The organism is Parapedobacter soli, assembly GCF_025460835.1.
GTDB classification, from domain to species: Bacteria; Bacteroidota; Bacteroidia; order Sphingobacteriales; family Sphingobacteriaceae; genus Parapedobacter; species Parapedobacter soli.
In genome coordinates, this window is record NZ_JAMXAY010000009.1 from 1 (window position 1) to 112,561 (window position 112,561).

The 112,561-nt window shown below is 52.1% G+C and carries 82 protein-coding genes, 1 tRNA gene, 1 other RNA gene and 1 riboswitch; of the genes, 32 read left to right on the forward strand and 52 right to left on the reverse strand.

Features of this window, described 5'->3' with window-relative positions:
• Positions 1-245: 245 nt before the first annotated feature.
• From NGM62_RS05795 to NGM62_RS05810, 4 genes are all read left to right on the forward strand, one after another.
• Positions 246-503 carry a DUF6364 family protein gene (locus NGM62_RS05795; protein WP_262246552.1) on the forward strand — a complete coding sequence of 86 codons (258 nt, stop codon included), beginning with the start codon at positions 246-248 and terminating at the stop codon, positions 501-503.
• The gene (locus NGM62_RS05800) at positions 497-721 is read left to right on the forward strand and encodes a PIN domain-containing protein (protein ID WP_262246554.1); all 225 of its coding nucleotides are present in this window, start codon (positions 497-499) and stop codon (positions 719-721) included. The genes NGM62_RS05795 and NGM62_RS05800 overlap by 7 nt, the downstream gene beginning before the upstream one ends.
• Positions 722-890: 169 nt before the next feature.
• Complete coding sequence (locus NGM62_RS05805; protein ID WP_262246556.1) at positions 891-2,426, forward strand: IS1182 family transposase; 1,536 nt, start codon at positions 891-893, stop codon at positions 2,424-2,426.
• Positions 2,427-2,542: 116 nt separating this feature from the next.
• On the forward strand, positions 2,543-3,409 hold the full coding sequence (locus NGM62_RS05810; RefSeq protein ID WP_262246557.1) for a DUF6528 family protein: 867 nt from the start codon (positions 2,543-2,545) through the stop codon (positions 3,407-3,409).
• Between the two features lie 15 nt (positions 3,410-3,424).
• On the opposite strand, the gene NGM62_RS05815 is transcribed toward NGM62_RS05810, so the two are convergent.
• The 8 genes from NGM62_RS05815 to NGM62_RS05850 form a co-directional block, all read right to left on the reverse strand.
• Positions 3,425-4,006: an RbsD/FucU domain-containing protein gene (locus tag NGM62_RS05815; RefSeq protein WP_262246558.1), complete on the reverse strand. Its 582-nt coding sequence runs from the start codon at positions 4,004-4,006 to the stop codon at positions 3,425-3,427.
• A 2-nt stretch (positions 4,007-4,008) separates the two neighbouring features.
• Entirely contained in the window at positions 4,009-6,777 is a 2,769-nt protein-coding gene (locus NGM62_RS05820; RefSeq protein WP_262246559.1) for a GH116 family glycosyl hydrolase, read from the reverse strand.
• A gap of 62 nt (positions 6,778-6,839) precedes the next feature.
• On the reverse strand, positions 6,840-8,477 hold the full coding sequence (locus tag NGM62_RS05825; RefSeq protein ID WP_262246560.1) for a RagB/SusD family nutrient uptake outer membrane protein: 1,638 nt from the start codon (positions 8,475-8,477) through the stop codon (positions 6,840-6,842).
• 4 nt (positions 8,478-8,481) lie between these two features.
• Entirely contained in the window at positions 8,482-11,739 is a 3,258-nt protein-coding gene (locus tag NGM62_RS05830; protein ID WP_262246561.1) for a TonB-dependent receptor, read from the reverse strand.
• A 203-nt stretch (positions 11,740-11,942) separates the two neighbouring features.
• Positions 11,943-12,941 carry a FecR family protein gene (locus tag NGM62_RS05835; RefSeq protein ID WP_262246562.1) on the reverse strand — a complete coding sequence of 333 codons (999 nt, stop codon included), beginning with the start codon at positions 12,939-12,941 and terminating at the stop codon, positions 11,943-11,945.
• Positions 12,942-13,098: 157 nt separating this feature from the next.
• Positions 13,099-13,704, reverse strand: a complete 606-nt coding sequence (locus NGM62_RS05840; RefSeq protein ID WP_262246563.1) for an RNA polymerase sigma factor — start codon at positions 13,702-13,704, stop codon at positions 13,099-13,101.
• A gap of 216 nt (positions 13,705-13,920) precedes the next feature.
• Entirely contained in the window at positions 13,921-16,479 is a 2,559-nt protein-coding gene (locus tag NGM62_RS05845; protein WP_262246564.1) for an ABC transporter permease, read from the reverse strand.
• Positions 16,476-17,168: an ABC transporter ATP-binding protein gene (locus NGM62_RS05850; RefSeq protein WP_262246565.1), complete on the reverse strand. Its 693-nt coding sequence runs from the start codon at positions 17,166-17,168 to the stop codon at positions 16,476-16,478. Before NGM62_RS05850 ends, NGM62_RS05845 begins: the two co-directional genes overlap by 4 nt.
• Before the next feature lie 252 nt (positions 17,169-17,420).
• Between NGM62_RS05850 and NGM62_RS05855 the strand changes: the two genes are divergently transcribed.
• The 5 genes from NGM62_RS05855 to NGM62_RS05875 all read left to right on the forward strand — a co-directional run bounded on the left by NGM62_RS05855 (position 17,421) and on the right by NGM62_RS05875 (position 26,059).
• Positions 17,421-20,249: a S9 family peptidase gene (locus NGM62_RS05855; protein ID WP_262246566.1), complete on the forward strand. Its 2,829-nt coding sequence runs from the start codon at positions 17,421-17,423 to the stop codon at positions 20,247-20,249.
• A gap of 227 nt (positions 20,250-20,476) precedes the next feature.
• Complete coding sequence (locus tag NGM62_RS05860; protein ID WP_262246567.1) at positions 20,477-22,663, forward strand: glutamine synthetase III family protein; 2,187 nt, start codon at positions 20,477-20,479, stop codon at positions 22,661-22,663.
• 174 nt (positions 22,664-22,837) lie between these two features.
• Positions 22,838-22,953, forward strand: a riboswitch (SAM riboswitch).
• A 261-nt stretch (positions 22,954-23,214) separates the two neighbouring features.
• Positions 23,215-24,519: an O-acetylhomoserine aminocarboxypropyltransferase/cysteine synthase family protein gene (locus tag NGM62_RS05865; RefSeq protein ID WP_262246568.1), complete on the forward strand. Its 1,305-nt coding sequence runs from the start codon at positions 23,215-23,217 to the stop codon at positions 24,517-24,519.
• Positions 24,520-24,599: 80 nt separating this feature from the next.
• On the forward strand, positions 24,600-25,784 hold the full coding sequence (locus tag NGM62_RS05870) for a homoserine dehydrogenase (protein ID WP_262246569.1): 1,185 nt from the start codon (positions 24,600-24,602) through the stop codon (positions 25,782-25,784).
• A 92-nt stretch (positions 25,785-25,876) separates the two neighbouring features.
• The gene (locus tag NGM62_RS05875) at positions 25,877-26,059 is read left to right on the forward strand and encodes a hypothetical protein (protein ID WP_262246570.1); all 183 of its coding nucleotides are present in this window, start codon (positions 25,877-25,879) and stop codon (positions 26,057-26,059) included.
• Between the two features lie 5 nt (positions 26,060-26,064).
• Here the strand turns inward: NGM62_RS05875 and NGM62_RS05880 are convergent, their stop codons facing one another.
• Together NGM62_RS05880 and rnpB are read right to left on the reverse strand one after the other, a co-directional pair.
• Entirely contained in the window at positions 26,065-27,486 is a 1,422-nt protein-coding gene (locus NGM62_RS05880) for a sigma-54-dependent transcriptional regulator (protein WP_262246571.1), read from the reverse strand.
• An 89-nt stretch (positions 27,487-27,575) separates the two neighbouring features.
• An RNA gene (gene rnpB / locus NGM62_RS05885) (RNase P RNA component class A) lies at positions 27,576-27,977 on the reverse strand.
• Positions 27,978-28,055: 78 nt separating this feature from the next.
• On the opposite strand from rnpB, the gene ubiE reads away from it, so the two are divergent.
• The 4 genes from ubiE to NGM62_RS05905 all read left to right on the forward strand — a co-directional run bounded on the left by ubiE (position 28,056) and on the right by NGM62_RS05905 (position 32,229).
• Entirely contained in the window at positions 28,056-28,793 is a 738-nt protein-coding gene (gene ubiE, locus NGM62_RS05890; RefSeq protein WP_262246572.1) for a bifunctional demethylmenaquinone methyltransferase/2-methoxy-6-polyprenyl-1,4-benzoquinol methylase UbiE, read from the forward strand.
• Positions 28,793-29,506, forward strand: coding sequence for a type IX secretion/gliding motility protein PorT/SprT (gene porT / locus NGM62_RS05895; protein WP_262246573.1), 714 nt, complete (start codon positions 28,793-28,795; stop codon positions 29,504-29,506). The genes ubiE and porT overlap by 1 nt, the downstream gene beginning before the upstream one ends.
• Before the next feature lie 102 nt (positions 29,507-29,608).
• Positions 29,609-30,373: an SDR family oxidoreductase gene (locus NGM62_RS05900; protein WP_262246574.1), complete on the forward strand. Its 765-nt coding sequence runs from the start codon at positions 29,609-29,611 to the stop codon at positions 30,371-30,373.
• An 89-nt stretch (positions 30,374-30,462) separates the two neighbouring features.
• Positions 30,463-32,229: a M61 family metallopeptidase gene (locus NGM62_RS05905; protein WP_262246575.1), complete on the forward strand. Its 1,767-nt coding sequence runs from the start codon at positions 30,463-30,465 to the stop codon at positions 32,227-32,229.
• 311 nt (positions 32,230-32,540) lie between these two features.
• Here the strand turns inward: NGM62_RS05905 and NGM62_RS05910 are convergent, their stop codons facing one another.
• Positions 32,541-32,969: a hypothetical protein gene (locus tag NGM62_RS05910; protein WP_262246576.1), complete on the reverse strand. Its 429-nt coding sequence runs from the start codon at positions 32,967-32,969 to the stop codon at positions 32,541-32,543.
• A 222-nt stretch (positions 32,970-33,191) separates the two neighbouring features.
• On the opposite strand from NGM62_RS05910, the gene NGM62_RS05915 reads away from it, so the two are divergent.
• Complete coding sequence (locus tag NGM62_RS05915; protein WP_262246577.1) at positions 33,192-34,955, forward strand: AMP-dependent synthetase/ligase; 1,764 nt, start codon at positions 33,192-33,194, stop codon at positions 34,953-34,955.
• A 16-nt stretch (positions 34,956-34,971) separates the two neighbouring features.
• On the forward strand, positions 34,972-35,946 hold the full coding sequence (locus NGM62_RS05920) for a YihY/virulence factor BrkB family protein (RefSeq protein WP_262246578.1): 975 nt from the start codon (positions 34,972-34,974) through the stop codon (positions 35,944-35,946).
• On the opposite strand, the gene dinB is transcribed toward NGM62_RS05920, so the two are convergent.
• The 6 genes from dinB to NGM62_RS05950 all read right to left on the reverse strand — a co-directional run bounded on the left by dinB (position 35,928) and on the right by NGM62_RS05950 (position 45,051).
• On the reverse strand, positions 35,928-36,992 hold the full coding sequence (dinB, locus tag NGM62_RS05925) for a DNA polymerase IV (RefSeq protein ID WP_262246579.1): 1,065 nt from the start codon (positions 36,990-36,992) through the stop codon (positions 35,928-35,930). The two genes, NGM62_RS05920 and dinB, sit on opposite strands and share 19 nt — an antisense overlap.
• A gap of 22 nt (positions 36,993-37,014) precedes the next feature.
• Positions 37,015-39,738, reverse strand: coding sequence for a carboxypeptidase-like regulatory domain-containing protein (locus NGM62_RS05930; protein WP_262246580.1), 2,724 nt, complete (start codon positions 39,736-39,738; stop codon positions 37,015-37,017).
• Positions 39,739-39,833: 95 nt separating this feature from the next.
• Positions 39,834-41,324, reverse strand: coding sequence for a cardiolipin synthase (gene cls, locus NGM62_RS05935; RefSeq protein ID WP_262246581.1), 1,491 nt, complete (start codon positions 41,322-41,324; stop codon positions 39,834-39,836).
• Positions 41,325-41,332: 8 nt separating this feature from the next.
• The gene (locus NGM62_RS05940; RefSeq protein WP_262246582.1) at positions 41,333-42,340 is read right to left on the reverse strand and encodes an ATP-grasp domain-containing protein; all 1,008 of its coding nucleotides are present in this window, start codon (positions 42,338-42,340) and stop codon (positions 41,333-41,335) included.
• Position 42,341: 1 nt separating this feature from the next.
• Positions 42,342-44,222, reverse strand: a complete 1,881-nt coding sequence (locus NGM62_RS05945) for a flavohemoglobin expression-modulating QEGLA motif protein (RefSeq protein ID WP_262246583.1) — start codon at positions 44,220-44,222, stop codon at positions 42,342-42,344.
• Entirely contained in the window at positions 44,185-45,051 is an 867-nt protein-coding gene (locus NGM62_RS05950; protein ID WP_262246584.1) for an N-formylglutamate amidohydrolase, read from the reverse strand. Before NGM62_RS05950 ends, NGM62_RS05945 begins: the two co-directional genes overlap by 38 nt.
• Before the next feature lie 102 nt (positions 45,052-45,153).
• On the opposite strand from NGM62_RS05950, the gene NGM62_RS05955 reads away from it, so the two are divergent.
• The 3 genes from NGM62_RS05955 to NGM62_RS05965 all read left to right on the forward strand — a co-directional run bounded on the left by NGM62_RS05955 (position 45,154) and on the right by NGM62_RS05965 (position 51,050).
• Positions 45,154-46,329, forward strand: coding sequence for an efflux RND transporter periplasmic adaptor subunit (locus NGM62_RS05955; protein WP_262246585.1), 1,176 nt, complete (start codon positions 45,154-45,156; stop codon positions 46,327-46,329).
• A gap of 81 nt (positions 46,330-46,410) precedes the next feature.
• On the forward strand, positions 46,411-49,587 hold the full coding sequence (locus NGM62_RS05960) for an efflux RND transporter permease subunit (RefSeq protein ID WP_262246586.1): 3,177 nt from the start codon (positions 46,411-46,413) through the stop codon (positions 49,585-49,587).
• Positions 49,587-51,050: an efflux transporter outer membrane subunit gene (locus tag NGM62_RS05965; RefSeq protein WP_262246587.1), complete on the forward strand. Its 1,464-nt coding sequence runs from the start codon at positions 49,587-49,589 to the stop codon at positions 51,048-51,050. The genes NGM62_RS05960 and NGM62_RS05965 overlap by 1 nt, the downstream gene beginning before the upstream one ends.
• Positions 51,051-51,082: 32 nt before the next feature.
• Here the strand turns inward: NGM62_RS05965 and NGM62_RS05970 are convergent, their stop codons facing one another.
• From NGM62_RS05970 to ccoN, 6 genes are all read right to left on the reverse strand, one after another.
• On the reverse strand, positions 51,083-51,781 hold the full coding sequence (locus tag NGM62_RS05970; protein WP_262246588.1) for a sulfite exporter TauE/SafE family protein: 699 nt from the start codon (positions 51,779-51,781) through the stop codon (positions 51,083-51,085).
• A gap of 9 nt (positions 51,782-51,790) precedes the next feature.
• A complete protein-coding gene (locus tag NGM62_RS05975) occupies positions 51,791-51,991 on the reverse strand; it encodes a FixH family protein (protein WP_262246589.1) in 201 nt (66 codons plus the stop codon).
• Between the two features lie 91 nt (positions 51,992-52,082).
• On the reverse strand, positions 52,083-53,450 hold the full coding sequence (gene ccoG, locus NGM62_RS05980) for a cytochrome c oxidase accessory protein CcoG (protein WP_262246590.1): 1,368 nt from the start codon (positions 53,448-53,450) through the stop codon (positions 52,083-52,085).
• Positions 53,451-53,509: 59 nt separating this feature from the next.
• Positions 53,510-54,361 (reverse strand): cbb3-type cytochrome c oxidase N-terminal domain-containing protein, encoded by an 852-nt coding sequence (locus tag NGM62_RS05985; protein WP_262246591.1) that lies wholly within the window; start codon positions 54,359-54,361, stop codon positions 53,510-53,512.
• 17 nt (positions 54,362-54,378) lie between these two features.
• Positions 54,379-54,564 (reverse strand): hypothetical protein, encoded by a 186-nt coding sequence (locus NGM62_RS05990; protein ID WP_262246592.1) that lies wholly within the window; start codon positions 54,562-54,564, stop codon positions 54,379-54,381.
• Positions 54,565-54,582: 18 nt separating this feature from the next.
• Entirely contained in the window at positions 54,583-56,712 is a 2,130-nt protein-coding gene (gene ccoN, locus NGM62_RS05995) for a cytochrome-c oxidase, cbb3-type subunit I (protein ID WP_262246593.1), read from the reverse strand.
• A gap of 308 nt (positions 56,713-57,020) precedes the next feature.
• On the opposite strand from ccoN, the gene NGM62_RS06000 reads away from it, so the two are divergent.
• Positions 57,021-57,302 (forward strand): hypothetical protein, encoded by a 282-nt coding sequence (locus NGM62_RS06000; protein WP_262246594.1) that lies wholly within the window; start codon positions 57,021-57,023, stop codon positions 57,300-57,302.
• Here the strand turns inward: NGM62_RS06000 and ccoS are convergent.
• The 7 genes from ccoS to ettA all read right to left on the reverse strand — a co-directional run bounded on the left by ccoS (position 57,295) and on the right by ettA (position 65,823).
• Positions 57,295-57,477, reverse strand: coding sequence for a cbb3-type cytochrome oxidase assembly protein CcoS (gene ccoS, locus NGM62_RS06005; protein ID WP_262246595.1), 183 nt, complete (start codon positions 57,475-57,477; stop codon positions 57,295-57,297). The genes NGM62_RS06000 and ccoS overlap by 8 nt on opposite strands.
• On the reverse strand, positions 57,474-59,888 hold the full coding sequence (locus NGM62_RS06010; protein ID WP_262246596.1) for a heavy metal translocating P-type ATPase: 2,415 nt from the start codon (positions 59,886-59,888) through the stop codon (positions 57,474-57,476). The genes ccoS and NGM62_RS06010 overlap by 4 nt, the downstream gene beginning before the upstream one ends.
• 13 nt (positions 59,889-59,901) lie before the next feature.
• Entirely contained in the window at positions 59,902-61,272 is a 1,371-nt protein-coding gene (hemN, locus tag NGM62_RS06015) for an oxygen-independent coproporphyrinogen III oxidase (protein WP_262246597.1), read from the reverse strand.
• Positions 61,253-61,732 carry a lactate dehydrogenase gene (locus NGM62_RS06020; protein ID WP_262246598.1) on the reverse strand — a complete coding sequence of 160 codons (480 nt, stop codon included), beginning with the start codon at positions 61,730-61,732 and terminating at the stop codon, positions 61,253-61,255. Before NGM62_RS06020 ends, hemN begins: the two co-directional genes overlap by 20 nt.
• A gap of 145 nt (positions 61,733-61,877) precedes the next feature.
• Positions 61,878-62,948 (reverse strand): response regulator, encoded by a 1,071-nt coding sequence (locus NGM62_RS06025; protein WP_262246599.1) that lies wholly within the window; start codon positions 62,946-62,948, stop codon positions 61,878-61,880.
• Complete coding sequence (locus tag NGM62_RS06030; RefSeq protein WP_262246600.1) at positions 62,932-64,137, reverse strand: PAS domain-containing sensor histidine kinase; 1,206 nt, start codon at positions 64,135-64,137, stop codon at positions 62,932-62,934. The genes NGM62_RS06025 and NGM62_RS06030 overlap by 17 nt, the downstream gene beginning before the upstream one ends.
• A gap of 3 nt (positions 64,138-64,140) precedes the next feature.
• Positions 64,141-65,823 carry an energy-dependent translational throttle protein EttA gene (gene ettA, locus NGM62_RS06035; RefSeq protein WP_262246601.1) on the reverse strand — a complete coding sequence of 561 codons (1,683 nt, stop codon included), beginning with the start codon at positions 65,821-65,823 and terminating at the stop codon, positions 64,141-64,143.
• A gap of 212 nt (positions 65,824-66,035) precedes the next feature.
• Here ettA and NGM62_RS06040 point away from each other — a divergent pair, with 212 nt between their 5' ends.
• Complete coding sequence (locus NGM62_RS06040; RefSeq protein WP_262246602.1) at positions 66,036-68,585, forward strand: ATP-dependent Clp protease ATP-binding subunit; 2,550 nt, start codon at positions 66,036-66,038, stop codon at positions 68,583-68,585.
• Between the two features lie 133 nt (positions 68,586-68,718).
• Here NGM62_RS06040 and NGM62_RS06045 read toward each other — a convergent pair whose 3' ends face one another.
• From NGM62_RS06045 to NGM62_RS06060, 4 genes are all read right to left on the reverse strand, one after another.
• The gene (locus tag NGM62_RS06045) at positions 68,719-69,408 is read right to left on the reverse strand and encodes a DedA family protein (protein WP_262246603.1); all 690 of its coding nucleotides are present in this window, start codon (positions 69,406-69,408) and stop codon (positions 68,719-68,721) included.
• Positions 69,409-69,576: 168 nt separating this feature from the next.
• The gene (locus NGM62_RS06050; RefSeq protein WP_262246604.1) at positions 69,577-70,080 is read right to left on the reverse strand and encodes a hypothetical protein; all 504 of its coding nucleotides are present in this window, start codon (positions 70,078-70,080) and stop codon (positions 69,577-69,579) included.
• 99 nt (positions 70,081-70,179) lie between these two features.
• Positions 70,180-71,526 carry a GH1 family beta-glucosidase gene (locus NGM62_RS06055; protein WP_262246605.1) on the reverse strand — a complete coding sequence of 449 codons (1,347 nt, stop codon included), beginning with the start codon at positions 71,524-71,526 and terminating at the stop codon, positions 70,180-70,182.
• Positions 71,527-72,528 (reverse strand): glycosyltransferase family protein, encoded by a 1,002-nt coding sequence (locus NGM62_RS06060; RefSeq protein WP_262246606.1) that lies wholly within the window; start codon positions 72,526-72,528, stop codon positions 71,527-71,529.
• A 248-nt stretch (positions 72,529-72,776) separates the two neighbouring features.
• Here NGM62_RS06060 and NGM62_RS06065 point away from each other — a divergent pair, with 248 nt between their 5' ends.
• Positions 72,777-73,724 carry a zinc dependent phospholipase C family protein gene (locus tag NGM62_RS06065; RefSeq protein ID WP_262246607.1) on the forward strand — a complete coding sequence of 316 codons (948 nt, stop codon included), beginning with the start codon at positions 72,777-72,779 and terminating at the stop codon, positions 73,722-73,724.
• A 20-nt stretch (positions 73,725-73,744) separates the two neighbouring features.
• Here NGM62_RS06065 and NGM62_RS06070 read toward each other — a convergent pair whose 3' ends face one another.
• The 4 genes from NGM62_RS06070 to NGM62_RS06085 all read right to left on the reverse strand — a co-directional run bounded on the left by NGM62_RS06070 (position 73,745) and on the right by NGM62_RS06085 (position 76,889).
• Positions 73,745-74,521, reverse strand: a complete 777-nt coding sequence (locus NGM62_RS06070) for a collagen-like protein (RefSeq protein ID WP_262246608.1) — start codon at positions 74,519-74,521, stop codon at positions 73,745-73,747.
• Between the two features lie 82 nt (positions 74,522-74,603).
• Positions 74,604-74,918: a hypothetical protein gene (locus NGM62_RS06075; protein WP_262246609.1), complete on the reverse strand. Its 315-nt coding sequence runs from the start codon at positions 74,916-74,918 to the stop codon at positions 74,604-74,606.
• Between the two features lie 8 nt (positions 74,919-74,926).
• Positions 74,927-75,319, reverse strand: coding sequence for a hypothetical protein (locus tag NGM62_RS06080; RefSeq protein WP_262246610.1), 393 nt, complete (start codon positions 75,317-75,319; stop codon positions 74,927-74,929).
• A gap of 94 nt (positions 75,320-75,413) precedes the next feature.
• On the reverse strand, positions 75,414-76,889 hold the full coding sequence (locus tag NGM62_RS06085) for an aminotransferase-like domain-containing protein (protein WP_262246611.1): 1,476 nt from the start codon (positions 76,887-76,889) through the stop codon (positions 75,414-75,416).
• Between the two features lie 63 nt (positions 76,890-76,952).
• Here NGM62_RS06085 and NGM62_RS06090 point away from each other — a divergent pair, with 63 nt between their 5' ends.
• The gene (locus NGM62_RS06090) at positions 76,953-78,833 is read left to right on the forward strand and encodes a TonB-dependent receptor plug domain-containing protein (protein ID WP_262246612.1); all 1,881 of its coding nucleotides are present in this window, start codon (positions 76,953-76,955) and stop codon (positions 78,831-78,833) included.
• An 11-nt stretch (positions 78,834-78,844) separates the two neighbouring features.
• Here NGM62_RS06090 and NGM62_RS06095 read toward each other — a convergent pair whose 3' ends face one another.
• The 3 genes from NGM62_RS06095 to NGM62_RS06105 form a co-directional block, all read right to left on the reverse strand.
• Positions 78,845-79,561, reverse strand: coding sequence for an MIP family channel protein (locus tag NGM62_RS06095; RefSeq protein ID WP_262246613.1), 717 nt, complete (start codon positions 79,559-79,561; stop codon positions 78,845-78,847).
• A 216-nt stretch (positions 79,562-79,777) separates the two neighbouring features.
• Positions 79,778-81,088, reverse strand: coding sequence for a Gfo/Idh/MocA family protein (locus NGM62_RS06100; RefSeq protein WP_262246614.1), 1,311 nt, complete (start codon positions 81,086-81,088; stop codon positions 79,778-79,780).
• A gap of 80 nt (positions 81,089-81,168) precedes the next feature.
• Positions 81,169-82,191, reverse strand: coding sequence for a LacI family DNA-binding transcriptional regulator (locus NGM62_RS06105; RefSeq protein ID WP_262246615.1), 1,023 nt, complete (start codon positions 82,189-82,191; stop codon positions 81,169-81,171).
• 150 nt (positions 82,192-82,341) lie between these two features.
• Here NGM62_RS06105 and NGM62_RS06110 point away from each other — a divergent pair, with 150 nt between their 5' ends.
• Positions 82,342-83,838 (forward strand): xylulokinase, encoded by a 1,497-nt coding sequence (locus tag NGM62_RS06110; RefSeq protein ID WP_262246616.1) that lies wholly within the window; start codon positions 82,342-82,344, stop codon positions 83,836-83,838.
• Positions 83,839-83,873: 35 nt separating this feature from the next.
• Positions 83,874-85,205 carry a xylose isomerase gene (xylA, locus tag NGM62_RS06115; protein ID WP_262246617.1) on the forward strand — a complete coding sequence of 444 codons (1,332 nt, stop codon included), beginning with the start codon at positions 83,874-83,876 and terminating at the stop codon, positions 85,203-85,205.
• 56 nt (positions 85,206-85,261) lie between these two features.
• On the opposite strand, the gene NGM62_RS06120 is transcribed toward xylA, so the two are convergent.
• Complete coding sequence (locus tag NGM62_RS06120) at positions 85,262-86,479, reverse strand: NAD(P)/FAD-dependent oxidoreductase (protein WP_262246618.1); 1,218 nt, start codon at positions 86,477-86,479, stop codon at positions 85,262-85,264.
• Between the two features lie 106 nt (positions 86,480-86,585).
• On the opposite strand from NGM62_RS06120, the gene NGM62_RS06125 reads away from it, so the two are divergent.
• On the forward strand, positions 86,586-87,143 hold the full coding sequence (locus NGM62_RS06125) for a hypothetical protein (protein ID WP_262246619.1): 558 nt from the start codon (positions 86,586-86,588) through the stop codon (positions 87,141-87,143).
• 62 nt (positions 87,144-87,205) lie between these two features.
• Here NGM62_RS06125 and NGM62_RS06130 read toward each other — a convergent pair whose 3' ends face one another.
• From NGM62_RS06130 to NGM62_RS06160, 7 genes are all read right to left on the reverse strand, one after another.
• Positions 87,206-87,973 (reverse strand): hypothetical protein, encoded by a 768-nt coding sequence (locus tag NGM62_RS06130; protein ID WP_262246620.1) that lies wholly within the window; start codon positions 87,971-87,973, stop codon positions 87,206-87,208.
• A gap of 44 nt (positions 87,974-88,017) precedes the next feature.
• Positions 88,018-89,040, reverse strand: a complete 1,023-nt coding sequence (gene ruvB / locus NGM62_RS06135) for a Holliday junction branch migration DNA helicase RuvB (RefSeq protein WP_262246621.1) — start codon at positions 89,038-89,040, stop codon at positions 88,018-88,020.
• 34 nt (positions 89,041-89,074) lie between these two features.
• The gene (locus tag NGM62_RS06140) at positions 89,075-89,812 is read right to left on the reverse strand and encodes a polyprenol monophosphomannose synthase (RefSeq protein WP_262246622.1); all 738 of its coding nucleotides are present in this window, start codon (positions 89,810-89,812) and stop codon (positions 89,075-89,077) included.
• Positions 89,813-89,922: 110 nt separating this feature from the next.
• Positions 89,923-91,530, reverse strand: coding sequence for a peptide MFS transporter (locus tag NGM62_RS06145; RefSeq protein ID WP_262246623.1), 1,608 nt, complete (start codon positions 91,528-91,530; stop codon positions 89,923-89,925).
• Between the two features lie 119 nt (positions 91,531-91,649).
• Entirely contained in the window at positions 91,650-92,594 is a 945-nt protein-coding gene (locus NGM62_RS06150; protein WP_262246624.1) for a hypothetical protein, read from the reverse strand.
• Between the two features lie 39 nt (positions 92,595-92,633).
• Positions 92,634-95,549: a sensor histidine kinase gene (locus tag NGM62_RS06155; protein ID WP_262246625.1), complete on the reverse strand. Its 2,916-nt coding sequence runs from the start codon at positions 95,547-95,549 to the stop codon at positions 92,634-92,636.
• A 128-nt stretch (positions 95,550-95,677) separates the two neighbouring features.
• Positions 95,678-96,301, reverse strand: coding sequence for a response regulator transcription factor (locus tag NGM62_RS06160; protein ID WP_262246626.1), 624 nt, complete (start codon positions 96,299-96,301; stop codon positions 95,678-95,680).
• 205 nt (positions 96,302-96,506) lie between these two features.
• Between NGM62_RS06160 and NGM62_RS06165 the strand changes: the two genes are divergently transcribed.
• The gene (locus tag NGM62_RS06165; protein WP_262246627.1) at positions 96,507-103,880 is read left to right on the forward strand and encodes a T9SS type B sorting domain-containing protein; all 7,374 of its coding nucleotides are present in this window, start codon (positions 96,507-96,509) and stop codon (positions 103,878-103,880) included.
• A gap of 16 nt (positions 103,881-103,896) precedes the next feature.
• Positions 103,897-104,865 carry a PorP/SprF family type IX secretion system membrane protein gene (locus tag NGM62_RS06170; RefSeq protein ID WP_262246628.1) on the forward strand — a complete coding sequence of 323 codons (969 nt, stop codon included), beginning with the start codon at positions 103,897-103,899 and terminating at the stop codon, positions 104,863-104,865.
• Here NGM62_RS06170 and NGM62_RS06175 read toward each other — a convergent pair.
• Entirely contained in the window at positions 104,862-106,043 is a 1,182-nt protein-coding gene (locus NGM62_RS06175) for an acetyl-CoA C-acyltransferase (RefSeq protein WP_262246629.1), read from the reverse strand. The genes NGM62_RS06170 and NGM62_RS06175 overlap by 4 nt on opposite strands.
• Positions 106,044-106,175: 132 nt before the next feature.
• Here NGM62_RS06175 and NGM62_RS06180 point away from each other — a divergent pair, with 132 nt between their 5' ends.
• The 4 genes from NGM62_RS06180 to NGM62_RS06195 all read left to right on the forward strand — a co-directional run bounded on the left by NGM62_RS06180 (position 106,176) and on the right by NGM62_RS06195 (position 110,212).
• On the forward strand, positions 106,176-107,096 hold the full coding sequence (locus NGM62_RS06180; protein WP_262246630.1) for a metal ABC transporter solute-binding protein, Zn/Mn family: 921 nt from the start codon (positions 106,176-106,178) through the stop codon (positions 107,094-107,096).
• A gap of 8 nt (positions 107,097-107,104) precedes the next feature.
• Positions 107,105-107,893 (forward strand): metal ABC transporter ATP-binding protein, encoded by a 789-nt coding sequence (locus NGM62_RS06185; RefSeq protein ID WP_262246631.1) that lies wholly within the window; start codon positions 107,105-107,107, stop codon positions 107,891-107,893.
• A gap of 9 nt (positions 107,894-107,902) precedes the next feature.
• Positions 107,903-109,198, forward strand: a complete 1,296-nt coding sequence (locus NGM62_RS06190; protein ID WP_262246632.1) for a metal ABC transporter permease — start codon at positions 107,903-107,905, stop codon at positions 109,196-109,198.
• Between the two features lie 135 nt (positions 109,199-109,333).
• The gene (locus NGM62_RS06195) at positions 109,334-110,212 is read left to right on the forward strand and encodes a metal ABC transporter permease (protein ID WP_262246633.1); all 879 of its coding nucleotides are present in this window, start codon (positions 109,334-109,336) and stop codon (positions 110,210-110,212) included.
• A gap of 12 nt (positions 110,213-110,224) precedes the next feature.
• Here the strand turns inward: NGM62_RS06195 and NGM62_RS06200 are convergent, their stop codons facing one another.
• A complete protein-coding gene (locus NGM62_RS06200) occupies positions 110,225-110,647 on the reverse strand; it encodes a VOC family protein (protein WP_262246634.1) in 423 nt (140 codons plus the stop codon).
• 244 nt (positions 110,648-110,891) lie between these two features.
• On the opposite strand from NGM62_RS06200, the gene NGM62_RS06205 reads away from it, so the two are divergent.
• A tRNA-Leu gene (locus tag NGM62_RS06205) sits at positions 110,892-110,973 on the forward strand.
• A gap of 126 nt (positions 110,974-111,099) precedes the next feature.
• On the opposite strand, the gene NGM62_RS06210 is transcribed toward NGM62_RS06205, so the two are convergent.
• Positions 111,100-112,191, reverse strand: coding sequence for an ISAs1 family transposase (locus tag NGM62_RS06210; RefSeq protein WP_315975852.1), 1,092 nt, complete (start codon positions 112,189-112,191; stop codon positions 111,100-111,102).
• Positions 112,192-112,561 lie beyond the last annotated feature (370 nt).

Consider the following 112,561-nt stretch of genomic DNA (forward strand, 5'->3'; position numbering starts at 1 on the left):
CCCAATGCGCAATGGGAATGATGTGACTGTTAATTTATAGAGGAAAGTTACTAAAATCGGCCATTCCTTGGGAAGAGCTTAACCCACGTCCTTTCCTCCCCTTTCGGAACATGAAAACTATAAAAAGGTAATACCGGGTTTTATCATACACCGGAATAGTTTGCGACATCGTTCCGATAAGGATCAGAAAAGCCATTGCATTACACGTACATATTCACTATATTTACACGTATAATGTTTTGAACATGGACACCAAACTGACGTTAAAATTAAATGGGGCAGTGATTGAGCGCGCCAAACGTTACGCGACAACTAAGAAGCTAAGCCTCTCTCGGCTAGTTGAGAATTACCTAGATTCACTGACTACCGATACTGCAGGTAACGACCTTGATCTCTCGCCTTTTGTAAAGAGCATAGCAAGCGGCAAGAGTATCCCTGTCGAAATCGACGAGAAAAAGGAATATGCCGATTTCCTTGAAAAAAAAATACCAATAGCATGTTGACCAGGCTGCTCTGCGAGATCTCGGTGATGGACAAAGAGGTGGTCGACAAGGCTATCCACGCTGATTTTCGCGATTTCGAGGACAGCATGCAATATTTCAGCGCGCTGGCCACTAAGTGTGATATGATTATCACCAGAAATGAAAAGGACTTCAAGAACAGTCTTTTACCCGTAATGGACGCATCGCACTTCCTTACCATGTTCGGTAAACTTGATTAAAATCCAGAATGGGAAAATTTCGGCAAATGATGAAAGCTATTTCGATGATTATAACGAGGCTGTCTCATAAAGGCAGTCTCTTTTTTATATCTTTTTTGTAACCTTTAGTTTGTTTCTTGTTGCTTTATTCATCTGATTTACATATATTTACTGTTGTAAACATGAATATATGGCGAGAAAGACACCTACATTTAAGCCCTATTACCAAGACCAATTAATGGCCATTCCTCCCAGTTTGGACGAGTTGGTTCGCAAGGGCCATCCGGCACGTGTGGTGAACGATGTGATCAATCGAATCAATATCCAGCCTCTACTGGATGCCTATCACATCAAGGGGTCCTCCAGTTACCATCCGCAGATGCTATTGAAAGTGCTGGTTTATGGATACGTGAGCAACGTGTACAGTAGCCGCAAGCTGGAAGTGGCCTGTCGGGAGAATGTTAACTTCATGTGGCTGAGCGGAATGAGTTTTCCCGATCACAATACGATCAATCGTTTTCGTGGCGCCCGTCTGAAAAACGCCCTGCGCAGTGTATTTGAGGAAGTGGTGAATCTGCTTTCAGACGAAGGATTGCTCAGTATTGAGGAAGTGTATACCGATGGTACCAAGATCGAGGCCAATGCCAACAAGTACACCTTTGTTTGGAAGAAAGCGATCCAGACCAATAAGGAAAAAATGAAGAAAGGCTTGCAGGATATCTGGGAATATGCCCAGAGCATTGCCAAGAGCGAGGATGAACTTCCCGAGCCTCCGGACCTTACCGATATCGATACGGAGAAGGTGCAGGCCACCGTGGACAAGCTGAATGCCGTGCTGGCCGATAAGCCTTCCGTGGACAAGAAAGTAAAGGCCAAGTTACGTTATGTGACCAAGGAATATCCTGAAAAGATTGCCGAGTATGAGCGCAAGGAGCGGGTGCTGGGCGATCGCAACAGTTTCAGCAAGACGGATCCGGATGCCACCTTCATGCGGATGAAAGAGGACCACATGAAGAACGGGCAGCTCAAGCCGGGCTACAACGTACAGATATCCACCTCCAACCAGTTCATCGTCAACTATACCATCCACCCCAACCCGACCGACACCCGGACACTTTCAGCCCACCTGGCCCAACACCGGGACAGTTATGGCAAGGCCCCGGCCAGCCTGACGGCCGATGCGGGATATGGCAGTGAGGAAAACTTCCAGCTGCTGGAAAACCTAGAAGTGGAAGCATTTGTCAAATACGGCCTGTTCGACAAACAGCAGAAAAGCAGCTTTAGAAACAAACACGGCTTTGCGGCCGATCAGCTTTTCTATAATGCCGAGCAAGATTGTTATATCTGCCCCATGGGACAGCAAATGGACTTTATCGGCACATTCAAACAGAAAACATCCCCGGGGTTTGTCCAGCACATCAAGAAGTACCGGGCCAGAAATTGCGCCGGATGTCCACTCAACGGAGCCTGCCACAAAGCCAAAGGTAACAGGGTTATCCAAATCAATGAAAATCTGGAAAGGTACAAGGCCCGGGCTTATCTCCTGTTGAACAGCGAGCGGAGCGTGGAAAAGCGAAAGCGACGGTGTCATGATGTTGAACCGGTATTCGCAAACATCAAACAGAACCACGGGTTCCGAAGATTCATGCTCCGGGGTAAAGAAAAAGTGGCCATAGAGTGGGGATTATTGGCCATTGCGCAGAATATAAGGAAAAAAGCAGCCTAAAAACCGTGTTTTTTCGACCAAACCCAAAATATCCGCCAAAATAAACCAATCAAAGAGCCACTGTCCTTAAACCATACCGTTTTCAAGGAAAATTAAAAAAGGCCGCCTCAATTAATATGAGACAGCCTCTTACAAACGCTAACGAAAAACCGGTACTGAAGTCGGGCGACCTGGTGGTTTGCGGCGACGACAAGGTACTCGTGTACGACGGGAAGGCCGCAAGGCAAGGCACCGCCACGCTTACCTGGTCATGGAAGGCCAGCGAAGCCAAGGGCCAGCTGCCCGAGGAATATTTCGGTATGCTCCGCTCGTTGGACGACTGTAAGCCTGTTCGTGGCAACAGCCAGCTGCTTATCACCTCCTCCTCAGGCGCCACACTGCTATTGGACGTAGCCAGCAAGCAGGTGCTCTTTTACGCCAAAACACCCATGGCCCATTCGGCCGACCTCCTGCCCGATGGCCGCATCGCGGTAGCCAATTCCACCCACGCCGGGGGCAACAGCCTGGAGCTGTATGACGAGCGGATACCCGAAAAGGTATTGTACAAAGACTCCCTGTATTCGGGGCACGGTGCCGTATGGGTGGCCGAGCGGCAGGAACTTTTCGCGCTCGGATTCGACAGCCTGTTGGTGTACAAACAACGCGATTGGGATACCGATCATCCGTCGCTCGAAAAGGTGCGGGGTTACCCCCTGCCAGACGATGGCGGGCACGAGCTGTCGCCCACCGGTTCCGGCCAACTGCTCATAAGCACCCACCACCACGTGTGGCTTGCGGATATGCAAACAGGCGAATTCACGCCGTTCGAGCCACTGAAGGATCACCGTAACATCAAGTCGGCCAATTACGATACCTCAACCGGCGCTTTGGTCTACACCATCGCTGAAGAAAGCTGGTGGACACACCATGTGTATGGCGTGAATCCCGACTTCCAAATCGACGTGCCGGATATCCGGGCTTATAAAGTGCGGGTGATGAGATAAAAAGAAAAAGGAAGTTCATTGGGCCCTTTTTTCCTTCAACCTCAGCTGCTGTTCCCGCTCGGCATCCCAATACGCGCAATCCAACTCGATGAAGATGGACGAATAGGGAATAATCGCTTCCGTTTTGATGACCAGCACGCCAAATAACTTAGCGGCCTCGTCCATTTTTTCAAAAACGGCTTCATGGGGCAACGAGCGCACGGGGTGATCCTTCAACAGCGCATGAATCTGCTGCTTCAAATCGTCGGCTCCCGGCGCCAGCTGGTCATCAATCAACGAGATCTCGGCGTCTTGGTACACCATTGGTTTGATATGGGGTGAGTCCTGAATGGATCCTAACACGTGTTTAAGGGCTTCGGGCAGTGGTGCCTTACTATCCAGGTAAGTGATGCCTGAAGCCGCTTGGAAAGGGAACGCTTTATCGACCACCAATATCCAGTTCCTATGGCCATATAAGGGAAGCCGCGCCGCCAGCTCCCGTTTCCAGTCGAGTGAATGCTCGATGGATTGGTGTAGCTCACCTTCCGTCGGTGCCTGTCGGCATGAGCCCGCCACAAAGACACCAACCAACAACATAAAAAACCTGAATTTTACCATATTTACGTAAATTTAACCGTTAGCGAATCATCTTCCTTAAGTGCGATGGGTGACGCGAACGTGAGGAGTACCTCGTTACCCTCTACTTCAGATTGCACACGTACGGCAACGCCATTAAGCGCAACATTGGCTGCGGATGCCAAGCGACCTACCGATAGCCGCAATTGCGTAAGTTGCAGCGAACCATGCCGCACAACGACCGCGTGTTGCTCGCTGTCGGCATGCCTTTGCCGCTCGTAACTCCCCCAGCCTGCCGCTGCGGTGAATGCAGCCTTGAAATCCGATTGCCGGACTTTTGGTGCGAACGCCATGTATCCCTTCGGACCGTGGTACGAAAACCCACAGGCATTGATGAATGTCCCATAGCTGGCCATCGCCCGGGCGTAGTGGTCGCTGCATTCGATCTCGTTATACGGATTCCGTTTGGTGGCATGGTAGCGGTCGTGTATCATACGCGTTAGCGCCATACTTTCCTCCACCATGCCCTCCCCCATCATATGTGCGGCTACTTGGTGTTCGAATCCACTCATACACTCATGGAAGTAGCCCATTTGCCAGGTAACGTTATCGCCAAACGGTTTTTCCTCATTGAGCGGATTCGTATTCATAACCATGCCCCCATCGCCCGCCACCGCGTAGGGCCGCCCACCAAGATGGGTTTTTATGTATGGCCCCACGTCCGGCGTGAAATTGTATTTCCACAGGGCTTTCAGGGCCGAAAGCGTCTTATCTTTATCAAGCACCCTGGGTAACCCTACCTGGAACATCCACGCTTGGCCGTAAACCTGGTCGATATGGCATGTATTGTATGACCCCAGCTTGGAGCGGCCGGTCACCGGATCCGGCCTATGGATGAAATACTCGCCGTTGAAAAGTTCATTTTCCATATTCTTACGGCCGCTGGCTACGTATTGGGCGCAGCGAGCCGCAAATTTTTCGTCACCAACCTCCTCGGCCATGGCCTGCCCCGCCCTTGCCGCCGCTATGCAAAGCCCTACAATCCAAGCGATCTCGCCCTCCCATACCGCATCCAGCGTATTTTCCATGGGGGTGTCGGTCATCCCGTCGTTGTTTTTGTCCTGTGCAAAGATAAACTCCATCGCTTTCCTGATATTCGGCCAATTCCGATGGAGGAACTCGCTGTCAGTGCAGAGCTGATGCTCGCGATAACAACGCAAGATAATAGCGGCCTGCCCATCGATGGCTGGTCGGGTTTCGTTTTCGGCGCGGAAAATGACCGCTCCGTCTTCCTTGAACGCTATCCCTAGATCCACACGCTCGCGCAGGTCCCGCTCCAATTCCGGAAACAACCGCGCAACCGCCTGGGCGTATTGCCATACGTGGGTACACGTGCCCGCACACGCGCCCACACCTTCCCACCCCCAAAAGCGGCCGGAAGCGAACCGATACGTATTCGCCGTGGCCAGCGTACCGATATTCAATAGCGTACGTTCGAGGAACCAACGCGGCAGTGTTGAGTCCAGCCAGGTATCCCGCCAACGCTCGGTATCGGACGTCAGCCGATCAAAATGCGTTGACACATAATTACCAACCGCTAGTGCATCATCAAATCGGGTAGCGTAGTGATATCCGGCCTTGGCGTCAGGAACAATTTCCTTTAGTTTAGGGTGCGGGTTGTTGAAATGCCATCCAAGCGAAAAATCAACCTCGAATGTTCCGTCGGCCTCCACTGCGCCACCGGCGCGGATACCACCCACCAATACGGTGGGGGTTTCGGCCGACGCGGTTTCCGCCTTCGGCAGGCCAAACAGTTCGTTGTTCACGGGCCACGGGCGGATGCCTGCCAGTGGCTCAGCAGCGGGCGCATGCGCCATCAAGAACATACTCCCCGCGTCGGTTGCATCACGTAACGCTTCATCCGCACCTTCACAGGTGTATAGTAAGGCGGTATGATCTACCCCTGTCGTTGCCCGATTCCTGAGCATGCCCTTCCCTAACGGTTCCTCCCGCTGGGACGTACCGTGATTTCCCGGTCGTGGGTTTGAGGAAAGCTTGTTGACACCATTCTCCAGCCATCCAAGGACCGACACACGTAACTTCTTCAGGGATTTATTGATTACCTTCATCCGAAAAATCGTTACCGGCAACGCCGAGTCTTCGGCATTCAACGGGATAAACGGTGAGTAGGCTGTCAGCACCACCTCAACGGGGGCGGAGTCGCTTTGATAGCGTATGGTAGCCGTGGGGTATGCCGATTCAAATGTCACCTCATCCCAATCGTTGGCATCCAGTCTTTTTATCATTTCTTCCCCACCATCTTCGATGCGTAGGGCAAATCCCTGTTCCAATACCCGCCGGTTATCGGCGATAGTGGGTTCTATGTAAGCTGCTCCGTCACGCGGGCGGACGCGCCGCAGCGTCGTGCCGTCGTTCCAAAGAACCGTCTTGGGATCGATCCCTTCATGCGCACCCTCGATGGTTTCGTTGTAGATCTGCCAAAGCCATAACCGCCCATCGCCTCCCAAATACACGGTTCCCGCGTGGAAACCGCCAATCGGCATACCAATGTACTGGAGTTCGTTACGGCTTTTCGCGTAAATCACAGGGTTACCCGGTTGCATAATCGATTCCAACCACCGTGGATCGAGGTTTTTATCCGTCGGTATATTGTGGATGGGATAGGAAGACGCGAATATGCTCCGCCCCCACACCGGAAACTTAGCCATCAGCAAAGAGGCAGAAAACATCCCGGTCGTCTTTAAAAATGTGCGCCGGCTATAGGTATCAATTTGAACGTTCTTCTTTGACATAACTTATTTCTATTGAGCCATAAAACCTGCCTGGGGTAATACCCAAGCAGGTTCCGCCTCCATTACCAATTGGGATTCTGTGGGAGCAAGTTCGGATTCCGGTCTACCGCCGTTTGGGGGATGGGCCATAAATAATGCTTCTGGGCATCGAACACCCGCTGCTGGGCAACGAAGCTCGGCTTCGTCCAGTCCCCTATCGGGTCGTTTACGTTGCTGTTTATACCGTAGGCAGGTTCGTCCAATACGGTTTCCGCAATCTTCCAGCGTAAGATATCGAAGTACCGTTTGTGTTCCGCAACGAATTCATGGCGGCGCTCTGCCCGGATGATTTCACGCACGGCACCTTGGTCGGTCAGCTGTGCCGGGCCAACCGGCTTCACGCCCGCACGCTCGCGTACCGCATTGATTGCTTCCGCGATTTCCACGTTACCGGGTTCTGCTTCATTGAGCGCCTCGGCGATAATCAGGAATGTCTCCGCATACCGGTAGATGGGCCAGTTCGTAAAGCTTTCTGTCGGTTGTGTGAGCGTGGGCTCATTGAATTTGAGATACATAAACCCCGTGAGACCACCGCCTTCGTTATTCATCCGCTCGGGCATCCCGTATGAAGGATGAGGTTGGTACGGCGTGTATTCGCCACTTGGCCGCAGCACCGGTACACCCGGCAGCATGAAGGTCTGTTTCAACCGCTCGTCGCGGTGTTCCCAAGGGTTATCCACGTCATACAAGGGCGACTCCTGTATCGTCAGCCCATCGGTACACAGGTAAGAATCAACCAATGCGCGCGTTGGGCAGAAACTGGCCCAGCCGCTCCCGGTGATACCTGTACCGGCCGGGGAGGCTAGCACCGGCGTCATATGCGTAATCATATCCTTAACATATTGGCGTGCTAGGATGACCTCATCATTGGCATGGTTAGACTCGCTCCGGAAAAGCGAACCGTAATCGTCTTCCAGCGAATACCCGAGCGTGGTTACCTGCTTGGCTGCCTGGTAGGCCTCCTTCCACAATTGAGCATCGTGTTGGTTTTCGTGAAATTTCTTGATGCTCGCCAGGTATAGGTAGACATTGGCTTTCAGCATATACGCCGCCCCTTTGGTTATCCGGCCGGCGTCGGCCCCTGCGTACGATATCGGGAGCCCTTCGATGGCGGTATCCACATTCTCGATGACGTAAGCCAGCACTTCCGCCCGTGTCGCCCGCGGCAGGTCTGACTCGTCCAGCGCTACCGGCTCTTCTTTGATGAGCGGAATATCGCCGAACAGCTGGGTCATGCGGAAATACCGCATAGCCAATATAAAACGTACTTCACTGACCAGGCGCTGCTTCAGTTCGCCGTCCATTTCCATGCCAGACAACTGGTCAAGGGCGTACAATGCACGCCTGATCAGGTCGTACTTCCACTCTTCGTTGATGTAGCCGTCCGCTGCGGTGTGGCTGCCCATACTGATGTATCCCATGCCCCCTTCGCCCCAAGCGTTGGTCATCACGGAATTATCACTGTGGCAATCCCGCCAAAAATCCCGCGCATCCGGCAGCGCCGTATAAACGGCATTCACTCCGGCAATGGCATCTTCTTCGGTATTCCAGAATGTGTTTTCGGCAGCCTGATCCAAGGGGTCCCTATCAAGGAACTTTTCACAACTGGTAGCGAGTACCAGAAAGGGTATGGTGATTAAAAACCGGTATAATGTGTTCATGATGTTAAAATTTGAGGTTAAAACCAATCGAATACGTACGCGATAGCGGGTAATAACCCCCTTCGGGGTCGAATCCGGGATAGTTGGTGATGGTTGCCAGGTTCTGGCCAGAAACGAACACCCGCATCTGTTGTACATTCAGCCGATTCAATACGGCCGGCGTAAACGTATAGCCAAGCTGGGCATTCTGTATTTTCAAGTAGTCGGCCTTCCGCAACCAATAGTCGGAATAGCGGGTATCGTTTGATGTGTACTGGATGGTCAGCCTGGGGTACGAGCCGTCCAGATTATCTGGTGTCCAGCGATCGAGATGCATGGGCCTGGCATTCTGGGACAGGTAAAACGCCCAGCCCTCGTAACTTTGGATGTATCGATAGGTGTGCAAGGCACCGTAGATACTGGCCGCCACGTCAAATTGCTTCCACCCGAATGTGAGGTTAGCGCCATAACGCACTACCGGCTTGTCGTTGAGCACAACGCGGTCATTGCCATCGATGAGGTTATTGCCGTCCTGGTCTCTGTATTTGATATTACCAGGAAACACGTTGGCACCCTGGTCCGGGCTATTTTCCACATCGGCGTTATCTTCAAATAGGCCGATGGCCTGCAAACCATAGGGCAGCCCTAGCTGCATGCCCACATCGGTTATGCTGTTGCCTTCGATCCACGGCCCCGTGCCTGCGAGATCCATCACCTCGTTGCGGGCGTAGCTCATATTGGCATCGAAGCTCCAGCGATAGTCGTTGGCACGGTCCTGATAGCCCGCATTAACTTCGAAGCCCGAATTACGCATGCGCAGCAGATTGTTGAGCGGGGCTGTCAAGCCGAATTCCGTGGGTGCTGGCGGGGCGTACAATATCTTATCGCGGTCGTTGACAAAATACTCGGCATTTACGTGTATGCGCTGTTGCAGAAAGCTGAGGTCTAGCCCAATGTTGGTCTGCTTGGCCTGTTCCCAACTGATGTTCGGGTTTACCGCTACGTTGTTATAGGCCCCCGGCACCACATCGCCATTGAACCCATACATCGAGGGGTTATAGGTAAGCACCTGTGCCGTTGCATAGTACCCTACTTTTTCGGCGTCGCCCAATATCCCCCACGATCCGCGTAGCTTCAGCTGTGACAGCCACGGCACATCGAAAAACGATTCGTTATGGATATTCCATCCCACCGAGAACGACGGGAACACGCCCCATCGATTCCCTTGTGCAAAACGGGAAGAACCGTCCGCCCGGATGTTGGCTTGGAACAAATAGCGGTCGTCGTAGGCATAATTCACCCTTCCGAATACCGATTGAATGGCAACGTCGCCGGCACTACCGCTATTTTGCATGTTTGCACTGCTTCCGGTATTCAGCACGTCGATCGCCGGAAAAGGCAGCCGGTCGCGGAATGCCGAAATGGTACTGGTTTGGTAGTATTCCTGCGAATACCCGGCCAGGAAGCGTGCTTGGTGCTTGCTGGCCTGGAGGTCGTAGGTACCCGTTAGCTGGAATAGGTTCCTGAAATCCGTGCCGTTCGTTTCCGTTAGGTTTGTCACGATATTCTGCCGCGATGCGAGGTCACCCTCCATATCAAACAGGCTGTAGGTCAGTGCCCGGTTCTTCACCCAATTATCGTGCGTCGTCCGCGAAAACATCCCCTGGAACTCCAAGTTATCCATGGGCCGGTACGTCAAGTCGAAGATGGCCATCATTTCTTTGTGCTTTTGGCGCTGGAAGCCACCGTCGTTTACCGCAGCAATCGGATTGCCGGCCATCGCGGACCCCGCGGTATATTGGCCATTGGCGTTCTGGATATGCTCGAGGGGCGATACACGTGCCGCATTGGCCTGCCAGTTGGTGGTGCCACCATAGGGTTCCCTGATATAGGTTTCGGTATACTGGATATTCGCCCGGGTCCGGAGCTTTTCGCTCAGTTGGATCTGGATATCGGGCCTTACGATGACCCGGTGGTAGTTGTTAAGCGGCAGCGTTCCGTCTTGGTAGTCGTATGACGCCGACAGTCGGTAATCGACGGCTTTCTCACTACCCGAAATCGCAAGGTTATGGTTGGTTATCGCCGCATTTTCGCGATATATATCGCGGTACCAGCGGTTGTCGGCATATTTTCCCGACCGAAGGTCGGCCAAGCCTTGTTCGCCATACACGGGATCTTTTCCATCGTTCACCAACGCCTCGTCCCACAACCGCATAAAATCCGCTGCCCCCACAAAATCGACCATGAATTGCGGGTTCTGGAGACCGACGGACGAATTCACTTCGATTGCCGGCTTGTCTGACTTGACGGCCCGTTTGGTCGTGACCAGCAACACGCCGTTTGCCGCGCGTGAGCCGTAGATGGCTGCCGAGGCCGCATCTTTCAGTGTTGAAATGCTTGCGATATCATTGGGGTTTAATGTGTACAGGTTGCCGGGTACGCCATCAATCAGCACCAACACCCCCGAGCTTCCACCGATGGTGGATGTTCCGCGGATATTGATGGACGCCCCCGAACCCACGGCGCCACTGCCCTTGGTTACGTTCAGGCCCGGAACCGCCCCGGCTAACAGTTCATGGACATTGGTTACTGGTCTGGCATTCAGCGCTTTTCCTACATCAACCGTTCCTACGGCTCCTGTGAGGTCGCTTTTGCGTTGTGTACCGTAGCCTACCACAACCACTTCCTCCAAATCCTTGAAGCCTTCTGTCACCATCCGCACGGCGATTTCGGCTTGGTCCGTAACGGCAATCACCTGCGGCATATAGCCCAGGTAGGTTATCGACAATTCTTCGCCTGCATCCGCTTGGATGGCAAAGGCGCCTTGCTCATCCGTTGTCGTTCCCCGCGAGGTGTTGAGCACCTTGATTGTCACGCCCGCTAACGGCGTCCCTTCACTATCGGTGACACGCCCCCGGATGGATTGCTGGAACGTACTGTTCCACTCTCGTTCCGAACCCTGCGGCTCGGACCGTAGAATGGTGATGTATTTGCCCTCCTGCCGGTAGGTCAGTGGGGTTTGGGCGAGCAGCATCTGGAGCGTTTGGGCTACCGTTCTCTTCCCCGCCGTTAGCGCCACACGGTCGTATTTCTGTATGGCCGCGGTTTGGTAAGCGAACAGGAAATCCGTCTTTTTCTCTATTTCCTTCAACGCCTGTATCAGGCTTGTTTGATTGGTCAGTTGGATGCGCGTGTTGGTCAGTTTCTGGCCGTTGCTCACCGACGCAACCAATACGCCCGAACAACAAATCGATATACACCCAATTACTACACTTAGCCGCATAAGATATATGACTTTACTTCTAAAAAAATTCATAATTTAGCATGATTTTGAGCTTGTTTGAGACACTTGTTCTAAATCCTGAAACCCTTCGTTTGCAGACGGAGGTTTCCGTTGCCGCTGTGGAACCAACCATAGCGGCTTCTTTTTTTAAGATAAAAATGAGGTTACATGCCTATTGCTATTAAATGGGTCCAACAAATCAACTACGGGCATCCTGCGCCCTGCAAATAAAAGGTGTTCTTTTCTTTTCTATAGGTCATTCCATTGGCCATGGTGATGACACGCAATACCTTGTCCAGCGACTCGCCCGGCTGAAACGACGCCGAGAACACACAGTTGCCAACAGCCGGATCGCCGAGCCGGAACGACGTGTCAAATCGGCGTGACAGCACGTCCAGCGCCTGAGCAACCGGTACGTCCCGGAAGACCAACCGATCTTCTACCCATGCAGCCTCATCTTCCGCATTCACCTCCTTCAGTTCCGTATGTGCATCGCTCAGCCAATGAACTGCCTGCTGGTTGCGGGAAAGGTACGCTAGGCTTTCCCTTTCTTTATCCACGCGCACTTTTCCCCGCAGTACCGTAACTACCACCCGATCGGCATTGTATGTATTGATATTGAAGGCCGTGCCCACAACCGTGGTTTCTATTCCGCCCGATTCAACGATAAAGGGTCTGTTTCCAATATGCACCACGTCGAAAAACGCCTCACCATCCAATCGCACAATCCGAGGCCCCTCCGCAAAATTTGCTGGATAGGACACCACACTGCCCGCATTGACCCACATTTTGCTACCATCCGGCAACTGCACACTATCCAGCTGTCCGCGAAGCACCTCCTTGGTTACATAAGCCACATCCACATCGGCCATACCTACCAAACCGGCACCGGTGAGGGTGGGCCACCAACCGAATACCCCTCCCACTAGCAAACCGGCAATCACCGCTGCAGCTGCGAGGGGAAGCCATAACGCCCTTTTTTTCGGGCGCTGCCCGATACCCGTGCGGCGCTGTACGATATCCCACGCCTGCCCCACAGATGCGTTAGGCAGGTCGCTCTCATCTCCTTGGAGGTCTTCCGGAATATCATCACTATCTACCTCATGGCGCGCTATATGGTCCATCAGTTGGCTATACTCCGCACGGCTTATGGTGCCATCGGCCAGTTTCCTGAATAAGTGACGAAGGAATGCTTTTTCCATTTTTCTTTCTCGTGTATCGCCGCACGTCTCTGTATTTGCAGCTGTTACTATACACTATACACGCAAGGAAGAAAGAACAACTAGGTGGCAAGCATTTTTTTTGATTTATTGGTTTCGGAAGGTTGGTGGTGTTGGTACGTGGGGACCGGATGCGTGTTCAACGTTCGAAAATCGACAGCAAAAACACCAGGAACCAAGCACCCTTCAATGCGACCCTAAGTGTTTTCAAGGCTTGTACCATCAGGTTGTTCACGGTATGTTTCGAGATATTCAACGTATCAGCTATTTCTTCGTGTGATAGCCCCTCATACCTACTCAATTGAAAAACCTCCTGCTGTCTTTTCGGTAGCGCAGCGATGGCACGTTGGGCGAGCTGCATGGTTTCGGTGAATTGGAGTTGGTCATCGACAATATTCCTGGCAAGTTGGATCTCTTGCCAGAAATGCAAACGGGCCTTCCTATCGCAAGCCACCTTCCGTAGCTCATTCAGTGCCAACCGCTTGGCCATTGTTATTAACAACCCCTGTGGTGGCATGCCCGGGTCAAGGTTGGCGCGGGTTTTCCACAATCGTACGAATACATCCTGTGCGATATCTTCGCTCGCCTGTTCATCTTTCACCAGTTTATAGGTATAACTGGCAACGGCGGCATAATAACGGTCGAATAACTGGCCAAAAGCCTCTTCGTCGCCCCGTCTCACCCGCTCTAGCAACACGGGCTCGCGCTGTTGTATATCAGAGAACTCGATACGTTGGTTTACCACGGATTAACGTACTAATTGATTATTACAGCTAATATCGTTATTTAGCACCAGAATCCATTCATCACGATTAACCAAACGATAATTTATTTTAGCATCAACCCGATTTTGCTATTCGATTACTTCATCAAATGTAACCGATATATTCACTTCTGCTGTACTGCGGTGCAATAGGCCTACGCTTGCCGCTTGCACAACAAGCCGGTCCAGGTAAAACCTTTAACTTTCTTTCCGCAGTATTTCCAGTGGGGGGCGCCCGGTTATCCCCCGGCTGTTGGCCAATCCAATCACCACGGTCAACAATGTGACGGTGAGCGTTAATAGCAACAGCATCAAAATATTGGGGGTAAATGGGATTTCGAAACTGAATACCGCCAAGGCCCAGCTACCGCCCAGGGCCAGCAACACGCCGGTAAATGAGGCAATGATGCCCAAAAAGAAATATTCGAGTGCCGTGATTGCCAATATCTGTTTCCTTGTGGCCCCCATCGTACGCAGCAGCACACTTTCCTTAATCCGCTGGTACTTACTGATCATCACGGAGGCAATCAGTACCACAAAGCCTGTGAGGATACTGAAACCTCCCATGAACCGGATAACGAAGCCTATCTTATCCAATATAGTGTCCAGCACCGAAAGGATCAACCCCAGGTCGATGATAGAGACATTGGGGAATTGCCTCACCACCGCCTGCTGCATACGGGCCGAAGTGGCTTCATCCGGCACACGGGTCATCAGCACATGGAATTGCGGTGCGTCGTCAATCACCCCTTCCGGGAATATTAACCTGAAGTTGGTCTGCACCCGGTTCCAATCGACTTCCCTGAAGCTGCCTACGATCGTGGGTACGCGTACCCCCTGCACATTGAACAGCAGTTCATCGCCGATGTCCACCCGGATACGGCGGGCATAGCCCTCTTCCAACGAGACACGCGCGGTATCGCCGGCAGCCGTTTTGCCAATCCACTTACCCGCACTGATTTTTTCCGAATCGGAGAGTTCAGATCGGTAGGTCGAGCGCAATTCGCCCCCCAGTGCGCGGCGGGATACCTCGATGGTACTATCACGCCGGGCATCGTCGGCGGTAATGCCATTGATGGCCTCCAACTGCACCGTTACAATAGGCACCTCATCCAATACCGGCAAACCTTGGGCAGCAACCAACTCGGCCACTTCTTCCTGCTGTGACGACTGGATATCAAACAGCACCATGTTCGGTTGGTGCTCGCTGGACGACAAAGCCACCCGCTCAACCAACATCCCCTGTACAGAAAACAGCGTGGCGATGAAAGCTGTGCCGAGGCCGATCGCTATAACCAAGATGACAGTCTGGTTGTTGGGCCTGAATAGGTTGGAAAGCCCCTGCCGCCACAGGTAACCCCATGATGACGGAAAAAAACGCCGGACTAACCGCACCAACAGGTTTGCGGCACCATATAGCACCAGGAACGAAAGGGCCACGCCGGCGGTGAATAGGACCGTTTGCTTCACTCCGCCCAACTGCAGGTACGCGTAAACGAAAATAAACAATGCGATAAGGCCGTATACAAACCAACTCCAACGATCTTTAACCGGGCTTGGGGCTTCCAACGATAGCCGTAAGGTATTCAACGGAGCGATGTTGCGGATGCCAATAAGCGGCAGCAGTGCGAATAGCACCGATATCCAGACACCCAACGCAATGCCCTGTACAACGGCCCACCACGATATATCGCTGCTGATAGCAACCGGCACGAAGTCGCGGAGTACCAAGGGCAGCAATTGCTGGATAAGCGTACCGATGAACGCACCAATGACGGAACCGGCCAACCCTACGCCCAATACCTGGATGAGGAATATCAGGAACGCCTGCCGCGAACTCACCCCCAAGCAGCGCAGTATGGCGATGGTATTGAGTTTTTCCTTGATGTAGATATGTATGGCGCTCGACACGCCGATGCACCCCAACAACAGCGCCACGAAACCCACTAACGACAGGAACTTGCTCAAATCAGTGAACGACCGGCCCGTTTCCTGCTTGCGCGTGGCAATGGTATCATACCCCATGCGCTGCACTTCCAAGAGCGAATCGAGCCCATCGGCGAGCCGGTCTGCATCTATCCCTCCTTCCAATTGGAAATAGTAACGGTAATTGATACGGCTACCTTTCTGGTTCAGCCCCGTGGCGGGGAGGTACTCCAGGGGGATGAATACGGCGGGCGCAATGGTGGTGGAAAGGCCACTTTGACCCGGGGCCTGTTCCAGGCGGCCGGCTATCTCGAACATCACCTCCCCTACTTTCACCGAATCACCTACCTCAGCGCCAAATTGGAGCATCAGGGTTTTATCCACCAGCGCCTGCCGGTTATTCCGGAAGGTACGCCCTGCCGCCTGCGGCACCGTCTCCAAGTTACCATAGTAAGGAAATTCGCCACCGAGTGCCCGTACGTCCACCAGGCGGGTACCACCGCTATTGGCAAACACCACCATGGAGGCAAAGCTCTGCTCTTCCGAATAGCTGGTGCTCAACCGCTGGACGGAGTCAATGATCGCCTGCCCGCCATCCGATAATTCGCGGTTGCTCTGGATCACCAGATCTGCCCCCACCAAGCCGGCGGCCTGCTTGTCGATATCCTTTGCCAGGTTGTCGCCAAACGAAAAAATAGCCACCAACGCCGCGATCCCCACAATGATGGATGAGATAAAGAGAAACAGCCGCGAACGGTTCTGGCGGCTATCGCGCCAGGCCATGCGGACAATCCAACGGAAGGCGATCTCTTGGTGCTCAGGCTTCATCATATCGTTTTATCTACCGCCGAATCCGACACAACCCGACCGCCTTTCATGCGGATAATCCGCTGGGTCTTTGACGCCAGCTCCAAATCATGGGTTACCAATACCAAGGTGGTCCCTGCATCACTGTTGAGATCAAACAACAGTTTTTCCACGTTCTCGCTGGTTTCTGCGTCCAGGTTCCCGGTCGGTTCGTCGGCAAACAGGATACGCGGCGCGTTGGAAAATGCGCGGGCGATGGAAACCCGCTGCTGCTCGCCCCCCGATAGTTGTAACGGATAATGATGGCCACGATCAGCCAACCCCACTTTATCCAACAGGTCAAGTGCCACCTGCCGGCTATTGCCGGCACCACGCAGTTCAAGCGGTACCATCACATTTTCCAATGCAGTCAAGGTTGGCAGCAGCTGGAAATTCTGGAACACGAAACCGACATACTGGTTGCGCACCCGCGCGCGTTCGTCTTCGGTGAGCGCATCCAGCGGCACCCCATTCAGCACAATACTTCCCGTGCTGGCACGGTCTAATCCGGCACAGAGCCCCAATAAAGTGGTTTTACCACTGCCCGAAGGGCCTACGATGGCAACCGTTGACGCCGCCGCCACCTCGAAATCTATCTGGTGCAGCACGGTAAGCGATTTACCCGCACTCTGGTAAGTCTTTCCAACTCCGCTCACACTTAATATAGCAGCCATGTATTCGCTATTTTCCATCCGTAAAATCATTCGTCGCCGGCAATCGGACACATAGGCCCCAATCCGTACGTTGGTAAAAATAAGGTATTCAGGCCATATTGGAAGCCATACCGCAAATAAAACAAGAAATACGTAGCTTTGACCCCGGGTCTCGCGGCCTTGTTACACCGTAAACGTTTTGAAGATGAAGCGGTGCGCGCCGCTTTTAGTTCAATATCGCACCATTTTAATTGCACTATGAATCTCCATACGATGACTGCTACACGCCGGGTTTTTATTTTTTTGTTGCTGGTTTCCACTTCCGCTATCGCGTGGGCACAAAAGAAGCCGCTGGACCACAGTGTCTACGACGGATGGGAGACCATCGACTCGGCTGCTATCTCTGACGACGGACGCTTTATCTATTACCTTGTTAGCCCCCAAGCGGGCGATGGAAGGCTGGTAGTCACTGACCCGGACAACCGGCAACATGGCCGCATTGACCGGGGTACGCATGCGCGTTTTTCGGCAGACGGCAAGTACCTGATCGCACGTATAAAACCCCGGTATGCGGAAACGCGCGAGGCTAAGATAAAGAAGAAAAAAGCAGACGAGATGCCCAAGGATTCGTTGGCGATATTCACGTTGGAAACGGCGGCATTGCATAAGATACCCTTTGTAACCTCTTACAAAATACCTGAGGAGCCGAGTGAATATATCGCATACCTCACCGAGGAGCCTGCAGCGCCGAAAGACACCGCCACTGCCGACACCACCGCTCCGAAAAAACTAAACCACAAGAAAAACCAGCCTACCTTGCATATACGGCATCTCACCAGCGGTGCAGACACCACAATCGACCGCGTGGGGTCATACGAATTCAGCACCAGCGGAAACGCGATTGTCTACGTTAGGAAAGCCGAAGAAAAGGACAGCCTCGGTACCGATGCAGGGGTGTATTATTACGATCTCGCCACCCGCCAATCCCGTCACATCAGCCGGGGGAAAGGCACATACAAAAACCTGGCTTTCGACGATGCATCGTCGCAGCTGGCTTTCACGGCCGACAAAAGCCCGGAGAAATCGCTCCAGAAAGCATTTGACCTTTATTATTATACGCCAGGGCAAGACAGCGCCATCATTATTGCCAGCCGCACCACCAACGGAGTACCGGATGGCTGGTATATCAGTGGTGATGGCGCTATACGGTTCAGTAAAAACGGCGAAAAACTATTCTTCGGCATCGCCCCTATCCCACGGGTGAAAGATACCACGCTGGTGGAATTCGAACATGCAAAAGTCGATATCTGGCATTGGAAAGACGATTACCTGCAAAGCCAGCAGTTGGCCAACCTCAAGCGGGAGCAAAACAGGAGTTACCTCGCAGTGACGTACCCGAAACAGGGGCGCAAGGTGGTTCCCCTGGCCGACGAGCAATTACCGGATACGCGGCTGACTGAAGACGCCGACAATACCTATGTGCTGGCGACCACCGATATAGGCCGCCGCATCGAGACCCAATGGCAGGCCGGGTCTTTCCAAGATGTTTACCTGGTCTCGACGATAGATGGTAGCCGCCGGAAAATTGCAAGCGACATCCGGGGCCGTATCAGCATATCACCCCAAGGCAAATATGTGGTTTGGTTTAACCGAACCGACGGCAATTGGTATAGCTTTGCCACGGATGGCAACCAGGCGATCCAGCTGAATACAGACCTACCTGTTAGTTTTGCAAATGAAGACAATGACGTCCCGGACGAGCCGGGCGACTATGGCTTTGCGGGTTGGAGCGATGACGACGGGGAAATCTTCATTTACGACAAATACGACATCTGGGCGTTCCATCCCGACGGATCCAAACGCCGACTGGTTACCAACGGTGCCGGACGGAGCAGCCAGGTGACATTCCGCTACCGGGATGCGGTAGAAAGCCGACGGAGCCGATACGGACGGAGGAGCAATGCCGGTATCATCGACACCAAAAAACGGATCTTGTTGTCGGCCTTCAATCACATCACCAAAGAACACGGCTGGTTCCACACCAGTGCAGACAAAAACCGCGACCCCAGGGAAATGGTGATGGGACCGTACAGCTACCGTACCATCAAACGTGCCGCCGACGCAAACACCTATATATATACGAAAGAAAATTACGTTTCGGCCCCCGACCTCTATGTATCGGCAAATTTCACAAATGAAACCAAGCTGAGCAGCATCAACCCCCAGCAGCAGCAATACAATTGGGGTACCGCCGAACTGGTGAAATGGACAACCCCCCATGGCCACGATGCCGAAGGCATACTTTACAAACCTGAAGATTTCAATCCGGGTAAGAAATACCCCGTTATCGCTTACTTTTACGAAGAGCTGTCCGACGGACTTTACAGCTATATCCCGCCCACCCCTACGCCATCGCGCCTCAACATCAGTTTCTTTGTGAGCAACGGCTACGTCGTGTTCGCACCGGATATCCACTATGAAATCGGCCATCCGGGCCGGTCGGCCGAAGAATACGTCAATTCGGGGATGGAAGAGCTGAAAAAACACCCTTGGATAGACAGCACTCGCATGGGTATCCAGGGCCAGAGCTGGGGCGGATACCAAGTGGCCCACCTGATCACACGCACAGACATGTATGCCGCGGCGTGGGCCGGGGCCCCCGTGGTCAACATGACATCCGCTTATGGCGGCATCCGCTGGCAGAGTGGAATGAATAGGCAATTCCAATATGAGCGCACCCAAAGCCGTATAGGGGCTACCTTATGGGAAAAGCCCGAGTTATACATCGAAAATTCGCCCTTGTTCCATTTGCCAAATGTAACCACACCGGTGGTGATCATGCACAACGACCAAGACGGGGCCGTCCCTTGGTACCAAGGCATCGAAATGTTCACCGCACTACGGCGCCTGCAGAAACCCGTTTGGCTACTGAATTACAACGGCGACGCACATAACCTCGTACAGCGCCAGAACAGGAAAGACATCCAACGACGCCAGCTGGAATTTTTTGACCATTTCCTGAAAGGAAAACCCGCAGCACCATGGATTGAGCACGGGGTACCAGCTACCCTCAAAGGGATAGACTGGGGGTTCGGTGATTAACCATGCGATTTTGAATAAAAGACCAATAACATCGGTGATTTAACATATTAGCCCGGCAATTCACAGTGCCGGGCTTCTTATTGATGCCATAAATACATATTATTTCAAATAATTTAATATTTTTTTGATTTTTTGATAAAAATTAAATGAATTATCATTTATATTTGTCAAATATTAATCGAATAATTGAAAAAACTCACAAAACAATAAAAATAAACAGGAACCCAATGTCAGAATTAAGATTTAAAGCGGTAGAAACTGCTGTTTCAAGACTAAATCGAACAGAAACCCACGAAAAAACCAAACCCTCCCTCCTTTTCGGCAAAAATGTATTCACGACGGCAAAAATGAAGGAATACCTTCCTAAGAATGCCTACGAAGAACTGCTGGAAACTGTTGAGAGCGGGAAATCCATTTCTCACGATCTCGCCGAGCATATTTCACAAGCGATGAAAAGCTGGGCAATTAGCCACGGCGTAACGCACTACACCCACTGGTTCCAACCGTTGACCGGTGCCACGGCCGAGAAGCATGATGCGTTTTTCGAGCCCCTGCCCGATGGTACCGCAATCGACAAATTCACAGCGAGCGCACTGGTACAACAAGAGCCTGATGCATCCAGCTTTCCGAGCGGAGGTATACGCAACACGTTCGAAGCGCGGGGCTATACCGGCTGGGACCCCTCTTCGCCGGCGTTCATTTACGAAACCGGGGGGAGTAAGACACTCTGTATCCCGACAATCTTCATTTCTTATACCGGCGAGGCCCTCGACTACAAGGCTCCGTTATTGAAGGCGATCAATGCCCTTGACAAGGCGGCAGTCGACGTAGCTAATTTCTTCGATAAGTCGATCACTAAGGTTAATGCTTCCCTGGGCATCGAACAGGAATATTTTTTGGTAGACCTTGCATTATTCAATGCCCGTCCAGACCTGCAGCTCACCGGCCGCACGTTGTTCGGCCACATGTCGGCAAAAGGCCAGCAGCTCGAAGACCAATATTTCGGTGCTATCCCAGAACGGGTACTGGCATTCATGGTCGACCTTGAACAAGAAGCCCTTAAACTCGGGATTCCATTAAAAACCCGCCACAATGAGGTGGCCCCATCCCAATTCGAGTGCGCGCCTATGTTTGAGGAAATCAACTTGGCGATAGACCACAACCAACTGCTACTCAACCTGATGGAACAGGTTGCACTCCGACATAAGTTCAAAGTGCTCATCCACGAGAAACCATACGCCGACATCAACGGCTCTGGCAAACACAACAACTGGTCGATGATCACCAATACTGGAGTAAACCTGCTCTCACCGGGCAAGACACCGAAGACCAACCTCATGTTTCTGACGTTTTTCGTCAATGTGATCAAGGCGGTCCACGAACACGCCGATCTGCTGCGTGCGTCTATCGCTAGTGCGGGCAACGACCACCGGCTCGGTGCTAATGAAGCGCCTCCAGCCATCATCTCCATCTTCCTCGGGAGCCAGCTCAATGCCGTGCTCGACGAAGTGGAAACGGCGAGGGTTGCGAAAAAAGTAAAAAACGAAGCATTATTATGGCATGGGATCCCGAAAATACCCGAACTGCACCTGGACAACACCGACCGTAACCGCACGTCGCCGTTTGCGTTTACAGGCAACAAATTCGAGTTCCGGGCGGTAGGTTCAGCATCAAACAGTGCCAGCCCGATGACCGTACTGTCTGCAATCGTGGCCAACCAACTCATTGATTTCAAAACCGAGGTTGACAAACAGATCAAGAAAGGCACAAAAAAAGACCTCGCGCTGCTTAATGTGGTCCGCAAATATATCAAAGAATCGAAACCCATCAGATTTGAGGGCAACGGATATAGCGCGGAGTGGGAAGAGGAAGCGCGCAAGCGGGGACTCTCAAACATCAAAACCACCCCGAAGGCGCTTGATGTATATGTGAGCGACGACACCATAGCGATGTTTGAAAAGCTGGAGATATTCACCCGGCGGGAAAGTGAAGCACGCCATGAAATCCTGCTCGAAAATTACTTCAAGAAAATCCAGATCGAAGCCCGTGTTATCGGCGAGATTGTAACCAGCCTGGTGGCTCCGGCAGCTTTCAACTACCAGAATGTGCTCATCAAAAACATAAAGGGTCTTAAAGAACTGGAACTGAACCCCGAAGCATACGGATCGCAGCTCAATTTGGTGGAACGTATCTCCAATCACATCAACACCATCCTGGTCGATGCCGAGGCAATGCGGCAAGAACGCAAAAAAGCGAATAAACTCGAAGACACATGCGAGAAAGCCGTTGCGTACGACACGAAGGTGAAACCGTATTTCGACAAAATACGCTACCACCTCAACAAATTGGAGCAAATCGTAGACGACCACCAATGGCCGCTGCCCAAACTGCGCGAACTCCTGTTCGTAAGGTAGCCGTTCCGACGGCATAGCCGGCTTTTTAAGCCATAAGGGGCACCGAAAACGGTGCCCCTTATGGCTATTGGGAACCTTTTTTAGAAAAAACTTGCACAACCCGCTTGCACGGGCTATATTTGCTGCGTTGCGTAGAGACCACGCACAAATCAATTCCGCTTCAAAGCAGGTCTTGGTTTATAAAGAAGTGGCGAGAGACTGGCTCAATGACCCGCTGGCAACCATCCGCAAACAGCGGAAAAGGTGCCAATTCCTGTCCGAACCCACCCGTGGTTGGGAGCATATAAATGATAAGACGATGAACACGTACTCAGCAGGCTACATTCCTATACAGGCTACCCGGAGAACCGGATATGCCCCCCTCCCATTCAGTGCCGTCAGACCATGCCGAATGCGTATGGGAACGACACAGCACCATAGTTGCTGCTAGTTCCACGACACGCTGTTGCCTGCTTACGGCCATCTGCATGAAAAAGCGGACATATACCGGGCAACGCACACCCATTGAGCACACACAGTACATAAGTTAAGTTTATTAAACAATTTGAATCATGGCAAATGAAAATCTAAAATTTGAAACGCTGCAAGTCCACGCTGGGCAAGAGGCAGACCCCACCACAGGCGCACGGGCAGTACCCATCTACCAAACCACATCGTTCGTCTTCAATAGTGCCGAACATGGTGCAAACCTGTTTGCCCTCAAGGAATTCGGCAATATCTATACTCGGATACAGAACCCTACGACCGACGTGTTCGAAAAAAGGATGGCCGCACTTGAAGGCGGCGTGGCCGGCCTCGCCGTTGCCTCAGGCCAATCTGCACAGTTCATCGCCCTTACCAATATCCTGGAAAGCGGCGAAAACTTCGTTACCGGGTCTAGCTTATACGGCGGTACGTACAACCAGTTCAAGGTATCGTTCAAGCGGCTCGGCATTGAGGCCCGTTTTGCAAAAAATGAAACCCCCGAGAACATCGAAGCCGCGATCGACGAAAAAACAAAGGCTATTTATGTGGAGACCATTGGAAACCCGAGCTTCAGCATTCCTGATTTCGACCGTATAGCAGCCATCGCCAAAAAGTACGACCTCCCGCTGATTGTCGACAACACATTCGGATGCGGCGGCTACCTGTTCAAACCACTGGAGCACGGCGCACACGTGGTGGTAGCAGCAGCCACCAAGTGGATCGGTGGCCACGGGAACAGCATCGCCGGCATCATCGTAGACGGTGGTAACTACAACTGGGGCAACGGCAAGTTCAAACAGTTCAGCGAACCATCCGAAGGTTACCACGGACTTGTATTCAGCGACGTATTCGGTGTCGGCGGACCGTTTGGCAACATCCAGTTCGCGATCCGCGCACGGGTAGAAGGATTGCGTGATTTCGGACCTGCCCTGTCGCCATTCAATTCGTTCCTATTGCTGCAAGGACTGGAAACGCTATCACTGCGGGTACAGCGCCATGTAGACAACACATTGGAAGTGGCCAAATGGCTCGAACAGCACCCACAGGTTGAAAAAGTGAAATATCCGGGACTGAAGAGCGACCCCAACCATGCCAATGCACAGAAATACCTTAAAAACGGCTTCGGATCTGTCCTATCCTTCACCATCAAGGGTGGCGCTGAAAAAGCGAATGCATTCATCGACAGCCTGAAAATGGTCAGCCACTTGGCCAATGTGGGCGATACAAAGACCCTGATCATCCACCCCGCTGCCACCACGCACCAGCAATTGTCGGTAGCGGAGCAGGCAGAGGCCGGCGTTTATCCGGGTGAACTGCGGCTAGCCGTCGGTATCGAGCACATCGACGATATCAAGGCAGATTTGCAACAAGCGTTTGACCAAGTAAAATAGAAATCCCACTTCGCCGGGCGGGTAGCCGTCCGGCGTTTTTTTCCAACCCAAAAAAAGCAAAACAACATCAATAGCAAAGCATGGACAACAAACTGACCTTGGGCATTTTTGGATTCGGCGTGGTAGGCCAAGGACTCTATGATATCATCAGCACCAAACACCTCAATCTGGCCATCAAGAAATTCGTTATCAAACATCCTGAAAAGGAACGGAGCTTACCGGCTGCGTTGTTCACTACCGATGCGGGTGCCGTACTGGACGACCCGGAAATAAATACCGTCGTGGAGCTGATCGATGATGCGGACGCGGCCTTCGACATTGTGGCGCGTGCCCTACGCTCCGGCAAGAACGTGGTATCGGCAAACAAGAAAATGATTGCCACGAACCTTGAGCAACTGGTAGCGATACAAAATCAATACGGCACCAGCCTCCTGTATGAGGGTGCGGTATGTGGAAGCATCCCGATCATCCGGAATCTGGAAGAGTACTACGACAACGAACTGCTGCACTCCATCTCCGGCATTTTCAATGGCTCGTCTAACTACATCCTCTCCAAGATATTCAACGAGAACTTGGCCTATGATACCGCATTGCAGCAGGCGCAGGACCTCGGCTTCGCCGAGACGGACCCGACACTCGACGTGGGCGGTTTCGACCCCAAGTTCAAGCTAGCCATCGTTGCTTCGCACGCATACGGACTTTACATTGCGCCCGATGCCATACTCAATATCGGTATCGATAAGCTGCAGGCTGCAGATATCCGGTTTGCTAACGAGAAGAATTACCGGATAAAACTGGTGCCCACTGCCCGGGAAATCAGTGATAACGCCGTTATCTTATATGTACTACCCAAATTGGTTACGCGCGACAACATCCTTTATAATGTGGAAAACGAATATAACGGCGTATTGGTCAAAGCCGCATTCGCCGATGAACAGTTTTTCTATGGCAAAGGCGCCGGTGGCCATCCTACCGGGTCGGCCGTTCTTTCCGACATCGCGGCGCTGCGCTACGGGTACCGTTATGAATACAAAAAGCATATCGACGCCGGTGGGCTGCAGTACACCACCGATTGGGAGATATCGGTATACCTCCGCTATGAGGATGAGCAGGTGGTGGAAAAACTGCGATTCACATCAATCAGTGAGCGGTACTACGCGCAGGATTTCAAATATGTCATCGGTAGAATCAATTTGAGGCATATTTTAGAAAACAAAGAAGAGATAAGCCGCGATGGCGGATTTATAGCCGAAATCGAACAATAAGCACGGCCTCCACGCTGCCTCTGCAACGTATTTCAGTTTGTGTGTTTTAATTTGTATATTGTAGAAATTATAACACGTCAAAAAACTATGTCATGCAGAGCATCGTTACGCTCTTTATTTCATTATTCGGTGTCCCGGCGGTTGTTCAGCAACATGATACCACAGCTGTGGAAAACACCGGACGGGCTTATGGTTACATTGGATTCGCTGTAATCGTATTGATTGCCATCGTGGTGGTCCTCATCAGGAAGCAACACCGCAAATTCAATGAGTGAATGGGCTACGCTTCTCTCTTCAGCCCGAACTTTTCGATTTTGCTATACAGATGGCTACGTTGGATATCGATTTCGTCCGCGGTCTTCGATACGTTCCAACCGTTTTTCTCCAATTTATATTTGATGAATTCCCTCTCGGTGTAATCTTTAAAGTCCTGGAACGACGAAAATTCATCATAGTCCACGACCGGGGCCATCTCGGGGGCGACGAACTCCCTGACCACCGTAGTAACGCCTGGATCCGGGCCTTCGGCGACGGCGGTTGTACTGGCAGGGTTGGCAAACGCCCTTACATCCCGGTCGGTAATCGACTTATCGCTTAGGATAATCAATCGTTCGACCATATTGCGCAGCTCCCGGATATTGCCTGTCCACGGTAGCGTTTTCAAGGCTTCCATGGCATCGTCGGTGATTTTCTTAACCGGCATATTGTATTCGCCGCAAACCTCTTCACAGAAATGTTTTGCCAATACCGGGATATCATCCGTCCGTTCCACCAAAGGGGGAACGTGGATGATGATTACACTCAGCCGATGGTAAAGGTCCATACGGAAGTTGCCGGCATCGATCTCTTTCAGCAGATCCTTGTTGGTCGCCGCAATCACCCGCACATTTACGTTGATTTCCTTTTCACCGCCTACGCGGGTCACCTTATTTTCCTGCAGCGCCCGGAGCACCTTGGCCTGTGCCGAGAGGCTCATATCGCCGATCTCATCGAGGAAAAGCGTGCCGTTGTCGGCCTGTTCAAACTTCCCAATCCGCTGTTTTATGGCCGACGTGAACGAACCCTTTTCGTGTCCAAAAAGCTCACTTTCAATCAATTCGGATGGTATAGCAGCACAATTCACCTCAATCAGGGGTGCGTCGGCCCGCGCTGATTTCTCGTGCAGCCAGCGGGCTACCAGCTCCTTCCCACTACCGTTTGCACCGGTTATCAGCACGCGCGCATCGGTGGGTGCTACCCGATCGATTGTCTCCTTGATACGTTGGATTGCTTCCGAATCGCCAAGGATATCACGCGTTTTACTGACCTTACGCTTCAACACCTTGGTTTCCGTTACCAGCGTACCACGCTCCAATGCATTCCTGACCGTGATCAGCAGCCGATTCAGGTCGGGCGGTTTGGAAATGAAGTCGTAGGCACCTTTCTTACTGGCCTCGACTGCGGTTTCTATGGTACCGTGCCCCGATATCATGATAAACGGTAAATCCGGCTTAATGGCCAGCGCTTCGGTAAGCACCTCCATGCCATCCATTTTGCTCATCTTGATATCGCAAAGCACCAGACCGATGTTTTCCTTTTTGATGATGGCTAACCCATCGGCACCATTATCGGCGTCAACAACCTTATAATCCTCGTATTCAAGAATTTCGCGCAATGTACTCCGGATAGCCCGTTCATCGTCGATGATTAATATTTTCGTCATGTATACCGTTTTGAACTTGTGAGCGGGTGTCTCAAATCTCACATCTCACATCTCATATCTCACATCTCATATCTCAAATCTAATACCTAAAAAAGGCAAACCCTATAAGCCGGATTCTGTACCCCGATCATCGGAGCCTCTATCATTTATCTGGGCCCACCATCACTGGTAGGCTCAAGCGGTCTACCCGTTGCGGTCTCCGTCACGCCTCCCGGCGTGGGCGGAATGGGAACGAGCCGCCCCCCATCCGCAACCTATTTGACCTTTCAACCCCCGGGGTTTACCGCGGTGCATGTCGCCATGCAAAGCCGTGGGCTCTTACCCCACGTTTTCACCCTTACCGCGCCGCTGGCGTGGCGGTATATTTTCTGTGGCACTTTCCGTATCACACCTCTCGGCATGACCCTTCCCGTTAGGAAGCGGGGTGCTCTGCGTTGTCCGGACTTTCCTCCCTCCCACCGTGGCAGAAGAGCGATAGAGCAGGTTTGCCTCGCGCAAAGGTACATAATAAGTTATTAAGTTTGAAGCACGTGGCGCACGTACGTCGTAAAACCGTATCTTTGTCTACCATGACAACTCCGCAAACAGTAAAGCCCTACAACGATACCGATGCAGACAAAAAGCAGCAGGTTGCCGACATGTTCAATAATATTTCGGGCACCTATGATTTCCTCAACCATTTCATGTCGTTGGGTATCGATATCATTTGGCGCAAAAAAGCGATCCGATTGTTGAAAGCGAGCAAGCCGCAACGACTGCTTGACGTGGCTACGGGTACAGGTGATTTTGCGCTGGAGGCCATCAGGATCCTCCAGCCTAAGAAAGTGATCGGCGTAGACATCTCGTCGGGGATGCTGGCCATTGCACGCGAGAAGATCACCAAGAAGGGTCTGAGCGACCAGTTTGAAGTGGTGCTGGCAGACTCGGAGAACCTGCCTTTCGCAGACAGCACATTCGACGCGGTGACGGTTGCCTTTGGCGTGCGCAACTTCGAAAACCTGGAAAAGGGCCTCACCGATATCCACCGGGTGCTCAAGCCCGGCGGCAAGGCGGTTATCCTTGAGTTCTCGAACCCCAAAGGTTTCCCGGTGAAACAGCTTTACCGTTTTTATTTCAACCACATCACGCCGCTCATCGGGAAGGTGTTTTCGAAAGACCACCGGGCATACAGCTACCTGCCCGAGTCCGTTGCACAGTTCCCCGATGGGGCGCGGTTCACCGACATCCTCCAACGTGCGGGCTTCCACGGGGCAGTGGCTCGTCCGCAGACATTCGGCATCTGCACCATCTATATCGGAACGAAATAATGGGGTGGCGGTGCCTGCATATCGGTTGCTGCTTGGCGGTTTTCTTGTCCATTGCCATGGCCACGCATGGCCAACTGCGCTACCAGCGGTGGGGCGGCGGCGTAGACGACGAGCCCCTGCATTTCGGTTTCAGCTTCCACTACATCAATGCGGACTATAAGTTTGACTTGAAGGAAAATTGGCGGGAACTGGGGTATACGCAGGTCACGTCGCCTTTTTCCCATAATGTTGGTCTCGGATTGCTTGCCGATGCAAAACTGACGGAGAACCTCAACCTCCGGCTGCAACCTAACTTGAGATTTATGAATATCCATGTGAAGATGTTTAATGGCGGAAATCTTGTAAATAAAGATCATTCTAACATACATCGCTCTGACATCGGCATCCCTTTGTTATTGAAGTTCAAGTCCGACCGGAAAACAAACATGCGGGGTTACCTCATCGGCGGTGGGGAATTAGCTTTCAACGCCTCCTCTGCGAAAAGATACGATCGCAGCAAGGATATCATGACAACCCGGAGTTACCTCGCTTACACCGCAGGCATCGGTTTCGACATCTATTTCGAGTATTTCAAAATGTCGCCCGAAATCCGTTGGGTGCAAAGTATCGGTAATATGCTGGATGACGATCCTAAAAACACATTTAATGTCAACGACTCCCCCATACAACGGCTCTACATGCGGAGCTTCCAGGTGAGTCTGTATTTTGAGTGAGGTGATGATGGAGGTCTCATATCTCATATCTCATATCTCATATCTCACATCTAATGTCTAGTGTCTAATATCTAATATCTAGTGTCTAATATCTCACATCTCATGTCTAAAAATAAAACAGCATTCATCACAGGAGCAAGTGCCGGTATCGGCGAAGCTTGCGCGCGGGTATTCGCCCGTGAGGGTTACGATTTGTTATTGGCGGCACGACGCATCGATCGCCTGGAAGCACTATCGGCAGAACTTACGGCGGCGTACGGCATACAAACCCATTTGCTGGCGCTCGACGTCCGGAATGCAGACGAGGTATTTGATGCGTTCAACAACATTCCTGAGCAATGGAAACAGATAGACGTGTTGGTAAATAACGCCGGCCTGAGCCAGGGACTCGACCCGATACATACGAGCGATATCGGCGACTGGGACCGGATGATTGACACCAACATCAAGGGCTTGCTGTATGTTACCCGTGCCGTGGCACCGGGCATGGCTGCACGGAAACAGGGCCACATCATCAACATCGGCTCTATCGCCGGTAAGGAGGTATACCCAAACGGCAATGTGTACTGTGCCACCAAGCATGCCGTGGATGCACTTACCAAAGGGATGCGGATCGATCTGCTAACCAAGCACATCAAAGTGACGGCCATCCATCCCGGCATGGTGGAAACCGAGTTTTCGGAAGTGCGCTTCAAAGGCGACAGGGAACGTGCTGCAGCGGTATACGACCGTATCGAGCCGCTTATAGCCGAAGATATCGCCGAAGCCGTCTGGTTTGTAACCTCTCGCCCCGGGCATGTCAACATTAACGACATGGTCATCATGCCCACCATGCAGGCTAGCGCAACCATCGCAATACGTGAATAGCGACCTTTATTTCGTTTTCAATTAAAGTGGGTATTTTTTCCCTATTTTGCACCACCATGAGAAGAATCCAACTAAATTTGCTCGTCCTTATGACTACCATCACCACCGCTGCATTCGCCGTGCCATCCATCCACTTCGAAGTATCGTTCAAGGAGCCTCAGGCCCACTACGCTGAGATCAAAATGGAAATCTCAGATTTCCGCAACGACTATATCGATGTGAAGATGCCGGTATGGACGCCGGGTTCGTACCTGATACGCGAATATGCCAGGCACGTTGAAAGCGTGGAAGCGTGTGACGCTGCCGGCACACACCTCACCGTGCAAAAAACAGCTAAGAACACGTGGCGCATCCACTCGAAAAAGGCAGAAAAAGTGACGTTCAGTTACCGCATCTATGGGTTTGAGGTTTCCGTGCGGACCAACTTCATCGACGACAGCCATGCCTTCCTTTCGCCCGCCGCCACCTTCATGTATGTCGACGGCATGCTAAACCTTCCGGCCGAGGTAACGGTCATCCCACATGCCAATTGGTCTACAATATCCACCGGATTGGAATCAGTAGCCGGCAAACCGAATACCTTCCATGCCGCCGACTTCGACATCCTGTTTGACTCGCCTATCGAAGTGGGTAACCAGGATGTATTTACCTTCGAAGCCGCTGGTGTGCACCATGAAATTGCCATGGTGGGGGGTGGCAATTATGACAAAGCACGGCTGACGGCTGATTGCGCTGCCATTGTGGAGGAGGCGACCGCTATCTTCGGTGTTAACCCGAATAAGCGGTACGTATTCATTGTGCACAATTACCAGTCGGGCGGCGGCGGACTGGAACACCTTAACTCTACCGTATTGGGCGCGAGCAGGAACGGCTACCAAAGCGAACGCTCCTACGTGGGATTCCTCGGCTTGGTGGCACACGAGTACTTCCACTTATGGCACGTGAAGCGCCTACGCCCCATGGAGCTCGGCCCGTTTAACTACGACGCGGAAAACTATACCTCCGCACTTTGGATTATGGAAGGTTTCACAGCCTACTACGACAACCTATTGCTCCGCCGATGTGGTTTCCTGAGCGAAGGCAGTTATTTGCAGGCACTCACCAGCGACATCAACGCGGTCGAGAACCGCCCAGGCAGCCAAATCCAGTCGGCAGCACAGGCCAGCTTCGATGCTTGGATCAAGCAATACCGGCCCGACGAGAACTCCGTCAATACGAGCGTATCGTATTATAATAAAGGAGCCTTGCTGGCTATGTTGCTCGACGTCAAAATTCTCGCCGCCACACGGGGCGAAAAACGACTGGATGACGTTTTAAAAGCAGCATACGAGCAGTTCTATGTATCGGGAAAACGCGGTTTCGAAGAACAGGAGTTCCGGGCACTGGTCGAGCAGACCGCAGGCACTTCCGTAGCAGACATCTTCGATGCGGCGCGCGCCGTGGGCCCGTTGGATTACAATAGTTACCTCAATGCAGTCGGTTATGAGTTGGTCGATAACAACCAAGGGCTGGAGCTGCCGGAACTTGGCTTCAACACTTCGGTAAACGACGGCCGCATAGTGGTGACCAGCGTAACACGTGGCACCGGTGCGTGGGACGGCGGGATAAATGTGAGGGATGAAATCCTCGCCATCGATGGCGAGCGACTGGACGCCAACGGCCGCGAGCTGAACCGCCTGATGCAAACCGCAAGTGTAGGTGACGTGCTCAACGTACTGTTAGCGCGTGACGGGAAAATCCGGGAGCTGGAAATCACCCTGGCAAAGGATACCAAAGGGTCATTCCGCATCATGCCGCTACAAAACGCGTCAGCGGAACAAATTGAACTGGGAAAAATCTGGCTTTCGTTAAATTAATTGTTAATTGTTAATTGTTAATTGTTAATTGTTAATTGTTAATTGTTAATTGTTAGTTGTTAGTTGTTAGTTGTTAATTGTTGGTTGTTAATTGTCAATTGTTGGTTGTTAGTGGTCAAGTATTACCGTTCGGCTAAAAGGCATTAACCATTGACCATTAACCATTGACCATTGACCATTGACCATTGACCATTAACCATTAACCATTAACCATTAACCATTGACCATTAACCATTGACCATTAACCATTGACCATTAACCATTGACCATTAACCATTGACCATTAACCATTGACCATTAACCATTGACCATTAAAACACGAACCGTATCGATAGGCCGATTCCGTCGAACCGCACCCCCGACTCGGGCGTCAGTTCCATTGTAGGTTTCCAGTCCAATGACAGGTTGATGGGTGCTTCGGGGATTTTGTAATCGGCCCCTACCACACCGTCAAAACTCCAGGCTAAGCCACTCGAATCGGTGTCTTTATAGCGGTAATGTCCCAGTCCACCACCAAAACCGTAATACCAACGCAACCCTTCCACATCGATAAAATTCACAGGCTGGTGGATTTCGTACAGCCCGAGCAACTTAAAAATGGTAAAATTCCGGTTGCCCTGGAAATTCAGAATCCCGTCGATGGCGTGGCTCTCGTTGAGAAAGTGCTTATAGGTAATCCCGTTTGCAACACCAAACCGCCCCCCTATCGCCCGGGTATAATCGCTTCCCTCCTGTGCCATAACGGGATGGCTAATAATTCCAAAAAATATAACCGCAACGAATAAGGCCGATCGTTTTATTTCCATGCCACTACCTGCACAAAACAGATGCCAATATGCTATCCGATACCGGGGGACGGGAGCTATTTTTTCGAAAACTATGATTTCCTTGAAATTGTTATTAACTTTAGATGCGCTGGCATGGATTTCCGGCGATAGTATAAACCGATCAGATAAATGGTTATGGAAAGATCCACCCGTATTTTTGATATACTCACATATTACAAAAAACATTACGCCAAGCCGGTCATGGTTGCAGGGAAGGCAACCGGTAAATGGACGAATTACTCGACAGACGATTTTCTGTCTATCGTAGACAACCTCAGTAAGGGGCTGGTAGCAAAGGGGGTCCGTAAAGGTGACAAAATAGCACTCATGTCGCACAACCGGCCCGAATGGAACTTCTGCGACTTCGCCATCAACCAGCTAGGGGCGGCGGTTGTGCCCCTCTACCCCACGCTTTCCAAACAAGACCTATCTTTCATTATCAGCGACGCCGAAGTCAAAATTATCTTGCTCAGCGATACCGAGCTTTACGAAAAGATAGCCGAAGCACTGGCAGAAAACAACTTGGACATCCCCATCTATACCTTCGACACCGTAGATGCCAAGCCTTCGTGGCAAACACTGGTGGATGAAGGCAAACAACTAGATATCGATTTGGCACCTTACCGTGACGCCGTGGTAGAAGACGACTTGCTAACCCTGATTTACACATCCGGCACAACCGGCAAACCCAAGGGCGTGTGCCTCTCCCATAAAAATGTGTTGACGAATGTATATGATTGCTTCGAACTACTGCCCAGCTACTTCAAGAAGGCGCTGAGCTTCCTGCCACTATGCCATATTTTTGAGCGCATGGTAGTGTACCTGTATTTCGCCAAAGGTGTGGAAGTGCATTATGCGGAGAGTCTGGATACTATCGTGGCAGACATCAATGATGTGAAGCCGGATGGGTTTACCACCGTGCCCCGTGTTTTGGAGAAAGTCTATGACAAAATTGTATTGAAAGGCAAAGCGCTCACCGGAGTGAAAAAGCAGATTTTTTTCTGGGCGCTCAACCTGGGGCTCAACAACAAAGAACCGGGCAAAAACAGCGGTTGGTTTGAGTTCCGGCTGGGTATTGCCCGCAAGTTGGTGTTCAAGAAATGGCAGGAAGCACTTGGCGGCAATATCAAGCTGATTGTTTCGGGTGGTGCCGCACTCCAACCCCGCTTGGCGCGTGTATTCTGGGCGGCCGGCATACCCGTGATGGAGGGTTACGGCCTCACAGAAACCTCGCCGGTAATCGCCGTGAATACGCTGGAAAAGGATGGCGTGAAATTCGGAACGGTGGGGAAAGTGCTTAAGAGTGTGGATGTAAAAATTGCCGACGACGGCGAAATATTGTGTAAAGGCCCCAGCATCTTCGAAAGCTACTACAAGAACGAGGCCGCTACCGCCGAAGTGATCGATAACGAGGGCTATTTACACACGGGCGATATCGGCGACCTGGATGCCGAGGGTTTCTTGCGCGTAACGGACCGTAAGAAAGAAATGTTTAAAACCGCCGGTGGCAAATACGTGGCACCCCAAGTGCTGGAAAACAAATTCATGGAGTCAACCATGATCGCCCAGGTGATGGTCGTCGGCGAAAACCGCAGATTCCCCGCCGCGCTTATTGTGCCCGCTTTCGATGTATTGGAACAATGGTGTGGGATCAAGGGGATTCCCTTCGGCTCGAACGAGGAAGCCGTAAAGAACCCGGCCGTCATTGAGAAATACCAACGGGAAATCGACCAGCTGAACCAAGGGTTCGGACAATGGGAAAAGGTGAAGAAATTCGTCCTGCTGCCCAACCAATGGACCATCGATGCCGGTGAGCTCACACCGAAGCTCAGCTTGAAGCGCAAGGTGATATTGAAGCGGCATGAAGAAGCCATAAACGGCATCTACGAAGAAAACTGAACGCAAAGCTGCCGCTATGAGATTTTTACGCGCAGAATTTTATAAGGACATCTTCAAACTACTTAGCGATAGCGCCTCCGAATTCGCCAAAGACAAGGCAATGAAGATGAGTGCATCGCTCGCTTACTACACCATTTTCTCCATCGCCCCCCTACTGCTCATTGTTATCTGGCTGGTGGGGTTTTTCTATGGTGAGTTGCTCTCCGGACCCCAAGATGCCCAAACGGAGGTTTTCGACGAATTTGCAAACATATTCGGTCCGGAAACGGCAGCACAGATACAGCAGATCATCCAAAACATCAGCGTATCAAACAAATCCGGGCTGGGAATTGCCATTGGCATTGGTACGTTGGTCATCGGATCGACCACCATCTTCATCGAAATCCAGGACTCGCTCAATCGGATCTGGGGGGTCAGACCCAAACCCAAAAAAGGATGGTTGAAGTTACTGCTCGACCGCGCCTTATCCCTCTCGATGGTACTCGGTCTGGGCTTCCTGCTCATCGTATCGCTGATCGCCAATGGTATCGTGGTGGCCTTGAGCTCGCAGATTACCGCCTATTTCCCGGACATATCCGTCTTCGTTGTGCAATGGATCAATGTGGGGCTCACCTTCGTTGTGATTACTGCCCTCTTCGCGTTCATTTTCCATTTCCTTCCCGATGCGCGGATGCGTTTCCGCGACGTGGTTGGCGGCGCATTGTTTACCGCCGCGCTGTTCATGCTGGGCCGGTACCTCATTGCGCTCTATATGCAATTTTCCGCTCCCGCCTCCGCCTATGGCGCCGCAGGTGCCATCATCGTCATGCTCCTATGGGTCTATTACTCGGCTGCCATCCTCTATTTCGGGGCTGAGTTTACCAAGGTCTATGCACTGAAATACGGCAAAGGCGTCTGGCCGTCGTCTTATGCGGTGAAAGTTGTGGTCACCGAACAGGAGGTGGAGGGTGAGCCCATCCGTATACCCGATGGTCAAAAGAGCGAAAGCTGAGCCGATGCAAGCTTAACTCGGTCGAAATTACTGGCTGAAACCCCTAATAGCCGTATCGGCATGGGGTCTCCCGCTGTTACGGCACGGAGCGAGCGGCATGCCAGCTCCATCACATCTTCAAATTCATCGGTGTAATGAGACAATGTGTGACTGCGGGTGACCAGCCTGAAATCAGCGAACCGGACTTTCAGCGTAAACGTACGCCCTTTCAGGTTGCGGTTCTTCAGCCGGTTTATGAGCTTAGCCGTTATTTTGCCCAGTTCTTCCTCCATCGTGTCTAAGCTCACCAGGTCTGTGGAGAACGTGTCTTCCACCGCTACGGATTTCAGCTCGCGGTTAGGTTGCACGACACGGTCGTCTATACCCCGTACGATACGGTAATAGAAACGGCCGCTCTTGCCAAACAACCGCACCAGCTCCGCTTCGGGCATCCGTTTGAGGTCTGCCCCGGTGAATAATTGCAGCTTCCGCATTTTGGCGGCGGTGACCTTACCGACACCAAAAAATTTCTCGACGGGGAGCTGCTCCATGAACCGCTCCACGCGCGACGGCCCGATGAACGTAAGGCCATCCGGCTTGTCTATGTCAGAGGCTATCTTTGCCACAAACTTATTGATAGAGACACCGGCCGATGCCGTAAGCAAGAGCTCGCTGCGGATATCGGATTTGATACGCTTGGCAATTTCGATAGCAGATCCGATCCCCTGTTTATCGGTGGTTACATCCAAGTATGCTTCATCGAGCGATAGCGGTTCGATCAGGTCGGTATAGCGCCTGAAAACCGCACGTATCTGCGCGGAAACAGCTTTATACACATCAAATCTGGGGGGAACGAACAAGGCATGGGGACAAAGTCTGATGGCCCTGCTGGATGGCATGGCAGAATGTATGCCGAAACCGCGGGCTTCGTAACTGGCCGTTGCTACCACCCCACGGCTCGTGGGAGGACCGCCAACCACGAGCGGTTTACCCCGGTATTCCGGAAAATCCCGCTGCTCTACCGACGCATAAAACGCATCCATATCGATATGGATGATCTTCCGCATGTCATTAATCCCCTATTTTACATCAGTTTACCGTATACCGGTATACTGCCCGCCCGATGTTGCCATGCATATCAACACCTTCTACCACTACCCGGTAGCTCCCCTTACCATCGGAATTGTAATAGTCGAGCTGCACCCGGCCGTCTTCGCCCGTCTTCACATCGGGGTTCCAGTAAACGGTTGTGCGGATATCGTTCACCGCACGCCGCTCCGGTGTGTCGTATTTCGGCACGTAAAACTTACGTTCTTTCACGTAGCCCAACGGAGTCAAATCGATGATATTGCTTTTCGGCAACAGGCTTTCTATCTCGCTGAGCGACATACGCGGTGCTTTTTCAACTTTCTTCGTGTAGATAGATACCACGCCGTTATTCTGGTACATGCGGCTCACGGTTCCAAGCTCGTCACGGAGGAAGATCTCGATGCCTTCCACATCAGACGGCATCACACCGTTCAGTCCGGGTACATCCATCGCCATGCCATTCACAAAAAACTGCACAGGGATGCGCCCTCCCGAATTGTAATCGCGGGTAATATAGAAAAGTTGGCTCTGCGCATCGTAGGTGATGCCCGTAAGGGCCGTTTGCAGGCACATGATGAGGTTATTGCACCCTTTCAGGCGGTCGCCGCTCAGCTGGTGGTCGGCCATACCCAATCCCGAAATTGCCGGATAGTCCTTGTGCGACATCGTCGGACGCACCGTGGCCGTAACTTCCACCTCTTCCAGCAACACCGAAGTACGGTATTCGTTGCGGCTATTGTCGAGGTACGAGGCCAGCCGCTCGTCGATATTCAGCACATCGTTGGCCCGGTAAGCGGAGGTATCGATACCCGGGAATTGTGAGGGATCCACATTGATGACCATATTCCGGTAATTGTCATTCCCGCGTGCATTGATCGTTACGCGCGATGAGTCTGTGAATTGCAGGTCTTTGAACACAAAGTGCCCCCTTTCGTCGGTATACACATCGGTCCTGAAGCTCCTATCGGGGATAGACAGCAGCAAGCCGCCGTTGACCACCGGCTTCCCGTTATTGAGGCGAAGGATACCGGATATCTCGATACCCTGTTCGGGAAAGAAATGCACGGGCGGATAATTATCGGCCAGCACATCGCTGTATGAAAATCGGCGGTAGCCCTGGGTAAGCAGCAGTGCATCCAGCGCATCCCGTTTTTCGTCATCCGGATCGGTAAAGTAGTAATTGGGGGCTTCCACATAGCCCTTGAGGTCTGACGTAAGCAGCAGGTTACTCAGAATCGTCGTTTCGTGATTCCCGTCGAAAGGCACCTTCGTTTCGTCGACCACCGATATGGAGTAATTCCCAACAGTAGGCGTACCATTGTTGGCTACGGCGAGCCCCAGGTTGACCAGTTCTTTGGCGGCATATTCATTTTTGTTGCTCGTCACGGTAATATCCAACGGCTCGATATTCTCCACGAAAACCAGCCTTTCGCTGAGTGGTTTTCCCGACGAGCTGAACAACGTGAGCTGCGCAATGCCCGTTGGGAAGCGGTCTTTGGGCAAATTCACCAATATAGCTTCATTGCGTAACAGGGCCTGCGCCGCATAGCAGAGGATTCCGTTTGACTGGGCTATCAAGTAAAATGCTTTTCCCTTATTCGAGTTAAAATAGCGGTTGTCCGCCACGATTGCCAGCTGCAATTGGGCGGTGTCCGACTTGAGTACCGTGACATTGATGCCCTGGCCTGCTACTGCCGGCAGCGGATACTCGCGGCTCTGGCCGTTTTCAAAACTCAGTTTCGCCATGTAACTATTGCCTGCTTCGGGAGTGAGCATGAAATAACCCATCCCGAAATGCGAGTCGCCTATCTTAGCAACCTCATTCCCGCCCTGGTCTACAATACTTCCGGTTACAGAAAGCCCCCGCCCATCATTTCCCACTGCTTTAAACGCCACCTTCTTAGCTACACCGGCTAGGAGGTCGCCACCCTCCGGGAAAAATTGCACATCTGCATCCCATAGGGCACTACGCAACGGAAAGCTGCCAAGCATGGGGTCGCCACTTCCTACAGATTCCAATGAAACGTGGAGGTTGCCCTTGCGGAGTAAATCACGGTCTTTCCCGTTGATGTTGATAACGACGTTGCCCACTGCATCGGTCTTTCCTTTCCCATCGTCTATAGGCTCCCACCCCGCAACGGCAGCCCAGGTCAATTTGCGGTCTCCCAATGGCTTCCCTTCCCGGTCCTTGAATTGGATTACGGCCTGGGTACGCGCATTCTTACCGTTGCTCACATCGTTGAACGAAACAGTATAATGCAAGTTATTATTGAGCACATCGCCTATGGGGATAATTTTATTGAAGAAATAAGCCGGGTCGAAATTGACCATCCATTTGGTATAGGCCCTGAACCGGTAATTCCCTTGGGTATACCACTCCTGGTCGAGCACCAGATGGCCATCGCCCGCATGGTCTGTGAGCGGAATCCGCATAGTCTGCATCAGTGAGTCCTTACCGTTCATTACTTCCACGTATGCCACTTTACTCAATTCGTAGTTGTACATATTGCTGGTCAGGTAAACCTTAAACCACATGGTGTCGCCCACGGAGTAGTAAGGCTTATCAAAATGTATATGTACCTTTTCAATGGGATACGCTTCCAGCAGTTTCTGTGTTTTCTCGACAACAGTATTGATACTGATACTGTCTTGTTGCGCATGCAAATGGATGGATTGGCAACAGATAAAAAGTGCACAGCACAATAGCTTTATGGTACGGATCATTCCCATCATGTTTAGAATCAATAAGCCGCTAAGATATCTTTTTTCACGCGCTTATGCCAAACGGCCGGTCAATTTTAACATTTGCGCCGGACGGGTCAAAGCAGTGGGGCAAGCAGGCGGCACACTGAATCCATGCCCCGTTTCAGTTTGGGCCGTTTGAGCCACTTATCCATCGTGAGGTGCGTGCTATCCAACTTATCAAGCTCAAATTGGCTACTCAACTCACCACAAAGTACATCATCGTGGATGATGGAACTGACTTCGAAGTTGATGTAGAAGCTGCGGATGTCAAGATTTACCGTACCTATATAGGCGAGCTTGCCGTCGATGCAGGCAGTTTTTGCGTGCAGGAATCCTTTTTCATACAGGTATACGGACACTCCACGGGCCAGCAGCGGCTTCAGGAACGAGAAGGAAGCATGCTGCACAAAAAATGAGTCCGACCGGGCCGGCAACATCAGCTCCACCCTGACACCCGAACCGGCAGCAAGCTGGAGTGCCGTGCTCAGCTCGTCGCTCGGGATAAAATAGGGGGTGCATAGCTGAATGTACTCTTCTGCCTCGGCAATGCCGATCAGTAACGCTTCCATGTTGAACGGTGATACCGAGCCGGGATCGCAAAAAGCGAAACTTACCGCTGCACTACCTGTGGGCTTTATCGGGGTGGTGTAGAAATAGCCATCCCGAAGGTCGAAAGACGCCCCTTTCCCCAGGTGCCAATTTATCCAGAACTGGGCCTGCAACACATTCACGGCACCACCCTGGATCCGCACAGCTGTATCCCGCCAGAACAACTCCTGCTGCCCGTCGTTGATGTACCTGTCGCTGATGTTGATGCCGCCCACAAATGCCGTGCGGCCATCGATAATGGCAATTTTGCGGTGATTACGGTAATTGCTATTGGCCAGCGATGTGAACCTCACGGGCAGGAAAGCGACAAACTCAATACCTGCCGCCGCTAAGCGGCCGCGATGCCGGTTGAGTTTCGGCGACCCGAAGTCGTCCACGATAACCCGGACGGTAACACCGGCTGATGCTTTTTTTGCAAGCAGTCCGATGATCTGATTGCCGATATTATCGGTGTCGAAGATATAATACTCCAAATGGATGTGGTGCTTTGCCGATTCGATAGCTTCAATCAATGCCGGGAATTTTTCCTCACCATTGATCAGCAGTTTCACCTCGTTATGCAACGTCGGTAATGCCACCCGTTGTCTTTTCAAGAAGGTGAACACCCGGCTCAACTGACCAATGGATTGTTTCAAAACACGGAGATAGTCGTCCGTCAGGGGGCCAAGCTGATCCCAAAACCGCAACAAACGGGTGTGTTTCTCCCGGTCCTGTACTTGGAAAACCTTCACTTTCTGAAATTTCTGGCCAAAAAGATAATAGACTACAATCCCGATAACGGGCAGGAAAACGATTACTAAAATCCATGCGATGGTCTTTGCCGGATTACGGTTTTCGATGAGGATGGTTGCGATAACACCTACATATACCAATAAAAGCGGGACCCAATACCATTGGTACAAAAAGGCCCCTACATCACGGAGTATCTCAATCGTGGTATTAGCCAGTACGGACATCCCCAAATCTAAACATTTCGGACAATATCCGCTGTCTTTTTCTCGATTGCAGCGATAACCGCTGCCATGAAGTCTACCCCATGGAACTCGCTGGCGTGGATAAGCCCACCGGGACTGAACACATTGATTTCCATTAACTTATTACCTACTATGTCTAAGCCTACCAAAAACATTCCGTCTTCGCGCAGCAGCGGACCCACGGTATCCGCAATCGCCCGCATCTCCTTGTTCATGGAAACCCGCTTCGCTTTTGCCCCCTGGTGGATGTTGCTCCTGATTTCACCGGCCTGCTGCACGCGCTGGATTGCTGCTACCTTACCGGCTATCATAATGGGCTCGCCATCCATCAAAAAAAGACGTATATCGCCCTTTTTTGCTGCCGGAAGGTATTCCTGTGCGATCACGAACCCATCGCGGCATATCGCCTCGACAATCTGCTTGCGGTTTTTGTTGTCCTTCTTATCTACCAGGAAGACATTTTTGCCGCCGGATCCTTTGAGGGGTTTCAGGATGATCCGGTGGTGCTGGTCGCGGTAGAATGCCTCCACATCGTCCATATTCCGGGTAATTAGGGATAACGGGCGCACGGACTCCGGAAAATACTGGAGGTACATCTTATTTGAGGCCTTTATCAGGCCGGTCGGGTTATTGAGCACCAGCACCCCCTGCTGGCTGGCCAGTTGGCCGAACAGGACGCCTGCGTCCTGGGCCCATGGCCGGTTTTCCATATCGGCGGCGGGGTCGTTCCGCAACCACAGCACATCCCATTTTTTTGCACTTTTCAATATTTTCTCTTCAGCAACGACGGCCTCCAGGAAAGTATTCAGCGAGCGGAACTCCCGATCGGGTACTTGGCGGCAGTGTGCGCCCACGCTGCCGTTCGGCAGGTATACCAAGTCTCCTACACCGGCGTAATAAACGGTGTGGCCGCGCTTGTGCGCTTCGTATGCCAGCGCCGTGGTCGTGTACCCCGCGGCCTCCTTACGTACCTGATTGACAACGAATGTGATGGTCATTTTACCCTCCGATCATTTTAAATACGCTCCCCCCGCTTTTGATTTCATCGATGTTATCGATATAAGGTTTTTCCAGAAACCGCGGCCGCAAGGGGGATGGCTTCAGCAATTGCCGATGCATGAGTTCTTCAATGATTGGCAAATAGTCTTGCCGGATTTTCCCCACCAGCAGCTGCGCAATGTCCTTGCCTTGCCTGACGTATTCGATAACATTCAGCAGTCCTTTAAGATACACCGCATCTTTGGTGAGCCCCCCGCCGCGGTACACACGCATAGCGATATGAAAGGCAGCCTCATGCTCGAATGCGTATTTGTCCACGAGCATTTCGAACGTATTGGCAAAGGAGTTGCCCGCCAGCATATGGTGCACAACGATGACCCGGGCCGCCAATGTCCGCATGCGCAGGTTGGTGAGCCCCCCGGTGATGTATTCGCTGAGCACGGCCAGCCCTTCTTGGAGCTGCTCATAACCCGGCACCCCCACATAAAAAAGCCGGAACGGCTGCGCCTTTCCGTTATAGTAGGTAGCCACATGGGTTCCGACCTCATGCTGGAGCAGCGCGAAGGCACGTTTCCTAGATATGCGGTAGCGGCTGCTGATATTGAGCGTGCCACGCGACACCATGATGCCTTCCACATCATCGCGCACGCGCACTGCCGTAGACACCGGTTCGTATTGCTGTTTCAGGTAATCCAATTCTATCTTTGCCATTTCGGCAAATGCATCGGCGTCTATCATCTCCGCCTCGCCGGCGGGTTGGCCCGGCTGTGCAGAGGCCACCAATATCGCTTGGGCAGTCTCCAGCAGCTCCTCTTCGATGTTGCCGAAAAGCTGTTGGCTGCTGTATACAAAATCAGGCTTCTCACGATCGCTCAGCATGTTGAGCATCCGGTCTACCTCTTTCCGTTTATCACGGAAAAGATAAGCTATGGTAGGGTCCGAAATATCCTCTATCGGGAGGTTATACAGTTTACGCTTGATGAGTTCCGGATCTATCGGCATCGGCCGGTAGTGGAACACCGGGTTGCTGCTATATTTACTTTTCTGAAAGCGATGCCAGGCATCCTGCGTGTTGATGGGCGTCACCAGCAGCAGGAAGTCAAACAGGTTGCTGTATTCGGCCAATTTTTCGTCGATATCCCACACGCCCTCCTGCAATTCAGTTGTGCCCAGCATTTGGAAATGTGCAGCACTATACGACGTTTTTATCCGTACGAACTCAAAGAAGCTTTTCCGGAGTGCCTTTCCGAAACTTTCACGTAAGTCCCTGATAAATATCGGGTATGGCGCACCCGTCTGTTCGTTGATATAAACCGGAGCAATAGCCAGCCCGATAACGATTATCTCGCTCTTGCGCGCCTCTTCTGCGCCGAAAAGCTGGCCATAGTAAGGCGGTGCGGGCAACTGCTTCCCTTTGACCAACCCCACATCGACACCCGGCAGCTGCTTAAGGTTTATCTCCTGCAGTTCCGAGCGGAGCTTCTCGGCCACTTCCAATGCGCTTTTCTGGCCGACGTGGACGGTGAAAGTCGGCGATCCGGCCTCCTCGGATAGCCATACTTCCAGCAGCATGAACGCGCCGAATTTATCAGCCAATGTAGTGGCTATTTCACGTACAATCGGCGTAACGGGGCATCCGGCCGTGTCTGGTGCTACGAGGTAGGCCGATTCGGTTTTCCCTAACGTGGATGTAAACTCATCTTCGCCATCCGGTGGCACCCGGTATACCAAGAGGTAGGGAACCGCGCGGTCGATATGGAGCGCCCCCCCACAGGGCAACACCATATGAAGAGGCTTGCCTGTCTTCAACATGGAGCGGATGCGACTGATATGTTTTTTGGTATCAGCGGCCATACGGATAAACAGGTTTAACGAAATCATCAAGCTTATCCCACAAGAACGGTATGCAACCTCCGAGGATTGACTTCAGTTTGTTGAGGTGCCCGATGTTTACCCGGCCCGTCCACTCGTCCATGAACGTCTTTTTGAACTCCAATGACAACACACACCCATATTCGCCATAGTTGCGATTGATCCATTCCGAAAAACCGCCGCCTTTGAATTTGACATTCTCCCTTACATCGATAAACATGCCGTCGATCTGGTGATGGGCCAGGAAGCGCGTGAGCTGTTGGCCCAGCCATTTCCACTTTTCGTGGTTATGTCCGGTACCTATATTGACCTCCGGGTTTTCACCAATGCTGGCCACTGCCAGTGGCGTTTCGCGCCGATGGTTGTAACTGTGTATATCCAGTACGACGAACTTGCCAAACCGGGCTATCGTCCATTGAAGCAATTGCCCCACATCCGCATAAAAACGGTCGTAGTCAGCCAGCAGCTGGTTTATGATTACCTCCGGCAGCATCGGCTCCCACACGGACAACCCCCACGCATCTGCTGGCCTCCGGTATATCGCTTCCTCCCGCCTGCGGTTCAAATCCACCTGAAACCGTGAGGTTTCCACCAGGATGCGGCTCGCGGATACTCCTGCCATATAGGCCGTATAGGGGTCTTCCTCACGGAACCGCTCGTGTTCTTGCAGATGCATATAGCTTAGCAAGGGCGTTGCAATCAGGTGCCCGTCGTGGATGGCCGTCCCAATGATGGGGCTGTGTGCCTTATGTACATGATATACCAACTCCATGTCGAAATCAATAACAGTGGGACGTGTGGAAATGTTTGCGAAGGGCCGTTGCCGGACTTTTGGCATACAATCTGAAATTTATCAGGCACGGGGCTATCACAAACAAAACGATAGCCGGACAATAACAACAGGTAACAAGTCGATACTGGAACAACAAAATAATAGAACATGAACACATCCATCAGATTTAACGCTAAAACTCTCATAGCCATAATTTTAATAGCTATTTTACTACTGGCCATCTTCAGCTGTTCCACTGGTTCGTCCAAAACGGCCGACGGCGAAAACAATGCTATCGCACTTCCTGTGCAGGCCATCGATACCACAACAGCTGTAACCGTAAAAGATTATTTGGGCACCATCGAAGGCAAGGTCAATGTAGAAATACGTCCACAGGTTGAGGGCATTCTGGAAGAGATATATGTAGATGAAGGAGCATTCGTAAGCGAGGGCCAAAAACTTTTCAAGATCAGTCCACAGCCTTACCAAGAACAATTGAACAACGCATTGGCTAACGAAAATGTGGAGAAGGCCAAACTGGAGAATGCTAAATTGGAAGTGGAACGGCTGAAACCGCTGGTTGAGAATGACGTGATATCCGAAGTTCGGTTGCGTACGGCGAAATCCGATTACGATGTGGCCAAAGCCTCGCTCGACCAAGCGTCCGCCGCAGTGGCCAGTGCCCGCATCAATCTCGAATTCACTACCATCAAGGCCCCGGTGAGCGGGTTTATCGGCCGCATACCCAAACGTATCGGCAATCTGGTTAGCAAAAGCGATCCACTCACCGAGCTCTCCGACATCAGCGAGATATACGTTTATTTCGCCATGAGTGAGTCTGATTTCCTTTACTTCCGCAAGAAATATGGTAAACAAGACTCAACCAAGCAATCGACCGACACGACCCAGCTCATACCCAATGTATCATTGGTGATGGCAGATGGGTCTATCTATGCCGAACAGGGTGTGGTAGACGCCATCAACGGCCAGGTGAACCGGACAACGGGGTCCATCAGCCTCCGTGCCACGTTCCCCAATCCGGACAATGCACTCCGGTCGGGAAACACCGGCACCTTAAAAATGGAGGAACGCCAGCCCGGCGTACTTACCGTACCCCAGGTAGCCACCACCGATTTGCAAGACAAGGTTTTCGTTTACACCCTCACTCCCGACAATACGGTAAAAAAGCAGGCCATCGAAGTAACAGGCAAAAGCGGGAACCGCTATATCGTGGCAAGCGGGGTGAGCATAGGCGACCGGATTGTCCTTTCGGGAGTCGACAAACTATCTGATGGAATGGAAATCAGGCCCCTGAACGTCCCCGTTGCTGCGACAGCCGAATAAGTACTTCCGCTACAATCCATTGAACTTCATGGCACCACGCAACAGCTGTTTGCCACGTGCCATCCTTTTAGAACGATTGCAATGCTCAAAACATTCATCAATAGGCCAGTATTGGCTACCGTAGTCTCCACGCTGCTTGTTATTCTCGGGCTGGTATCCATGTGGCAGTTGCCCATCACCCGTTTTCCCGAAATCGCACCACCAAGCGTAACAGTTTCGACATCATATCCCGGTGCCAATGCCGAAACCGTGGCCGCCGCCGTGCTCCTCCCCATCGAAGAGGCCATCAACGGTGTCCCCAACATGACCTACATCCGGTCATCTGCCACCAATTCGGGGTCGGGCAAAATCAACGTGTTTTTCAAGACGGGGACCAATCCCGACCAAGCATCGGTAAACGTCCAGACACGGGTATCGAAAGCCAATGCCAACATCCCTGCCGAGGTTATCGAATCGGGCATCACGGTAGAGCCACGGCAAAGTGGCATCATCATGACCATCGACATATTCAGCGATCACCCCGATACGCTATACGACGAAACATTCCTCCAAGCATACGCCCAGATCAACCTCATGCGTGAGCTATCGCGTGTGGATGGCGTGGGCGAGGTACGCCGTGTGGGTGCCCGCGACTATTCCATACGCACATGGCTCAATCCGGAAAAGATGGCCGCATATGGGCTGGTGCCCCAAGACGTCCGTAGCGCAATACGCGACCAGAACTTCGAGATTGCGCCGGGTAAATTCGGCGAAACCTCAAACGAGGCCTTTGAAACCATCCTCCGACATAAAGGCCGGTTCACGCTGCCCGAGGAGTTTGAACAGATTGTCATCAAAACCAACCCCGACGGCTCCGTGCTATATCTCAAAGACATTGCCCGCACCGAACTCGGGGCCACCAACCTCGGCAGCGACAACAAAGTAAACGGATACCCCGGGCTCACGCTCAATATCCTGCAAACAAGCGGGTCCAACGCACGGGAGATCGATATCCACATCCGTGACGTACTGGAGCGCCTCGCAAAAGACTTTCCCGATTACGTGCACTACGAAATATCCTATAGCGTACGCGACCAAATCGATGAATCCATAAACCAAGTAAAACACACCATCTTCGAAGCGGTTATCCTGGTATTCATCATCGTGTTCATCTTCCTGCAGAACTTCCGCTCCACGTTGATACCGGCCATTGCCATCCCCGTATCCCTCATCGGTACGTTTTTTTTCCTGCAACTATTCGGATTTTCAATCAACGTATTGACCATGTTCGCGCTAGTACTGGCCATCGGTATCGTGGTAGACGACGCCATTGTGGTGGTTGAGGCCGTACACCAGAAAATGCATACCACGAATCTGGGGCCCCGCAAAGCGACACATGCCACCATGAGCGAAATTACCGGTGCCATCGTTTCCATCACGCTGGTGATGGCGGCGGTATTCTTCCCGGTGGGCTTTATGACCGGGCCATCGGGCGTATTCTTCCAGCAATTTGCCTACACACTTGCAACGGCCATCCTGATTTCGGCCCTGAATGCGCTGACACTCACCCCTGCCCTATGCGCCCTATTGCTGAAGAAGCCGGAGGGCGATGGGCTGGAAGCCACGGTAGACAACCATCCGGCAGCAGGCAAGAAGGGCCGCAACTTCCTCTCGCGGCTATTCGGTGCCTTCAACACGGCTTTCGACACCATGACACATAAATACGTTGGTGCCATACGGTTCCTCATCGGCCGCAAAGGGGTGGCCATTGGCGGACTCTCGTTGGTGACCGCTATCGGTATATGGCTGATGAACCGGACCCCCACGAGTTTCATTCCCACCGAAGACGACAGTTTCGTTACGTATTCCATGTCTATGCCTCCTGGGGCATCACTGGCACGTACCACAGAAGCACTTGCAAAAGCCGACAGCATTCTGGAAAAACGGGAGGCTATTGCCGGCATGACCACCGTTTCGGGTTATAATGCAATAGACGCCAGTGCCAGTTCGGCTTTCGCCGTGGGTTACATCCAGCTGAAGCCCGCTGGTGAGCGGGGTGAAATCCGTAACATCAATGCCATTATGGATACCATCCGTGCCGACCTGGAACAAATTACCGACGCGAAATTCAGCGTCTTCCCCCGGCCCACCATCCAGGGGTTCGGCGACTTCTCTGGCCTTGAGTTTGTTCTGCAAGACCGTATGGGCGGGTCCATGTGGGACTTCGGGGCCGTGGCCGATACGTTTATCGCAGAATTGGAAAAAAGACCGGAAATCGCTTCGGCATATACCACGTTCAATGCGAATTTCCCCCAGTATATCCTAGAGGTAGACCCCATTAAGGCCAAAGCGCTGGGGGTAAGCATCAACGAAATGATGCGCACCATTCAAGGGTATTATGGCCGTGTGCGCGTGAGTGATTTCAACCGCTTCGGGCGGCAATACCGGTTGTATATGCAAGCCGATTTCGACTACCGCACCGACCCCGAGTCGTTCAATTCGATTTTTGTCCGCAACAGCAAAGGTGAAATGGTACCCGCCAATACCATCATTAAACTACGGAAAGCGATGGGCCCAGAAATCGTGAACCGATACAATCTTTACAATGCTATCGCCATAAATGCCATCCCGGCCGAGGGGCATAGCACGGGAGAGGCCATGCAGGCGATGGAAGAAACGGCTACGGCGTATCTGCCCGGCAACTACAGCTACGAATGGACCGGGATGAGCTTGGAGGAGCGGCAATCGGGCAATGAGATGTTCCTCATCTTCGCGTTGAGTATTATTTTTGTCTATTTTCTCCTGGCTGCCCAATACGAAAGCTATATCTTGCCCTTGGCGGTCATGCTGTCAGTGCCGGTAGGGCTGATTGGCGTGTACGCCGTTGTCAATCTGGTTGGATTGGAAAACAACATCTACGTTCAGGTCGGGCTGATCATGCTCATCGGCCTGCTGGCAAAAAACGCAATCCTCATTGTGGAATTTGCCATACAACAGCGTAATGCAGGCCTAAGCATCGTGGAGTCTGCCCTCGAAGGTTCCCGTATGCGTTTACGGCCTATCCTGATGACCTCGCTGGCCTTCATTGCTGGCTTAGTGCCCCTCATGTGGACGGTGGGGCCATCGGCACAGGGCAACCATTCCATCAGTTTCGGTGCAGCGGGCGGAATGCTCTTCGGGGTTACACTGGGTATTTTCATCATCCCCGTTCTGTACGTTATTTTCAAACACTTGGACGAGATCGTTAAGAATAAGTTGACCACGAAAGAAGAAGAATAATGAAGTATATAACCTGGCATACCGGGCTATTTGCAGTGGTTTGTTCGCTGCTGATATCGTCATGCAAAGTAGGGCGCGACTATGTACGCCCCGAAACGGGTATCACCGATACATTCCGCGGTGACGCAGTAACCGATGGTACTGCTGATACGGCAAACATCGCCGACATTCCCTGGTCCGATTTTTTTACCGACAGCATGCTGACCATGCTCATCGATAGCGCTATCACCAATAACTTCGATATGCGGACAGCATTGAAAAACATCGACATCGCCAACCAATATGTGAGGCAATCGCGGGCTGCTTTTTTACCGAAGGTCGGAGCTGATCTCGCAGGCACAAACCATCAATGGCGGTCCAGCGACTTTTATTCGTCGCCTTCTTCCGGTTGGTATGATCGCGGCGACCGCGGCACCCCGCCCGACGACCTCTACCTGTACCAATCCCAGTATTTTTCTTCTGTGAGCATGAGCTGGGAGCTGGACATCTGGGGGAAGCTGCGCCGCCAGAAAGAAAGTGCCCTGGCAGAGTACCTACAAACGTTCGAGGTCCAAAAGGCGATACAGACCGGATTGGTGGCAGCCATTGCCGAAGGGTACTACAACCTGCTCACATTAGACGCCCAGCTGGAAGTAGCCCAGCGCAACCTGCTGCTCAACGACAGTACCCTGCAGATCGTGAAGCTGCAGCGTGACGCCGGGGAGGTCAGCTCGTTGGCCATCCAACAGACGGAGTCGCAAAAGCTGGTGGCGGCAGCGCTCATCCCCGAATTGGAACAGCAGATTGCTCTCCAGGAAAATGCGTTGATGGCCCTGACGGGGCGTATGCCCGATGGCATATACCGATCGTCGGCCCTCACCGACTGGCACATGCAGGCGACCTACGATAGCGGGGTGCCGCTGCAGCTGCTGGCCAACCGGCCCGATGTGCGCGAAGCAGAACTTGCGCTGCGCGCGGCAAACGCCGAGGTGGGCGTGGCCCAGGCCTACCGATACCCTACGCTCACCATCGAAGCGTCAGGCGGTCTCAACGCCATGCTGCCACAAAACTGGTTCAACATACCCGGAGCACTATTTGGCGGACTGATCAGCGGTGTTACACAACCGATATTCAACGGCAGGAGACTCAAAACGCAGCATGAGGTGGCCAAACTGGAACGCGACAAGGCCGAAATCGGCTTCCAGCAGGTGGTTATGGACGCCGTGCACGAGGTGACCAATGCCTTGGTGATGATCGATAAGCTCAACGAGCAGCTCGCCATTGCGCAACAACGCGTTGCCACGGCTCAGCTTGGCGTCAAAAATGCCAACTTGTTGTTCAAAGCCGGTGAGGCGACCTACCTCGAGGTGATTACGGCCCAGAGTAATGCCCTCAAGAGTGAGTTGGACCTGGTCAGTGTGAAACAACAGCAACTCAACGCCAAGGTAACGCTTTATAAGGCGCTGGGTGGCGGATGGCGGTAGAATCCTACGCGGGCGATGTGTTCTACGGCCACCTACCCGCACGTAATCGCTCCTTCTGGGTAAACCAGTGGGCTTAAAAACGGAATATCGAGGTTAGCACCCCGCAACAGGAACCAGCCGCCCATCAATATCGAAATGATGGGCAGCCAAAAAGCGAAATTGAACCGGAGACGGGCTTTGGCGAAGGCACCTAACAGGGCCACCGACAACATCGCCGGCCAGGTACCTACCCCAAACGACACCATAAAAAGTGCGCTCCCCTGCACGGAGTCGGCACTTAGCGCGGCTGCCAGCGCCATATAAACCATCCCGCAGGGCAGCAGGCCGTTGAGCATACCCACCATAAGGTGCCCCCCGGGCCGGTAAAGCCAATAACCTACCCAGCGGGTCAGCGGTGTGACAAAACGCTGCTGCAGGCGGGAAAACCGACGGGATTGCTTTCCGAAAAGCGATAATAACCCCACTCCGATAAGCAGGAAACCGGTAAACAGTGTGATCCCCCGCTGCCAGTCTTTTATTTCAAGCAGCAGGTGGCCCACAAGGCCGATGACGACGCCAAGCACACCATACATCGCCACACGGCCAACCTGATAAAGTATCGTATTCATCAACACCCGCCAAGACCGGGTGCGCTTATCGGCTGTAAACGCCAGCACCAACGGCCCACACATGGCCACGCAGTGGAGGCTACCGAAGAGCCCCATAAAAAATGCTAGCGTTAGGTAACTCATATCCACATTTTATTTCGGCACGACACGGGTGGTATCGGTAAGCTCGTGCACACTGTCCGCGGCACGCAACTGGTCATAATTCAACCCACGTTCGTAATAATCCTCAGCCACCAACGAGTCGGTATCCATGTTTACCATATAAACACCAAACGACACGATCAACACCATAAAAGATGCCAGCGCAATCACTATTTTTACTCCCCAGTTCACGTTTTCAATTATCGATTTTCAATTGTTAATTGCTAATCCACCTTGACCATTAACAATTAACCATTAACCATTAACAATTAACCATTAACCATTATTTAACCGGTGCTACAAATGTTGTTTTCAATGTTTCCACCGCCTTTCCATCAGCCATCACGCCGATTTTCACATCCGTTTTATATGTTTTCACCGATTGTTGCGGAGTAATAAGGAAAAAGGTCATTTGCGCTGTCGCACCCGCTTTCAGTACGGTGAGCTGGTTAACCATGCGGATGGCCATATCTTCATCTAACACTTCGAGGTTGAACGGGATATCATTGCTCGTTTTGTTAATCAATTCCAAACTATAAAGGTTGCTTACGGTTCCATCATCGAGGACCTGGTAGGTACTGCCCCTGGCGCGGAGAAGCGTGCCATCCACTTGCGACCTACTGAACATGAGCCACCCGAACACGGCAACCAACGCGGCCAGCACCACGGTATATGCGATGGCGCGGGTGTTCCCTTTCGCCTTGGGCTGCCCTTCGATTTCACTTACCGAGTAAAAACCGATAAGGTTCTTGGGCCGGTCGAGCTTTTCCATTACGGTGTCGCATGCGTCGATACATGCCGTGCAGCTCACACATTCCATCTGCAGTCCGTTGCGGATATCAATGCCCGTAGGGCATACCTGCACGCACAAGTTGCAGTCTACACAGTCGCCCACCAATTGTTCCACGTCTTTTTTCCGATGTCCACGCGGTTCTCCCCTGCGGTGATCATAGGCTATGGTAACGCTCTTATCGTCCATCAGCACGCTCTGCAACCGCCCATAAGGGCAAATCGTGGTGCACACAATCTCCCGTACATAGGCGAATACACCGTAAAACACCAATGTGAACAAAACAATGGCAACAAACCCACCGATATGCTGGCTGATGGGATCGGTCATGATTTTCCAAAGCTCCTCGATACCGATAATGTAAGAAAGGAAGAGGTTTGAAATCACAAAGGAAATAAGCAGGAAAATAGTATGTTTAAGGATTTTTTTTGCATACTTGGCCGTGGTATTGGGGGCCTTGTCCAACTTTTTCTGCTGCAACCAATCGCCCTCGATCAGAAATTCGATACGGCGGAACACAAGTTCCATGAAAATGGTCTGGGGGCACGCCCATCCGCACCATACACGGCCATACACCACGGTGAATAGGACGATGCATACCATGGCAATCAGCATCCCGAAGACGAAGATATGCAGGTCCTGCGGCCAGAAAACGCTTCCGAAAATAACAAACTTGCGCTCAATGATGTTGAATAACAAAAGCGGCTCACCGCCGATTTTGATAAACGGGGCCACAATCAAAAAGGCCAACAGCGTATAACCCACCCATTGCCGCCGATTGAACCACTTTCCACCGGGCTTCTTTGCATAGATCCATTCGCGTTTCGGCTTTACTGCGCCCGCTACCGTTGCTGTTGCCATGTATTCTTCACTCCTTTACCTTATTGGTTTTACCTCAATTATCTTCAATCCCCATGCTTCTACTCACCAACAGATGCCACCTCCGGCTCGGGCGTGGCGGCCGCATCCTGGTATTCAACTTTTTCGCCTTGTGGCTCCTTGGCATTCGGCGGGTTATTGCCCCGCAATGTAATGATATAATTGCTCACCTCGGCGATCTGCGCCGGCGTCAGGCTTTGCTCCCAGGGAATCATCCCCTTATCCAGCACACCGTATTTGACTACCCTGAAAATATCCTGCACCTCACCGCCGTGTAGCCAATACTCATCGGTGAGGTTGGGTCCGATTCCACCCTCACCCACGCCGCCGTGGCAGGCAGCACAGTTCTGGGTGAAGATTGCTAGTCCGGCCGCCACCGTCTCCGGGCTGGTGTCTACCGTCACGGTATTCTCGTCGATGTTGTTGGCGGCCTGGGACAGCCATTCCTGCCGGGCTTGTTCGGCACGTGCCATCTCCCGCGTATACTCCTCGTCTTGGGTGGGGCCCCAGCCGAATACATGATACACACACAGGTACACCACCGCAAATGCGATGCTACCGTAGAACATGACATTGAACCACGCCGGCACGGGGTTATCAAGTTCCTTTATGCCGTCGTATTCATGGTCGATGACCAAATCCTTTTCCTCTGACATCGGCCGGAGCCCCATCAACTTGTTCCACCAGTGCGCCCAGCGGCTGCCGCGGGCGTGCGCCACTTCCGTTTTGGCAGTAGCCGCGTTGGCCAGTGCCTGTGGCATGGTAACCCGTACCATCACCCGCAACGCGCGTAAAACCACCAATGCAGACAGCAGGATGACCACCATCACTACCACCAGGGCAATGATGAGTATATTGTGGCTGAGATTTACTTGCATGAAGATTGTGTTCATGGTTTGCTATATTTAATTTAGTTTACCGGTTCGTCGTCAGACGTTGCCTCATCATCCATCGGAATGCCTTTCATATAATCGATATCGGCTTTCCGCATCCGGAAAAGTCTGATGCCTACGATAATGAAAAACAGCAGGAATATCCACAGCGATGCAATGAGATACCACTCATTACCGCTCAAATCTGTTATTTGCTTAAACATGTCATTCGTTTACGTACGTTAGTTGTTCGTTGCGCTGGCCGGTAACGGTGCATTAATATCTGTGCCCAGCCGTTGCAGATAGGCTATCAGAGCGATAATCTCGCGGTCTGATTTTACACTCACCCCCTGATCGTTCAGGTCGGCAGCAATCGTTTCGGCCTGTTTCCGGAGGTCTTCATCGGCGTTGTCGATATGCTCGTCGGTGTAAGGTACGCCCAGTATCCGTAAGGCGTTCAACTTGCCTTTTGTCGTGCTTACGTCGAGTGTCTGCTCGATGAGCCATGGGTATGGGGGCATGATACTACCCGGTGAGGTGATCGTGGGGTCAAGCATGTGGTCGAAATGCCATTTGTTCGGGTATTTCTTGCCGATGCGGTGAAGGTCGGGCCCGGTGCGCTTAGATCCCCATAAGAACGGGTGGTCATACACGAACTCGCCTGCTTTGCTATACTCGCCATAGCGCACGGTTTCCGAACGGAACGGGCGGACCGTCTGCGTATGGCAGTTCACACACCCCTCACGGATGTACAGGTCGCGCCCCTGGATCTCCAGTGCGGTATAAGGCTGTACGCTGGCAATGGTGGGTACGTTTGACGAAATCATGAAGGTCGGCATCATTTGCACAATACCGCCGATCAGAATGGTAATCAACGCCAATACGAGGAACAGCACGGGCTTCCGCTCCAGCCTGCGGTGGGCGGACCGCTCGTTTACCACCACCGGTGTTAGTTCGGGGGCCTCGGCGGGCTCATTGGCCAGCAAGCGGCCTTTCCTCATGGTCTTCACCAGATTGTACGTCATCATGATGGCGCCCGACAGGTAAAGTGCGCCCCCGATGGCGCGGAGCATGTGCATGGGGATGATCTGCAGGGTGGTAGCCAGGAAATTGGGGTACTTCAAAACACCCTCGGGCGTAAACTCCTTCCACATAAGCCCCTGCACCACCGCAGCCCAGTACATCGGAATCGCATAGAAAAGGATACCCAGTGTGCCAATCCAGAAATGCGCCGATGCCAGCTTTTTAGAATAAAGCTCTGTCTTATAGATACGCGGTATCAACCAATAGAGGATAGCGAAGGTCATGAAACCGTTCCACCCCAAAGCGCCTACGTGCACGTGCGCCACAATCCAGTCGGTAAAGTGTGCGATGGCGTTCACCTTTTTCAGTGACAGCATAGGCCCCTCGAATGTAGCCATACCGTATGCGGTGAGTGCCACCACCATAAATTTCAATGTGGGTTCGGTACGCACCTTATCCCACGCACCGCGCAGCGTAAGCAATCCGTTGATCATACCTCCCCAGCTGGGGGCGATGAGCATGATGGAAAATGCCACGCCCAGCGATTGCACCCACTCGGGCAGGGCCGTGTACAACAAATGGTGCGGGCCAGCCCAGATATAGATAAAAATCAACGACCAGAAATGGAGGATACTAAGCTTATAGGAGTAGATGGGACGGTTGGCCATCTTGGGGAGGAAATAATACATCATCCCCAAGTAGGGTGTGGTGAGGAAAAAGGCCACGGCATTATGCCCATACCACCATTGTACCAGCGCATCCTGCACACCTGCGTAGAGGTAGTAGCTCTTCCACATGGAAACGGGCAGCTGCACAGAGTTGACAATGTGCAACACGGCAACAGTGACAAAGGTGGCAATATAAAACCAAATGGCTACGTACATATGGCGCTCGCGCCGCTTGATGATGGTGCCGAACATGTTGATACCAAATACCACCCATATAATGGTAAGGCCAACGTCGATGGGCCATTCCAGCTCGGCATATTCGTGGGAGGTGGTAATGCCCAGGGGCAATGTGATGGCCGCGGCCAGGATGATGAGCTGCCAGCCCCAGAAATGTACCCGGCTCAGGAAATCACTGAACATCCGGGCTTTAAGCAAACGCTGCAAGGAATAATACGCCCCCATGAAAATCGCATTACCCACAAAGGCGAAAATCACTGCATTGGTATGCAATGGCCGTATCCTGCCGAATGTGGTGTATTGCAAATCAAAGTTCATGAATGGCCAGACGAGCTGTACGGCGACCAATAGGCCTACCGACATGCCGACGATGCCCCATACGATGGTGGCAATGCCGAAGTTGCGGACAATTTTGTTGTCGTAGTTGAATTTAGTTAGCTGCATGGATGAACATATTTTCTGGCTGTAAAATTACTGTCATCGCAGTGTCAGCCGAATGACAAACATCGGGTTTAAAAGTAATGGTGGTCACTATTTACCACACCCGATCGTTACCTGTGCTTCAGCCGTGTCTTATCCCTGTCTCATCCCTGTCCTATCCCGGTTATATCCCACCATACCTCGGTAAAAACGCCAAAACACGGCGTTTCATCGGGACACCATCGGAAAGGTATCGGCAAAAACGATGCAATGAGCGGGTAACGGACGGGGGTTAGCCACGAATTTACTACCTTTGGAGTAGGATAATCATTATGGATATTTTCGACTTCAAAGACTCGTTAAAACACGACGCCCCACCTATTGGCCTCACCGTGCAATTAGAGGCGCTGTGGTATGATGGCAAAGGCGATTGGGAACGGGCCCATGAGCTGGTAAACGATTTGGACGACCGGCAGTCAGCCCATGTGCACGCCTACCTCCATCGCAAGGAGGGTGACCTGTGGAATGCCGATTACTGGTACCGGCGGGCGAAGCGCCAGCGGTTTAGCGGCACATTGGAGGAAGAATGGGAAGAACTAGTTAAAATCATGTAGCCCGGTCCTGTCCTTCTTCCGCCTCCGCATTTTCCACCTCATCATCAAACAGCATCCGGATAGACGGTGTGTATGTATCGTCGTGCTGGCCGGTTTTATTGGCCCAAAAGAAAGCAGCCAGGAAAATCAGGGCTATAAACACACTGCAACCGATAAGAAAGAAAATAGCGCTCATGATACATTGTGGGTTAATTGTCTTTTTGTCGCAAATATACGGGTGGCCACCGTGGTAAACCCGATGATGGTAACAGTACTCAACGGCATCAGTATAGCGGCAAACAGGGGAGACATCGTGCCCATAACCGCGAAGCTCAACCCCACCGCATTATAGACCAGGGAAATACCGAAACTCATATGGATGACCTTCCGCACATCTTTCGCAAACCCGAAGAAGCGCGGGAGCAAACCGAATGAGCGGCCATCCAGTACGGCATCGCAGCCCGGCGAGAAGTTATTGATATCGTCGCTCACGGCGACCCCCAAATTAGCTTGCTTCAATGCTCCGGCGTCGTTAAGTCCATCGCCGAACATGCACACCGCCCCACCTTGCGCCTGCAATGAACGGATATATTCCAGCTTTTCGATAGGCAACCGATTAAACAGCAATTCTGAGGTACCGGGGAAAACGGCTCGTAACTCCTCCCTATCTTTGTCATGATCGCCAGAAATCAGGTTAAGTGCATAATCATTCCCCAAACTATCGATCACCGCTTTTAGTTGCGGCCGCCACGGTTGCGTAGCCACAAAGCAGCCCCGCACCTCGCCATCGATAGCTACATAGACACGGCTACCCCGTGCCGTGCCACTGGTTGTATCGGTTATGCCGACAAACATCCCGCTGCCCAGACGCACATTGCGGCCTGACACAGTGGCCTCGATGCCTTTGCCTGTTACCTCCCGGAAATCCACGGCACCCATCGGGGTCACCACTCCGGCCCAATTGACCAATTCGCGACTCAGCGGGTGGCTGGAGTTTTGCGCTACCGCCACCACCATAGCCAGTTCGGTCGGTGTCAGCTCACCATCGAAATGGATCCGGGACGCATTGGGCGAGGAGATGGTGCCCGTTTTGTCAAACACCAGGCAGTCGATTGCCGCCAACTGTTCGATGGCTGCCGTATTTTTGATGTAAAAATGGTTGCGGTCGAAGATACTCAGGGCCGCAGATAAGGTAAAAGGCCCGCTCAGCGCCAACGCACACGGGCAGCCGATAATCAGAACGGCGGTGAACGCCCCCCAAGCTTTTACAGGGTCGCCCTGGAAAAACCAATACGCCATGGCCGAAATGGCAATGGTGAGCAATGCTACCGTAAAATACCGGCTCACCACGTTGCTGAATGTACGGAATTTCCGCTCATAAGGCTTAAAAGCGTCGTTGTTCCACAGCTGCGTCAGGTAGCTTTGCGACACCGCCTTCACCACCTCCAGCTCGATGGCTCCGCCGAGCTGCCGCCCTCCGGCATAGATGATTTCCCCCAGTACTTTGGACACGGGTTCGGACTCTCCGGTGACGAAACTGAAATCGATGTTGGCATCTCCTTTCAGGAGGATGGCATCGGCGGGAACGATTTCACCATTGCGGACAAGCAACCGGTCGCCGACACGGATATCTGCCAAAGGGACGGGTTTCCTATTGTCTTCTATGATACGCGTTACGGCAACGGGGAAATATGAGCGGTAATCGCGCTCAAACGATATGTGGTGGTAGGTACGTTGCTGCACCCACCGGCCCACCAGCAGGAAGAACACCAGCCCGCAGAGGGTGTCGGCAAATCCGGGGCCACTGCCGGTAAAGACTTCCCAACCCGTGCGGATAAACAGCACGGCAATGCCGAGTGCCAGCGGTACATCGAGATTGAGCCGGCGGTGGCGAAGGCTTTGCCAAGCCGACGTAAAGTAATCCCGCCCGCTATAGAGCAACACCGGCAGTGAGAAGGCGAAATTCATCCACCCGAAGAACATCGAGTATTTAGCCTCAAAAGCAGCCATTCCGAAATACTCGGGGAAGCTCAGCATCATGGAGTTTCCAAAACAGAACCCGGCAACGGCGATTTTGGCAATCAGTCCTTTCTGCGAAAATTTGCGCCCGGCCTTCACCACGTCCTGCAACGTGATCTTAGGCGCATAGCCGAGGTCGTCCAATAGCTCAACCAGTCCGCGTATGGATAGCTCCTGGTGCTTGATCGTGATATTGACGTGTTTTTTCATGAAATCAGTCTGCGATCTCACAATGGCAGGATTCAGCTTATAAAGGTGTTCGAGCAGCCATATACAGGAGCTGCAGTGGATGGCTGGGATGTAGAAAGTGACGACGGTTAGTCCATCGTTTTTGAAATCGATAAGTTTGTCGGCGATTGCCGCCTCATCGAGGTATTCGTACCGCTCGCTATGTTCCGCCTTCTTCTTTCCAGGGTGGTTATTGTAGCGGTAGTATTGATGCATGTTGTTACCGCTCAGTATGCGGTATACACTTTGGCATCCGAGGCAACAAAAGGTATGGCCATCGGTCTCGTAGACCTCGTGCAAAACGGCATCTCCGCAATGGAAACATCTTGTATTTCTCGACGCTTTGGTCTCTAAAGCCATCTGATATCAGGTATTAAACAGCACTGCTGAACAACGGTTCTGTGTATTGCTTTTCGTGGAGGCGTATATCGAACGCCATGCAGATATTGCGCAAGAATGACGACCCCGTGGCCGTCACTGAGATATGCATATCGTCGACCACCACCAAGCCATCGGCCACCAATGGCTTCAGGCGCCGCAGTATTGGCTCGGCGTGTTCCATGGATACATCTAGCGTGGTACGGCCCCGGCACATGAGGTCGAGGACATGCTTCCGGATCTGCAGGTCCAAACTGGAAAGCACATGCCCTTTGAACACGGGGAGCTCTCCCCTATCCACCCTCGATTGGTACGCTTCGACGGTCTTTTCATTCTGTGCGAAAGCCGTCCATGAATCGCTGATGGATGATACGCCAAGTCCGATAAGCAGCGGTGAATACCTATCGGTATAACCCATGAAGTTGCGGTGCAGCCCGCCGGTTGCTGCGGCAATGCAGAGGGCATCCTGTGGTGTTGCGAAGTGGTCCATCCCGATATCCTGGTAACCTGCATCGGTGATCAGGGCTTTGCCGAGGCTATAGAGTGCGAGTTTCTCTTTGCCCTTGGGGATATCGGCTTCGGTATAATGGCGCTGGCCGGGCTGCATCCACGGCACGTGGGCATAGCTATAGAAGGATATCCGATCGGGCAGCATGGCGAGCGATTTCGTGACGGTGGCCTGCACGCTTTGCAACGTTTGCAGGGGCAGGCCATAGATCAGGTCGAAGTTGATGGAAGTATAGCCGATGCGGCGGGCGTCTAACATCACCCGCTGCACATCGGCTTCGGTTTGCCACCGGTTGATAACACGCTGCACCTTCGGGTCAAAATCCTGTATACCCAAGCTAAGCCGCCTGAAGCCTGCATCAAAAAGTGTTTCCAGATGGGCTTCGGTAGTATTTGCCGGATGGGCCTCGAAAGAAAACGATGGGTTTGGCAATACGTTGCACCCCCCCAGCAGTCCATCCATGAGCCGCTGGAGCTGCACCGGGCTGAAGAAGGTGGGCGTGCCGCCTCCGAGGTGTATTTCGCTGATCGGTACGTCTGCGGGGCCGAGCAACCTGCGATACAACTGCCATTCGGCCAGTACGGCGTCTATATATGGTGCTTCCACACCATGGTTTTTCGTGATACGTTTATTGCAGCCGCAATAGGTGCATAGGCTCTCACAGAAAGGGAGGTGCACATACAGCGCCACACCTTGCGCCGACGATGCCGATAACCGTGCCCGCACATGGTCGGTCCAACGGCTGGTATCCCATGTCGTCTCGTCCCAGTACGGCACGGTGGGGTAGCTGGTGTACCTCGGTGCTGCCACATTATAGCGTGCTATCAGTTCTGCAATATCAGTTTCCCGTTCTACCATATTGATAATCATTGACTATGCGGCGATCGCCCCCCGCTTTCACTTTTTTTTTATCCATTTCACACACCTTTTGGCAGCAGCAAGCTTCGCCCACACACTTCCCAGCCCCCCAGGCATTCAGATTGCGTATCGTCTGCTTGGCGAGATTCGGAACCGATTGGTCCTCATCCGGTACGTTAGCGATTTTGAAATCCATGCGTGTTGCCTCACCCAGATCGATATGTGTGGTAATCTTGGACCGGGTGATGATCTTGGTTACTCCGGCGTGCTTCAATTCCCATAGCATCTCGCGGTCCAATATATCGTATGGTGAGATGATCACTGCTTCTTTCCCCAAGGCATACGACACTGTTCTGGCATTCAATTCATTGGAGATCAATGTCAAATCGTGTCTCTTCCCATTAGCTATTGCCAAGCATTCTTTTTCTTCTGGCTTTATATTGTAAGCGATTGCTTTCATCCGTACGTATGCGTATCACTAGGTAAATAATTTCCCTTGTTCATTATTTCCAAAGCTACAACGGTACGTTGCCGGCGGCAATGCATGGTGTCAGTCTAAAAAGTGACATCGGTTACTTCTTACACTGGTGCGGATGTAGGCGTGGTTATTGTTTGATATGCTGCAATTTATTGATGGAGAGGATCCGGATTGCGTTTCCTTCCTTCGCGATGAGTTTTTCGTCTTTGAAGTCGGCAAGCATACGGCTGATGGTTTCGTTGGCCGTGCCGGCCAGCGATGCCAGGTCATCGCGCGATATACGGATGAGGCATTCGTCGTCCGTGGCACCTGCGAGTGTCTTCTCGGCCACGTGGATGAGTGCGTTGGCTACGCGCTTCCGAACCGAATCGTATGCGAAAGCCAGCAATTGGACTTCCTTACCGCGGATATTGCCCGAGAGCAGCTTGATGAATTTATTGGCTATCCCGGGCTTCCGGTAAAGTAATTCAAAGAAATTGTCACGGTCTACCAATGCCAACTCAGTGTCTTCCAGAGCTTCGGCATTGTCTGTATAACGTTGTTGGAGCAGCAATGCCCCATAACCGAAAAATGAGTTATCCACATGGATATCGGTAGCCAGCTCCCGACCATCCAAATAATGCAGGAAACGGCGCACTTTGCCTTTCTTCACGAAATACACATACAGTGGTGTATCCCCCTCTTGGTAGATGAATTGCTTTTTCTTATAGGTTTTAGTCCGGGAGCGCTGGACGAGCTCCTGCAAGAGGGTGTCTTGCTCTTCCTCGCTTAGGCGGAGGTCCTTGTTGATTTCCTTTTCCGGGCCCAGTTGCTTACGTTTCTTCAGCCGGGTTTCTATGGCGTTGAGCAGTTCGATATCATCAAAAGGCTTGGTCAGGTAGTCATCTGCACCCAGTTCCATCGCTTTCCGCATATCTGCGCGCTCGGCCTTTGCCGTTAGGAAAATAAAAGGTATGGTGGCGGCCTGCGGGTGCTTGGACAACATATACAGCACGCCATATCCATCCAGCTCGGGCATCATGATATCGCACAGGATAACACTGGGTAAGTGCTTGATGGCCAGCTCCACCCCCGTTTTCCCTTCGGGGGCTTCAAAAACCTGATAACCCGTCAGCTCCAGGATTTCCTTCGTGCTTTCACGGATATCGTCGTTATCCTCGATAATGAGTACGGTTGTTTGTTTAGTTGCTGTTGACATGGCTGGTATTGTGGAATGTAAGCGTAAACACGGTTCCTTTGTCCTGCGCGCTCTGGCACGTGACCTCCCCCCCCATCAGCGACACGTACCGCCTCACGATATTGAGGCCTAAGCCGGTGCCCGGGATGTTGCCCGTGTTATGCGCACGGAAAAACGGCTCAAACAGGCTCTTCTGGTCTTCTGCCGGGATCCCGATGCCGTCGTCTTTGACTACAATCTGGCATGTATCGCCATTGATCTCGGTATTGAACTCGATAAAGGTGTTCTCACCTGAATATTTGATTGCATTGGATATCAAATTGATGACACTGTTTTTGAGTAAGTTGGCATCCAGTTTAAATTTGCCCTCCGACCCGGTGTGTTGGTATACAATATGCTGGTTTGCCTTACATATCAGCTGCATTTCTTCGGTAATTTCTTCGGCCACTTCCACGAGATTAATCTCTTCGTTGTCGGCGAGTACCTTCCCGGCCTCAAGCCGTTCCAGCGACAGGAAATCGTTCAGGATGCTGGTAAGCAACTGTACCGAACCTTTTATCCGGCCTGTATGTTTCAACACATTGGGCAAGTCGGGCTTTGCTGCATATTTTTCTATCAGTGAGGCCGAAAGCTGGACCGCGCTGAGGGGTGTGCGGAATTCGTGGGATGCCATGGACACGAAGCGCGATTTGAGTTGGTTGAGCTCCTTCTCCTTCTCCAGCGATTGGCTGACGTCAGCCTTAGTCTTTTCGAGCTCAGACACCAATTTAATCAGGTCTTTGGTCCGGTTGCTCACCGTCGCCTCCAGCTCTTCCATGTGGTGCAGCAGTTTCTCTTCAGCCTCCTTTTCTTTCGAGAGGTCGTGCACGAACCCGGTGAACGCGATTTTATTTTCGTAGTGCACCTCACTTACCGCAAGCCGGAATGGGAATGTTGTCCCATCTTTACGCAAGCCCCGTACCTCCCTGCCTATACCGATTATTTTTTTCACACCGGTGGTGAGGTAGTTGTGGATGTACTGGTCGTGCCGGCTTTGGTCGGGCTCGGGCATCAGCATCGATACGTTGTTGCCGATTACCTCTGCCGCTTCATAGCCGAAAAGTTTGGAGGCTGCCGGGTTTATGGAATCCACGATGCCGTGCTGGTCGATCGTGATGATCCCATCGATGGCATTTTCGATAATAGCCTTGAGTAACCGGGAGGTATCCATCTACTATTTTGTCAATTTCTTGTATTTGATACGGTGGGGGGCCACATCGCCCAGCCGCTTTTTACGGTTTTCTTCGTATTCGGTATAGTTACCTTCGTAGAAATACACCTGCGAATCGCCTTCGAACGCCAAGATATGTGTACAGACACGGTCGAGGAACCAGCGGTCGTGCGAGATGATGACCGCACATCCGCCGAAGTTTTCCAACCCTTCTTCGAGCGCCCGCAGTGTGTTCACATCGATGTCATTGGTCGGTTCGTCGAGCAGTAGCACGTTGGCGCCTTTCTTCAGTGTGATGGCCAAGTGTACGCGGTTGCGTTCGCCGCCAGACAGCACACCGACCTTTTTCTGCTGATCTGCTCCACTGAAGTTGAATTTAGACACATAGGCGCGTGAGTTGATCTGCCGGGATCCCAGCTGGATGTTCTCGTTGCCCTCCGTAATGTTTTCCCATACGGTTTTATCCGGGTCGAGGTCGTCATGCAACTGGTCGACATAGCCCAGCACCACGGTTTCGCCTACGCGGAACGTGCCCGCATCGGGCTGTTCCTGTCCTGTGATCAACCGGAAGAGGGTTGTTTTACCCGCCCCGTTGGGCCCTATGATACCGACGATACCTGCCGGGGGGAGCGAGAAGTTGAGGTCTTCGAACAACAGTTTGTCGCCATACGCCTTACTGACTCCCTGTGCTTCGATGACCACATTTCCCAGCCGCGGACCGGGGGGGATGAATAGCTCTAGCTTCGCTTCGCGTTCTTTGGTCTCTTCGGACGCCAACTTTTCGTAATTGTGCAAACGGGCTTTGGATTTAGCTTGGCGGGCTTTAGGTGCCATCCGCGCCCATTCAAGCTCCCGTTCAAGGGTTTTCTGCCGTTTACTCTCGGTCTTTTCCTCTTGGGCCAACCGTTTGGCTTTCTGATCGAGCCACGATGAGTAATTCCCTTTCCAGGGTATTCCCTCACCACGGTCGAGTTCCAGTATCCAGCCCGCCACATTATCAAGGAAATACCGGTCGTGCGTCACCGAGATGACCGTCCCTTTATATTGCTGGAGGTGCTGTTCGAGCCAGTCGATCGACTCGGCATCGAGGTGGTTGGTCGGCTCATCGAGCAGCAATACATCGGGCTCCTGGAGCAACAACCGACATAATGCCACTCGACGGCGCTCCCCGCCTGACAATGTGGCTACCCCGCGATCGGCATCAGGGCATCGCAATGCATCCATTGCCCGCTCAAGTTTGCTATCTATTTCCCACGCCCCCGACGCATCTATCCGGTCTTGTATTTCGCCCTGCCGCGCCAGCAATCGATCCATCTCGTCTGCGTTTTCATAGACTTCCGGCAAGCCGAACTTTTCGTTGATTTCCTCGTACTCTTGGAGTAATGCCATGATTTCGGCTACGCCTTCCTCTACCACTTCTCGCACCGTCTTGCTATTATCCAATTCGGGCTCTTGGGCGAGATAACCCACACTATAGCCCGGAGAGAACACCACTTCGCCCTGGAAAGACTTATCCAATCCGGCGATAATGCGCAGCAACGATGACTTGCCGGAGCCGTTTAGACCGATTACACCGATTTTGGCCCCATAGAAAAAAGAGAGGTAAATATTTTTCAATACTTGTTTCTGCGGCGGGTAGACTTTGTTGACCCCAGCCATGGAAAATATTACCTTTTCGTCTGACATATTTCGATTCCTTATTACAGTTGCTATAAAAATAAAGAAAGGCAAAGATAGTCAGAATGGCGCAATAAAAGCTTTTAAAGCACCTGACAAAATGTTATCTTTGTATCAATGGCTTAATTGTTGATAAATGTTACACAAATTGTAAAGGTACAAGCGATATTTTTTCTACATTTATCGCATCCTTAGCATAAAAAAAGAAAGGTAATACATTCATGGAAGCAAAATTTTCGCCTCGCGTAAAGGATGTGATTTCATACAGCAGGGAAGAAGCCATCAGGTTGAAGCACGATTATATCGGCACGGAGCATTTGTTGCTCGGCCTTATTCGTGAGGGGGATGGCATAGCCATCAAGATTCTAAAACATGCAGGGATCGACACCACAGAGCTACGTAAGTCTATCGAAGATGCTGTGAAAGGCTCCTCGATGTCTCGGGCCCCTATCGGCAATATGCCGCTCACTAAGCAAGCGGAGAAAGTATTGAAAATCACCTACCTTGAAGCAAAGATATTTAAGAGTGATGTAATCGGCACGGAGCACTTGCTGCTCTCTATTCTTCGTGATGAAGACAACATCGCCTCGCAGATTCTGCAGCAGTTCGACATCAACTACGATGTGTTTAAGGCCGATGTCGAACAGCATAAGGCTGGCATTACGGGCCAAGCCGCGGGCTCGACTGCCGGCGATGATGATTTCAAAGAAGATGACCACTTCAGCCAGCCGAAAAAAGTCTCCGACATCAAGTCGAAAACGCCGGTGCTTGATAATTTCGGGCGCGACCTCACCAAAGCTGCGGAAGAGGGCCGGCTGGATCCCATCGTGGGGCGTGAAAAAGAAATCGAGCGCGTGTCACAGATCCTCTCGCGGCGGAAGAAGAACAACCCGATCCTCATCGGTGAGCCCGGTGTGGGTAAATCCGCTATCGCCGAAGGGTTGGCCCTGCGTATCGTCCAACGCAAGGTCTCGCGTGTACTATTCAATAAGCGGGTGGTTACGTTGGATCTGGCGTCATTGGTGGCCGGTACAAAATACCGGGGCCAGTTTGAGGAGCGGATGAAAGCAGTGATGAACGAGCTGGAAAAATCGCCCGATGTCATCCTCTTCATCGATGAAATACACACCATCGTGGGTGCCGGCGGGGCATCCGGCTCATTGGATGCGTCCAACATGTTCAAACCCGCCTTGGCGCGCGGTGAAATCCAATGTATCGGTGCAACGACACTCGACGAATACCGCCAGTACATCGAAAAAGATGGTGCGCTCGACCGCCGGTTCCAGAAAGTGATGATTGAGCCGGCTACGCACGACGAAACGGTGGAGATACTCAACCGCATCAAGGAGAAGTACGAAGAACACCACAACGTCAACTATACGCCAGAGGCCATTGAGGCTTGCGTAACGTTGACCACCCGCTATATCACGGATCGGTTTTTACCCGACAAAGCAATCGATGCATTGGACGAGGCTGGTTCACGGGTGCACCTCACCAATATCCATGTACCACAAACCATCATCGATATTGAGGAGAAAATCGAGCAGATAAAAATCGAGAAAAACAAGGTTGTACGCAGCCAGAAATACGAAGAGGCTGCCAAACTACGAGACACGGAGAAGAAGCTCTTAGAAGAGCTTGAAGAAGAGAAGACCGCTTGGGAAGCCGAAACTAAAACCAAACGGTACACCGTTACGGAAGACAATGTTGCGGAAGTGGTGTCCATGATGACCGGTATACCCGTGCAACGCGTGGGGCAATCTGACAGCCAGAAGCTGTTGGGTATGGCCGACTCTATGAAGGGCCGGATTATCGGGCAGGACGACGCCGTTAAGAAATTGGTCAAGGCAATACAGCGCACCCGTGCCGGATTGAAAGACCCGAAAAAGCCCATCGGTTCCTTTATCTTCTTGGGCCCTACTGGGGTTGGTAAAACTGAGCTGGCGAAAGAACTGGCCCGATTCATGTTTGATAGCGAAGACTCGCTCATCCAGATTGATATGAGCGAATATATGGAGAAGTTTGCCATCTCCCGCTTGGTTGGGGCGCCTCCGGGATACGTAGGCTACGAAGAAGGTGGCCAACTGACCGAAAAGGTACGCCGCAAGCCCTATTCCGTAGTACTGCTTGATGAGATCGAGAAAGCACATCCCGACGTATTCAACCTGCTGCTGCAGGTATTGGATGAGGGGCAGCTCACCGATAGCCTCGGCCGCCGTGTGGACTTCAGGAACACCATCCTGATCATGACGTCCAACATCGGTGCCCGGCAGTTGAAAGACTTCGGGCAAGGTGTAGGTTTCACCACATCGGCCAAAGCCGAGCAAGCCGAGTCACACTCACGCAGCGTCATCGAGAACGCGCTTAAGCGGGCTTTCGCTCCGGAATTCCTTAACCGGGTAGACGATGTGATCGTGTTCAACTCACTGGATAAAGAAGATATCTTCAAGATCATCGATATCGAATTGAAGTCGCTGTTTGTCCGCATCGAGGCATTGGGCTACAGCATCAAACTTACCGATGCTGCCAAGGAATTCGTAGCGGAAAAGGGCTTTGACAGCAACTTCGGTGCACGCCCGCTCAAACGGGCTATCCAGAAATACCTGGAAGACCCGATTGCCGAGGAGATACTCAAAGGCGAGGTGGCCGAAGGGAATACACTGGAGGTAGACTACGACCAGACCAAGAAGGAAGTGGTGGTGAATATCCAAGTGGCCGACGGCGGCTCATCGAAGCCTTCGGATTTGGCAGAGGAAAAGAAAGACGATTAGTTTAAGTTCATAATTGTCACACAGCTAACGATAAGGCTGTATCAACGATGTTGGTACAGCCTTTTTTATTCCGTAATGGCCTTACAACCTTTTTGAGTGAGCTATTCCGATAAACATAAACCGCTATAAGAGCTTAATATTCCTCTTCAACCACTTCGGTCTCGACCGATGCGGCTGCAGGTTGTTTTTTCTTTCCGGCTCCGGTAATCATTTTTATCAAAACAGGTGCTGTTGCAACAACCACTATACTTATAATGACGTATTCAAGATTGCGTTGCACCCAAGCGTTCTCGCCGAGCAGGTAACCTAGCGTGGCCAGACTGCCCACCCAAAGGACGCCACCAACCACATTATACAGGGCAAATTTCCGGATATCCATCTCCACGATACCCGCTACGATGGGTGCAAACGTCCGTACCACGGGAAGGAAGCGCGCCAAGATAATAGCTATCCCACCTCGTTTATGGTAGAACTCCTGTGCCCGGAAAATGTATTCTTTTTTGAAAAGCCAGCCGTCTTTCATTTTCAGCAGCCGGTGCCCGAAATACTTGCCACACCAGTAACCGACAAAATTACCCAATATCCCGGCGATCGAAATCAGCGCAATCCAATACAATAGGGTGAGTACGGAATCTACCGGCCCGAGTGTCAGGTTGGCGATGATAATGCCCGCAATAAACAGGATGGGATCACCGGGCAGGAAAAAACCGATGAGGATACCTGTTTCGGCAAAAACAATAAACAGCAATAAGTACAGGCCACCGTGGGCAACAATCCAGTTGGGGTCGGTGAGGTTATTCAAAAAATCGAGAAATTCAGCCACGGATATCTTCTTAAAACTAACTGCAAAAAAGCGTGCAAATTATGGAAAGAAGTGGTATAAAATCGTGCCGTAACCCTTCACGAAAGCCAATCCATCAGGATGGTTACAAAAAATTGCAAAATACTGACAAACTCAAAGTAGGAAAAGGTTGATAAGAAGGCCGGTACCTTAATTCACTTTCTGTAAGAACACCTGCAATTCATACCGAAAGGCCTGGTTCTCCGAATCCGCCTCGCTCATGAAGAGCTCCATATTCCTGCTCGTAAAATTTCGGATCTGAAAAACCGCCGAACCAGTACCATCTTCGGTGAGTCCCAAGATGGAAAGCGTCTTCTTATCACCTGAGACCTCATAATCTGAGATTACATTATCGTTATCAACAAACCCGATATTGACCCGGCCTTTCTCGGTGAATTGAAACTTCGCGATGTCAAATTCATATTCATCGCTCCCATCATTGGTATCGAATTGTTCGATAAGGGTTCCATCCCTAAAATGTTTCTCGACAGCCCGCGTTACATTCCATATGCCGGCCAACACATTATCCTCGGAAATATCCGGCTTTTCGACCTTAGCACAGGAGCCTAGAGACATCAATAAGATTCCGAGAAATACGTAAGTCAAGCACTTTTTCTGTTGTTGGTTTTGCATTTCAATTAATTTGATTTCCATTCGCTACAAATTAACCGCATTCGGCTCAACTTTTAAATACTCATTAGTAGGTATTTTCAGACCGGATATACGTCGATTTGACACCGACGACCGATTGGATTAGGTGGCAGGTTGGTCGTCGAGGAATGTGCCATACCACTTCCCTGATGCTTTCACGATACGCTGCTGCGTTTGGAAGTCGACATGCACCAAACCGAATCGGGCATCGTAACCTTCTGCCCACTCGAAGTTATCGGTGAGCGTCCACACGAAATACCCATGTACATTGAGCCCTTCCTGCTTGGCTCGCAACACTTGGGCGAGATGCGATTGCAGGTATTTCAAGCGCTGCAGATCTGCCACCTCACCGTTTGCAACGGTATCGGGGAATGCGGAACCGTTCTCGGTGACATAGATTTTGGGAACGTTCGGATACGCCCCAAATTTTTTGATCATGTCGTAAATGGATTCGGGGTATACCTCCCAACCCATATCGGTAATGGGCCGGGCACCCCGGCTTTTTGCCGAGCATATCCTTGCTTTCAAGTAAGGCACAAAATAGGAATGCCTAACTACTTCACGTGTATAGTTCTGGATACCGATAAAATCAAAATCGAAAGGCAATAAGCTATCGTCACCCGCTTGCATGTATTTTTCGATACCTTTCAATGCCTTCAAATCCATCACGGGGTACCCTATTCCCAATACAGGCTCGATAAACAGCCGATTGATCAAGGCATCTGCCCGTTTCGCAGCTTCCACATCACGGCGGCGGTTAGTGGCAGGATGAATACCAGAGCAGGAGAAGGTACTGCCCACGGCAGCATCCGGGACTTCCGAGCGCAACAGCCGACCCACCCGCCCCATGGCCAATGCCGCATGGTGGGCGGCAGGAAAAAAATTCCGTAAACCCGTTAATCCTGGGGCGTGCACGCCAAAGAAATACCCGGCTCCGGTAAATACGGTTGGTTCGTTAAGCACCATCCAATGCTTCACCCTATCGCGGATACGGCCTGCAACCAGAGCAGCAAATTCTTCCATCCAGGATAACACATCTCGATTTGTCCACCCCCCCTTATCCTGGAGAGCCTGTGGCAGATCCCAGTGGTATAAGGTAACCCAAGGATCAACCTCATGTTGCAGGCAACAGTCTACCAAACGGTCGTAGAAATCCAGTCCCTTTGTGTTGGGGCTGCCGATGCCGGCAGGCAAAATGCGGGGCCAAGAAACGGAAAATCGAAAATTCGGAATATGCAGTTTCTTTACGAACGCGATATCCTCCTGGTAGCGATGATAGAAATCACTCGCTACATCCGCATGATGTCCGTTTTTGATTTTCCCCTTCCGCCGTGTAAAGGTATCCCAAATCGATGGTCCCTTACCGTGGATATTCCAAGCACCCTCCGTCTGAAAAGCCGCGCTTGACACTCCCCATTGAAAATCGGAACCGAAGTCTGCTTTTACCATCTATCCCAACACTTTTGGTATGTGGGTTTCCAATAGCTTGTCGACGATAGCCTGGGTGCAATCAGGATAATCCACCGTGACAGTATGCTTGCTATTTAGCCATGTTTCGATAGCAACGTCGTTTTTGGCTTTAAGGTTCTTGATTACGGGCACGCCCATCTCCTCAAGCGCAGCCGCATTGAGATGTTGTTCATATTGGTTTTTCATGGGGATAACCAACAGCTTCTTTTTCATGAACAACGCTTCTGCAGGTGTTTCGAACCCAGCGCCGCATAACACCCCTGCGGACGTCGCCATACTTTGGATGAACCGCTCATTAGCGATGGGTTGTACGCGTACGTTCCGCATTTCGAATGGTGTTTTGTTGTGCTTTGAAAACACTTCCCATTGGATATCGGGAAAACGCATCAGCTCTTTCAACAGCCTTGCATCGTCGTAAGCCGGCAGGTACACGGTATAATGCCCTTGGTCAGACACATCAAGCTGCCTCACCTGCCGGCGGATTACCGGTGTGAATATCCGATGGTTGTACGCTTTAAAGTGAAAGCCATAGTTTACCGTAGCGGGTGCATAATTTCGCATGATAAATTTGCCCAGCATATCCTGCTCCTTCGGTTTTGGTGCCTGCGCGTCCATGGCACCAGCTTGGTGGCTGAGACCGATACATTCCTTGTCGCGCGTGTGACATGCCCAAGCTGAAATAGGCTCGAAATCATTGATTATCAAATCGTAATTTTCAATCGGCACGGTATTCACCTCGTGGATGAGCCGGCGTACCGTAGAGCTCATGAAGGTCTTCCACAAATCCACTCCACCTTTTTTGCCGAAGATGAAGCTGAGGCCATGCATGCGGTATTTCACCGGGAATGGGAGCTCCAGATCCGCTTGGATGCCGCTTACCAGTACATCCACGGAGGCTCGCTGCTGGAGGCAAGGCACCACGTCCATTGCCCGGCTCAGATGGCCATTGCCCGTACCCTGAACTGCATAGAGGATTTTCATGTATAACTATTAGACGTCAGACGCTAGACAACAGACGCTATACACTTAACCCACTGTCAACGTCTAAACGCTGAAACCAAAAAACGGGAAAAAATACGGATTTTCAAACCCATTAACCAATTTAATACGTACCTCATTGCAATGATGATTTATACCCTTGAAAGCAAAAGAGCGACTTTCGTATTACGTCTTCGTTAAAAACACATCAATAGTTTGTAATCTCTCGGTTTAACATGTAACTTTAGCACATGGGTCGCATCTGCCTATTTCCAATCGCCATCGTAGCGGTTGTTTTGCTTTCCTCATGGGGTTTCCATGCGCACAAGCTGATTAACCGCATGGCTGTTTTTACGTTACCTACTGACGTATCGAGGTTTTACAAAAATCATGTGGACTACATCACCGAGCATGCGGTAGATGCCGATAAGCGCTGCTATGTGGATACAGCTGAGTCGCCCCGGCACTTCATCGACGCCGACGAATACGGGGCCCATCCGTTCGACAGCATCCCCATCCACTGGACGGCTGCCGTGGAGAAATTCAGTGAGCGCCGGCTGCTGGCACGGGGCGTTCTCCCTTGGCAGATCAACCGCAGTTACTACGCACTGGTCCGGGCATTCAGTGAGCTGGATTTCCACCGGCTATTGCGCCACTCGGCGGACATCGGCCACTACCTCGCCGATGCGCACGTCCCGCTGCATACCACCAGCAATTACAACGGGCAGCAGACCAACCAGATCGGGATCCATGCATTTTGGGAAAGCCGTTTACCGGAACTTTTTTCTGAGGGGTACGATTTCTTTGTGGGCCGTGCACGTTATATCGAATCGCCCGTTGATGAGGCGTGGCGTATCGTGCAGGAAAGCCACGCCTTGGTAGATTCGGTATTGGCTCTCGAAGCTGCGTTGAGCAATCGGTTCCCTGCCGACCGGAAATATGGTTATATCACCCGGAATAATGTGCTCATCCGGACGTACTCCGACGATTATTCAAGGGCGTACCACGAAGCGTTGAGTGGCATGGTGGAGCGGCGGATGCGGGGTGCCATCCACGCTATCGGCAGTTTCTGGTATTCTGCTTGGGTAGATGCCGGGCAGCCCGATATCCGGCACTTACCGCCGGAGTCGCCCACGCCCGGCACCGTCCCAGCGCCTGCAGCAGACCAGAAACCATTGGGTAGGGAGGAATGGCATTGACCCTGTCCCTCCGAGCGCCATCAATCAACGATATTAAATGCAGCTTTGACGGCGTTATAGTTCCGTAGGTCAACATTACCCATGGTGGCACTGACACCACCTGGGATTAACACATATCGGAATTGTACCGAGCCCCATCCTATACCTGCGCTACCTGTGCTATTGTCATGCGTATACCGTGTAATGTAAAGTACCCCGGGCTTCGGGACAAAACTGACCGTACTCGGTCTGTTTCCTGACCCGGCATCACCGGTATATGGCAAGGGAAACACACTAGTAAGAAAGCGCATGTACACCTGTATCACCCCCCTATCGATAATTGTTTGAGTCAGCCTTGGCACAGGGATATGGTTTACCTTTAGGTTCGTACCATCAATGATCGTATCGCGCTGTGACTGTTGGAACGACATCCAATCGCTATAGATGACGTTGGCTGTACCAGCTGGCCCCTGTGGACCGGTAGCACCTGTTGCACCACGGGGTCCCGCTGGGCCTTGTGGACCGGTAGCGCCTGTGGCACCACGGGGTCCCGCGGGGCCTTGTGGGCCGGTAGCACCTGTGGCACCCGTAGCTCCACGCGCTCCGGTGGCACCCGTATCACCCTTATCTCCTTTGTCACCTTTGTCACCTTTGTCACCTTTGTCTCCTTTGTCTCCTTTGTCTCCTTTGTCACCTTTGTCACCTCGTACCCCTTGTTCACCTTGTGGTCCCATGGGACCCACGTCTCCTTCCTTACAGGAATACAAACTGATCGCCACGGTACTCATAGCGAAAAGTAAAATCTGTTTAAAGTTCATAATTGTAAATTTAATTGACTAAACATCGCGTAATTGACTAAATATCATGATAGCCCTACGAGAAACGGTGTTAACCAACCTTTCAGTTGCCGATGCGCAAAGCTTGCTTGACCGATTCGTAATTTTCCAAATCCAGCTGCCCACTTGCCTGGGCGGAAAGAACAGTTGACGCTTCAGCGAATATCACCCTGATTTTTCGAAACGTGAGCGGAAGACCGTACACATTGCTGCCATCAGGCCGAAGCGCCCGGATGCCGAGTCGATAAACACTACTGGGCGATACACCTACTTGATAAATAAAATACCGCGTTTGGTAATTACCGGATGATCCCAGCCCAGGGGAGGCAAACCAGGCCGTCGCGGCTTCGGGGATTGGGTTATAGTATACCAAGACCATGCTATTGTCTACGAGCGCTCTGGATACCAACAAGTCAAGGTCCAACCCATTCGTGAAGGTATGCGAGCCGAACTCATAAAGCACCACATTAGCGTTCCCATCGTCCCCTTTGTCGCCTTTTGGGCCCGTAGCACCACGCGGACCGGCAGGCCCTTGTGGACCGGTGGCGCCCGTAGCACCACGCGGACCAGTAGCTCCAAATCTCCTTTATCTCCTTTCGCTCCGGTAGCACCTGTCGCTCCCCGGTCTCCTTTATCGCCTTTATCTCCTTTATCGCCTTTGTCGCCCTTAACCCCCTGTTCACCCTGTGGTCCAATAGGGCCTATATCGCCCTCTTTACAACCGGCTAACGTGAGTGTGACTAACCCCAGAACAACCATCATGGATTTGAAGATCTTCATAATTCGTTAGTTTCATTAAATAATAGATTTCATACAAAGAAATAAACAACCGATGCGATTGACAATACCTATTTTGGTGTATTCTACTGTATGGTTACTCACCTGTGGCTTCAGCCATAATCTCGACCGCTTGGGTAAGTTCATCGAGCGACAGGCTGCCAAACCCCAACCGTATGCCGCTGTGGATTTTTGACTGGTACAGGAGATAGCGAGGCAGGTACAGCCCACGCTGCATGCAGGTTTTCCGGAGTTGCATGAGGTTGTAGCAGGGCGACCATGTGGTCCATAGCGCCAAGCCGCCCGTCGGTACGATGGTGTGAACGCGATTGCCCATCCGATCGCTCAGCAATCTCACTAAATGATCGCGCCGTCCCTTGTATTCATTGACGGCTTTTTTCAGGTAACGGTGGATTTCTCCGTCGGCAATCATTTCGCCAAGTGCTGCTTCAGTGAGTGTATCGCCATAACGATCGATGATGCCCAGGAGCTTATCCATTTCGGTAATCAGCGGTGCTGGCGCCACAATGAAGCCCGACCGGAATCCCGGAGCCATCGACTTACCAAATGTACCTACATAGACCACCATCCCCCCTGTATCTGCGCTTGCCATTGGCAAAAGAGGACTCCCATCGTAATGGAAATCGTAATCGTAATCATCTTCCAAAATGATAAATCCATAAGCAGCGGAGAGTTCCAACAGTTCAACCCTCCGCCGGGCACTGAGCGTGACGGTGGTGGGGTAATGGTGGTGGGGGGTAAGGTAAAGCATCCGGATGGGCCGATGCAGACAAAGCCGGCGGATGGCATCTACGTCAAGCCCTTGTTCGTCAACTGGAACCGTGAGGACGGTAGCTCCAGCTTTCTGAAAAATCATGTTCGTTGCAAAATAACTGAGGTCGCCCACCACGACACAGTCGCCGGGGGAAAGCAATGTCTCGGCCACAATGTAGACGCTCAGCTCAAGACTGCGGGTTATCAGGATGTTCTTCTCGGCAATATGCAACCCCCGCGTGAGGTTAAGAAAGTTCACCAGATTTGCCCGGTAGTATGCGCTACCTAGCGGGTTGCTGTAACCCAGTTTGGCCCGGTTGCTCCTGCGCTTCATATTGGTGTGGAGCAGGCGCGAAAGATACCCGACGTGCGATAGCCGCGGGTCGGGGAGCCCATCGTCAAAGGCTAGACTAGCGGGAGCATCGTCAAACGGATTATCCAGCACGTTCCATTTCTTAAACGAAAACCCCGTCTGCGGCGGGTACCCCGCCAGATCACGTCCGCCGTTGAGTCTCGTGGGTTTCTGCCGCATCCCGTTTCGGACAAATGCACCGCGGCTTGGCTGGATTTCAATCCATCCCTGCGCCTCCAGCTCCGCGTAACTGGCCACAATCGTATTGCGATGCATACCCAGCAAGCTGGCTAGTTGTCGGCTGCCCGGTAATTTGTGGCCATCCATCAGGTATCCGCGTTGGATGGCGTTGATGAGCTGATGGGCCACTTGCAGGTAAACGGGCGTGGTAGCCTTGCGGTCTACCTGGATGAAACTGGGGTAAGGTACTAAAACCGGACTATCCATAAAATAAAAACTGGCACCTCTTGATGTGCCGGCAAGTTACGACTTTTGCAAAAAATCAATCGAATGACACAATATCTAAAAAAGACCGCCGTAATTTTAGGGTTATTAGGGTGTGGGCCTGCCCTCGCCCAGGAGGATACGAAGGCGATACCGCTCGGGGAAGTGGTCATCACCGAAAACCGGATGCAGCTGCCTTTCGACAAGCAGAACCGTAACATACAGGTCATCGATCGGCAGCAGATTGATGCCATGCCCGCCCAATCGATCAATGAGCTGCTCAGCCATGTGGGTGGCGTGGACCTCCGCCAGCGCGGGCCATTCGGCACGCAGGCAGATGTAAGCATAGACGGGGGGAGCTTTGAGCAGACCCTTATTCTAGTGAATGGTGTGAAGGTGTTGGACGCCCAAACGGCCCACAACAGCCTCAACCTACCCATACCTACCGATGCGATTGAACGCATTGAGATCATCCGCGGCCCCGCCGCACGTATCTATGGCATCAATAGCCTTACAGGAGCCATCAATATCGTGACACGGAAGCCGGCGGAGTCGGGCATATCTGGAAATATCTACGTGGGCTCGGGGTTTAAACGGGATACGGCAAACAACAATGCACTTTTCAATGGCCGGGGCGTGCAACTGGGGGCAACGCTGGCAAGCAAAGCCGGCCGCCATTCCATTTACGGGAGCCACGAATCGGGCAATGGTTACCGCTACAACACCCCATTCCGGAACAACAAGGTGTTTTATCAAGGAGAGGTACCCACCGGTGGTAAAGATGTCCTGTCAATCATGGGTGGTTATGTTTCCAACGGATTTGGTGCCAACGGCTTTTATGCGGCACCGGGCGACAAGGAATCGCGGGAGATCGTCCAAAACATACTGGCAGCCATTGGGTACCGCAGCCAATTGGCAGACCGTCTTTCACTATCACCACAGGTGAGTTACCGTTACGGTTACGACGACTACCGCTACTTCCGCCATGACCTGAGCCGTGCACGGAGCCAGCATCATAGCCACGCCATCAATACCGAGGTAAATGCAACACTCCAAACCGGAGCAGGCGATATCGGTATCGGTCTGGAAATGCGCAACGAAATCATCCGCAGCAGCAATATCGGCAACCATGACCGCAGCAACTTCGGGCTCTATGCGGAGTTTAAAACCGAAGAGATAAAGCGGGTGTTACTCAATGCCGGTGCTTATATCAATTACAACTCGGACTACGGCTGGCAGCTATTCCCCGGCATCGACCTGGGTTATCAGCTCAGCGAGCACTGGAAATTAGTAGCCCACACCGGTATGGGCCAACGCATCCCTTCATTCACCGACCTCTACCTCGACCAGCGTCCGGGCAATATCGGCAACCCGGTATTGCAATCGGAAAACTCCTGGCATGCTGAGGGCGGCGTCAAGTACGCAGATAATCGAACCATAGCTCATTTAAGCTACTTCTACCGGAACATGAACGATTTTATTGATTGGGTGCGGTTATCTGAGGATGACCCCTGGCAGCCGCACAATTTCCAACAGAACCGCACACATGGGCTCTCCTTCTCGGCCAATTACCGGATGTCTGCCCCCCAGTCGGGAGTAAAATGGTTGGCCGGGCTTGCCTATACGTGGCTGTCGCCCACATTCGACGACAGTAACAACGCCGGCTTCCTCTCCAAATACGTAATTGAGAGCTTACGCCACCAAATCGTGGCCAACCTCCAGCTCTCGGCTGGCAGCCTATCGGCCACCGCCGCGGCACGGTTTAACGAGCGTATTAGCTATAAAAGTTATTTCGTCGGCGATGCCCGAATCAGTTACCGATTCCATGCTGCATCCCTCTATTTAGACGTCAAAAACATCTTCGACGTGACCTATATCGAGGCCGCAGCAGTGCCCATGCCCGGCCGGTGGTTCGGCCTCGGTATTAAATACGGGATCGCGGACTGAACAGCTGTACGTCACTCTTTCTTTTCCAGCAACCGCCATACGATGGCTGCTACGATGGCCCCAACGATCGGCGCAGCAAAGAACAGCCATAGTTGGCTCAGTGCCGCCCCGCCAGCCAATATGGCCGGGCCGAAACTACGTGCGGGGTTGACCGAAGTACCGGTAATCGGGATGGCAACTAAATGGATAAGCACCAAGGTAAGGCCGATGGCGAGTCCAGCCATCGTGCTGTTGCCCCATTTGGAAGTAGCGCCGAATATGACAAACAGGAAAAGAAACGTCAACACCGATTCGGTCAAAAATGCGGCTCCGGTACCGTATTCATTCTGGTAGCCCTCGCCCCATCCGTTAGCGCCGTAAGCCCACTCACCCGGTGTGAATCCCGCTAGCTGTCCGCTTAGTATCTGCTGCAACACAAATGCCCCCAGCAATGCACCGATAAGCTGAGCAACGATGTAGGTAATGGCATCACTAACGGAAATCTTGCCGTTTACGAGCATACCGACGGTTACAGCCGGATTGATGTGGCAACCCGTGATGCCGCCAATGCCATAGGCAAACACCACTACCGACAGGCCAAACGCCAATGCGATACCCAAAAGGCCTACGCCCGAAAGGCCGGCTACTGTGTCTAGCCCCGCAACAGCAGCGGCCCCGCAGCCGAACAACACCAAACCAAAGGTGCCAATCAATTCAGCCACGAACTTTGTTGAAGTTTTAATTTCCATGATTCTTATAAGTTGGTTCGCTCAAAGATAATAGCTTTATCTAAAACAACATTATTTTTACAATAAAAAAAAGCCCCACTTCACAGCAGGGCTTCTCCATTTAACCAAACCTAACAAAATGAACATTACTTCTTTTTATTGAAGCAAAGGTATCCACTCGTTATTATGTCACAATTAAGCAGCGATTAACATATTGTCAACAGCTCAGAAGTCTTATCAAATAACCAGGCCGGTTCCCGGCATTGCCACGGGGATATCCAGTGGTCCCATATCCAACCGGAATTCCTCGGGCTTTGGGCCGAGTGTGATGTTCGAGTTCAACGCGCGTTCCCAGGTCACTTCGGCACCGCTATAGGCAGCCAACGTGGCCAATATCGCCACCATGGTGCTATTGGTCATCCAATCGCCATCGTTGATGGGATTACCTGATCGGATGGAAGCAAACAGCTCGTCGTGTTCCGTTTGGTACATATTATTGTTGGGTCCGTTATATTTCCACGGGTCGGTGCCAAGGATCTCATACCGGCTGCCGATCTCGACCGCCATCTTGCCACTTGTTCCAACGACATCGACACTATTCCGGTTGGCAACGCCTGTTTGCTGTCGTGCGAAATGATAGCCTTTGATGTCGCCGGGATAGGTCAGTTCCACTGCGAAGTGATCGAACACATTCCCTTTTTCTTTTTCAATCCGTACCTGCCGGCCACCGCTACCGATGGCCTTTTCAGGGTGGATGTCGCCCATCACCCACGCCATCATGTCTAGGCTATGCACCGCCTGCTCAATAACCAAATCACCCGACATCCAGTTATAATAGAACCAATTACGCAACTGGAAATCGAGGTCCGACCATCCGGCCTGCCGCGGCTTCAGACTTAAATCGCCTCCATACCGGAATGACGACAGCGATACAACGTCGCCTATGGCCCCCTCGCGCACCCTCCCAAATACGGCCCGGTTGGGGTTGGCATAACGGAAACAGAATCCGGAAACAACGGCTAGATCTTTCTCTTTCGACTTACGGACGGCTTCCAGCACCCTACGGACACCGGGCGGATCGATTGCTACCGGCTTCTCACAGAAGATGTGTTTATCGGCATTTACGGCCGCTTCCAAATGCAACGGGCGGAATACGGGCGGCGAGGCCAGTAGGACCACATCCACCCCGGCGTCGATAACTTTCTGGTACGCATCCAGGCCCACAAATCTGTGTTTGTCTTTTACCTTCACCTTGGATGGCTCGATCTTCATCAGCGCGTTGTAAGCCGTGGTAATCTGATCTTCATAAATATCGCCCATGGCCACAAGCTCTACGTCGGGATCGGCCCGCAGTGCCTGCGCAGCAGCCCCGGTACCACGGCCGCCACAACCGATCAGGCCAACTTTAAGTGTTTTTCTCCTTGCTGATAATGGATTTGCGAAACCAAATCGGTGTGCTAGTGGAATGACGGCAGCCATGGTTCCCGCTTTCTTCAGGAATGTACGGCGAGAAGCCCCGCTACCGGAGCACGAAGTGTTCAATATCATAATCGTATTTAAAATGTATTTTCAGCACCTAAAAATCGGCCCCTAATATATAAATTTATATCGAAACACGGCAGCCACCGTCAATGTCGTCTAGCCGAGCTTTCGCGGACAAGCAGCTTCGGCTCCAGTACGATCTTCTCCGGTTTGTGTTTGTAGTAATCGCCTTTCTTAAGCAGCTTCAGAAACAGGTGCGCCACTGCCTCGCCCATCTCTACCGTTCGCTGGTCTACCGTGGAAATGGTGGGGCTTACCAAGCTGGTGAACGCTTCGTTGGCGAACCCAGCCACCCCAACTTCGTCCGGTATACGCTTGCCTGCCGCCTTCAGTTCCTGCACTACCCCCATAGCGGTAAAATCCTCCAAAGTGAATACCGCGTCGAAATCGACACCCTGTTCCAACAAGCCCCGTACACAGCTACGCCCGAATTCGAGAGAGAAGTCGCCCTTGATGATCAGGCGCTCATCGATCGGCAAGCCATGTTGTTTCAATGCATCGAGGTAACCCCTCAAGCGCTCATTGAAAATATTGATATTGCGGTACTGGTTGATATGGACAATGCGACGGTAGCCCGCTTGGATGAGGTGCTCTGTGGCCATAAACCCGCCCTTATAATCGTCTATGGTAACAGACGGCACATCGAGCCCCAGCGGCACCCTGTCGAAAAAAGCCAATGGGATATTCCGTTCTTTGATTTCCATAAACCCGCCATCGTCTTCCGTTTCGAGCGATATGGAAGCGATGATACCGTCTACCCGCGAGCGGAGGAAAGTATCGATACCACGGTTCTCCTGTTTGATAGACTCCTGCGATTGGTATAGTAATATGGTGTAGCCGTTTTCGTTCATCACCCCTTCTATACCATGAACCACCGAGCTGAAAAAGCTCACGTCGAGGCGGGGCACTAACACACCGATGATTTTGGTTTTGCCAGACCGCAGTGAGGATGCCACCTTATTGGGCCGGTAGCCTAGCCGGTCGGCGGTTTCCCGTACCGCTTTTTTTGTTGCTACGCTGATCGCAGGGTGATCGTTGAGTGCCCTCGCTACGGTAGAAAAGGTAATATTGAGCTCCTTCGCTATATCTAAAATGGTGACTTTTTTCAAGTAAGTATCGATTAAAGGGTAAATGGTACCAATAGGAAAACTCAAATATGGGCACCCCAACAAAAATAGAGATACATTTTGGAATTCAAAAAGTAATATCTACCTTTATGCCAACGTTAGCATTATCCATGAAACTTATCAGTTCCGATTATGTTATTACTAGGCGTCGATATTGGCACATCATCCATTAAAGTATCGGTGGTGGATGCCGCCACACAGGCCTGCGTGGCCGCGGTCCGTTATCCGGAAGACCACGAAAACAACATCCTTTCGATGGTACCGGGCTGGGCTGAGCAATCTCCCGATATGTGGTGGGAGCAGGTGGTGGCAGCTATACAGCAGCTCACTGCAGACCCCACATTCAAAGTACGCGATATCGGTGCCATCGGCATTGCCTACCAGATGCATGGCTTGGTGGTGACCGACAAAGATGGCAATGTACTCCGTAATTCGATTATCTGGTGCGATAGCCGGGCAGTGGAAATCGGCGATACTGCCTTTGCCGGCATCGGGGAGTCATTTGCACTCAAACACCTGCTTAACTCGCCCGGTAACTTCACGGCATCTAAATGGGCCTGGGTGAAGGCCAATGAGCCGGAGGTATACGCAAAGGCCCATCACATTATGTTGCCCGGCGACTATATCGCGATGAAGCTTACCGGTACTACTACGACGAGTATATCGGCGCTTTCGGAGGGCATATTCTGGGATTTCAAGAATAATCGCATTTCCAAGGAGGTTTTGAACCACTTTGGGTTTGATGGGGCCATATTCCCCGAAATCAGGCCGTTGTTTGGCGAGCACGGCACGCTGCGGAAAGACATTGCCGCACAGCTTGGCCTCCGCCCGGGCATCCCCGTATCATATAAGGCGGGCGACCAACCTAACAACGCGCTCTCTCTGAATGTGCTGCAGCCCGGCGAAGTGGCCGCCACGGCGGGTACGTCCGGTGTGATCTATGCAGTGAGCGACCAGCTCGTCTATGACCGGGCATCCCGCGTCAATACATTCGCCCATGTCAACTATGCCCCGGAAGCACCACGCACGGGCGTGCTGCTGTGTATCAACGGTACCGGCATCTTAAACCGGTGGGTGAAAGAACACTTCGGGCACGGACTCACGTACGCGCAGATGAACGCATTCGGCAAAGCCGTAAGTGCGGGCAGCAACGGCCTCAAGATATTTCCATTCGGCAACGGCGCAGAGCGCTTTCTCCACAACAAGATCCTCGGCGCACGCTTCGTGGACCTTGATTTCAATGCCCACGGGCGCTCACAGGTGTTCCGTGCTTCGCAAGAGGGTATTGCCTACGCCTTCCGCTATGGGCTCGACATCCTGCGCGAAAACGGCATGCACCCAGCAGTTATCCGTGCCGGGCAGGCTAACATGTTCCTGAGCGAACTCTTCACGGAGATTTTCGTGGAAGTGACCGGTGTGCCGGTAGAGCTCTATAACAGCGATGGCAGCGTGGGGGCAGCGTTGGGCGCAGGCATCGGCTCAGGCATCTTCGCATCGCCCGCCGAGGCTTTCAGCAATCAAGAGCTACTGAAAACGGTAGAACCGCAAGCACTCGGGAATTATGAAGAGCTATATGGGGAGTGGAAGCAACTCTTGGATGACCAATTGGCCGAAGAAATGAATCGGTAATCAGTGGAAACAAATAAATGAAATAAATAAAGAATATGTCAAACGTAATTATCGGCGAAAACGAGTATTTTAAAGGCGTCGGGAAAATAGCCTATGAAGGTCCCGAATCCGACAACCCATTGGCTTACCGTTGGTATGATGCTGGCAGGGTGATTGCCGGCAAAACCATGGAAGAGCACCTGCGGTTCGCAGTTGCCTACTGGCATTCGTTCAATGGAAATGGCAGCGATCCGTTCGGCGGGCCGACATTGCTTTTTCCATGGGACAAGAGCAGCGATGTCATCCAGCGCGCCAAAGACAAGATGGATGCGGCATTCGAGTTTTTCACGAAAATAGGCATGCCCTACTACTGCTTCCACGATGTGGATGTGGTGGACTATGGCGACAACGTGGCCGAAAACGAAAAGCGCCTTGAAGCGCTTGTAGCGTATGCCAAAGAAAAGCAGGCTGCCAGCGGTGTCAAGCTACTTTGGGGCACCGCCAATTTATTTACCCACAAACGGTATATGAACGGTGCTGCCACCAACCCGGATTTTGCCGTGGTAGCGCACGCCGGCGCGCAAATCAAGGCTGCACTTGAGGCCACCATCGCCCTGGGCGGCGAGAATTACGTATTCTGGGGTGGCCGCGAAGGGTACATGTCATTATTGAACACCAACATGAAGCGCGAGCAGGAACACCTTGCACGGATGCTGCACAGTGCGCGGGATTATGCCCGGAGCCAAGGATTCAAGGGCACGTTTCTGATTGAACCCAAGCCCTGTGAGCCCACCAAGCACCAGTACGACTATGACGCCGCGACAGTAATCGGTTTCCTTCGGGAATACAACCTGTTGGACGATTTCAAACTGAATTTAGAAGTGAACCATGCGACGCTGGCCGGCCATACGTTCCAGCATGAACTCCAGGTTGCTGCCGATGCAGGCTTACTTGGATCGATGGACGCCAACCGTGGTGATTACCAAAACGGGTGGGATACCGACCAGTTCCCAAACAATATCAACGAGCTTGCGGAGTGTATGCTCATCATCCTCGAAGCCGGAGGTTTTGCAGGTGGGGGCATCAACTTCGACGCCAAGGTACGGCGCAATTCGACCGACCGGGCAGACCTCTTCTATGCTCACATCGGTGGTGCGGATACCTTTGCCCGTGCGCTCATTGTAGCTGACAATATCCTCACTAAATCCGACTACAAGAAACTTCGGACGGAACGCTATGCGTCGTTCGATAACGGTAAAGGGAAAGACTTTGAAGAAGGCAAGCTATCGCTGGCAGACTTGCGCGATATCGCCGCCGCATCCGGCGAGCCGGAAACCATCAGCGGCAAACAAGAATTGTTCGAAAATATTGTCAACCGGTATATTTAGTTCGTAATCTATAGTTGATAATTGACAGTTGGTAACTACTCGTTACCAATTGTCAGTTATACGCTATCCATTCTACTGAAACCAAACACCTTTTCCCGTTCATCCTTAACTCCTAAAAGCTTATTTTTGATCAGCTGTGCTGCGATCATACTGAACGTGATACCGTTCCCACCGTATCCCAGTGCGAAATGCATTCGTTTCCTTCCTGGCCAGAGCCCAATGAAAGGCAAGCCATCTCGGGTGGAGCTGAATGTACCACACCAAGCCATATCCACCACAAAGGGGATATCCGGATAGACCTTATTGAACTTCCGCTCCAAACGCTTGATTTTCCAGCGCAACAGCCGGTCCCGTGCCTCAGGGTTCCTGAACGGCACATCTTCCCCGCCAATCATCATGCGGTTGTCTGACGTGGTACGCATGTAGAAATACGGTGTTGCCGTTTCCCAAATCAGGCTTCGCTCGGGCCAAAGCTCTGCCGGGTCTACCGGTTGTGAAATCAAGGCATAGGTCGATTCCAGGCGCATCACCTGCTTAGGCAAAAATTGCCCTGCTTCAAAACCAGCCGCAATGACCACATGTTTGCATCTGATCAGTATCCCATCGCTGGTCAGCAATTCATACCCTGCTCTTTTTTCCTGATAGCTGCTGATTTCTGTGTGTGAAAAAAGCTTCAGGTCACTTTTCTTCATGTGGTATTTCAGTAATCCGGTGGCAGCAAGGTAGCCATCCATTTGGGCGGCTGCTTTATTTTTAAGTGCAGCCGGTGCCGCGATCCGATGCGTAGCGAATAAGGCGTCGGCATCGAGAAATGACACGGGCAGGCCATGGCGTTTACGAACCTCGTATTCCCGTTCAAGCAAACGGAAGCCATGCCGATTGCTCGCAAGGAGTACGCTGGATACCCGCCTGAAGTTGGGACGCACTGCCGTTGATTCAAAAACCTGTTCCAAATCCGTTATCGACTGCAAGCTTGCCTGATACGCACAGACAGCGTTTTCCTCGCCTACTTTGCCGATCATGTCTGACAATGGCACATCAATTTCGTATTGCAACTGGGCTGTACTGGCGGCTGTGCTGCCGGTAGCAACGGTCCGCTTGTCGAATACAGCACAGGGAATACCCGCCGCGCATAGTTCATGCGCTACCAAAGCACCAGTAATACCCGACCCGATAATGGCCACATCAACCGTTAACGGTTCCTTCAAGGGATTATGGAAATTAAAAAGTGGGTTCTTTATCAGCCAATAAGGAAGTCCGGAATGCAGATCCATTTTTCGGTTATTTTCTCAATAAACAGCATGCTGCCTGAATTGTTTCGGTCTGCTGCACAAGAGCATGCTAACCATTTTTCTTTATTTTTGTGGTGATTTAATCACCATGGATATTCAAACCCTCAAAGACCGGTTAACCGTCAATAATAAGAACCAGATTAGGGTGCCCGATTTAAGCGCGCTCGGTGACGACCCCGATGTTCCGATGGCCGAATTGCTCGACCTTTGCTATGAGGTGGATCACCCCAGATTGGCGTTCAGGGCCGCGTGGCTGCTGGAATATATTGCTGTTCAACATCCGGATCGGTTCTCGACGGTGGCCGGCAATTTCCTAGTCCGTCTGCCTACCCAGAAAAACCCGAGTTGCCAGCGCCACTTTACGAATATCCTTCGGCGATTAACACATCCAAAGGCACCGATACCCTACAAGAATGTAATCCATTTGGCGGATCGCGAGATGTTGGTGGAAACCGTTTTCAATTGGCTTATCGATCCGCTCACGCCCGTTGCCGTTCTGGCTAACTGCATGGATGTGCTACTGAGTTTCAGTGAAGAATTCGAGTGGATACGGGAGGAGCTGAAGCAGCAAATTGAATTCCTGCTCCGCAATGGCTCACCGGCTATACAGAGCCGCGGAAAGAAGGTATTGGAAAAGCTTATGTAGACTTAATCATCGTTTCGGGAGCTCAAATAACGGCCTCTAGGGCGATAGTTTTTGGGGGTCATTTAAAATCTTAGATTTACACCAATCGAAAACAATCCGTAAATATCCCGGTGTTCGTTACCAGCGTAAGTTCCACTGTAACCATCCAGCTCATCGTCTAGCGAGAAATTGAGTTGGCCGTTCACCACTAAATTCCAAACATAAGAGTCTAACAAATTGGGTTTCAAACTATGAAGCGGAATCTCAAAACCAAGGTCGGTGCTGACAATATAGCTGAAACCATGGTTCCTGCCCTGGTGGGCGGGCAGTACATTATTGACAAGTATCGAATCGCTCATGTTATCTGGAGTTGGCACGAGTCCTTCGGGGCGATGCTTATCCCATTGCAGGCTGTGCAACACACCTATACCAGCACCAATATACACACTATTTAATGTCCGTTTAATAACAGACTCGCGGTATTCGGTGCGCCTCAAATGATCGTCTTGCAGGAATTTAATCGGTTGGAAACGGATACCCAGAATAGCCGCATGGTATAAGTTCGTAGCCTTTCTTGTGACACCGTCTGTCGCTATACTATCTTTCCCTAGTAGTAGCCCTTCCTGCAATTCCAACCCGACACTCAATCCATGCGTAATGAAATAATTCCCCCGGAGATAAACACTACCACCTGCTTGCCGCTTATCCAAATCCCCATACAATTGGTTCACTCCCACTCCACCGGTCACGGAATACCGGAAATACGGGACAGCTGATTCATTGCCAAATTGGGAATAACCAAGATAAGGAAAGGCGATACATAAAAGCGCAAATAGGGAGAGTCTTCTCATAATATTCACATCCCCTCAATACTTATACCATTTTTCTGCTTCATTTAAAAAAGTGTGTTGCCTTTTGCATTATTTATTTTCCCCAAATGCTTATAAGCCAATTCAGTACATTCCCGCCCGCGGGATGTGCGCATCAGGTAGCCCTCCTGGATAAGGAAAGGCTCGTATACCTCCTCAATGGTTCCTTCGTCCTCCCCTACCGCCGTTGCGATGGTTTTGACACCCACAGGTCCGCCTTTGAATTTATCGATGATAGTGAGCAGGATGCGGTTGTCCATTTCGTCGAGGCCATGTTCATCCACATTGAGTGCATTAAGCGCATATTGCGCAATGGGTGTGTCGATTCTGCCATCGCCCTTGATCTGGGCAAAATCGCGCGTACGCCGGAGCAGTGCATTCGCAATACGTGGCGTGCCACGGCTCCGACGGGCTATTTCATAAGCTCCCTCGTCGGTAATGGGCGTACGGAGGATACTAGCCGACCGCAGCACGATGGTGGTAAGCAGCTTGGCATCATAGTATTCTAACCTTGCATTGATGCCGAAGCGCGCACGGAGCGGCGCCGTGAGCAGCCCCGAGCGCGTAGTGGCCCCCACCAACGTAAACGGATTCAACGTAATCTGCACCGAGCGGGCATTGGGACCCGTTTCGAGCATGATGTCGATCCGGAAGTCTTCCATCGCAGAGTAGAGGTATTCCTCTACCAGCGGACTAAGGCGGTGTATTTCGTCGATGAACAGCACATCGCCCTCGTCGAGGTTGGTGAGCAACCCGGCTAGATCACCCGGCTTATCCAGTACCGGCCCGGATGTCACCTTGATACCGGAGCCCATCTCATTGGCGATAATATGAGACAACGTGGTTTTGCCCAAGCCCGGCGGACCGTGAAGCAACACGTGGTCCAGCGCCTCGCCGCGCAATTTGGCAGCCTGAACGAAAACACTCAGGTTTTCCAGTATCTTCTTTTGACCGGTGAAATCTTCAAATGCCTGCGGACGCAGCACCTTCTCCAACTCGCGCTCCGCGCTGGATAACTTATCGGCATTGGGATCCAAATACTCGTTCATTCTTCTTTAGACATTAGACACTAGACAACAGATATTAGACGGAGGGGCGCTTATACTTCCTGAACCAACTGCTTACTTTCATCTGTATAACTCCGAAAAAGGCTTCCCGGAATATCCGCGTACTCATTTTGGAAACGCCTTCGGTGCGATCTGTAAATATAATGGGAATTTCCACCACCTTAAACCCATACTTGATGGCCGTAAATTTCATTTCAATCTGGAACGCATACCCCACAAACCGGATCCTTTGGAGCGGTATGGTTTCCAATACCTCTCGTTTATAACATATAAAGCCCGCTGTAGCATCACGGATGGATATCCCAGTAATCAATCGCACATAACCCGATGCAAAGTAAGACATCAAAACCCTGCTCATGGGCCAGTTTACCACATTGACACCCTTGATGTACCGCGAACCGATAGCCATGTCAGCTCCGGCTATACACGCATCCCGAAGCCGTGGCAAGTCATCCGGATTGTGCGAGAAATCGGCATCCATTTCAAAGATATACAGGTAGGACCTCGCAATGCACCACCGGAACCCGTGAATGTATGCGGTGCCGAGACCGGATTTTCCTTTCCTTTCTTCCAAAAAGACACGGCCGTCAAATTCATCCTGCAAGCGCCTTACAATCGCCCCCGTACCATCGGGCGACCCGTCATCAACCACCAGCACATGAAAACCCTCCGTCAGCGCACAAACTTTCCGGATAATTTTTTCAATGTTTTCCTTTTCATTATAAGTAGGGATGATGACGATGCTATCTGACACTACCGATCCATTTTTTTCACGTAAAGGTACGTATTATAAGTAAAAGTTGAACACAAAAATACCGTTACAGCGATACCCCACCGTAACGGTACTCGCCCCGCCACACCCAGTTAGTGGATGCCGTGCATCATCCGTTTCAACAATGGTGAAAACAGGATAAGCAGTAGCCCCGCAATACCGGGCAGTACGGCGAAAATGAGGAAAAATGTCGAAATCGAATATGTTTCACTGATGCGGTCAATCAAGCTTCCCGACATACCTGCCAAGAAGTTCGCCACCGCGCTGCACGCGAACCATACACCGAAAATCAGCCCTACAAACTTCTTTGGCGAGAGCTTGCTCACATAGGAGAGCCCCACTGGCGAAATACAAAGTTCGCCCGAAGTATGGAAAAAATAAGCCAAAATCAGCCAGATCATACTCACCTGTGCCGTGGCTGCCCCTTGGGGAATATCTTTACTGCCGTACCCTAAAACAGCAAACCCAACCCCCAACAAAATCAATCCCAGTGCGAATTTTATAGGCCCGGGAGGGTTGAATACCTTTTCCCACATCTTGCTGAACGGCGTTGCCAGCGTAATGATGAAGAACGAATTCAATATCTGGAACCACGATGCCGCCACTTCGGTTTCCAGCGCGTAAAACTCGCGGTTGATCTTCCAGATACCCAAACACCAAATGACCACAAAACTCGCTGCGGTAAACAAAATGGAAATCCGGTATGTTGAAAATATCTTTTTGGCGAGCGACCACAATACCCAAGAAACAATCAGCAGCGGGAATATGGTTAATATCGCATCGACCCATTTGAAAGTTACCGCCGCATTTCCTGTAAGCAGCCGCTGGGTATAATCCTTCGCGAATATCGACATCGACCCGCCTGCCTGTTCAAACGCCATCCAAAAAAAGATGCTGGATAGGGAAAGGACAATAATGACAATCAGCCTGTCACGCACCACACGTTTGGATGGCGCTTCCACGCCTTCATCTTCCCCGTCATCCTGCGCCGTAGCTTCTACCGACACTCCACGCGCTTGGGTTTCCTTGGGCGACTCGCCCAGCACACCGAAAATGCGCTGCGCATAGTAAAACTGCAGCATGCCGAAAAACATAAAAATCCCTGCTAAACCAAAGCCCCAATGCCATCCTACTTTTTCGCCGATGTACCCACAAAGCAACATCCCCAAGAAAGCGCCGGCGTTGATACCCATATAGAAAATAGTATAAGCGGAATCCTTCTTCTTGCTGTTATCCGGGTAGAGCTGCCCCACGATGGACGAGATATTCGGCTTGAAAAGCCCATTCCCGAGTATCATAAGCACCAGCCCCAGGTAAAAGAACGATGACCCTGCGCCTTCGAGCGCCATGGAGGCGTGTCCCAAGGTCATGATCAACGCCCCTAGTACCACTGCCTTACGGTAACCTGTAAGCCGATCGGCAATAAAACCACCGATCAAGGGGGTCAGGTACACCAATCCGGTATACCATCCATAAAGCTTCATGGCGTCCTCGCGTGTCCATTCCCAGCCCCCGCTTGCGATCTCTGACACCAAAAATAATGTCAGTAGTGCCCGCATACCGTAGTAGCTGAACCGCTCCCACATCTCTGTAAAAAACAAAACAAATAGTCCGACAGGGTGGTCAAATACAGTCCGCGTATCTACACCATTCTTAATGAGGTGTTTAGTCAGTTGTTCATCGTGCTGATCGTGCTGCATATCTTGATATTAGGTATTAAAAATCGGGGTCATTCATGCGCCCATTTTGCAAATAAAACAAACTTTTTGTGATTTCATTGCCGCATCGGGAAAAATTAATTCATCTACCAAGCCCATATTCATTGCATATCAAGGCCACTCCTGGGGTGGTCCTGCGGCTTTTTGGGATCATTAAATCGATTATCATCCGAATCGGCCGGATTGGTCAACGGCACGTCCTGAACAAGCTGCAACCGCCCATTGTCCAACTGCCAGGCATCGTACGTCAAGTCCGGCCCGTACTGTTCATACTGCCCCCGCTGCCGCTCGTCGGCCGGAGCCAGATGATCAAACACAATACGGTTTTCCGCTGTATCATAATCCAAGAACATGCTTGCATTCCTACTGTAACGGTAAATGGCACGCGTTTGCAGGCCGCCGTCGGTGGAGTTAAAGATGGCCTGGCCCAGTTGTGCACTGTTTTCCGTAAACCGGAGCACCTCGATTACTTTCTGCGTGATGTAAGGGGTATGCCCCTTCCAGCCGAGCAAGATGTATGCATCACCGAGCGGCACAATCCGGTAATACTGCGCACCATACCAGTTGGCCGTTGTGGTAACAGCCTGTTCCGGATCGGCAATCTCATACGTTTTGTCCAACAACGGATACATTGCCAGCTCGCCATCCGGTGTGTTCAATTGGATGGTTCCATAATAGAGGTATGAGCCATCGTTCATTTGTACATGCCAAGAAAAAATCCGGAAACGATTGTCTGGTGCGTCCAGTATGGAGACCATATCCAGCGAGTCGAATGGGAATGCATACGAATGGGGCACCTTTAGTGCCTCCACCAATGTTTTTATAAACGTGAAGTTGGCGTCCAACCGTTCGGGTTCGCTGGGCTCGTTGTACATGGTGTACCCCAGTATGGCCAAGCTGTCTTCGAGCGACTGTATTTTCTGAAAGCCGTCCTGGGCATATACGGACCCGCTGGGCCATGGGCAGGCAAGAAAGCTAAGTACTGCAACAACAGCTACCCAAACCATCCGCCAACATTGCCGGGCCACCGTAGTGGAATCTACCATAGGGCAAACTTAGCTATCCTGACCATCAAATACAAACTGTTAAAAACAACAATGCAGTTCCAGGCGGGTACCCTCGCCGTCTGAACGTATAGCATATACCGCATTGATCTTTGCCGCACGGCTGGCTATATTGCGGAGCCCCCGGCCATCCGCTTGCTTTGCCGTATCAAACCCCCCACCGTTGTCACCTATCGTCAAACGGATTTCCTTATGGGCGAATTGCAGTCCAATCTCCAATTGGGTTGCATACGCATGTTTACAGCAATTATTAATCGCCTCTTTGGCTATGAGATATATATTCTGCCGCACGGTTTGCGGAATCGCTGTGGCTTTATCGGCACCCACCACATCAAATTTCACTGCCATATTGCTCCGTTCGAGCAGTTGGTTGGTGCTTTCACGGATACGGCTCACCAGCCCGGCTGCATTATCCAACCGGGCATCGATAGACCACACCATGTCGTTCATGGCACTGATGGCATGGCGGCTTGATTCGGCGATCTTCACCAAATCGGCCGCCATCTTATCGGGCATCGAAAGTCGCATGAAATCAGCCCGGATAGAAATGCCCGTCAAGGTGCCCCCTACTTCATCATGTAGATCACGGGCAATTTGGTTGCGGAGCCGCTGTTCGGATTTGATAGTTTTAACGCGATAACGGAAAAACACCCATACGCCTACCAACACCAAGCATACCACGGCCACCTTGAAGAGTAGCGTCTGATACCATGCTGGTTCCTTTTCGATATACAGGGAGATTCCCTCCACCCCATTCCCGTCACCTTCGGCACGGACCTGCAAGGTATAGTCGCCCGGTGAAGCCCGAATCAAGGAAACAAGCTGCCCATCGGCCATTCGCTGCCAGTCGTTTGCCAGTCCGACGATACGGTAGGCCACCGTATACCGTTCGCGGTAGGCGAACGGCTTAGCAGGATAGACAGAAAGCAGTTCTTCGTTTGCGCGCAGGGTGAGGCGGGCTTCTTGCTGATACGGCAAATGGTAGAGGTGCCGCGTTTGCCTTGACGCTTCATTATAGACCACCGCGGCACCAAAACAGAGTTGTGCAGACTGCTTCGGAATGTTATTGATTGCATCCAGTTGCAGCACGGTTATGCCATTTATCCCCCCCACGTAAACGCTTCCCGACTGGCGGTCGTAAAAGCCCGAACCGTGGTTGAATTCCCGGCTCGCGAGTCCGTCGGCCACCGTCAAGAAACGGAAATTGCTGTCTGTCCGAACGAACAGCCCCCTGTCTGTTCCGGCAAACAACAGGTCTCCGGCGGATAACAGGCTAAAAACAACATCCGTATGCAGCTGTGTTTGACTATCGAAATGCGCCGTCGCCCGGCCGTTATAATCGATGGAGAACAATCCGTTGCCATTTGTTGCCACCCATATTTCACCTTTTCCGGGGAAAAGCTGGAAATCGTAGACACCATAACGGGACTGCGGTTCGCGCGGAAAAATCCGCTGATAAACACCGTGATGGAGCGTATAGAGGCCGTTATTGGTGGCCATCCACAACGTATCTCCAACAAATTCAACCTTCCGTACCCAGTTGTTTTTACCCACTTGCCGCCCCGCGCTGTCGCACAGCGGACCAAGCGCTCGGGTCTGCATATCCAATAAGAGTACTCCCTGGTGGGTACCCAATGCCAGCTGCTCGCCCAACCGATCGATGGAATACAGGTAATCAGACACGTAGCCCGGAATCCCGTCGGCGTTGATGGTGCCGTACGGACGGAATATGTTGGTTCGCTTATCATACAGAAACAAGCCTTGCCGGTCGGAACCGCACAGCAGGGTATGGTCGTCCAACGGATATGCCACGTACACATACTGGCTATTGTAGGCCAGCTGCTTGCCATCGCGCTGGGCAAGCACCGTTCCTCCATAGCCCGAACAAAACAGCGTACCATCGGGAAAGACGTGGATGGCCCGCATACTGCTGTTGCCCGTGTGCAACAGCGGATTATAAACGTTGATTTGGGCAAGGGTGGGATACAATACGCCAACCCCCATACTGCCGGCCCCGATTAACACATCGCGCCGCCCGAATCGAATGGAATTGAGATAGCTTTCGGGGAATAGCCCATTGATGGTTGCATACGGAGCAGCTGACAATGCCCCCAAACGGAAATAATACGCGCTACGGTTTAAATTATTGCCCACGGAAGCAACGGCCAAATACGTACTATTAAACGTCATTTCATAAAATCCGATATCCGATAATAGCTCGGAAACCGGGCCGTCCATCCGGAAAACGCCATGGCCGTCATACGCATACATCCCCTGCGACTCTTGGTCGAACACGAGCTTATCATCCAACGGGATCAGGCAATTGACCCGCATGGGGCAATCTGCCAAGGGAACGATACCCGCATCGTGTACATGGGCATCAATTGCCCGGTAAAACAACTTGCCCGCCCCGGCCAGCCAATAACGGCCGCGCCATTTGGCTACCGCGGTAGCAGCATGGCGCAACCCCGTGCGTTGGGTTGCAGCGGCGAGGTCTTTAATCATTCGGAAGCCTCCTCCCTCACTGATAATCACGTACCCGTTATCGTAGCAAACGGCTATTTCCGACCGGTCCAGCAGGTTCACTGCCGTGACGCGCGTATCGGTGAGGTAGGCTGTGAGCGAATCGGGAAGGAAATGGAGGGTCCAGTCGACGGGATTGAGCAGGGCAATATTGTTATCCGACGGAAGCCACACACGGTCGCGATCATCGATGAGCACACTGTGGAAATTACCCCGGAAGCCCAGATTGCGGATAGATTCCGTGAGGCGGATCGTCTGCTGTCCATCGTATCGGAAAAGGCCGTTATAGGTACTGAACCAGATCAACCCTTTGCTGTCTTCGGCCACATTGTGCACCATGATGCCCGATACTTCCGCTAAATCGAGTACGACCTGCCGGAAAGACTGCGCGTAGGCGATCCACGGCAAAGCCATAAGCAAAAGACAACCACATAATACGCTGCGAAACATCGATTTAATTGGATAGTTCATTACGCATTGGCGTCGACTGATCAGGTCGTTAACTAACTATACACCAAAGGTAATGTTTTGCACGGGTATTCCTAGGGAAAATCACGGCGCGAAATCAGGGCGTGGCGCGAATTCACTTCGAGCTTGCTATAGATATTCTTAATATGGGTCTTCACCGTTTCCAAACCGATGGATAGCCGGATGGCGACCTCCTTGTTAGACAGCCCCTCCTCGATGGCCTGCACCACCTGGGTCTCCCGTGGGGTAAGCGTCTGCACCAACTGTGTGGTGTTCTTTGGGTGGAAGTAGGCAACCACCTTACGGGCGATGGCCGGCGACATGGGCGAGCCCCCGTCGAGCAGGGTTTGCACCGCTTGCTTGATTTCGGGGAGCGGCGTTTGCTTGAGCAGGTAACCCGACGCACCCGCACACAAGGCCTGGAAAATTTTCTCGGCATTGTCGTAGATGGTCAACATGATAACCTGGCAGCTGGGGCACCGTTTCTTGATGAGAGGCACCCCCCGGATACCCGACAGGCCCGGCAGACCAATGTCCGTCAGCACCACGTCGATCCGTGTGTCTACCGACCACAGTTGCATGAATTGCTCCACGGAATCCGCTGCCAGCACGCACTGATAGCCGTGGTTGCTCGAAAAGAACCGGGCTAACAGCTCACGGATGCTGGTGTCGTCTTCGATAATTCCAATGGTTACCATAAGCCAAAGATAGCACATCCAACCCACTCGTCCGCTCCCCCCTTTGGGGGATACGCCTTCATTTTTTCACCCTCTCCCCCAAAAGGGGGATATGATCTACTGCACGGATCCTTCACCTTTACGTACGATTAATTAATCAATTGTATCTGGTCCTTTTATTCACTTGGGTATACACATCGGTTGCCATACAATTAAAAACCCGAAAATGACACACTATTCCTTCTCGATAAGCCGCCTTTCAACGCCGTGCGCATTGGCAAAGTGGACGGTTCTTGTATTGGGTTTACTTTTGCTGCCTTCGTTTTGGAACATCGTATCTGCCCAAAAAGACGATGACGCGGTAAAAGGCCTGTTTAAAATTGCGCTGGATGCCAAAGACGAATCCATCGCCAACATCAGCTGGGGCGACAATCTTCCCTATTACTCGGGAGGGTGCGGCGACAAAGTGCACCTCATCGAGATAAGCGCTTATTATTCCCCCAATTACATACACATTCACGGCAAAGATTACTTTGAAAGCCGACCATCGAGCGGAATCGCACCGATGCAAATTGGCCCCAGCAAAAACATCGGGTTCGAGATCCGCTACGAATGGGGATCGCCCAACGGAGGATGCTCATTGAAATGGGGATATGAATACCTAACCATAACAACGCCCGCCATAAAACCACCGACCGATGTCGATGCCCACATGATCAGTGACACCTCCGCGGAAATCTCCTGGAAAAAGGGGTCTGGAATCGTAGAACACAGTATACAGTACCTCATTAAACGGAATGGAGTTGAAATTGCACGGGTAAGGGGCGACTTGCTCAGCTATGTAGATACCACCATAGCAAAGGGAACCATGGACGTACTCTATACTGTGCAGACGATTGTGGGTGAAGACGCTCCGGCCCGGTGGAACCGCACACAGTCTAGCGAAGTACAAGCCCCGGCACTTAATCTCCGACTGGAAGCTACGACTACCGAAAGCAACCGGATCAAGCTTACGTGGCCCGAGCTAGATAATGTACATGGCGTGGAGGCCGTCATCATCGTTAGAAACGGGGTGGACATTGAGCGTGACTACTCCAAACACGCCACCTCCTATACCGATTACGAGGTGATAGCAGGCATGGCATACACCTACCAATTGCGGTTCCGCGGCACGCAAAGCGAAACAATCAAAGCTGTGGGCCGCAGTAAACCGAATGGTAAAATAAGCGGTTACGTCCGCAACAGCACTGGCATAGGAATCGCGGGCATCGATATCACCGCATCATCGACTGCCGAGATCGACGACAACGTCGAATCGAAGCAGTACATGTACACCGCCACCACCGAGCACGATGGGTACTATGAGATCCCGGAAATCTTTTACGGCGACGCCGCCAGCTATCAGGTGGTTCCCAAACTACCGGGGTATGATTTACCGCGGTTCAACCCGGATACCCTGGTGCGCAACCTGGACATCGACGAATACAACATCAAAAACGTCAGTTTTGAAGATACCGCCTCGTTTACCGTAGCCGGACAGGTCTATTTTTACCTGTCCAATTCGGTCAGCAACTCGCATCTTAAACTGGGCATGGATTCGGTCGATATTTATGTAGATGGCGTACGTACCGCCACCACGAAACCGGATGGCACCTATGCGCTCAATTTCGCCTCATCGGGCACCTACCACATTGCGGCGGCCTATCGGCAGCACAAAATCAGGCCCCTTGCCGTGCATGCAGACCAAGACACGTTGACCACTGGGGTGTATCCGGTAACGGGCCAGCGAAACGAGTTGGCTTATGGTTATGACGTATTGGTCGAAAGCGATGTCGGCGGCATCAACTTCATCAATCTCCAAACCGATACGCTGGAACTGCACGTGTACGCCACAGACGGCAAGTTCCCGGTGGGCGAAGAAATCCTGATGGACATCAGGCCCATCGATGGCTATGGCGCGCCCCTACCAACACGTGTATTTCCGCCGTTGCCGGTGTATGCCAACGGCAATACCACCTCGCTTACCGACACGGGGCCATTTGACAACGACCCTGGGAATGACATCCATGGAGGGCTATCGACCGCGGACTGGACAGATGCCAACACCTATGTCTGGAACGGACAGCCCGTGCACATCAAAACCGACAATCCCGGAAACACCAACGGCAGTGCCGTGGTGGTATTGCCTGCTCTGGCTTACGAAATATATGCCACCCATATCATTGAGCGCAACGACCCCGACCTTCCCTATTCAAATGCCAATGCTCTTGTGAACACCAACAAGCAGGAATTTTTCCGGAAGCTCAAACAGCGGATTTCGCTTGCTGAGCGCGATACTGTCGAAGCATTCCGCGACTCGGTCATACTCGATCCGCCACAAGATGAAATCCGAACCATCGTCAATCAAGACCATGATCCGGATGACCCAGCCAGCGGTCCCTACGAAATACAGGACACCATCCGCGCCGGCGAGTTTGGACTGGATACCATGCACATGGCCTACCGGGAGGCCACCAACCCCAACCTGCGTTTCGTTTACCACCAGGAGCTCGATATCGTTTGGGACGACGAAGCCGATTGGGACCGGAACAACCTCCTTCAGCCCGGCAAGCTGGAACCCCAGGTCATCAACCAGTGGGGTGCGGCACGGAGCAAATACAGCGATAAGCTGTATCTGCTGGAACAGGGCGTGCAGGAACTGTTACGATTCCGGGTGGTAGAAGCCTATGACCTGTATGGCGAAGCTTACCAACATCCGGTAGATTCGGCCATCATTGAGATTTACGACGGCATCGGCGACTTCAATAACGCGCAACGGTACCGCTACCTGCCACACGACCCAGCTAGCGGCCGGTACCAACCGTTCACGTATCAGCTGGTGCCGGGGGCACCCAACTTCAGCGTGGCACCGTTCCACGAAAAGTCATTCCAGCTATTTGCTAAGGTGGGGATGGGCACATCCCAGCTGACGCACAGCAAGACGCTGTTTGCCACGGTGGTGGGATCGCGCGAAGAAGAAGGAAAAGGCGTGGTATCCAGCCCGAACATCCCCTACCTGATCCTGCATCGCCCACCCGGAGACCAGTCGTACGCACGCATCAAGAAAGGCTCGCAATTTACCTGGCGTGAAACCAAAAAATACGGCACCAGCGGTGGTGCAGGAATCAACGCTTCGCTGGGCTTCAATTCCAACATCTTCGGTGTAAACCTATTCGGCCGGGTAGAAACCAGCTTGGTTGCCGGTCGGAATAACGAAGGCGATCGCGGTTTCCAGCACGTATTCACCGTGGAGGAAGAAATCGCCACCAGTCCAGACGGCGAGTTCAATGCCGGCAAGGGTGGCGACATCCTCTTTTTCAATACCAACGTATTCTCTTACGGCATCTATAACCACCTGGTATACGAACCCCAGGTAAACGGCGGACCGGGGAAATTGAGCCATTTCCAAGCGGCAGACCTGGCCGACCGGGGGATGGAAAGCATCGTGATGTATACCTACAACCAAGTGAAGAATACCGAAATTCCGCGCCTGGAAAACCTCATCGGCCATAACAACACCCAGATCAGCATCGACCAGAACAAGCCGCAAGCGCAACAGGATACCTCGGAGACCAACCGGCTACGCAACGAGATTAACCGGTACCGGGAACAGATCCGGGTGTACAACAAGGTACTGCATAACGTGGATAGCATACAGGCCCTGGCCAATGGACATGACGGTGAATTGGCCCCTTTCTACGAGGAAATGGTCCAGGAAGTCATGCAAAACAAGCTCGATTCCGCAGAAGCCAGCAGCGAAATCGTCGACAGGCTTAAAAACCATTCGGGCGATATGTACGCCATGCAGAAAAACATTACGTTTTCCAACGGCGTCGACTACAGCTTCACGCTGCAAAACAGCATGACCTACATCGATAATTTTGAATATGAGGTCTATATCGACTGGGACCTTACCGCAACCGGGGGCATCCAGGTGGGCGAGAATGACCTGACGCGAAATGAGGTCGGCGCATCCGCGACCGTACATACCATTGTAGACGGGACCATTTTGAGCCGCGAAGGCGAAATAAATAACGAGATCGAGATTTTCCTCAGCGATGACGACATCGGCGACAGCTTCAGCCTGAATACATACGTCGATCCGACCTATAAGACCCCCATCTTCGGTGTATACGGTGGGGCGTCGTCATGCCCTTACGAAATCGGCACGTTGCAACGCGACCTACCCGTCATCGCAGTATCCGGCAACTCCAAACTGGTGAATGTCCCCGCCGACGAACCTGCCACGTTTACGGTAAGCATCGGCAACGAAAGTGTAACGGAGGAGGCCCGCGAATATATCGTTTTCGTGAACCCCAGGAGCAACCCCAATGGCGCCCGTGTTTACCTCGGCGGCACGGTCATCAACAATACACCCGCATCTTTCTTTGTCCAACCCCAAGATTCTGCCCGCATTACCCTGGAAGTGTACCGCGGGCCCATTGCCTACCAATACAATAACCTCGAATTGGTTATCGCACCTGCGTGCTCCGATATTGAAACGCGAAACGTAGATGATTCTCTCTCCAAAGCATCCGTATACATATCCGCCCATTTCACCCCGTCCTGCGGAACGGTCGACCTTTTCAAACCGGGCCACAACTGGCTCGTCAGCTCCCTCAACCACAATCGGTTGCAGGTGACCTTCAACGAATACGACCCCAACAACCCCAACCTCCGTGAAATCAGGCTGCAATACCGGCGGAAAACGGGGCAGCAGGCAGGAACGGTGATGGAGGACTGGGTAGACGTTGTCAGCGTCACACCCAGCCAGCTCACGGATGCGTTCTACGACTACCTCATGGACGTATCGGGGCTGCCCGACGGCGATTACGAACTCCGGGCGACATCCGTCTGCACCGACGGATATTATTATTCGGACGTTTACGCGGGTACGATAGACCGCACCAGCGTGAATATATATGGGCTACCCGAACCCGCCAACGGCATATACGGGATCGGGTCGGGCATCCGTGTAGCCTTCAACACCACGCTGGCAGCGAGCCAGCCCACCCTCTCCGTTTGGCTGGAAGAAGATGGCACCGGCACAGCCATTCCGGTAACCTATGCGATGAACGCCCAACGCAACGAAATCAGTATTACGCCGGTTACGGGCGACGGCGCCTTCGATCTACTGGAAACCAAACAGATCAACGCCTTCCTCACCGGCGCCATAGCCGACAATGCCAATGAGCAGCGAGATACCATCCAATGGTCATTCATCGTGAACCGCAGCCCCGTGTATTGGAACCCTGCCAGCATAGACATCGTTGCCGAAGCCAACGCCGATACCGCGTTCGGGGCGATGCTGAGCAACAAGACGGCCGCCAATCATTCCTTTACCATCACGGAATACCCGCAGTGGCTCACGCCCACCATCACCTCGGGCAATGTGGTACCTTTCGGGGGTATAAACATCGATTTCGCCATTGACAACCGGCTTAACCCGGGCACCTACCAGGATACCGTGGCAGCACTCATCAACGATAAAAGCCAATACCTTATCGTTACGGTGAACGTGATCAAGGCATCGCCAGACTGGCAGGTCAACCCCGCCGATTTCAGCCACCAGATGAACATCGTGGCCCAGTTCAGCCGCGATGAAACCGACCTGTTGCTATCGCGCGATATCTTAGACAAAATAGCCGTGTTCGTAGGTGATGAGCCACGCGGGGTGGCCAACATCACCTATGAGCCTACGTACGACAGGTATGTGGCTTACCTCACCGCCTACTCGAACAACCCCGCGGGCGAACGTCTTTCCTTCCGGCTGTGGGATGCCATACCCGGATTGGAATACGAGAGCGCCGAGCGCCTCGACTTTGCCACCAATGGCCATGTGGGCAATGTAAACATGCCTTATATCGCCCACGCCGCGGGCATCTACCAATCGATTCCACTCCGCGCGGGGTGGAACTGGCTATCGTTGTATGTGGAGGGCAGCGACATGTCGACCGACAACGTGCTCAAACACATCGATGCAGACGACCAGGCAATCATCAAGACCTTGTTTGGGAACAGCTCGTATAGCCAGTTCACGGCTATTGACGGTTGGGTGGGCACATTGGACACGCTGTACGTGTACCAAAGCTACATGATGTACCTGTCGCACGCCGACACGTTAAAGGTGTTCGGACAGCTACCCGAGACCGCCGTGATGCTTACCCTCAACCAGGGCTGGAACTGGCTTGGCTATCCGCGGTACTATAACACCGATATCAACACCTATTTCGGCAGTGCCATGCCGGGCGACAAGGATAAGATCGTAGGGCAAGACGGCTTTGCCGAATACGATGCCGCCGCGGGCCAATGGTTTGGGAGCCTGCGCTACCTCCAGCCGAACCACGGATACCGGTATTACAGTCAGCATGGCCTCACGTTCGAAGTCGGCGTGCCCGACCCTGCACCCGCACCCACACGGTTCATGGGGATGCGGATGATGGCGGCGGGGACGGCCCGTGCGTTGGCACAAACACCCCAAATAAACATCAACCCCTTTGCGGTGGTGACCAGCAGCGTAGACCCCACGGTAACGGCAAACACCATTGAAAGGCCCTACCACAGCACGCTCACTTCGACGATCATGCAAGACGGTATGCCGGTTACCGACCCCGAAAACTACGAAGTATGGGTCCGGGTAAATGGCGAGCTAGTCAATATCGTAACCCCTATATCGGGGCCCGACGAGACGGTCAACAGCTTCATTCCCGTGTTTGGCGACGACACGGAGACCGGCCAAAAAATCGAACTCGTGGTACATGACAAATCGAGGGGCCAGGTTTATGAAGCTTACGTCATCCCATCGACCAATGAAGGTATGCCCTACTCACCCAGCCACGCCGTTGACCTACGGTTCGAAGCCGACGCGGTATCGGGAACGGTGCAGCAGCCCATGGCCATCGTATTGGAAGGTGCGGCCGACCTTTCGCTTTCGCGTTCGGTCGAACAAACGGAAGTCATGCTCAATGGCACGTTCAGTTACGTGATCCGGGTGTCGAACCCGAGCGCTGAAGTAGCCGTTAACGTAGCGCTAAGCGATACGGTAGCGGCGGCATTCGATGTCGTTTCGATTTCGGGCGGCGCGCAGTTCGACAGCGGCAGCCGCACCGTTAAACAAACCATTTCTGCGTTGCAGCCCGGCGAGGAACGGGAAATCGTGCTGCAACTGCAAGCCTTGCAAGTGGGCACACACGCGGTAGGCCATGGCCAGGTCACTGCCAATAACGATCGTGATGCCAGCAATGATATTGGCCAACCCGTTCTGGTAAACGTATCAGATACCCGTGCAGATGCGGAACGGCTGTTTATTCCCGGCTTGTTCACCCCGAATGGTGATGGCATCAACGACTTCTTTGAAATCGTTGGCTTGCCGGAGTATTTTCCGGAGAATGAACTGGTTATCTACAATAAAAACTATAACACCATTTATAAGAAAGTCAACTACCGGAATGATTGGGGCGGCGATAATCAACCGATGGGATCGTACGGTTACATCCTGAAAGTAAAAACGGCCACCGGCGAAGAGAAAATCTATAAAGGTTTCATAACCATCACGTATTAACCACCAACGAAAAGCCATGAAACATTCAATTCTCCTGCTAGCAAGCATCGCTGCCACCTCCTTGTGCAGCAAGACGGCCTCCGGCCAAGCTGAACTGCAGGGCAGCCAATATTTATTCCACAAAACATACATCAACCCCGCTTATGCCGGGTCGATGGGTAATTTCTCGGCAAACATGCACTTCATGATGAAAGATGGCACAGACAATGTCAAAAATTCTTCCACGGTTTCGCTTGCCGCCGATGCCATGCTCCCCAGCAAGCGGCTCGGCCTAGGCCTCAACCTTATCCGCAGCCGATTTGGGAACGACAGTTATACAACATTATATCTGAATGCCGCATATCACCTGCAAGCTTCAGAAGGGCTAACCATTTCATCGGGTATCGCTGCGGGATTCCAACAGTTCGACATCAACCTAACCCAGCTTACCGTCGTGACACCCGGCGACCCTGCCATCAGCAGTGGCAACATATACAGTTCAAAGGTAGACCTACGTGCTGGGATTTATCTCGATTATCTAAAGAAGTTCTACGCCGGTTTATCTTTCGATAATTTAACATCCATATACGTGAACCGGTCTGATTACCAAAACTATATTCCTCTAGAGTTCAGACGGCTCAACCTCTATTTCAATACCGGTGCTCGTTTTGAATATGACCAAGGGCTCACCCTAAGGCCATCTCTATTGATCCTGAAAACATTCGGGGGACCTACGACTATAGAAGGCGGAAGCTTTTTAGATATCAGCCGGAATTTTGCATTCGGTGTCGCTTTCCGGTATCACTCCCACGCGATGTCAAGCATCAATAAAGATAACGAACGTTACACGCAGAACATCATTAGGCCGATGCTAGACGTCAGCATTCTTAAATCGGGGAGCTTACGGATGAGCTACGGCTACAACATCAATGCGTATCGGCCGGACGGCATTTCAAACGCGATGCATGATTTCTCGCTGACATACCACTTCTTCCCTACCCCTTAAGCCCCTACACGCTCCACCACCAGTGCACTCGCTCCGCCCCCGCCGTTGCAGATGCCGGCCACCCCGATACGGCCATCGTGCTGAGCCAATACGGAGAGCAGGGTAACGACGATACGGGCACCCGAGGCACCCAGCGGGTGGCCCATTGACACGGCACCACCATTCACGTTCACTATATCGGCAGGCAATCCCAATTCTTGGTTGTTGGCGATAGCGACCACCGAGAAGGCCTCATTTATCTCATAAAAATCCACGTCATCAGCCCCGATGCCAGCGTGAAGCAATGCTCGGGGAATCGCTTTGGCCGGAGCCGTGGTAAACCACTCGGGTGCCTGCTGGGCATCGGCATACCCGCGTATACGGGCGAGCGGCCGGAGGCCCAGCTTCTCCAACTTGGCTTTGCTTACCAACACCAGCGCTGCCGCCCCATCGTTGAGCGTAGACGCGTTAGCCGCTGTTACCGTACCATCGGCCTTGAATACCGGCCGTAACATGGGGATCTTATCAAACTTTACCGCAAGGACCTCCTCATCTTCCGCAACGACGGCCATCTCCCCTTTACGGCCGGCCACTTCCACGGGAACAATCTCCGATTCGAACTTACCGGCCCGCTGCGCTGCCTGCGACCGTTTATAAGATTCGATTGCGTACGCATCCTGCGCCTCACGGCTGATACCGCATGTCGCGGCACAAAGCTCAGCTGCCGACCCCATGTGGTAGTCGTTATACACATCCCACAATCCGTCTTTCACAAGACCATCCACTACTTGCCCGTGGCCCAGCCGGTAGCCCGTCCTGGCCTTATCGAGGTAATACGGCACATTGCTCATGCTCTCCATGCCACCGGCCACTACAATGTCTTTTGCGCCCACTGCAATACTTTGTGCAGCCAGCATAATCGCTTTCGCACCAGATGCGCATACCTTGTTGACCGTAGTGGCGGGGAGATCCGGAAGCCCGGCAAACTTGGCGGCCTGCGTGGCCGGGGCCTGCCCGAGGTTGGCCGACAAAACATTGCCGAAGAAAACCTCCTCTACATAGTCGCCAGAAATACCGGCACGGCTCACCGCCTCCTTGATGGCGATGCCGCCGAGCTGTGGGGCAGATAAGGCGGATAGGCCACCCCCAAAACTACCGATCGGGGTACGCACAGCAGAAACAATATAAACGTCTTGCATAATGGATAACTGATTATAAGGCAAAGCTACAAAATTCAGGCAATAAGCAAGATACAGCACGTCTCCCGATAGTTAAAAATAACTTACATAAAATGTTAGGTTAATCTAAATTTATTATTTTTGTACATAGTTATGAGAAAGGTGTACCGCTTGGCTTTTGTGGTTTGCTGTCTGGTTTATGGCTTATCATGCCAGCCAGACACGGATGAACGCACCCCGAACGGCAAGCCTTACATCCTTGCTACCACTGGGATGGTGGCCGATATGGTACGGCATATCGTGGGCGACTCGGCCGTGGTGGATGCCATGATGCAGCCTGGGGTAGACCCCCACCTTTATAAAGCCAGCCAGGGTGACCTGCGAAAAATATTGGATGCCGATTATCTTTTTTACAACGGTGTGCATCTCGAAGGCAAGCTATCCTCCATCTTAGAGAAACAAAAACGGGTGAAACCCGTAGTTGCCGTAGGCGACAGCCTCGATGGGCTAATCCGGGTGAATAAAACGACTTACGACCCGCATATCTGGTTTGACGTGTCGCTTTGGAAAGCAGCGACAGCCAATGCGGCACAACAGCTGACCGAGATCGACACGGCGAATGCAGCGTATTACCGGGCCAATGCGCAGCGCTATATGAAGCAGCTCGACTCATTGCATACCTGGGTGCAGCACAGGATCAACACCATCCCCGAAGGGAAAAGGGTACTGATTACCGCACATGACGCCTTCAGCTATTTCGGCCGCGCATACGGAGTGGAAGTACGTGGGTTGCAGGGCATTTCCACCGTCTCCGAATTCGGACTTCGCGACGTATCGAATCTGGTGGACTACATCGTGAAGCACGGAATTCCAGCTGTGTTTGTAGAAAGCTCGGTATCCGACAGGTCGTTGAAAGCGGTGCTAACCGGTGTTCGCCAACGGGGCGGCACGGTACGGATCGGGGGCAACCTATTCTCCGATGCCATGGGTGCCGCCGGCACGGCTGAGGGTACGTACATCGGCATGGTAAAATACAATGTGAACACGATTGTGGAAGCGTTAAACAATAAATAATATACGGTATGATCGTCCATACACAAGAACCGATATTGGAAGTGCATGACCTGATGGTAACTTATGGGCGCAAGCCGGTGCTATGGGGGGTGGATTTCACCCTGCCGTCCGGCTGCATTGCGGGTATCGTGGGGCCAAACGGTGCTGGTAAATCCACGCTCCTCAAAACCATTATGGGGCTGATTACACCCTCCAGCGGATACATCAAGCTGTTTGACCGCTCGTTGGACGAGGTAAGGTCGCAAGTTAGCTACGTGCCGCAACGTGAGTCTGTCGATTGGGATTTCCCCGTTTCCGTACTGGATGTGGTATTGATGGGACGCTACGGTAAAGTGGGGTTACTGCGCAATACGGGGCCGCGCGACCGGGATATCGCAATGGACTGCTTGGATAAGGTGGGGATGTCTGCCTATACCAAGCGGCAGATCTCGCAGCTTTCGGGCGGGCAGCAGCAGCGTGTTTTCCTGGCACGGGCACTGGCGCAGGAAGCGGACCTCTATTTCATGGATGAGCCGTTTGCCGGTGTAGATGCTGCAACGGAGCAGACGATTATCGCACTGCTCCGCGAAATGGCATCTGCCGGCAAGACCATTGTCGTTGTGCACCACGACCTGCAGTCGGCGCGTGCCTACTTCGATTGGATCGTACTGCTCAATATGCACCTCGTCGCCGCCGGCCCTACAAATGAGGTCTTCACGGAGGAAACCATCCAGCAGGCTTACGGTGGTCGTCTTAACCTCTTATCACAGGTGGGTGATGTGATGGAGAAAAGGGCTTTCCCAAGCCGAGAGCGTTAAAGAAAAGTTATGGAAACTCTCCTCGATTTTCTAACACTTTCAGATCCGAATGTCCGCTACGTCGTACTGGGCAATGTATTGCTTTCGTCGAGCGCTGCCATGGTAGGCGCTTTCATACTCTTGCAGAAAAAAGCACTTATCGGTGATGCCGTTTCGCATGCGGTGCTACCCGGTATCTGTGCGGCATTCCTATTTTCCGGCAGTAAGAATATTGGGTTCATGCTTAGCGGTGCTTTCGTCACAGGCTGGCTGGCCCTGTTGGCCATTGACTACATCACGGCACACTCGAAAGTCAAGAAAGACGCTGCTATCGGACTAGTATTATCTGTATTCTTCGGGGTGGGTATGGTAATGATGACCTACATCCAGCAATCGGGGAATGCCGCCCAAAGTGGACTAGACCATTTCCTGTTTGGCAAAGCTGCCACCCTCGTGGGAACCGATTTGTTGATTTTCAGTATCCTTGCCGTTGTCCTACTCGTTGTCGTCGGTCTTTTTTTCAAGTCATTTACCTTAGTTGCTTTCGACCGTCCCTATGCCCAAGCGCTAGGCTATCCCGTGCGTAAGCTCGACCTGTTGCTCACGAGCCTGACCGTGCTAGCTGTGGTAACGGGTATCACCGCGGTAGGTGTGGTGCTGATGGCAGCCATGCTGATCACGCCGGCCGCGGCGGCCCGATATTGGACGAATAACATCCGCCGCATGGTATGGCTTGCTGTCGGCTTCGGTGCCTTTGCCGGATTGGCAGGAGCATACATCTCTTACGCTGCCCCGGCGATGCCCACGGGGCCGTGGATGGTAGTAGTTTCCTCGGCCATCGCTTTCTTTTCATTTTTCTTTGCCCCCACCAAAGGCATCGTACCCAAGATGTACACACAGCATAAAAACCAGCGGATTATCGCTGAGGAGAACACGCTGAAGCGCTTCTACCACTTGGGCGAGCGGAACAGCCACTTCCTCGGTTTACGGAACGCGGACGAGCTGTTTGCCAAAGATGAGCTGAACGCGTCGTCATCGTCATCCCGGGCCGCATTAAAGCGGCTGGCTACCAAGAAGCTTGTCGTGTCAGACGGGCAGCAGTGGAGGCTCACGGATATCGGTTGGCAGAAGGCGACGCGCATCGTACGGCTCCACCGGCTGTGGGAACTGTATTTAACGAAGTATATGAATATCGCGGCGGACCATGTGCATGATGACGCGGAAACCATCGAGCATATCATTACGCCCGAATTGGAGCGTGAACTGGAGCACCAGCTCGGATATCCCGATAAGGACCCGCACAACACGGAAATACCGAAAATTTAAATTAAACACGGATGACACGTTGTCTATTGTCTAATGTCTATTGTCTATTGTCTATTGTCTAATGTCTATTGTCTATTGTCTATTGTCTAATGTCTATTGTCTATTGTCTATTGTCTAATGTCTAATGTCTAGCTAATGATAGCCTTTTGGATTATACTGACCGGATCATTGGTGGCTATTACCTGCGGGTTGTTGGGCTGTTTTTTAATCCTCCGGAAGATGAGCATGGTAGGCGATGCGATCAGCCATGCGGTATTGCCAGGGATTGTAATCGCTTTCTTGCTCAGCGGTAGCCGAGACACCTTACCCATGATATTAGGTGCCGGTGCCACCGGATTGCTCACCACGTTCCTGACCGAATATTTCCACCGCCGTGCCGGCCTGCAAACCGATGCGGCAATCGGGGTGGTGTTTACTTTCCTCTTCGCGGTCGGCATCATCCTGATCAGTGCCTTTGCCGGCCAGGTGGATATCGATCAGGACTGTGTTTTATACGGAGAAATAGCCTACGTGCCGATTGATCTGTGGGTAACCGCCAATGGCACCATTATGGGCCCCCGCCCGGTCTATATCCTATCGGTTGTGCTGATATTGGTGGTCGCGTTCATCTGTGTAGGCTACAAGGAGCTCAAGCTGACGTCGTTCGATCCGGCGTTTGCCTCGGTATTGGGTATCTCCACAGCGCTGTGGCATTACCTATTAACGGCTGCGGTATCCATTACTACGGTCAGTTCGTTTGAATCCGTAGGCGCCATCCTGGTTATTGCATTCCTCATCGGCCCACCGGCCACGGCCTATCTCTTGACACATAATTTAAAACGTATGCTGGCTATCACGGCTGCCCTCGGGGTGTTCATCGCATTTGCTGGCTACTGGATGGCATACTGGCTCAACGCATCCATTGCGGGGTGCATGGCCGTAGTTACCGGGCTGTGTTTTCTCGGTGTGTTTTCCATGCAACGGATACGGTCATCAAGAATCCAACCACCCATTGCCGACCCGGCGGCGGGGTAGGCGGATGTACAGTTATTTCGCTTGGAGTGGAAAATTGATCATCCAGCGCACACCGAACTTGTCTTCGAAGGATCCGAAGTAATCTCCCCAAAACATCTCTTCCATGGGCATCTCCACCTTGCCACCGGCAGAAAGACCGTTGAACAGCCTATCCGCTTCGTCCCGGCTATCCGGCGTGATGGAGATGTAATTGTTATTGCCCACGTTCAATACATGTCCGGCCGAGTCCAAGCAATCGGATGCCATCAGGTATTGCCCATTGCCTACCGGGATGGATACATGCACGGCGTAGTCACGCTCCTTCTCGGGCAAGTTTTCCGACCCCGGCGTGTCGCTCATCCGTTGGATGAACAGCTCACCACCAAAAACCGTTTGGTAAAAGCGGAACGCTTCTTCCGCATTACCCCCAAAGTTTAAATAAGGATTGAATACCATTGTATTTAATTATTAAGTGTGAAATTGTTTCCAGAATATCATCCTACTGTGTAGGTATAACTAACAACACAAAGGTAACCCGCTTGTTTGTAAACTCAGAGGGCAGACATGTCAATCTACAGGGGGAATTGTGACAAGTTAACACAGCATCGCCCCGAATGATGGTTTTTCGAAAAACATTTTGCGGAATACGGATTAATAAATACATTTGCATCCCCGAATAGGGAATAGTACCTTAACATATGCCCAGGTGGCGGAATTGGTAGACGCGCTGGTCTCAAACACCAGTGGGGCGACCCATGCCGGTTCGATCCCGGCCCTGGGTACAACCAAGAGTTGTATTTAGAAGCCAACATGTTTATTATAAACGTGTTGGCTTTTTCGTTTTCAATCACTTTAAAATAGTGCGTCAAAAAGTGTGACACTTTTCGTTTGAAACAGGGCAACCGCATTTAAAAATATCCGAGTATTTGCTCCCTGAATGTGTCGTTGAGAGATGCACTGATCATCTTTCCTTTCTTGGATAGCTTTTCGGAGTGTCTTTCGACCATCCTGAGGCATATTTTGAGGATGGCGTTGAAGTTCCTGACGGCATTCCTGTTTTTCCTTTTGGCGGCGTCCTCACCGAAATTCACGTCCAGTTCCCAGTGGAGGTTATTTTCTATCCCCCAATGGCTCCTGATCTGTGCATTGAAGGTTTCAGCGGAGTGCGCTGCGCTGCTGATGTAATAGCGGGTCTGGTGCTGGGTCTCGCCGGTTTTCTTGAAATAGCGCTGCGAGCGGATACGGACGATGGTTTTAAGGTCGGGCCAGGGCTCATCAAGGTCCAGGAACCCCAGCTCCCCGATGACATCGCATTCCCTGGTCTCCACCCTGCCGTGGCCGCCGTCCACCGAACGGTCCCTGCCGCAGGGCGTGCGTATGGAAAACATTTTCTCCACCTGCTCCAGCAGTTCACCCTGGTTGTCCTTGACGGCCAGCAGGTAATCCGATTTCTTCGAGCGTATCTTCGCTGCGATGTCCCGCTGGCAGCCCATGGCATCGATGGATACCATGCATCCCTTGGTATTGATCAGCTCCAGCAGTACAGGGATGGCCGTGATCTCGTTGCTCTTGTCAAAAACATCCAGCTGGCCAAGGCTCAGCCGGTTAGCCGTGGCGAAGGCCGACACCATGTGGATGGCATCTTCCTGCCCGTTTTTCCCGCCCGAGCCGCGGATACGCTTGCCGTCTATGCTGACCACTTCGCCTTCCAGCGGCTTGAAGCAGCCCGAGGCCCATTCCATGAAGAACCGCGAGAACACGGCCGGTTCAAGCGCCCCGAAAAACCGCTCCAGGGTGTCTGGGGAAGGGATGCCGTAACGGTAGGGAAAGAACCTGCGCAGCCAATCCAGGCGGTGCTGGCCGAACAGTACCACCGCCTGCCAGTTGTCCATCCCGCAGATCGCAGCGCTCACCATCAAAAAGAGGATGTCACACAGCGGGTGCCGGAGGTTGCCTTTGTTTGTACGTCTGGGATCGGCCATCTGCCCAAAGATGGCGATAAATCTTGAGGTTACCGGGTGTTCTCCGCCGGACTGCTGTTTTTTTGATGCACTCGTGCCTAAAAAACAAACTAATTGACGGCAATTTTTTGATACACACTATATTATAACTATATTCGTGACAACAAACAACCAAGCCCCGTAAGGCTTGCGTAAAGGAAACCATAAAATGTAAAGGCATGAGACCGGCCCGCGAGGGCTACCTGTGCCCGGCACCTAACCCAAATCACAGAAAATCAAAAAGTTTTAAATGCGGTTGCCCTGCGTTTGAAATCCGACCAAAATATAATCCGTATATTTACCGTGTCCTACTGAGTAGGATTAAACGCTAACAAAGTTGTCGCTGCTTTTGTGCTTAAACTTTTCGCCA

Excerpts from the sequence above, each read along its gene's own strand:
- NGM62_RS06025 (WP_262246599.1), bottom strand. The coding sequence starts at position 62,948 with ATGTCAACAGCAACTAAACAAACAACCGTACTCATTATCGAGGATAAC.
- NGM62_RS05940 (WP_262246582.1), bottom strand. The coding sequence starts at position 42,340 with ATGACCATCACATTCGTTGTCAATCAGGTACGTAAGGAGGCCGCGGGG.
- NGM62_RS05825 (WP_262246560.1), bottom strand. The coding sequence starts at position 8,477 with ATGAACACATTATACCGGTTTTTAATCACCATACCCTTTCTGGTACTC.
- ccoS (WP_262246595.1), bottom strand. The coding sequence starts at position 57,477 with ATGAGCGCTATTTTCTTTCTTATCGGTTGCAGTGTGTTTATAGCCCTG.
- NGM62_RS06155 (WP_262246625.1), bottom strand. The coding sequence starts at position 95,549 with ATGGCTTTGCCGTGGATCGCCTACGCGCAGTCTTTCCGGCAGGTCGTA.
- dinB (WP_262246579.1), bottom strand. The coding sequence starts at position 36,992 with ATGCGGAAGATCATCCATATCGATATGGATGCGTTTTATGCGTCGGTA.
- cls (WP_262246581.1), bottom strand. The coding sequence starts at position 41,324 with ATGTCCGTACTGGCTAATACCACGATTGAGATACTCCGTGATGTAGGG.
- NGM62_RS06125 (WP_262246619.1), top strand. The coding sequence starts at position 86,586 with ATGGATATTCAAACCCTCAAAGACCGGTTAACCGTCAATAATAAGAAC.
- xylA (WP_262246617.1), top strand. The coding sequence starts at position 83,874 with ATGTCAAACGTAATTATCGGCGAAAACGAGTATTTTAAAGGCGTCGGG.
- NGM62_RS06055 (WP_262246605.1), bottom strand. The coding sequence starts at position 71,526 with ATGGTAAAAGCAGACTTCGGTTCCGATTTTCAATGGGGAGTGTCAAGC.
- NGM62_RS05875 (WP_262246570.1), top strand. The coding sequence starts at position 25,877 with ATGCAGAGCATCGTTACGCTCTTTATTTCATTATTCGGTGTCCCGGCG.
- NGM62_RS06185 (WP_262246631.1), top strand. The coding sequence starts at position 107,105 with ATGATCGTCCATACACAAGAACCGATATTGGAAGTGCATGACCTGATG.
- NGM62_RS05970 (WP_262246588.1), bottom strand. The coding sequence starts at position 51,781 with ATGAGTTACCTAACGCTAGCATTTTTTATGGGGCTCTTCGGTAGCCTC.
- NGM62_RS06090 (WP_262246612.1), top strand. The coding sequence starts at position 76,953 with ATGACACAATATCTAAAAAAGACCGCCGTAATTTTAGGGTTATTAGGG.
- NGM62_RS05950 (WP_262246584.1), bottom strand. The coding sequence starts at position 45,051 with ATGCCAAAAGTCCGGCAACGGCCCTTCGCAAACATTTCCACACGTCCC.
- NGM62_RS05820 (WP_262246559.1), bottom strand. The coding sequence starts at position 6,777 with ATGTCAAAGAAGAACGTTCAAATTGATACCTATAGCCGGCGCACATTT.
- NGM62_RS06075 (WP_262246609.1), bottom strand. The coding sequence starts at position 74,918 with ATGGTCTTGGTATACTATAACCCAATCCCCGAAGCCGCGACGGCCTGG.
- ettA (WP_262246601.1), bottom strand. The coding sequence starts at position 65,823 with ATGTCAGACGAAAAGGTAATATTTTCCATGGCTGGGGTCAACAAAGTC.
- NGM62_RS05800 (WP_262246554.1), top strand. The coding sequence starts at position 497 with ATGTTGACCAGGCTGCTCTGCGAGATCTCGGTGATGGACAAAGAGGTG.
- NGM62_RS06110 (WP_262246616.1), top strand. The coding sequence starts at position 82,342 with ATGTTATTACTAGGCGTCGATATTGGCACATCATCCATTAAAGTATCG.
- NGM62_RS05865 (WP_262246568.1), top strand. The coding sequence starts at position 23,215 with ATGGCAAATGAAAATCTAAAATTTGAAACGCTGCAAGTCCACGCTGGG.
- ubiE (WP_262246572.1), top strand. The coding sequence starts at position 28,056 with ATGACAACTCCGCAAACAGTAAAGCCCTACAACGATACCGATGCAGAC.
- NGM62_RS06095 (WP_262246613.1), bottom strand. The coding sequence starts at position 79,561 with ATGGAAATTAAAACTTCAACAAAGTTCGTGGCTGAATTGATTGGCACC.
- NGM62_RS06180 (WP_262246630.1), top strand. The coding sequence starts at position 106,176 with ATGAGAAAGGTGTACCGCTTGGCTTTTGTGGTTTGCTGTCTGGTTTAT.
- NGM62_RS05920 (WP_262246578.1), top strand. The coding sequence starts at position 34,972 with ATGAGATTTTTACGCGCAGAATTTTATAAGGACATCTTCAAACTACTT.
- NGM62_RS05905 (WP_262246575.1), top strand. The coding sequence starts at position 30,463 with ATGACTACCATCACCACCGCTGCATTCGCCGTGCCATCCATCCACTTC.
- NGM62_RS06085 (WP_262246611.1), bottom strand. The coding sequence starts at position 76,889 with ATGGATAGTCCGGTTTTAGTACCTTACCCCAGTTTCATCCAGGTAGAC.
- porT (WP_262246573.1), top strand. The coding sequence starts at position 28,793 with ATGGGGTGGCGGTGCCTGCATATCGGTTGCTGCTTGGCGGTTTTCTTG.
- NGM62_RS05910 (WP_262246576.1), bottom strand. The coding sequence starts at position 32,969 with ATGGCACAGGAGGGAAGCGATTATACCCGGGCGATAGGGGGGCGGTTT.
- NGM62_RS05880 (WP_262246571.1), bottom strand. The coding sequence starts at position 27,486 with ATGACGAAAATATTAATCATCGACGATGAACGGGCTATCCGGAGTACA.
- NGM62_RS06070 (WP_262246608.1), bottom strand. The coding sequence starts at position 74,521 with ATGAACTTTAAACAGATTTTACTTTTCGCTATGAGTACCGTGGCGATC.
- NGM62_RS06020 (WP_262246598.1), bottom strand. The coding sequence starts at position 61,732 with ATGAAAGCAATCGCTTACAATATAAAGCCAGAAGAAAAAGAATGCTTG.
- NGM62_RS05795 (WP_262246552.1), top strand. The coding sequence starts at position 246 with ATGGACACCAAACTGACGTTAAAATTAAATGGGGCAGTGATTGAGCGC.
- NGM62_RS06080 (WP_262246610.1), bottom strand. The coding sequence starts at position 75,319 with ATGAAGATCTTCAAATCCATGATGGTTGTTCTGGGGTTAGTCACACTC.
- NGM62_RS06165 (WP_262246627.1), top strand. The coding sequence starts at position 96,507 with ATGACACACTATTCCTTCTCGATAAGCCGCCTTTCAACGCCGTGCGCA.
- NGM62_RS05850 (WP_262246565.1), bottom strand. The coding sequence starts at position 17,168 with ATGGCTGCTATATTAAGTGTGAGCGGAGTTGGAAAGACTTACCAGAGT.
- NGM62_RS06200 (WP_262246634.1), bottom strand. The coding sequence starts at position 110,647 with ATGGTATTCAATCCTTATTTAAACTTTGGGGGTAATGCGGAAGAAGCG.
- NGM62_RS05915 (WP_262246577.1), top strand. The coding sequence starts at position 33,192 with ATGGAAAGATCCACCCGTATTTTTGATATACTCACATATTACAAAAAA.
- NGM62_RS06065 (WP_262246607.1), top strand. The coding sequence starts at position 72,777 with ATGGGTCGCATCTGCCTATTTCCAATCGCCATCGTAGCGGTTGTTTTG.
- NGM62_RS05900 (WP_262246574.1), top strand. The coding sequence starts at position 29,609 with ATGTCTAAAAATAAAACAGCATTCATCACAGGAGCAAGTGCCGGTATC.
- NGM62_RS06170 (WP_262246628.1), top strand. The coding sequence starts at position 103,897 with ATGAAACATTCAATTCTCCTGCTAGCAAGCATCGCTGCCACCTCCTTG.
- NGM62_RS05930 (WP_262246580.1), bottom strand. The coding sequence starts at position 39,738 with ATGATCCGTACCATAAAGCTATTGTGCTGTGCACTTTTTATCTGTTGC.
- NGM62_RS05845 (WP_262246564.1), bottom strand. The coding sequence starts at position 16,479 with ATGATGAAGCCTGAGCACCAAGAGATCGCCTTCCGTTGGATTGTCCGC.
- NGM62_RS05960 (WP_262246586.1), top strand. The coding sequence starts at position 46,411 with ATGCTCAAAACATTCATCAATAGGCCAGTATTGGCTACCGTAGTCTCC.
- NGM62_RS05860 (WP_262246567.1), top strand. The coding sequence starts at position 20,477 with ATGTCAGAATTAAGATTTAAAGCGGTAGAAACTGCTGTTTCAAGACTA.
- ruvB (WP_262246621.1), bottom strand. The coding sequence starts at position 89,040 with ATGAACGAGTATTTGGATCCCAATGCCGATAAGTTATCCAGCGCGGAG.
- NGM62_RS05945 (WP_262246583.1), bottom strand. The coding sequence starts at position 44,222 with ATGATTTCGTTAAACCTGTTTATCCGTATGGCCGCTGATACCAAAAAA.
- NGM62_RS06060 (WP_262246606.1), bottom strand. The coding sequence starts at position 72,528 with ATGAAAATCCTCTATGCAGTTCAGGGTACGGGCAATGGCCATCTGAGC.
- NGM62_RS06000 (WP_262246594.1), top strand. The coding sequence starts at position 57,021 with ATGGATATTTTCGACTTCAAAGACTCGTTAAAACACGACGCCCCACCT.
- NGM62_RS06160 (WP_262246626.1), bottom strand. The coding sequence starts at position 96,301 with ATGGTAACCATTGGAATTATCGAAGACGACACCAGCATCCGTGAGCTG.
- NGM62_RS06130 (WP_262246620.1), bottom strand. The coding sequence starts at position 87,973 with ATGAGAAGACTCTCCCTATTTGCGCTTTTATGTATCGCCTTTCCTTAT.
- NGM62_RS06120 (WP_262246618.1), bottom strand. The coding sequence starts at position 86,479 with ATGGATCTGCATTCCGGACTTCCTTATTGGCTGATAAAGAACCCACTT.
- hemN (WP_262246597.1), bottom strand. The coding sequence starts at position 61,272 with ATGGTAGAACGGGAAACTGATATTGCAGAACTGATAGCACGCTATAAT.
- NGM62_RS06010 (WP_262246596.1), bottom strand. The coding sequence starts at position 59,888 with ATGGCTTTAGAGACCAAAGCGTCGAGAAATACAAGATGTTTCCATTGC.
- NGM62_RS05835 (WP_262246562.1), bottom strand. The coding sequence starts at position 12,941 with ATGGAAAAAGCATTCCTTCGTCACTTATTCAGGAAACTGGCCGATGGC.
- NGM62_RS05985 (WP_262246591.1), bottom strand. The coding sequence starts at position 54,361 with ATGAACACAATCTTCATGCAAGTAAATCTCAGCCACAATATACTCATC.
- NGM62_RS05815 (WP_262246558.1), bottom strand. The coding sequence starts at position 4,006 with ATGGTAAAATTCAGGTTTTTTATGTTGTTGGTTGGTGTCTTTGTGGCG.
- NGM62_RS06030 (WP_262246600.1), bottom strand. The coding sequence starts at position 64,137 with ATGGATACCTCCCGGTTACTCAAGGCTATTATCGAAAATGCCATCGAT.
- ccoN (WP_262246593.1), bottom strand. The coding sequence starts at position 56,712 with ATGCAGCTAACTAAATTCAACTACGACAACAAAATTGTCCGCAACTTC.
- NGM62_RS06150 (WP_262246624.1), bottom strand. The coding sequence starts at position 92,594 with ATGGTAGATTCCACTACGGTGGCCCGGCAATGTTGGCGGATGGTTTGG.
- NGM62_RS06050 (WP_262246604.1), bottom strand. The coding sequence starts at position 70,080 with ATGGAAATCAAATTAATTGAAATGCAAAACCAACAACAGAAAAAGTGC.
- NGM62_RS06175 (WP_262246629.1), bottom strand. The coding sequence starts at position 106,043 with ATGCAAGACGTTTATATTGTTTCTGCTGTGCGTACCCCGATCGGTAGT.
- NGM62_RS06190 (WP_262246632.1), top strand. The coding sequence starts at position 107,903 with ATGGAAACTCTCCTCGATTTTCTAACACTTTCAGATCCGAATGTCCGC.
- NGM62_RS05810 (WP_262246557.1), top strand. The coding sequence starts at position 2,543 with ATGAGACAGCCTCTTACAAACGCTAACGAAAAACCGGTACTGAAGTCG.
- NGM62_RS05870 (WP_262246569.1), top strand. The coding sequence starts at position 24,600 with ATGGACAACAAACTGACCTTGGGCATTTTTGGATTCGGCGTGGTAGGC.
- NGM62_RS05805 (WP_262246556.1), top strand. The coding sequence starts at position 891 with ATGGCGAGAAAGACACCTACATTTAAGCCCTATTACCAAGACCAATTA.
- NGM62_RS05990 (WP_262246592.1), bottom strand. The coding sequence starts at position 54,564 with ATGTTTAAGCAAATAACAGATTTGAGCGGTAATGAGTGGTATCTCATT.
- NGM62_RS05955 (WP_262246585.1), top strand. The coding sequence starts at position 45,154 with ATGAACACATCCATCAGATTTAACGCTAAAACTCTCATAGCCATAATT.
- NGM62_RS06145 (WP_262246623.1), bottom strand. The coding sequence starts at position 91,530 with ATGCAGCACGATCAGCACGATGAACAACTGACTAAACACCTCATTAAG.
- NGM62_RS06040 (WP_262246602.1), top strand. The coding sequence starts at position 66,036 with ATGGAAGCAAAATTTTCGCCTCGCGTAAAGGATGTGATTTCATACAGC.
- NGM62_RS05830 (WP_262246561.1), bottom strand. The coding sequence starts at position 11,739 with ATGCGGCTAAGTGTAGTAATTGGGTGTATATCGATTTGTTGTTCGGGC.
- ccoG (WP_262246590.1), bottom strand. The coding sequence starts at position 53,450 with ATGGCAACAGCAACGGTAGCGGGCGCAGTAAAGCCGAAACGCGAATGG.
- NGM62_RS06195 (WP_262246633.1), top strand. The coding sequence starts at position 109,334 with ATGATAGCCTTTTGGATTATACTGACCGGATCATTGGTGGCTATTACC.
- NGM62_RS05965 (WP_262246587.1), top strand. The coding sequence starts at position 49,587 with ATGAAGTATATAACCTGGCATACCGGGCTATTTGCAGTGGTTTGTTCG.
- NGM62_RS06100 (WP_262246614.1), bottom strand. The coding sequence starts at position 81,088 with ATGATATTGAACACTTCGTGCTCCGGTAGCGGGGCTTCTCGCCGTACA.
- NGM62_RS05855 (WP_262246566.1), top strand. The coding sequence starts at position 17,421 with ATGACTGCTACACGCCGGGTTTTTATTTTTTTGTTGCTGGTTTCCACT.